Annotated in this window: 85 protein-coding genes and 2 pseudogenes; 30 read left to right on the top strand and 57 right to left on the bottom strand. The window is 58.6% G+C overall.

Going from position 1 to position 85,200, the window contains the following annotated elements; all coding sequences use genetic code 11:
* Positions 1–249 precede the first annotated feature (249 nt).
* Complete coding sequence (locus tag P3T21_RS31460; RefSeq protein ID WP_429259850.1) at positions 250–777, bottom strand: carboxyl transferase domain-containing protein; 528 nt, start codon at positions 775–777, stop codon at positions 250–252.
* A gap of 779 nt (positions 778–1,556) precedes the next feature.
* On the opposite strand from P3T21_RS31460, the gene P3T21_RS31455 reads away from it, so the two are divergent.
* Both P3T21_RS31455 and P3T21_RS31450 read left to right on the top strand, forming a co-directional pair.
* Positions 1,557–1,925, top strand: a complete 369-nt coding sequence (locus P3T21_RS31455) for a septal ring lytic transglycosylase RlpA family protein (protein WP_429259849.1) — start codon at positions 1,557–1,559, stop codon at positions 1,923–1,925.
* A gap of 251 nt (positions 1,926–2,176) precedes the next feature.
* Positions 2,177–2,551 (top strand): nucleoside 2-deoxyribosyltransferase, encoded by a 375-nt coding sequence (locus P3T21_RS31450; protein ID WP_429259848.1) that lies wholly within the window; start codon positions 2,177–2,179, stop codon positions 2,549–2,551.
* Here P3T21_RS31450 and P3T21_RS31445 read toward each other — a convergent pair.
* The 3 genes from P3T21_RS31445 to P3T21_RS31435 all read right to left on the bottom strand — a co-directional run bounded on the left by P3T21_RS31445 (position 2,502) and on the right by P3T21_RS31435 (position 4,119).
* Positions 2,502–2,666, bottom strand: coding sequence for a transposase (locus tag P3T21_RS31445; protein ID WP_429259847.1), 165 nt, complete (start codon positions 2,664–2,666; stop codon positions 2,502–2,504). The genes P3T21_RS31450 and P3T21_RS31445 overlap by 50 nt on opposite strands.
* Positions 2,654–3,262 (bottom strand): transposase, encoded by a 609-nt coding sequence (locus tag P3T21_RS31440; protein WP_429259846.1) that lies wholly within the window; start codon positions 3,260–3,262, stop codon positions 2,654–2,656. Before P3T21_RS31440 ends, P3T21_RS31445 begins: the two co-directional genes overlap by 13 nt.
* Before the next feature lie 167 nt (positions 3,263–3,429).
* Positions 3,430–4,119, bottom strand: coding sequence for an HD domain-containing protein (locus tag P3T21_RS31435; protein ID WP_429259845.1), 690 nt, complete (start codon positions 4,117–4,119; stop codon positions 3,430–3,432).
* 229 nt (positions 4,120–4,348) lie between these two features.
* Between P3T21_RS31435 and P3T21_RS31430 the strand changes: the two genes are divergently transcribed.
* On the top strand, positions 4,349–5,305 hold the full coding sequence (locus tag P3T21_RS31430) for a GlxA family transcriptional regulator (protein ID WP_429259844.1): 957 nt from the start codon (positions 4,349–4,351) through the stop codon (positions 5,303–5,305).
* Positions 5,306–5,338: 33 nt separating this feature from the next.
* Here the strand turns inward: P3T21_RS31430 and P3T21_RS31425 are convergent, their stop codons facing one another.
* Positions 5,339–6,637, bottom strand: a complete 1,299-nt coding sequence (locus P3T21_RS31425; protein WP_429259843.1) for a TAXI family TRAP transporter solute-binding subunit — start codon at positions 6,635–6,637, stop codon at positions 5,339–5,341.
* A 409-nt stretch (positions 6,638–7,046) separates the two neighbouring features.
* Here P3T21_RS31425 and P3T21_RS31420 point away from each other — a divergent pair, with 409 nt between their 5' ends.
* Positions 7,047–7,913: an SDR family oxidoreductase gene (locus P3T21_RS31420; protein WP_429259842.1), complete on the top strand. Its 867-nt coding sequence runs from the start codon at positions 7,047–7,049 to the stop codon at positions 7,911–7,913.
* A 35-nt stretch (positions 7,914–7,948) separates the two neighbouring features.
* On the opposite strand, the gene P3T21_RS31415 is transcribed toward P3T21_RS31420, so the two are convergent.
* Complete coding sequence (locus P3T21_RS31415) at positions 7,949–8,959, bottom strand: SDR family oxidoreductase (protein ID WP_429259841.1); 1,011 nt, start codon at positions 8,957–8,959, stop codon at positions 7,949–7,951.
* Positions 8,960–9,409: 450 nt separating this feature from the next.
* Here P3T21_RS31415 and P3T21_RS31410 point away from each other — a divergent pair, with 450 nt between their 5' ends.
* Both P3T21_RS31410 and P3T21_RS31405 read left to right on the top strand, forming a co-directional pair.
* The gene (locus P3T21_RS31410) at positions 9,410–9,937 is read left to right on the top strand and encodes a cupin domain-containing protein (RefSeq protein WP_429259840.1); all 528 of its coding nucleotides are present in this window, start codon (positions 9,410–9,412) and stop codon (positions 9,935–9,937) included.
* 164 nt (positions 9,938–10,101) lie between these two features.
* Positions 10,102–11,151, top strand: coding sequence for a glycosyltransferase (locus tag P3T21_RS31405; protein WP_429259839.1), 1,050 nt, complete (start codon positions 10,102–10,104; stop codon positions 11,149–11,151).
* Between the two features lie 62 nt (positions 11,152–11,213).
* Here P3T21_RS31405 and P3T21_RS31400 read toward each other — a convergent pair whose 3' ends face one another.
* Entirely contained in the window at positions 11,214–12,875 is a 1,662-nt protein-coding gene (locus tag P3T21_RS31400) for a methyl-accepting chemotaxis protein (protein WP_429259838.1), read from the bottom strand.
* A 268-nt stretch (positions 12,876–13,143) separates the two neighbouring features.
* Here P3T21_RS31400 and P3T21_RS31395 point away from each other — a divergent pair, with 268 nt between their 5' ends.
* Positions 13,144–14,244 (top strand): MraY family glycosyltransferase, encoded by a 1,101-nt coding sequence (locus tag P3T21_RS31395; protein WP_429259837.1) that lies wholly within the window; start codon positions 13,144–13,146, stop codon positions 14,242–14,244.
* Here P3T21_RS31395 and P3T21_RS31390 read toward each other — a convergent pair.
* Positions 14,225–14,413, bottom strand: coding sequence for a hypothetical protein (locus tag P3T21_RS31390; protein ID WP_429259836.1), 189 nt, complete (start codon positions 14,411–14,413; stop codon positions 14,225–14,227). The two genes, P3T21_RS31395 and P3T21_RS31390, sit on opposite strands and share 20 nt — an antisense overlap.
* 28 nt (positions 14,414–14,441) lie before the next feature.
* Here P3T21_RS31390 and glmS point away from each other — a divergent pair, with 28 nt between their 5' ends.
* Both glmS and tnpC read left to right on the top strand, forming a co-directional pair.
* Positions 14,442–16,259 carry a glutamine--fructose-6-phosphate transaminase (isomerizing) gene (gene glmS / locus P3T21_RS31385; RefSeq protein ID WP_429259835.1) on the top strand — a complete coding sequence of 606 codons (1,818 nt, stop codon included), beginning with the start codon at positions 14,442–14,444 and terminating at the stop codon, positions 16,257–16,259.
* An 87-nt stretch (positions 16,260–16,346) separates the two neighbouring features.
* A pseudogene (gene tnpC / locus P3T21_RS31380) lies at positions 16,347–17,292 on the top strand (IS66 family transposase); the annotation flags it as partial.
* A gap of 437 nt (positions 17,293–17,729) precedes the next feature.
* Here tnpC and P3T21_RS31375 read toward each other — a convergent pair.
* From P3T21_RS31375 to P3T21_RS31350, 6 genes are all read right to left on the bottom strand, one after another.
* A complete protein-coding gene (locus P3T21_RS31375) occupies positions 17,730–19,616 on the bottom strand; it encodes a polysaccharide biosynthesis protein (RefSeq protein ID WP_429259851.1) in 1,887 nt (628 codons plus the stop codon).
* Positions 19,616–20,653, bottom strand: a complete 1,038-nt coding sequence (locus tag P3T21_RS31370; protein ID WP_429259834.1) for an MraY family glycosyltransferase — start codon at positions 20,651–20,653, stop codon at positions 19,616–19,618. Before P3T21_RS31370 ends, P3T21_RS31375 begins: the two co-directional genes overlap by 1 nt.
* Before the next feature lie 7 nt (positions 20,654–20,660).
* Positions 20,661–21,617, bottom strand: a complete 957-nt coding sequence (locus P3T21_RS31365) for a UDP-glucose 4-epimerase family protein (RefSeq protein ID WP_429259833.1) — start codon at positions 21,615–21,617, stop codon at positions 20,661–20,663.
* The gene (locus P3T21_RS31360; protein WP_429259832.1) at positions 21,614–22,459 is read right to left on the bottom strand and encodes a glycosyltransferase family 2 protein; all 846 of its coding nucleotides are present in this window, start codon (positions 22,457–22,459) and stop codon (positions 21,614–21,616) included. The genes P3T21_RS31365 and P3T21_RS31360 overlap by 4 nt, the downstream gene beginning before the upstream one ends.
* A 140-nt stretch (positions 22,460–22,599) precedes the next feature.
* Positions 22,600–22,734, bottom strand: coding sequence for a hypothetical protein (locus tag P3T21_RS31355; protein WP_429259831.1), 135 nt, complete (start codon positions 22,732–22,734; stop codon positions 22,600–22,602).
* A gap of 264 nt (positions 22,735–22,998) precedes the next feature.
* Positions 22,999–23,400 carry a hypothetical protein gene (locus P3T21_RS31350; protein WP_429259830.1) on the bottom strand — a complete coding sequence of 134 codons (402 nt, stop codon included), beginning with the start codon at positions 23,398–23,400 and terminating at the stop codon, positions 22,999–23,001.
* An 8-nt stretch (positions 23,401–23,408) separates the two neighbouring features.
* Between P3T21_RS31350 and P3T21_RS31345 the strand changes: the two genes are divergently transcribed.
* From P3T21_RS31345 to P3T21_RS31330, 4 genes are read left to right on the top strand one after another with little or no spacing between them, the layout of a single operon-like run.
* Positions 23,409–23,876, top strand: coding sequence for a hypothetical protein (locus P3T21_RS31345; protein ID WP_429259829.1), 468 nt, complete (start codon positions 23,409–23,411; stop codon positions 23,874–23,876).
* Positions 23,873–24,106, top strand: a complete 234-nt coding sequence (locus P3T21_RS31340) for a transglycosylase SLT domain-containing protein (RefSeq protein WP_429259828.1) — start codon at positions 23,873–23,875, stop codon at positions 24,104–24,106. The genes P3T21_RS31345 and P3T21_RS31340 overlap by 4 nt, the downstream gene beginning before the upstream one ends.
* 26 nt (positions 24,107–24,132) lie before the next feature.
* Positions 24,133–24,294, top strand: a complete 162-nt coding sequence (locus P3T21_RS31335) for a hypothetical protein (protein ID WP_429259827.1) — start codon at positions 24,133–24,135, stop codon at positions 24,292–24,294.
* Between the two features lie 2 nt (positions 24,295–24,296).
* Positions 24,297–24,626: a hypothetical protein gene (locus P3T21_RS31330; RefSeq protein WP_429259826.1), complete on the top strand. Its 330-nt coding sequence runs from the start codon at positions 24,297–24,299 to the stop codon at positions 24,624–24,626.
* On the opposite strand, the gene P3T21_RS31325 is transcribed toward P3T21_RS31330, so the two are convergent.
* The 8 genes and pseudogenes from P3T21_RS31325 to P3T21_RS31290 all read right to left on the bottom strand — a co-directional run bounded on the left by P3T21_RS31325 (position 24,613) and on the right by P3T21_RS31290 (position 31,621).
* Entirely contained in the window at positions 24,613–24,852 is a 240-nt protein-coding gene (locus P3T21_RS31325; protein ID WP_429259825.1) for a hypothetical protein, read from the bottom strand. The two genes, P3T21_RS31330 and P3T21_RS31325, sit on opposite strands and share 14 nt — an antisense overlap.
* Positions 24,849–25,343 (bottom strand): hypothetical protein, encoded by a 495-nt coding sequence (locus P3T21_RS31320; RefSeq protein WP_429259824.1) that lies wholly within the window; start codon positions 25,341–25,343, stop codon positions 24,849–24,851. Before P3T21_RS31320 ends, P3T21_RS31325 begins: the two co-directional genes overlap by 4 nt.
* Positions 25,344–25,495: 152 nt before the next feature.
* Positions 25,496–25,912 carry a hypothetical protein gene (locus P3T21_RS31315; protein WP_429259823.1) on the bottom strand — a complete coding sequence of 139 codons (417 nt, stop codon included), beginning with the start codon at positions 25,910–25,912 and terminating at the stop codon, positions 25,496–25,498.
* A gap of 240 nt (positions 25,913–26,152) precedes the next feature.
* Positions 26,153–27,625 carry a group II intron reverse transcriptase/maturase gene (gene ltrA, locus P3T21_RS31310; RefSeq protein WP_429259822.1) on the bottom strand — a complete coding sequence of 491 codons (1,473 nt, stop codon included), beginning with the start codon at positions 27,623–27,625 and terminating at the stop codon, positions 26,153–26,155.
* Between the two features lie 587 nt (positions 27,626–28,212).
* A pseudogene (locus P3T21_RS31305) lies at positions 28,213–28,602 on the bottom strand (transposase); the annotation flags it as partial.
* Positions 28,603–28,765: 163 nt separating this feature from the next.
* Positions 28,766–29,608 (bottom strand): class I SAM-dependent methyltransferase, encoded by an 843-nt coding sequence (locus P3T21_RS31300; protein WP_429259821.1) that lies wholly within the window; start codon positions 29,606–29,608, stop codon positions 28,766–28,768.
* A 348-nt stretch (positions 29,609–29,956) separates the two neighbouring features.
* Complete coding sequence (locus tag P3T21_RS31295) at positions 29,957–31,120, bottom strand: D-glucuronyl C5-epimerase family protein (RefSeq protein ID WP_429259820.1); 1,164 nt, start codon at positions 31,118–31,120, stop codon at positions 29,957–29,959.
* Positions 31,121–31,390: 270 nt separating this feature from the next.
* On the bottom strand, positions 31,391–31,621 hold the full coding sequence (locus P3T21_RS31290; RefSeq protein ID WP_429259819.1) for an Arc family DNA-binding protein: 231 nt from the start codon (positions 31,619–31,621) through the stop codon (positions 31,391–31,393).
* 134 nt (positions 31,622–31,755) lie between these two features.
* On the opposite strand from P3T21_RS31290, the gene P3T21_RS31285 reads away from it, so the two are divergent.
* The 7 genes from P3T21_RS31285 to P3T21_RS31255 all read left to right on the top strand — a co-directional run bounded on the left by P3T21_RS31285 (position 31,756) and on the right by P3T21_RS31255 (position 36,139).
* Positions 31,756–32,118, top strand: a complete 363-nt coding sequence (locus P3T21_RS31285) for a hypothetical protein (protein WP_429259818.1) — start codon at positions 31,756–31,758, stop codon at positions 32,116–32,118.
* Positions 32,119–32,173: 55 nt separating this feature from the next.
* Positions 32,174–32,581 (top strand): hypothetical protein, encoded by a 408-nt coding sequence (locus P3T21_RS31280; protein WP_429259817.1) that lies wholly within the window; start codon positions 32,174–32,176, stop codon positions 32,579–32,581.
* A 222-nt stretch (positions 32,582–32,803) separates the two neighbouring features.
* Positions 32,804–33,025, top strand: coding sequence for a hypothetical protein (locus P3T21_RS31275; RefSeq protein ID WP_429259816.1), 222 nt, complete (start codon positions 32,804–32,806; stop codon positions 33,023–33,025).
* A 161-nt stretch (positions 33,026–33,186) separates the two neighbouring features.
* Complete coding sequence (locus P3T21_RS31270) at positions 33,187–33,510, top strand: hypothetical protein (RefSeq protein ID WP_429259815.1); 324 nt, start codon at positions 33,187–33,189, stop codon at positions 33,508–33,510.
* A gap of 8 nt (positions 33,511–33,518) precedes the next feature.
* Entirely contained in the window at positions 33,519–33,986 is a 468-nt protein-coding gene (locus P3T21_RS31265; protein ID WP_429259814.1) for a hypothetical protein, read from the top strand.
* Between the two features lie 1,366 nt (positions 33,987–35,352).
* Complete coding sequence (locus tag P3T21_RS31260; protein WP_429259813.1) at positions 35,353–35,508, top strand: hypothetical protein; 156 nt, start codon at positions 35,353–35,355, stop codon at positions 35,506–35,508.
* Positions 35,509–35,584: 76 nt separating this feature from the next.
* Entirely contained in the window at positions 35,585–36,139 is a 555-nt protein-coding gene (locus P3T21_RS31255; RefSeq protein ID WP_429259812.1) for a group II intron maturase-specific domain-containing protein, read from the top strand.
* Between the two features lie 65 nt (positions 36,140–36,204).
* Here the strand turns inward: P3T21_RS31255 and tnpB are convergent, their stop codons facing one another.
* Positions 36,205–36,474: an IS66 family insertion sequence element accessory protein TnpB gene (gene tnpB / locus P3T21_RS31250; protein ID WP_429259811.1), complete on the bottom strand. Its 270-nt coding sequence runs from the start codon at positions 36,472–36,474 to the stop codon at positions 36,205–36,207.
* A complete protein-coding gene (tnpA, locus tag P3T21_RS31245) occupies positions 36,471–36,854 on the bottom strand; it encodes an IS66-like element accessory protein TnpA (RefSeq protein ID WP_429259810.1) in 384 nt (127 codons plus the stop codon). Before tnpA ends, tnpB begins: the two co-directional genes overlap by 4 nt.
* A 305-nt stretch (positions 36,855–37,159) precedes the next feature.
* Between tnpA and P3T21_RS31240 the strand changes: the two genes are divergently transcribed.
* The gene (locus tag P3T21_RS31240; protein ID WP_429259809.1) at positions 37,160–37,576 is read left to right on the top strand and encodes a hypothetical protein; all 417 of its coding nucleotides are present in this window, start codon (positions 37,160–37,162) and stop codon (positions 37,574–37,576) included.
* An 83-nt stretch (positions 37,577–37,659) separates the two neighbouring features.
* Here P3T21_RS31240 and P3T21_RS31235 read toward each other — a convergent pair whose 3' ends face one another.
* Entirely contained in the window at positions 37,660–38,415 is a 756-nt protein-coding gene (locus P3T21_RS31235) for a class I SAM-dependent methyltransferase (RefSeq protein ID WP_429259808.1), read from the bottom strand.
* 170 nt (positions 38,416–38,585) lie between these two features.
* On the opposite strand from P3T21_RS31235, the gene P3T21_RS31230 reads away from it, so the two are divergent.
* On the top strand, positions 38,586–39,032 hold the full coding sequence (locus P3T21_RS31230; RefSeq protein WP_429259807.1) for a hypothetical protein: 447 nt from the start codon (positions 38,586–38,588) through the stop codon (positions 39,030–39,032).
* Positions 39,033–39,267: 235 nt separating this feature from the next.
* On the opposite strand, the gene P3T21_RS31225 is transcribed toward P3T21_RS31230, so the two are convergent.
* The 4 genes from P3T21_RS31225 to P3T21_RS31210 are packed head-to-tail and all read right to left on the bottom strand — an operon-like array spanning position 39,268 to position 44,531.
* Entirely contained in the window at positions 39,268–40,209 is a 942-nt protein-coding gene (locus P3T21_RS31225) for a glycosyltransferase family 2 protein (RefSeq protein ID WP_429259806.1), read from the bottom strand.
* Positions 40,206–41,540 carry a glycosyltransferase family 4 protein gene (locus tag P3T21_RS31220; RefSeq protein ID WP_429259805.1) on the bottom strand — a complete coding sequence of 445 codons (1,335 nt, stop codon included), beginning with the start codon at positions 41,538–41,540 and terminating at the stop codon, positions 40,206–40,208. Before P3T21_RS31220 ends, P3T21_RS31225 begins: the two co-directional genes overlap by 4 nt.
* 9 nt (positions 41,541–41,549) lie before the next feature.
* Positions 41,550–43,457, bottom strand: coding sequence for an asparagine synthase (glutamine-hydrolyzing) (gene asnB / locus P3T21_RS31215; protein ID WP_429259804.1), 1,908 nt, complete (start codon positions 43,455–43,457; stop codon positions 41,550–41,552).
* 9 nt (positions 43,458–43,466) lie between these two features.
* Positions 43,467–44,531, bottom strand: a complete 1,065-nt coding sequence (locus tag P3T21_RS31210) for a glycosyltransferase (RefSeq protein WP_429259803.1) — start codon at positions 44,529–44,531, stop codon at positions 43,467–43,469.
* A gap of 445 nt (positions 44,532–44,976) precedes the next feature.
* Between P3T21_RS31210 and P3T21_RS31205 the strand changes: the two genes are divergently transcribed.
* The 6 genes from P3T21_RS31205 (at position 44,977) to P3T21_RS31180 (ending at position 52,648) form a co-directional block, all read left to right on the top strand.
* Positions 44,977–46,200, top strand: coding sequence for a hypothetical protein (locus P3T21_RS31205; protein WP_429259802.1), 1,224 nt, complete (start codon positions 44,977–44,979; stop codon positions 46,198–46,200).
* Positions 46,201–46,225: 25 nt separating this feature from the next.
* Positions 46,226–47,530, top strand: coding sequence for a glycosyltransferase family 4 protein (locus tag P3T21_RS31200; protein ID WP_429259801.1), 1,305 nt, complete (start codon positions 46,226–46,228; stop codon positions 47,528–47,530).
* Positions 47,531–47,774: 244 nt separating this feature from the next.
* Positions 47,775–48,242: a hypothetical protein gene (locus tag P3T21_RS31195; protein ID WP_429259800.1), complete on the top strand. Its 468-nt coding sequence runs from the start codon at positions 47,775–47,777 to the stop codon at positions 48,240–48,242.
* Positions 48,239–49,024 carry an ABC transporter permease gene (locus P3T21_RS31190; protein ID WP_429259799.1) on the top strand — a complete coding sequence of 262 codons (786 nt, stop codon included), beginning with the start codon at positions 48,239–48,241 and terminating at the stop codon, positions 49,022–49,024. The genes P3T21_RS31195 and P3T21_RS31190 overlap by 4 nt, the downstream gene beginning before the upstream one ends.
* A complete protein-coding gene (locus tag P3T21_RS31185; RefSeq protein WP_429259798.1) occupies positions 49,017–50,840 on the top strand; it encodes a polysaccharide ABC transporter ATP-binding protein in 1,824 nt (607 codons plus the stop codon). Before P3T21_RS31190 ends, P3T21_RS31185 begins: the two co-directional genes overlap by 8 nt.
* Before the next feature lie 8 nt (positions 50,841–50,848).
* Positions 50,849–52,648, top strand: a complete 1,800-nt coding sequence (locus tag P3T21_RS31180; RefSeq protein WP_429259797.1) for a discoidin domain-containing protein — start codon at positions 50,849–50,851, stop codon at positions 52,646–52,648.
* Between the two features lie 316 nt (positions 52,649–52,964).
* On the opposite strand, the gene P3T21_RS31175 is transcribed toward P3T21_RS31180, so the two are convergent.
* The 15 genes from P3T21_RS31175 to rfbB all read right to left on the bottom strand — a co-directional run bounded on the left by P3T21_RS31175 (position 52,965) and on the right by rfbB (position 69,556).
* On the bottom strand, positions 52,965–54,434 hold the full coding sequence (locus P3T21_RS31175; protein ID WP_429259796.1) for a glycosyltransferase: 1,470 nt from the start codon (positions 54,432–54,434) through the stop codon (positions 52,965–52,967).
* Positions 54,435–54,509: 75 nt separating this feature from the next.
* Positions 54,510–55,565 carry an NAD-dependent epimerase/dehydratase family protein gene (locus tag P3T21_RS31170; RefSeq protein WP_429259795.1) on the bottom strand — a complete coding sequence of 352 codons (1,056 nt, stop codon included), beginning with the start codon at positions 55,563–55,565 and terminating at the stop codon, positions 54,510–54,512.
* A gap of 17 nt (positions 55,566–55,582) precedes the next feature.
* The gene (locus tag P3T21_RS31165) at positions 55,583–56,515 is read right to left on the bottom strand and encodes an NAD-dependent epimerase/dehydratase family protein (RefSeq protein ID WP_429259794.1); all 933 of its coding nucleotides are present in this window, start codon (positions 56,513–56,515) and stop codon (positions 55,583–55,585) included.
* Positions 56,516–56,526: 11 nt separating this feature from the next.
* Complete coding sequence (locus P3T21_RS31160; RefSeq protein WP_429259793.1) at positions 56,527–57,465, bottom strand: NAD-dependent epimerase/dehydratase family protein; 939 nt, start codon at positions 57,463–57,465, stop codon at positions 56,527–56,529.
* 57 nt (positions 57,466–57,522) lie between these two features.
* Positions 57,523–59,409, bottom strand: a complete 1,887-nt coding sequence (gene asnB, locus P3T21_RS31155; protein ID WP_429259792.1) for an asparagine synthase (glutamine-hydrolyzing) — start codon at positions 59,407–59,409, stop codon at positions 57,523–57,525.
* A 49-nt stretch (positions 59,410–59,458) separates the two neighbouring features.
* Positions 59,459–60,451, bottom strand: a complete 993-nt coding sequence (locus tag P3T21_RS31150; protein ID WP_429259791.1) for an SDR family NAD(P)-dependent oxidoreductase — start codon at positions 60,449–60,451, stop codon at positions 59,459–59,461.
* Between the two features lie 67 nt (positions 60,452–60,518).
* Positions 60,519–61,598 carry a non-hydrolyzing UDP-N-acetylglucosamine 2-epimerase gene (gene wecB / locus P3T21_RS31145; protein ID WP_429259790.1) on the bottom strand — a complete coding sequence of 360 codons (1,080 nt, stop codon included), beginning with the start codon at positions 61,596–61,598 and terminating at the stop codon, positions 60,519–60,521.
* Between the two features lie 2 nt (positions 61,599–61,600).
* A complete protein-coding gene (locus P3T21_RS31140) occupies positions 61,601–62,689 on the bottom strand; it encodes a DegT/DnrJ/EryC1/StrS family aminotransferase (protein ID WP_429259789.1) in 1,089 nt (362 codons plus the stop codon).
* A 22-nt stretch (positions 62,690–62,711) separates the two neighbouring features.
* Positions 62,712–63,278 carry an acyltransferase gene (locus tag P3T21_RS31135; RefSeq protein WP_429259788.1) on the bottom strand — a complete coding sequence of 189 codons (567 nt, stop codon included), beginning with the start codon at positions 63,276–63,278 and terminating at the stop codon, positions 62,712–62,714.
* 15 nt (positions 63,279–63,293) lie between these two features.
* Positions 63,294–64,355 carry a Gfo/Idh/MocA family protein gene (locus tag P3T21_RS31130; RefSeq protein ID WP_429259787.1) on the bottom strand — a complete coding sequence of 354 codons (1,062 nt, stop codon included), beginning with the start codon at positions 64,353–64,355 and terminating at the stop codon, positions 63,294–63,296.
* 5 nt (positions 64,356–64,360) lie between these two features.
* Positions 64,361–65,665 (bottom strand): nucleotide sugar dehydrogenase, encoded by a 1,305-nt coding sequence (locus P3T21_RS31125; protein ID WP_429259786.1) that lies wholly within the window; start codon positions 65,663–65,665, stop codon positions 64,361–64,363.
* A gap of 286 nt (positions 65,666–65,951) precedes the next feature.
* The gene (gene rfbD, locus P3T21_RS31120) at positions 65,952–66,851 is read right to left on the bottom strand and encodes a dTDP-4-dehydrorhamnose reductase (RefSeq protein ID WP_429259785.1); all 900 of its coding nucleotides are present in this window, start codon (positions 66,849–66,851) and stop codon (positions 65,952–65,954) included.
* A 200-nt stretch (positions 66,852–67,051) separates the two neighbouring features.
* The gene (gene rfbC / locus P3T21_RS31115) at positions 67,052–67,603 is read right to left on the bottom strand and encodes a dTDP-4-dehydrorhamnose 3,5-epimerase (protein ID WP_429259784.1); all 552 of its coding nucleotides are present in this window, start codon (positions 67,601–67,603) and stop codon (positions 67,052–67,054) included.
* Positions 67,588–68,481 carry a glucose-1-phosphate thymidylyltransferase RfbA gene (gene rfbA, locus P3T21_RS31110; protein ID WP_429259783.1) on the bottom strand — a complete coding sequence of 298 codons (894 nt, stop codon included), beginning with the start codon at positions 68,479–68,481 and terminating at the stop codon, positions 67,588–67,590. The genes rfbC and rfbA overlap by 16 nt, the downstream gene beginning before the upstream one ends.
* A 10-nt stretch (positions 68,482–68,491) precedes the next feature.
* Entirely contained in the window at positions 68,492–69,556 is a 1,065-nt protein-coding gene (rfbB, locus tag P3T21_RS31105) for a dTDP-glucose 4,6-dehydratase (RefSeq protein WP_429259782.1), read from the bottom strand.
* 289 nt (positions 69,557–69,845) lie between these two features.
* Here rfbB and P3T21_RS31100 point away from each other — a divergent pair, with 289 nt between their 5' ends.
* The gene (locus P3T21_RS31100; RefSeq protein WP_429259781.1) at positions 69,846–70,688 is read left to right on the top strand and encodes a symmetrical bis(5'-nucleosyl)-tetraphosphatase; all 843 of its coding nucleotides are present in this window, start codon (positions 69,846–69,848) and stop codon (positions 70,686–70,688) included.
* Between the two features lie 66 nt (positions 70,689–70,754).
* Here the strand turns inward: P3T21_RS31100 and P3T21_RS31095 are convergent, their stop codons facing one another.
* The 11 genes from P3T21_RS31095 to P3T21_RS31045 all read right to left on the bottom strand — a co-directional run bounded on the left by P3T21_RS31095 (position 70,755) and on the right by P3T21_RS31045 (position 81,439).
* Complete coding sequence (locus P3T21_RS31095; RefSeq protein ID WP_429259780.1) at positions 70,755–71,660, bottom strand: GDP-mannose 4,6-dehydratase; 906 nt, start codon at positions 71,658–71,660, stop codon at positions 70,755–70,757.
* Positions 71,644–72,678, bottom strand: coding sequence for a GDP-mannose 4,6-dehydratase (gene gmd / locus P3T21_RS31090; RefSeq protein WP_429259779.1), 1,035 nt, complete (start codon positions 72,676–72,678; stop codon positions 71,644–71,646). Before gmd ends, P3T21_RS31095 begins: the two co-directional genes overlap by 17 nt.
* 88 nt (positions 72,679–72,766) lie before the next feature.
* Entirely contained in the window at positions 72,767–73,552 is a 786-nt protein-coding gene (locus P3T21_RS31085; protein WP_429259778.1) for a lysophospholipid acyltransferase family protein, read from the bottom strand.
* A 54-nt stretch (positions 73,553–73,606) separates the two neighbouring features.
* Positions 73,607–74,884: a dihydroorotase gene (locus P3T21_RS31080; protein ID WP_429259777.1), complete on the bottom strand. Its 1,278-nt coding sequence runs from the start codon at positions 74,882–74,884 to the stop codon at positions 73,607–73,609.
* A 3-nt stretch (positions 74,885–74,887) separates the two neighbouring features.
* On the bottom strand, positions 74,888–76,285 hold the full coding sequence (iscB, locus tag P3T21_RS31075; RefSeq protein ID WP_429259776.1) for an RNA-guided endonuclease IscB: 1,398 nt from the start codon (positions 76,283–76,285) through the stop codon (positions 74,888–74,890).
* Between the two features lie 342 nt (positions 76,286–76,627).
* Positions 76,628–77,650, bottom strand: coding sequence for an aspartate carbamoyltransferase catalytic subunit (locus P3T21_RS31070; RefSeq protein ID WP_429259775.1), 1,023 nt, complete (start codon positions 77,648–77,650; stop codon positions 76,628–76,630).
* Positions 77,651–77,759: 109 nt separating this feature from the next.
* Positions 77,760–78,308: a bifunctional pyr operon transcriptional regulator/uracil phosphoribosyltransferase PyrR gene (gene pyrR, locus P3T21_RS31065; protein ID WP_429259774.1), complete on the bottom strand. Its 549-nt coding sequence runs from the start codon at positions 78,306–78,308 to the stop codon at positions 77,760–77,762.
* Positions 78,295–78,735: a Holliday junction resolvase RuvX gene (gene ruvX, locus P3T21_RS31060; protein ID WP_429259773.1), complete on the bottom strand. Its 441-nt coding sequence runs from the start codon at positions 78,733–78,735 to the stop codon at positions 78,295–78,297. The genes pyrR and ruvX overlap by 14 nt, the downstream gene beginning before the upstream one ends.
* Positions 78,732–79,310 carry a YqgE/AlgH family protein gene (locus P3T21_RS31055; protein WP_429259772.1) on the bottom strand — a complete coding sequence of 193 codons (579 nt, stop codon included), beginning with the start codon at positions 79,308–79,310 and terminating at the stop codon, positions 78,732–78,734. The genes ruvX and P3T21_RS31055 overlap by 4 nt, the downstream gene beginning before the upstream one ends.
* A 221-nt stretch (positions 79,311–79,531) precedes the next feature.
* Positions 79,532–80,968 carry a hypothetical protein gene (locus tag P3T21_RS31050; protein ID WP_429259771.1) on the bottom strand — a complete coding sequence of 479 codons (1,437 nt, stop codon included), beginning with the start codon at positions 80,966–80,968 and terminating at the stop codon, positions 79,532–79,534.
* A 252-nt stretch (positions 80,969–81,220) separates the two neighbouring features.
* On the bottom strand, positions 81,221–81,439 hold the full coding sequence (locus tag P3T21_RS31045; protein ID WP_429259770.1) for a rubredoxin: 219 nt from the start codon (positions 81,437–81,439) through the stop codon (positions 81,221–81,223).
* Positions 81,440–81,627: 188 nt separating this feature from the next.
* Here P3T21_RS31045 and P3T21_RS31040 point away from each other — a divergent pair, with 188 nt between their 5' ends.
* Complete coding sequence (locus P3T21_RS31040) at positions 81,628–82,491, top strand: hydroxymethylpyrimidine/phosphomethylpyrimidine kinase (RefSeq protein ID WP_429259769.1); 864 nt, start codon at positions 81,628–81,630, stop codon at positions 82,489–82,491.
* A 162-nt stretch (positions 82,492–82,653) separates the two neighbouring features.
* Here the strand turns inward: P3T21_RS31040 and groL are convergent, their stop codons facing one another.
* A complete protein-coding gene (gene groL / locus P3T21_RS31035) occupies positions 82,654–84,294 on the bottom strand; it encodes a chaperonin GroEL (RefSeq protein ID WP_429259768.1) in 1,641 nt (546 codons plus the stop codon).
* 54 nt (positions 84,295–84,348) lie between these two features.
* Complete coding sequence (groES, locus tag P3T21_RS31030; RefSeq protein WP_007178996.1) at positions 84,349–84,639, bottom strand: co-chaperone GroES; 291 nt, start codon at positions 84,637–84,639, stop codon at positions 84,349–84,351.
* Between the last annotated feature and the right edge of the window lie 561 nt (positions 84,640–85,200).

The following is an 85,200-nucleotide window of genomic DNA, read 5'->3' as shown; positions in this document are numbered from 1 at the left end:
GGCCCTGGTGAACTACGTGCTGGCGCATTCCAGCTCCGGGACGATTGGAATGTCAGCGACCGTACCCGCGACAGACGTGTAGTAGTACGTCCATTCTTTCGGCGACCGAAAGTCTGCGTCGGGCCGATAAGTTCCGGGCGAAGGTTGGCATCGCGCGACCATTAGACGGTGGACAAGACCGCCGACTGTACCGACGGCCATTCGAATCAGGATGCAAAATCCGAATGGCCGGTTTGCCGCAATCAACGGTCAACCGTTACACGAGCGTGATCGGCCGCTTGTGGCCGGCTTGTGCCTGTCTACGATCGGCGGCACACGACTTGATTGATGCCGATGCTTGACGCTGCCGCCGGCACTGTCGACCATGCGCACGAGCGGCAGCTTGTATTCCCACGCGCAGCGATCGGCATAGATCCACTTCTCCGAAACTGAGCGCTCTGACGAACCCGCGCGGATCGTGAAATCGTCGGCCGCCACCACCGTTCGCCGCGCGTCGATCTTCCCGATACCGACGACGGCATTGCTGGGCGTGAAGTGCTCCCGCTTGCGATCCGCATCGTACTTGACGGTACCGGCCAGCATGCCGATCTCGGCGAAGCTGCCGGGGTCGAGCAGGTGATCGATGCGCTCGCGCGCCGTGAGCTTGCCCTGCGCGTGATGGCGCGCGACCTGCTCGTCGCCGCCCAGCTCTCGCGCAATCGCGCGGCGCTGCGCCAGCTCATGGAGGTCGTCGACCCATTCGCTTGCAACGGGCAGAGGTGTCTGTGGCGAATTCATAGAGAAATCGCTCCGTCGGGATGGCGCGCCAGGTAGGCGTCACGCAAATCATTCCTGGTCACCTTGCCGGCGTGGTTACGCGGCAGTGCATTGACAGGCGTTGCGACCGTCCAGACGCTGGACCATCGCGCCGACCAGGACGCGTCGGATCGTGAAGATATCGCCGACCTACATGATCGAGAGATGCGTGCCGTGGGCGCTGCGGTTGGGCACGATGTCCACGATTATTGTTGACAATAAGAATGTGAACAATACCTAATAGACTCACGCGCTGACGAGCGCGTCCACACTCCCAGGTCGAGAGTTCGACCTTCTTCAAAGCGAACCCGCAGATGGACCAGCGAAGCTAGCCAGCGTACGGGCGGCTTTAGCCGATGACGCGACGAGCTTAGTCGGTACGTGTCGGTCGGCTAACTTCGCGCACCGGGCGAGATCGGTGGCCGTTATGATAGTCATGTGACCCCCGGCAAATGAATACGTATTTCACGTATTTTCGTCAAGGCCAGTACCAATCGCATCGGCGACACCTGCAATGAAATCAGGGTCGGACTGACAGACCCACTGCATGAGACCTAAAAAAAATTGTCAAGATGTTATGTCACCCGGGCACGCGGCTTGCGTGAGCTTTTTGAGAACGTTAAAACCACGCCTCATTAACTGACATGTGGTCCATGGTGTTATCACTCCGCTATTTGGGAGTTTTGGGAATCTGTGCTTTGTTCGCGGCTTGCGGACAGATTGCGTCCGAACATGCTGCGTGCAGAGTTGATTCCTGTCGCATGCAACACGAGATGTTGCAATCCGGCGAGGCGTCATGGTATTCGGCAACGTTCCAGGGGCATCTGACCGCAAACGGAGAACGCTATGATGGCGGCGCATTAACGGCTGCCCATCGAACATTGCCGCTCGGTAGCTATGTGCGCGTCAGTTCGTTGGCAACAGGAAAGTCGGTTGTCGTGCGTATCAACGATCGCGGACCATACATCAAACACCGAATTATCGATCTCTCTTATGCCGCGGCGAAGACCTTGGGTTTGACAGACGCACGGTCGATGCAAGTACGGATTGAACGTGTAGAGAGCACGGCGAACACACAGACGGAGTCGGACGGCGGCGGAATCTTGACGACGGGAAACGGCAGTCGGTAGAAAACACGCGGGGCGTCAACGGCGTTGTGGTTCCGGGTCGTTAAAAAAGCACCCCAGCGACTTCGCCACCAACAGTAATGGCGTCGGACATTGGAAGCGAACGCAAGACCGTTCAGTGCGTGTGCCCAGCCATGCTGCAAACGGGCACATCGCAGGTCTGCCAGATCGCGGGTGCTCTATCGTAATGGTCCGCTCTCTGTGTAGAACGGACGTCTGAGTGTCCAACTGGGTCGATTGGCAAATGGCTGGAGATGGCCCGCTACCTGCCGGACCTGTGTGCGTCGTTTGGTTTCGACGGAATCTACCCAATCGACGCGAACGTGCCGCATGGTATGTCACCGTACGATCGCGCGGCATGGATTTATCGTTCAATTATCGAGGCGATTCGCGCATGCGTCATTCTGATGGCCAACGTCGACGACTTTCGCGGACCAAAGGAAGCGGATTCCGGAACGGCCTTTGAGATCGGATTCGGCGCGGCACTCAATAAAGACGTTTGGGCGTACACCACCAACGAAGGGACGGTCCTGGACGGCTTTGTCCGGATGGGTATGAGTTCCCGTGCTACGGACGCAACTATGCATTTTTGGCGCAAACTGGCCTGCCGAAGGTGTTCCACAGGTTGATGACGTTGGCGATGACCATGCCTTCGTTTTCCTGCGACGCGATCTTCCGCGTCAGCAGGGTGGCGCCGATCCATCGCTTGATGCGCGAGATCTGCGCTTCGATCAGCGAGCGCACCCCGTAGCCGTATTTTTTGTGGAACGCATAGATGCCTTTTCCCGCGATGTATCTGACGATTTGGTCATGCCAGCCGGTAGATCTGCGGGCAGCACAGCGTCCATTGCTTCGGTATCCGATACTTCTGTGGTCGTGATGCGGATCGCGTGAACGTTCATGTCCGTGTCAATCGGCAGATGCATCTTGCGCCATGGTGTGCGCGTGGCTGTGTGGCCATACTTCTGTTCGTACCACTCACTGGCGCGTCCAGAGCTCAGGCCCGTGCTGTCGGCGATGAGGTTGATCGCTTCGCCACGCGCGAGCCGTCTGGCCAGTTGCACGCAGCGCTGCGTGACGCTTGTCCCCAGCGCGGCAAAGCGATCGCTCAACTGACTGGAACTGGGTACCGCAATGTCCAGTCCGCAGGTCGTCCAGTAATCCTGCATGTAGCCGGTAATCTGCCGCATGCCCCAGCCGAACAACCGGTAGAGCGTATAGATCAGCTCGATGTACGCCGTGGTGTAGGTCGGCTCACGCCCCGACACGCCCGGTGTACGGACTGTTGCGTTAATAAACTGCGCCTTCAGGTCGCCATCGGGAACATGCAGGCTGATCATGCCGCGCTTTCTCAGGCTCTGGTTGTCTCTCTTTGTATGGCATTATCTGCACTGGCTTTTTGATGTTGCGCTTCTACACAACTCGCAGCCTCTTCGCAAGCCCCCCATCCGGACAAAGCCCATCGACGTCGCAACGCGTCTGGACGCTGCGACGCGACAGCACACAATCACTTATGCCCATGCGAAGGATCGTCGCAATGCAGGCATTGCCGCCCATCGTCGACCCATGACGATCCGAGGATCAGGCTGCAGAAATTCACCCGTTTATAGCCGGGCTCCTTCAACGCCAGCACATCCGCCTTGACGTTCCCGAAGGTCGTCTCCGGTTTGTGCCGCGTCCCTTGCGCGAAGGCATCGATGATGCCTTCCTTGAAGTTCGATTCGCGCGGATGCGCGGCCACGACCTGCTTGCGCTGCTCATCAGAAAACTCTTCGTAAGCGAGACCGAGCACGTCCATCTCCACGCCTGCTGTAACCAGCGCGACAACAGGTTTCTTGTGCTGCGGAATACCGGGCGTCGTATGAAGTGCAATCGAGTCCCACACCTGATCGACTTCGTTTTCCGGAATGCCGTATTGATTCAGAAAATCACGCGCGGCGTTCGCACCATCCACCTCGAAGCGTTCGGTCTTGCTGCTGTACCTGGGCACGAGCCCCATGTCATGGAACATCGCGCCGATGTACAGCAGTTCGGCGTCGTACTTCAGATTTTTGCGTTCGCCGGTCAACGCGCCGAACAGAAAGACGCGCGTCGAGTGATTGAAAAGCAGGTCGGGTTCCGTGTCGCGAACCAGTTGCGTCGCGTCGCGGGCCATCTTGCTGTCGGGGATCTTGATTCCGGCAATTGCGTTGCTCATCGTGATTCTCCGTTGATTGACAGGTCCGGTCGTTCTCGACCCGGCCCACCGATGTGAGTTGCTAGAATGCGGCGGAAAGGCGCGGGTAACCGTGGAATCAAGTCTCGCTGCCAACGCATTTCCGATCAACGCGATCCATCCGTCGAACCCTGCCAGTCACACGTGATCTTCTGCCAGCCCGACCGCCAGGTCCGCCTGGCCGGATTCAAAGCCCAAGGAGCTTCCGCCGATGCGAACCGTCGCCATCGCGATTTTTCAGGATGTGCAGGCACTCGACGTGGCAGGACCCGCTGATGTGTTCGCCGAAGCCAATACGTTCTTGCCGCGCGACGCGCTCTACCATCTCGAACTGGTCAGCACCGGCGAAGAGAACGTTCGGGCGTCGAATGGCACGCGTCTCTTTGCCGATCGCGTGTGGAACGGATCGGCCGATCGTTATCACACGGCGCTTGTCGCTGGGGGCCCGTTACTCCCGACACAGCCCGCCGACGCAAGACTTTCCGCGTGGCTCGTCGAAGTCGCGGCTCAATGCGAACGCTACGGCTCGATTTGCACCGGCGCGTTCGCGCTGGGTCATGCGGGTCTGCTTGATCACCGGAACGTTACGACGCACTGGCAGAACGCCCGGCAACTCGCGCAGCAGTTCCCGCGCTCGCATGTCGACTTCGACCGGATCTATATCCGTGATGAGCGTCTGCTGACATCAGCCGGCGTGACCGCCGGCATCGACCTCGCGCTCGCGCTCATCGCCGAGGATCACGGCGCAGCGCTTGCGCTTCAGGTCGCGAAGCGGCTCGTCGTCTACGCGCAGCGGCGCGGCGGCCAATCACAGTTCAGCCCTTATTTGAGCGCGCCCGTGGACGGCTCACCCGTCGCCACCGTGCAGAACTACGTGATGGAAAACATCGCGAAACCACTGACGGTCGAAGAGCTCGCCCGGGTCGCGGGCATGAGCACGCGAAGCTTCGCGCGCGCGTTCGCGGAATCGGCTGCGATCACGCCTCACGAGTTCGTCGAGCGCGCGCGGGTGGATGCCGCGCGTCGAGCGCTGGAGAGCAGCGACGCACCGCTCAAAACGATCGCGTATGAATGCGGCTTTGGCAGCGCCGACCGGATGCGTCTCGTGTTCGCACGGCGGCTCGGCGTTTCGCCCGCGGACTATCGGGCGAGTTTTCTGGCGCGCTGAGCGTAGCGCCGATTTCGCGGAGGGTATGCGCAGCTATACCTTCACCTTCGCAGCCACCTGGGCAATCCGGTCGCGGACCACGCCAATCGCCTGTTTGAGGACGTACACGTCCTGGAAATAGCGATACGGAATCCGTATCTGGCTGGCATGCGCGTCGATGTTCTCGATTTCATCGTGCCATTGCGCAATCTGATCCCGAGTCGGTTGCGTGTTTCTCCAGATTTCATCTTCCAGCGATTTGATTTCGCGGTACCAGACCACGAGCCGTTTTTTCATCCGCGCCTCCGCCATGCGCGGCAACGCCTGTAGCAGGCCTAGCAGCAAGGCCGCGAAGGGGACCAGGATCAGCAGGCGCCTTTCGACAAAGCTGGCCAGCCAGAATGGAAGATAGCGCTGCAGGAAGGGACGACCGGATTTGAAGTAACGCGTGCTTTCGTCGGAAATGGGAAATTCTTCGGTATTCAGGTTGGGAAACGTGCCGAGCGGCGTGAAGTAATCTTCGCCGCCGTGGACCGTTCTGGCCGCATCCAGCAGCAGATAAGCGAGAGCAGGATGCAGGGTATCTTTGGACACGAGCAGCGCGGTAGCGGCGACCAGGGTGACATCGGCATGCGGAAGATCGTTGACGATGCTCGTCGAGCCGCGCGGGAAAATAACTTTCGAGAGCGACGGGAATTTTTGCACCAGGGCGTCGGCCTGGGCAAAACTCATCAGTTTCAAATTGCTGTTCAGCAGCGTTTTCTGCATCGATGCATCGGGCCTGCCGATAAAGAATGCAGCATCCAGCTGGCCACTTTCCAGGCCCCCATACGCCTTGCCTGCATCCATTTCAAGCAGCGCGGTATTGTCGCGGGTGATGCTGCTATAGGCGAGCAGCACTGACGCGACGTTGAGCAGGCCGCTGCCGGGCACGCCTATGGAAATTCTTTTTCCGCGCAGCTGGGCCAGCCGGTCAATGATGGCGTCGCCACGATAGAACACCCATATCGGTTCGTACGAGACCGCAGCGATCGTCTGCAGGTCGTCTGTTTCTTTCGGACTGGTGGTGCCTGACTGGATAAAGCCGACTTCATATTCGCTGTCAGCATCCTTCAGGCGCTGATAGTTTTCGACCGATCCGGAAGAACTGCGGATATCGAGCGTGATGCCTTCGCGTTTCAGGACGGGGGCATAGCGATCCGCGAAACCGCGATAGATACCCTTGTCCGCTCCCGTTGTGATGACGATCGTACGCTGGATGGCGGGCTTGAGTAGTACCGCCAGCCCCCAGCCTGATGCGGCCAGCAGCAATATCACGCAGATGATGAGAAGCCGCCTGCGCCCCGGTGTCATCGGGGGTTTCCGGCTGCGATAAAGCGCTGGGTTGTGCCTCGCCATTGTTCGGTCTCTCCCGTCAGGGGCGCTCCAGCGCGGGGTGGACTGGGGCCACGCGTTTGTGTGGAAGCGCCGGTGACGCCGCGGATTTCGTCACCTGAACCGTCTGGCTAGCCGGCCCGCTGATAGTGCCGAATACCAGGCCTGATGATGCAGCCGCGTGCGCACCTTGTCTATAAGCGGATTTGGGCTCGCCATTGTCGATCGATTCTTTCGCATTCCAGACCCTGCGATAAACGATTGCCTTATTGCGCACCTGCTAAAGTTGGATAAGCCTCGTGTCGAGCGTTGGCAGGCCCGGGTTCAATGAAGTCGAATGCGAAGGCGTTCCCCGGCCAGCATGGTCAATCAGTACGGATGGGATCGAATGGATCGGTCAGAGCGAAAGGTGTCCGTTGTCACGGGCGCATCAGGGGGGATCGGGCGCTGGATCGCGCTCGGACTTGCGCGCGCTGGTCACCACGTGGTTCTGGTGTGCCGGGACACAGCACGAGGAGAAGCCACCGCCGCGTGGATTGCCCAGCATGCGCCTGCTTCCAGCACCGAACTGAGGCTCGTCGACCTGAGTTCGCTGTACGCAACACGAGACCTCGGCCAGGAGATCGTCGCGACCCATCCGCGGCTTTCGCTTCTCGTCAACAATGCGGGCATTTTCACGGCCCGGCGGCAGTTGACGGCGGAGGGTCTCGAAATGGTATTGGCGGTGAACCATCTCGCTCCGTTCGTCCTCACTGACGCTCTTGAGGGTGCGTTGCGGGCAGGCAGCCCGTCGCGGATCGTGAACGTGGGCTCATCGACGTCCGACCACGCCCGGATCGATTTCGAAGATCTGGAACTTCGCCAGCACTGGGGCATGGTGCGAGCCTACGGACAATCGAAGCTCGCGATGATGATTTCGACGTTTGCGCGAGCGGAGCGTCTGCGCGGTACCGGCGTTGTCGCCAACGTTGTACATCCGGGCACCGTTGCGACCGGTCTCATTCGGGAAAAAGGGGCGATTGGCGTCGCGTGGCGACTCATGGCCCCGTTCCTGCGGACCGAAGAGCAAGGCGCAGACACGCCGCTACACGTGGCATTGTCGCGGGCCTGGGCGACGACTACAGGCGCCTATGTTAAAGACCGCGCCGCCGTCCGCCCGAACGCGCGTGCGCTCGATCCTGTGCTTGTGGCGAAGGTCGACGCAGCCACGCTTGCGTTGGTGGCACAGACCGCCCCTGCGCGGCTGGGGGACTAATGCAGTTGTAGTGGACACGTCCGCCAGCGCTCAGGTCACGACGTCCTCTGAACGGAAGCATCTTCCACGGGGAGGGTCGGCGCAGCCGCCGATGCAGGCGGCATTTCCCGGCTCTTTTCCCCTTTCGAGCGGATGAACACGCGCAGGATACGAACGTGGATGCTGCTGCGTCGGGCCCGTGCGTCATAGGCGCCCCGCACTGGAGAGGCATGGTCCGAGGCGGCGAACAAGGTGGGGTTGTGCCGCTCCAGCGACGCCGCCTGACTGGTGAGCTGGCCTTCGTAGCCCAGCTTGCAGATCGCCCGGTTCACGAGGCCCGGAACGAACCGGACGCTACTTGAGAACAGTATTGTGGTGAAGGTCACCGGCATCTCGGCGCGGCCAGAGATCACCGCGAGACGGATTGCCTCAGCCATGATTTCGGGCTGGTAGACCGGTGACATCGGCCGCCCCACTTGTCCCATATGCGATATGGCATGGTCAAAGAACGGCGTGTTCACTGCTGGAGGGAAGATCGTGGTCAGCCGCACACGACTACGGTCCTGGGACAACTCTGCACGAATCGACTGGCCGAAGCCGCGCACGGCGTGCTTCGCTCCGGAATAGGAGGACAGCAGTGGCATGCCGTGGAACGCGACCGCCGAGCACACGTTGACAATTGAGCCGTGATCGCGCGGCACCATGCGTCGCAACGCGACACGCGTGCCGTTCACCGTACCGAGGTAGGTCACATCGGTGACACGCCGGAACTCGTCTGCGGGCGTATCCAGAAAGCGTCCGTAGGTGCCGTTGCCCGCGCAGTTCACCCACGCGTCGATCGGGCCGAGCGCCTGCTCAATGTGTGCGGCTGCGGCTTCCAGTGCATCCAGGTCGGTGACATCGGCCTGCGCCATCGCGGCCATGCCGCCGTGGCGTTCGACATCGTCGAATGCTGCCTGTAATCCAGCGTGACCGCGTGCGATCAGACCTACCCGCCAGCCATGTTGCGCGAACAGGCCGGCGGCGGAGCGTCCGATCCCAGATGAGGCGCCGGTGATGACAATCACGGCTGGCCTGCCCGCCTCAGCCAGACTTGCGTCGTGGGTCGATCGCTTCGGGAATGTGTGGGCGCCCGGCATTTGAGTCCCTGGATTGGAGTGCTCCGAAAGAATATTCGACGGCGTGTGTTCGCGGTATTGGACCTTGGGCTAATTGGGCCGTGTTGGGTTCGACATCGACCAGGAGGCAAGGAAACGGTCCCTCCGTGCCCTGTGAAATACCCGCACGGCAAGGCGCCACTTCTGCGCGGTCCGCGGTTGTGGCACATTGTTGGAGACGCCCGACTCGTCGACGGGTAGGCCGGATTTTGACAATCCGAAAGTCTCTGTGACTGCGCCCCCTTTCGATGAGTTCGACCTCGACAGCGTGCCTGTTGTTGGCATCAAAGGGCAAAATCTCTGGTAGCTGCATGCCGCGCGCTCCGTTCGTTTCACTCGTGATTGCCAATGAGGAAAATCATGGACACACCGACACACCCTGTCGTCAATATCGCTGACGTGGAACTGTTGCCGCGGCCACCCGGGTTCGCGCCGACCGGCGCCGCCGCTGAACGGTATGACGCGAAGGTGGGCTTCATCGGACCACGCATCGGCGCGAAGCAACTTGGCTACAACATCACCGCGATCTCGCCGGGCAAGCGGGCCTTCCCTTTTCACAACCATCTTGCCAACGAAGAGATGTTCTTCGTACTCGCGGGTACGGGCGAGATTCGCATCGGGGACCGCACGTTTCCCATCACGCCGGGCGATGTGATCGCCTGCCCTGCTGGTGGAAAGGACACAGCGCACCAAATCATCAATACCGGCCCTGACGAACTGCGCTATCTCGCTGTGAGCACGCGCGTGTCACCTGAGATTGCCGAGTATCCGGATGCGGGCAGCTTTGGTGTGCTGGCCGAACGACCGTCTGGATCGGACGGCCAGCCCGGCATGCTGATGTTCATCGGGCGTGAAGGGGAAGGCCTTGGGTATTGGGAGAATACGTGAGGAGGCTTCGGCTGCTGGAAAGTGATGGAGCGACCAACCGCGGAAAGCAAACACACCCCGCTTTGCGAGCCTTCTGGCTGCGTTCGAATACACTTGCATAAAAATCAGCAAAACTCGCATTAAAGTTACCCGAGCAAATATTCTCAACGGAATTCTTCTGCAAGATGCGCATTATTTATTTCTGTACGTCGCCGAGGCACGGCGAACATGCAGGCGGCGTTAAGGTGATCTACGACCATGTGCGCGCGATGGTAGAACTTGGCGTGCCGGCGTACGTCATGCACGAACGTAGTGGCTATCGCTATCCGTGGACCGACTTCCCGGTGCCGGTCATCGCGTGCAGCGAAGTGCGCTCGACCGATCACATCGTCATTCCGGAAATCAAGGCGGCGAAGCTCGCGCCGAAGCTGGTTGCGGCAGGCCTGCGTTACTCGATCTTCGTGCAGAACGGCTACTACCTGTCACATCGTGACGGAAACTTTTCGGACAACGACGTCGATTTTGCCTATGAGCAGGCGGCGTACATCCTGTCCGTCTCAGACGATACGTCCAGCCTGATCCGGCTTCACTATCCGCAGCTGGGTCCGCGCGTGATGCGGATGACGTGCACGCTTGATAGCGGACTCTTTCACGCCAGCGAAGCGAAGGAAAAGCTCATTACATACATGCCACGAAAGAACGGCACACACGCCGCCGCAGTGGCCTTTGCGTTGCACCGGTATTTACCTGAAGGGTGGTCCGTTCGGCCGATCGACGGGCTTTCAGCGTCCGGCGTCGCGGGCGTCCTGAGGCGGTCGCGGGTATTTCTCTCGTTTTCCGGTATGGAAGGGCTGGGCTTGCCGCCTATTGAAGCCTCCTTGTGCGGAAACTACGTGATCGGCTATCACGGCGGCGGCGGGAAGGAGTACTGGACCGCGCCGAACTTCCAATCCGTTGAAGTGGGCGACGTCGCAGGTTTCATCGACAGGATCGTTGAACGTCTGAAGTCGATCGACGCGAACCCCGGCCTGCACGAACTGCGCGACGGCATGAATGGTCTTTGCGTGCAGTTCTCCAGTGAGAACGAAAATGTGCATCTGCAGGCGTTCATTCGCCGGCTCGAAACCGATCTTGCATCGATCGGCGAAGAGAAACGCATAGCGCTGACACTCCAGAAGCACCGGAAACGCGCGATGTTGAAGAAGCTGCCGTGGGTGATGAGGCGAACCGGTTGAACGCGAGCGCGCTCGCCCGGTTCGCCTGCGACTGACGACGACGATGTCTGGCTGCGATCGCCCTAGGCGGTCGCAGCCGTGCGCAGGCCGGTCGCGACGCTGATGTGGGCATGGGGGACTGCACCTGGCTTGCCTCGCCATTCAGCGCCAGAAGCCTGGTTCAACCCGTGCCCCGCTTCACGCAGACGAAACACCGCCACCGCATCGCGCAGCACATCCGCCTGCCCTTCCAGCGACTTCGCCGCAGCCGCCGCTTCTTCAACCAGCGCAGCGTTGTGCTGCGTGACTTCGTCGATCTGGGTAATCGCCTTGTTGACCTGATCGATGCCGTCGCTCTGTTCGAGCGCGGCGGCTTCGATTTCGCTCATGATGCCCGTCACGCGGCCCACTGAATCCATCGCTTCCTGCATCGTGCGACGTGCCTCGGCAACCAGCGATGCGCCCTCCTGCACTTTCGACGCCGAATCGCCGATCAGTTCCTTGATCTCCTTCGCCGCTGTGCCCGAGCGCTGCGCGAGGCTGCGCACTTCCGACGCGACGACCGCGAAGCCACGTCCCTGCTCTCCCGCGCGCGCTGCTTCGACCGCAGCGTTGAGCGCGAGAATGTTCGTCTGGAACGCGATGCCTTCGATCATGCCGATGATCTCCGTCACCTTGCGCGACGAATCGGAGATGCCGTCCATCGTTTGCGTCACGCGGGCGACGACGTTACCGCCGCGCGTGACCGTTTCCAGCGCGCCCTGCGCGAGACGGCTCGCCTGCTTTGCGTTGTCGGTGTTCTGCTTGACCGTCGCCGACAGCTCTTCCATGCTCGCCGCCGTCTGCTGAAGCGCCGCGGCCTGCTGCTCCGTGCGGGCTGACAGATCGGCATTGCCCGACGCGATCTCGTTCGCGCCCAGCGTGATCGCGCTGGTGCTGCCGCGCACCTTCGATACCGTGTCGACGAGGCCGTCGCGCATCTGCGTCAACGCTGACAGCAACTGGCCCATTTCATTGCGCGACTTCGAAGCGACCGAGATCGTCAGATCGCCGGCCGCGATGCTGCGGAAATGCGCGATCGTCTGGTTGACCGGGCGGATCAGCGCCACCGACAAACCGACGCGCGCCAGCAGTGCAATCACGATGGCAATCGCGCCGATGCCGCCGAACAGAAACGTCGCCATCGTGACGCGCTGCGCGGAGGCGCCGGCTGCGCGCTCCTGCTCGACGGCCTGCACGCGTTCGAGCGATGCGATCGCTTTCGCGTAGGCCGCGTAGTACGTGTTGGCCGTTTCGCCCTGGATCGTGCGGAACGTGTTGAAGTCGTAATCAGTGAGCGCCTTGAATTCCGGTTCGATCGCCTTGTCGACGAGCGCGCTGCGCGCCGCGTCGACGGCCTGCGCCTGCTGCTTTTCGTCTTCGCTGGCAAACGGGCCGCTGGCATAGCTGCGGAAGTCGCGCGTCGATTCTTCGAGCACTTTGTGGGCGGCCGGGATAAGGTCGTCGGTTTGCTTGCCGACGCTAAAGAGCGTCTCGTAGCTGCCGAGCGCCAGCCGCGCCTGCAGCAGCTTTTCGGAACTCGCCTTCAGGTGCGACAGTGCGGCCGCACTGCGCTGGGCTTCCTCGAGCCCACTGTTCGTGAGCTTGAGCGCGGCATAACCGACGCCGATCACGGTCAGCAGGAAAGCGACGAAAACACTGATAACCAGCGTCAGTCCACCGCGGATGGTGATGTTGTTTAGCATTGTTTCTCCGGAACGTCGGGGTCGAGCGGCAGCTGGCGCGTTGTCGGATGGTTCGAAACCCGCGCCATCTGTACATTAACGGCATGTTTCGGAGCAGGCTTGATTGGGGGAATCCATGACAGACATGGTCTTTTCGGGCGGCTGCCGACCCTTGGATCACTATTTGGGATGTAACGGACTATCCTGAGCAGGCGGCGTGCGATCCCGCTTTCGCTGGATGCCGTGTGTTTCGTTTGTATAATTCGGCGTCTTCGTTCAGGTCACTTTCATGCTCAGTTTCGCGCTCGGCTTTCTCGTTTCACTGCTGGTCACGCTGTTGATCGTGCGCTACGCGCATCTGCATGAAAAATTCTCCACCGACACCGATCTCGCCGGCGTGCAGAAATTCCACGCGCGCCCCGTACCGCGTATTGGCGGGACGGGGATTCTGCTTGGGCTGATTGTTTCTGCGTTGCAGTTGCATCGCGCGTATCCGGCCGTTTCGGGCGGGATTCTGGGGCTTGTGGCGTGCGGGATGCCAGCGTTTGTTTCAGGGCTTGTTGAGGACGTCACCAAGCGTGTTTCGCCGCTGGTGCGTTTGCTTTGCACGATGGCCGCTGCTGCGTTGGCGTTTTTTCTGCTCGATATTGGCGTGACGCGGATCAGCGTGCCGCCGCTCGATTTTTTGCTCTCTTACGCAGTGATTTCGTGTGCTGTCACCGTGCTTGCGGTGGCAGCGCTGGCCAATGCGATCAATATCATCGACGGCTTCAACGGACTCGCTTCGATGGTCGCGTTCATGATGTTCGCCTCGATGGCGTATGTCGCGTTTCAGGTTTCCGATCCGGTGGTGCTGTCCGCGTCGCTCATCATGATGGGCGCGGTGATGGGGTTTTTTATCTGGAATTTTCCCGCGGGTTTGATTTTTCTTGGGGACGGTGGGGCTTATTTCATCGGGTTCATGCTGGCTGAGCTTTCCATCATGCTTGTCATGCGGAATCGCGATGTGTCGGCTTGGTATCCGGTTTTGCTGTTTATGTATCCGATCTTTGAGACGTGCTTCTCGATCTATCGGAAGAAGTTTATTCGTGGGATGTCGCCCGGGATTCCCGATGGCGTGCACCTGCATATGCTTGTCTATAAGCGGTTGATGCGGTGGGCTGTGGGGGTGCGGACTGCGCGGGAGTTGACCAGGCGGAATTCTTTAACGTCGCCTTATTTGTGGCTTCTCTGTTTGGTCGCTGTGATCCCCGCTACGCTGTTCTGGCGGCATACGGTGCATCTGTTTTGCTTTGTTGTTGTGTTTGCCGCGACGTATGTGTGGCTTTATGTGAGCATCGTGCGGTTTAAGTCGCCGCGGTGGTTGGTGGTCAGGAAGAAAACTCGCTGAAATTTAGCTTGGCGAGCAACAATTCGCGTTCGATTGCGATCGCAGCAAACATACGGCCTTTTGCATCAATCCAGATCGGCCGCTCGCATTCGAAGGCCCCAGGGTCATCGTGGATCGCTCTGCCCGGTTCAATGAAAAGAACGGGATGTGCAGCGATGTCTGAGTGCACCCTGCAATCTCAACTAGAAAGGTTTTATATGTGCGGCATTGTCGGCGCGGTTGCGCAACGTAACATCGTCCCGGTTCTGATCGAAGGACTGCGACGCCTCGAATATCGCGGCTACGATTCCTGTGGCGTCGCCGTGCTGGCGGGCCGTGAGCCGCATCGCGCGCGCAGCGTGGCGCGCGTCGCCGATCTCGACGCGCAGGTGCGCGAGACGCATCTCGAAGGCGTCACGGGCATCGCGCACACGCGCTGGGCGACGCATGGCGCGCCCGTCACGAACAACGCGCATCCAATCTTCTCGCGCAACGCGCTGGCGCTCGTGCACAACGGCATCATCGAGAACTACGAGTCGCTGCGTGAAATGCTGCGCGGCAAGGGCTATGAGTTCGTCTCGCAGACCGACACCGAAGTGATCGCGCATCTGATCCACAGCCTGTATCGCGGCGATCTGTTCGCAGCGGTGCGCGAAGCCGTGCAGCAGTTGCATGGCGCTTACGCGATCGCGGTCGAGCACAAGGACCAGCCGAACACGGTGGTCGGCGCGCGTCAGGGCTCGCCGCTTGTGGTCGGTCTCGGCGATGGCGAGAACTTCCTCGCTTCCGATGCGCTCGCGCTTGCCGGCAGCACCGAACGCTTCATCTTCCTCGAGGAAGGCGATGTCTGCGAACTGACGCTCGAACGCGTGCGGGTCGCCGATCGCGACGGCAACGACGTGCAGCGTGAAGTGCGCACGGTCGCGGCATATGGCGGCGCGGTCGAACTCGGGCCGTATCGTCACTTCATGCAGAAGGAAATTTTTGAGCAGCCGCGCGCGATCAGCGACACGATTCCGCAAGCCGATTCATTCGATGCATCCCTGTTTGGCGAGGCAGCGGCCCGGGCGTTTGGCGAGATCGACAACCTGCTGATTCTTGCCTGCGGCACGAGCTACTACTCGGGGCTGACGGCGAAGTACTGGCTCGAATCGATTGCGAAGATTCCGACGCAGGTCGAAATTGCGAGCGAATATCGCTATCGCGATTCGGTGCCCAATCCGAAGTCACTGGTGGTGGTGATCTCGCAGTCGGGCGAGACAGCCGATACATTGGCTGCGCTCAAGCATGCGCAGTCGCTCGGGCACAGGCACACGCTCTCGGTGTGCAACGTGGGAACGAGCGCGATGGTACGGCTCACCGAACTGTCATTCCTGACGCATGCAGGAACCGAGATTGGCGTGGCATCGACGAAGGCATTCACGACGCAGCTCGTCGCGCTGTTCGTGCTGGCCGCGACGCTCGGCAAATTGCGCGGGCACGTCGACGCTTCGCTCGAAGCGGAATACGTGCGCCAGCTGCGCCATCTGCCGGCTGCGCTTAACAGCGTGCTGGCGCTGGAACCGCAGATCATCGCGTGGTCGGAAGATTTTTCGCGCAAGGAAAACGCGTTGTTCCTCGGGCGCGGTCTGCATTACCCGATCGCACTGGAAGGCGCGCTGAAGCTCAAGGAAATCTCGTACATCCACGCCGAAGCGTATCCGGCGGGTGAACTCAAGCACGGGCCGCTTGCACTGGTCACTGAAGCGATGCCGGTCGTGACGGTTGCGCCGAACGATGCGCTGCTTGAGAAGCTCAAGTCGAACATGCAGGAAGTGCGCGCGCGTGGCGGTGAGCTGTATGTGTTCGCCGATGCCGATACGCGCATCGTCAGCGAGGATGGCCTCCACGTGATCCGCATGCCGGAGCACTATGGGTTGCTCTCGCCGATCCTGCATGTGGTGCCGCTGCAGTTGCTGGCGTATCACACGGCGTGTTCGCGTGATACGGATGTGGATAAGCCAAGGAATCTTGCGAAATCGGTGACGGTTGAGTAAGGGATCGCCAAATTCGAGACTACAACAACTTGCTGGAGATTAATCTGCTCTTAAATCAGCAAATGTGTTTGTACGTTTCACGCGGACATCCAGGTTGGGCGCGGCACGCTGGCGAACTGGATCATCCGGCCCGCTGAACTGCACTACAGCCGGCTCTACGAGACGCTGCGCGGGACGCTGCTGTCGACGCCGCTGATTCACGGCGATGAGACAACGGTGCAGGTGCTCAAGGAGCCCGGCAAGGCCGCGCAGAGCACGTCGTACACGTGGGTGTACCGCAGCGCCGAAGACTGCCCTGAGCCTGTTGTGCTGTTCGACTACCAGTCGGGGCGCGGGCAGGAATATCCCCGGGCGTTCCTCACCGGCTATGAAGGCCTGCTGATGACCGACGGTTATGCCGCCTGCGTACGCTCGAAGGTCCGACCCACTTCGGCTGTCTGGCCCACGCGCGGCGCGCCTTCGTCGATGCCCTTAAGGGCATGAGGAAACCTGGCGGCCGTGTCGCGCGCGCACTAGAGTACTTCAAGGCACTCTACCAGGTAGAAACTCTCGCAAAGGGCGATCTGCCTGAAAGTGAGATGCGCGCCGACTACACGTACCGGCTGCGTCAGCAGCACAGCGTGCCGCTGCTCGAGTCCTTTCGGACATGGCTCGACGAACAGGCCCCGCAGATCCTGCCCGAGAGCCTGCTTGGCAAGGCGATCTCATACACACGCAACCAGTGGACGTACCTCAGCCGCTATGTGAGCGACGGGCGCGCACCCATCGACAACAACGTCATCGAGCGCGACATCAGGCCATTCTGCACCGGCAGATCCTCATGGGTGTTCAGTGACACGGGCGCTGGTGCGAACGCCAGTGCGATGGTCTACATCGCCTGATGCTCACGTGCCAGGCGTGCAACGTCGAACCCTACGCGTACCTCGTGCGGGTGCTCACAGAATTACCGCAGCGCGCACCGGATGCCGATATCACCGACCTGCTGCCCTTCAACTTCGAGAAGCTCACAGCTCCAGCGCGTAACACCGCTTGATCCAGCCGGCGCATTGACGCGAACTTTGCCGATCGGTGCGCTGCTGCGAGACACGGTCCCCGACCTCGCAGGCATATCAATTCCGTGTGCTGGATTGCGCGCTTACCGCTCTTCGACCCTTCCATGCCGTCGAACTTGGCAGGCCATGATAGAACGACGCCTGTCTGAAACCGCGCTTCCTGCGTTGCCCAGCAAGCCGACCTCGTTCGCAAACGCGATGATCTGCTGTTCCGAAAAGCGCCTTTTCGTGTCCGGCTCCTCACCGGAAACGGACTTTCCTCGGATCGCCCTAGCGCTATTCACGCGCGCACATCGGCATACGTGGCAATTGTTTTGTTGTTGTGTTTGCACTTACGTATGCGTGACTGTACGTGAGCATTGTGCGGTTCAAGTCGCCGCAGCAGCTGGCCAGGAAAAGCGCCGCGGCGAAAGGGAGGTCAACGACTCGCACGCACGCTGGCCAGCGACGACACGCTCTGCAGCGTGGGCGCCGACGTCGGCTGATACTCGGGCACCCAGCGGCGAAGGTCCCGCCGTACTTCGTCATCTGTCGGCACACGATGCTGCATCAGCCATGGAAGCAATTCATCCAACAGATTGCCCGGCGCTTCGCGCGCCTGCGCGATTCGGAGTTTCGGATGTGGCGTGCGGGTAGTAGCTTCGTCGTCTGCCAGCAGTTCCTCGTACAGCTTTTCGCCCGGCCGCAAGCCGGTAAATACAATGCGGATCTGCTCTTCGCCGAAACCGTACAGCCGAATCAGGTCGCGCGCCAGATCGACGATCTTCACTGGCTCGCCCATATCAAGAATGAAGATTTCGCCACCGCGTCCCATGCTCGACGCTTGCAGCACCAGTTGTGATGCCTCGGGGATCGTCATGAAGAAGCGCGTGATCTCAGGGTGAGTGACCGTCACCGGGCCGCCCTTAGAGATTTGCTGTTGGAACTTCGGAATCACACTGCCGGCGCTCCCAAGCACATTGCCGAACCGCACTGTCTCGAACTGGGTGCACGTGCTGGTCTGCTGTAAAGCCTGACACACCATCTCGGCAAGACGCTTGCTGGCACCCATTACGTTGGTCGGGTTCACCGCCTTGTCCGTCGAGATCAGCACAAAATGCTTGACTTGGTGACGAATAGACGCGCGCCCCACTCGATAGGTTCCGAGCACGTTGTTGCGTACCGCCTGCCAAGCATTGAGTTCCTCCATGAGCGGCACATGTTTGTATGCAGCAGCATGGAACACAATGTGCGGCTTGTGCCGCGATAGCACCTGATCAAGCAGCAGCGAATCCTTTGCATCGCCGATCACGGGGATCACCAAGACGCCAGGGAAACGCTCCCGCAATTCTTCCGTGAGTCGGTACATCGCGAATTCAGACATCTCGAACGCGACTAGTTGTGCTGGCTCGAAACGCAAAATCTGCCTGCAAAGCTCGGAACCGATGGATCCGCCCGCGCCCGTCACCATCACAACGCGGTTGTGCAATAGCGCCTCAACATGTGGCGTGTCAATCTTCACAGGATCGCGGCCCAGCAGATCTTCTAGATCAATCTGCCGAACCCGCGACAGGAACCCCTGACCCTGCGTTAGCGCAGTCAGCGCCGGTAGCACCATCGCGCGCACGCCGGCACGCACGCAGAGCATCGCGACGCGCCGCTGCGCATCGACCGGCGCCGACGGAATTGCAATGATTGCGTGTTCAGTTTTCAGGGATTCAGCGACGCGTGCTAAGTCGCTGATCCCGCCGAGTACCTTGTAACCGTAAATCTCGCGACCGTGCTTCGCAACGTCGTCGTCGAGGAGTCCAACGAGGCGCCATTCGCTGGACCGCGACAACTCGCGCGCCAGACTCGCGCCAGCATTGCCGGCGCCGAGTACGATCACAGGCTTGCCTTGCGCGACGAGCCCACCATAGAGGTAAAACTCCTTGCTTGCCCTGTAGAACGCACGCGAGCCGCCCATCGCCAGGAAAAGAAGCAACGGCGAAACCAACAGTACTGAACGCGGCACGATCGGCGTGGGCTGCACCATGATCGCAAGCACCATAGTAACCAGTGCGCCGGACACCACCGCCTTGGAAATGCGTAGCAGGTCAGGCAGACTGGCGAACACCCACATGCCGCGATACAGACCGAAGACGCGGAACATCACGCCGTAGGCCGGCAGCACCCAAATTAGAGAATGCATCGCGCCGGTCTCGAACTCGGCAGGAACCGCACCGTTAAAGCGGATAACGTAGGCGGCCACCCACGCTCCGGTGGCCGCACATAGATCAAACAGGAACGCGCTGAAGGGCAGCCACGTGGCTTTTTTTCTCAACATCAGCGTGATACCTCGGATTGCTTGGAGAGTATTAATTGGAAACGACGCCAGCGCAAATCCACAGCCACTGCCAAGAGGCATAGAACAGCGATCCAGAAGGAGACGACGCCCCACTGTAACGCCGCAGGGCGGTCCAGCATAAATAACGCAACTGCTATGCCCGCCGCCATCAATGCGTACCACGCAATTGCAGTTTGGGCATGGCCGTAGCCTAGACGCACCATCCGCTGGTAGTAGTGCTCCCGGTGTGGCTTCCAAAAGCTTTCGCCGCGCAGTAGGCGACGCGCAAGCGTGATCGACGCATCGGTAATAAACGGCGCAAACACCAGCACGGGGAACCAGATCGGCCAGACCTCTCCGCGCCAGCCCCAGTAGCCCAGCGCACCGGCAAGGAAGCCCAATGAAATTGAACCGGCGTCACCGAGAAAAATTCGTGCCGGATGAAAGTTGAACAGCAGAAAACCGAGGGCGGCGCCAGCGACGCCGGCAGTTGCCCAAGCGAGCTCCAGCAGCGGATGCGTACTGATCAGCGCGGCCACAGCATAACCGCCGAACCCGAAGAACGCCATACCACCCGCAAGTCCATCGGACCCGTCCATGAAATTGTAAAGATTCACGAGCCACATCATGCAAAACGCAAGAATTACCGAGATCCACCACGGCGCGGCAACCGGATAAAGCGCGATAAACGTTACGACAGCAATCAGGTGTGCTGCGAATCTAATACGGGCCGACAGCCCGCGCCGATCGTCTACTTGTGAAACTGCGGCGAGAAAGACCGTCGCCACCGCCGCGCACCAGAGATCAGGCGCGACCAGCAGGAACGTCACCACCGTAACCGGCACAATACCTACGCCGCCGACGCGCGGCGTGGGGCGCACGTGCAGCGAGCGGTCGTTCGGAATATCCGTCGCCAGCCGCCAGGCAAGACCAGTATTCAGCAAAACCTGTAAGACCGCTGCGCACGTGCAAGCGGCGCCGAACGCGGTCAACACGCCCATGATCCACGGCGAAACTGCGGAAACCAGTATCAGCATGTGCGCCTCAACGCGTTGATCGGTACCAGCTGGCGGTCGCGGCCAGTCCAGCGTCGGTTGAATGCGTCGGACGCCAGCCGAGCACGCTGCGAATCCGCCCTGTATCGACCTGCAAGCTACCGATCAGGCGCTCCACCTGCGAGCTGCGCCGCGTCAACCTCCCGGCAATGCGCAGCCACGCAGCCGGCACCGGCAATAGCAGCGCCGGCTTGCGCAGATGCCGGCCAAGCATGCGCGCCAGTTCCGCAACTGTCGGAGCATCATCGTCGGCGACATGGAAGCATTGACCCGCAGCCCGCGGGTCGGTTGCACAGCACACCAGCGCGTCAGTCAAGTTTTCTATGTACACAATACTGCGTCTCGCGCCGACCGCCGCAAGCGGCAGTGGCACGCCATTCCAAACTGCGTCCACCAACCGCAGGAAGTTGGCACGCACCTGCGGCCCATAGACAAGCGGGGGGCGCACAATCACAATGTCCAGTCCAGTATCTTCACCGTAGCGCAACAACGCTTGCTCGGCGGCAAGTTTGGAGCGCCCGTAAGCATCAGCCGGCGCCGGCTGATCGTTTTCACGCAGCGGCCGGCCCGAATCAGTTTCAGCAAGTGCCTTGATACTGCTCACGAACACCAGGCGCTTTACGCCGTGACGCCATGCGGCCTCTGCAACTCGCAACGCGCCGTCCACATTCGTCGCACGAAAAGCCGCTTCGGGGTCAGTTGAGTCGTCATGCAAGACGTGAACGCGCGCTGCCAGATGCACGACACAATCCGCTTGCAGCCCTTGGGGCCATGCGGCATCGATACCGGTGAAATTGTTGCTCGCGTCGACCCACGATGTCACGCCATTCGCCCCGTGTTCGGCTTGTCGTACGAGGCCGGTGACCGTGTGACCGCTGTTGAGCAATGCAAGGCTCAGCGCGCGACCGACAAAGCCGTTGGCGCCAGTCACGAGAACATGGCTCATAGCCACTTCCAGCCAAAACGGTTGAAGAACTTGTACGCCGAGGCCGCAAACATGCGAATGTGTGCAGACCCCTTGCGCGCCGCGCCGCCGCCGTGATGCAGCACGCGTACGGCGGGCGCATAGACGACGCGGGCAACATCGTGAGCGCGCAAACTCAAATCGTAATCCTCGAAGTACAAGAAGTACCGCGCGTCGAAGCCCGCCAGCTGCTTCAGCACATCCGTCCGAAACAGCATGAAACAGCCGCTGACAATCGGCGGATCCCAGACAATGTCGCGCTCGTTGATAAGATCGTGCATTTCATAGCGTGCGAGGCGGCGCGTGAAAAGCCGCCGTGGTCCAGCGGGTAGAAATCCCCGCACGAACAGATCGAGCAGCGTTGGATAACGACGGCAGAGAAACTGTTGATGCCCCTTATTATCGCCAATCCATGGCGTCAGCAAGCCGGCGTCAGCATGTGCGTCGAGAAAATTGAGTGCCTCGATCAATGCGTGCCGCTCTAGGTCGATATCAGGGTTCAGCACGAGGTGATAGCGGGACACCACCCGTTCGATCGCGAGGTTATGGCCGCGGCCGTAGCCAACATTCCCCCGCCCCGAGATGACCGTGCACGCTATACCCCGAATATGCAACGCATGCAGCGCGGCGTGCATTGCCGGCAATCCACCGTTGTCCACCAGATAGAGCTCGACCGGCAAGCCTACGCGCACACTGCGCAATAAGTCACAAGCTGCGCCGAAACTGGCGAGCGTAGTCGACAATTGCGCAATGTCCGGGTGATAGACAACGATTGACACGGACAGCCCCTCGGAATCGGAGCAAGGGGCGCCTATAGCTTTCATATACAAGACCGCGTGTCTTATGAGCGACACTTTTTACGTAGAGCGGAAGTTTGCTCAATTTTTTCGCTTTCTGCAACCAATCTTTCCTTTTGTTACGGGCTCGCAATATCGCATCAGTCTCTCCATCGACTGGACACTGCTCATGACAGAAACGTCGAGCGTCGAATCCGCATGTTCTCCGTGCCATGGCCATCCCGCGCCAGAATGCCTCGCCTTGCCTTGCCGAGGGCGTCGCGCGCCGTCGGTACAACCGTCTCTCCCGCTGCGTCGTCCATCGCATGGCTCCGTCGTTACGATGGCACCACCTTCGCACCGCGGATTAGGCGCGTTCAAGACGGGATGCGCTGACGATACGTGGACAGCCCATCACCACTGACGGGGTTTCAGCGGGTTCCGCAGGAAACGCCGCCACTGAGTACGGAGCAGGTGGCTCGGGCGGAGTGGGACGTCTAACCTTGGATCTCCCATCGAGTGGATATTCCTCGAACCACGGGTATTGGTTCGCATTGAGGCTTGTGACCCATCGGGCGCGGGCGCCATCAAAGCGCTGCAGTCCGTTGAAATATTTCGTTGCCAGCGCTGCGCGACGCCGGCCTGACGCCTGTCATAGCGGAAGCATTCCAATAGGCGCAGACCGAACCCGGCTTCAGTTCTCGGTCGTGAAAGCTGTATGCGAACTTGTAGGGTAACCAGCGACGCGTCGCCGTTAATGATCGATATTTCTTCAGGCGATCAACTAGATAGTCGACATACGGCCGAATCGCGGCGTAGTCGCGCGATTTCCTGTAGAGATTCGCCAAAGCCGCCATGTTGTACAAGAACGAGTCAGCGTTGAAGGGCTGACGGAATTGCTGGACATAGAGCGCGCTCCAAGGATAGGGTAACGTCGATTCAATGGCGCTTGGGTTGGGTTTCCATCCGGCCGGCACATGGAAGCCCATGGGTTCGGATGATTGTCAACACGCCCGGCCTGAACAAGGTCTTCCCGAACTGGCAGGGCAGCGTCGGCGACTATCAGGAACTGAAGAAGTACCTGAACCAGAACGGCCTGCGCGCATGGCAGGCAGCGGGCGGCACCGGCACCGATTCGCAGATGGATGCGGCGATGCACGCGAACCCGAATGACACAATGTTCCCGCAGGCGTTGCAGACGATGGCCGCATGGGCGAAGGCCGGCGAACTCGCGGGCACCGCACGCGCCAATTTCTACCAGCAGTTCAAGCAGAACAACGGCGGGGTGTCGAACCTCGACCAGGCCGATCAGACGTGGCGCAATAACTTTGACCCGCGAGTGTTTCAGTTGCAGACATATGGACCGCAGCAACAGCAACCGCTCCTGAATAGTCTCACCCCAGCGCAAGCCAAAGGTCTGATGACGAAACGCGCGTGGTTCAAACAGAACGGGTTGCTGCAATGAGCGCCGCCGAGTTCGATCCGGTTTTCCAGTCTGCCGGCGCGCAGTATGGCGTCGATCCGCAGATCCTGAAGGCGATTGCGCAGCAAGAATCTGGCTTCAATCCGAAAGCAGTCAATCCGGAAACGGGCGCGGCCGGCATCATGCAATACATCCCGGCGTCGGCTAAAGCGCTGGGGCTCGACCGTTCGTCGGCTTCTGCTTCGGGCTGCTCGCGGTCCTCTCTGGCCTGACGGTCGCCGGTTGCTATGTCGGCGTCATGTTCGCGCGCGTCGATCCGATGGTTCTTAGCTATCTACCCGGCATGCTCGGCGCAGAGGCCGCAGTGATGGGCACCATGGCGCCGGTGCTCGGCATCGCCAGTTACTTCCGCGGGAAGATGCAGGCCAACCCAGCCATTCCAACCGACAACCGGGGCTGACCATGATCCTCTGGTACTTCATTGAGAATGTCGCTATCGCTCTCTGGAACCTTGCTCGTGCGACCGCGGGCGTCTATCGCCCGAATGGCGATGGGTTGGTGCATAGCTGGTGGTATTGCCTCGACTGCCTGGGCAATGCGCTAACAGGCGGTGATCCGCGAGAGACAATTTCAAGCCGGGCAGGAAAGGCGCGACTCGAAGGGAAAGAGTGGGGGTGCGCGCTATGTGCGTTGCTGGGATGGGCCGCGAGCATCATCGCCGGCAAGCCCACCGACCACTGCACGCTGTCCGTGCAGAAGAACGAAGGCTCGCGTGCAATCATTCCCGACTGAAATCCTCAATCGCCCCTGATCCATGTCGGACTAGACGAGGATCCAAAGGTTCGAAAGCATGGATCTCTTTGAGGTCGACGCTTTCCGCCATCTGCAGGCCGAGAAACCAGAACTTCTCCCCGTCCGACATCCCGCGGCGCCATTTCTCGCCATGCAGTGCGCGCAGCTCTATCCCGACAGGCAGTTGCATTTTCACCTCGATGTTTTTCTTGGAATGATGCTTCAATCCTGAACGACTGCATCCTCGATCGCGACGCAGACCTTGAGCACGGAGTCGAACAGGTCGTAGGCAATCGTCTTCAGGACGCGCACTTTCGGCACCGCTCCGGCCGGGTAGATGGCCCATAGCGCCAGTCCGAATATGACGAGATAGAGCAGCGGCAGGATGATCAGCGGCAGCAATACGAAGGCGCGGATCGCCTTCATGATGAGAATACGGACGTTTCGACGCGGGACGACGGCAGGGGTTTCGGACTCGGCCGGCAATGCCGGTTTCTGTTCCGGTTCAGGGATTACCCGAACATCGGTCATATAGAACTCGATGCGCCGGCCGCCAGGTAGCAACATGGCTGTAACCCAGCCTTCGCCGATATTTACCTCAAGCGTCGTCTCTCCGTTTGATACCAACCTCAGCTTCGTTCCCATGCATTGTCCCGTTGGTATTTTCGAAACGAACGGGATTGTAGCAGCGGCCCGGGTAAAATGCTTTCCAGCCATGATCCTGATTCCGTGAAAGTCGGGTTATGGGTCAGGGGCGGCAGGCGTTCCAGCGTCTGTCGTCCCGCTTCTTGTTTTTGCGATTCCAAATAATTACGAATCGCTTCCGCAGTGGCTTGCTAGCTAAGGTTTCCAGTTTCCGGTCCCCGGCACTAATTCGCGCTGAGCTTATCGACGGGTAGTTTCACTCCTGCCAACTTCCAAGACCAGAGACCGTCGCGTTTGAACACAAAGGTTATCTGGTCTTCAGTTCCCTTCCGCGCCGTCGCGCTGACGGTCGACCAATCCTTGTAGCTCACGGAGTAATCCACCTGCGGCTTACCGGCCGGCGCTTGCGGGGCGGTGCCTCCGTTGGCATTCCCCTGCTCGTTAGATGAACTTTCGGCCAGGGGCTGCGGTGCCGCAGGAGGTACGGGCTTCGCAGTGCCTTGGGCCATCATGGCCATAACACCTGCAGGCGTAGCCGTATCGGTCAGATTTCGGCTGCCCATGCTGCCTTCGCCCTCACGGTTGCGGGCTCGGCCTTCGGGTCTCTTCACTTTCGAGGCCACATCCACGTTCATCTTCATTACGGCCCGATGACTCGCACGTCCCCCAGGGAGACGGTCGTCGATAGGCTTCAGAGTCTTGGTTCCCCGCCACCCTGCTATCCAAGCTACGGAGCTTCTGACTTCTACCCCGGCAGGTCTATCTCCTGCTGAACACGCCAGCCTTAGCTGGACACACAACCGTGCATGCGAGTTTCCCCGCACACGGCTCAAGCCTACCAGCAGCCCGTGGTATGGACCGAGCTTTCCATAACGAAGTGTTCATGCTCGGGAACGGCGCTGGAAATAAGCAGCCCATGCGGGATCGAACGGATTGGCCTCGCTGCGAATCTTCTTATGCCGCAGGATCGGCAACGTTTCGGCTCGGTAGAGCGTGAACCATTGCAACTGCTTGTATCCACAAGCCGGGCAAGCAAAGACCCAGTCCCGGCGCCCAAAGCGCCGGAAGTACCGCGTCTTGATCCAGCCCGCGTTCTTGTGTGGATGTCGCCGGTAGGCCCATCTCCATAGCATCCTGCAGACCAGGTGATCCACCTTGGTGAAGGTCGCAGCTGCTACCACATGCCGGTGGTACATGGCCCAGCCCCGAAGAATCGGATTGAGCAACATGATCACCTGCGCCTGCGTAGCGGCCATGTTCTTCTTCAACACGTCGCGCACTTTATCCAGCAGCGCTTTCACGCTTTTGCCGGCCGGCTTGATCAGCAATTTGTCCCCGTACTTGCGAACGTTTTGCCCAAGGAAGTCGAATCCCTTGGAGATGTGGGTGATGAGCGTCTTTTCGGGCGCCAGTTGCAGGCCTCTCACCGCGAGGAATTTCTCCACGGTCGGCTTAACGCACTGTTCAAGCAACTCCCGGCTGGCCGCGGTCACAATAAAGTCATCCGCGTAGCGGATGACGTTCACCTTGGACTTTTGGCGCGCAGTTGTGATTCGGCGTGCTGCCGACCAGACCGCCTCCTCGAGTCCATCCAACACCATATTCGCAAGCACTGGTGAAGCGATACCGCCTTGCGGGGTGCCCGCTTCGGTGGGGAACAAGATGCCCCGTTCAATGTATCCTGCTTTCAACCATCGATTCAGGATCGCTCGATCCATCGGGATGTTCTCTACAAGCCACGAATGGCTGATGTTGTCGAAACAGCCCCGAATGTCGCCCTCTAAAACCCATTGCGCGGACGGTCGCTTGGCGAGCACACAGAAACATTGCTCGATGGCGTCCGCCGTCGAACGCCCCGGCCGGAAGCCGTAGGAGTTCGGGTCGGCTGTTGTCTCTGCGACGGGAGCTAGTGCTAACAGCCACAGCGCTTGCATTGCCCGATCACGCATGCAGGGAATGCCCAATGGACGCTCCTTGCCGTTGCTTTTCGGTATGTACACGCGGCGCAGTGGTTGCGATCGGTAACCCCGGTGTCTCAATGATTGGACAGCTTTCAACTTTGACGTGGGCGTCGACCAGATCTTGCCGTCCACGCCTGCCGTCCTCTTGCCTTTATTCTCCGTCACCCGCTTGACGGCCAGCAGTTTGCCGCTACGCGAGCGGGTCAACAAACGTTGCAAGGTCTTGACCTTGTTCCACCTGCCGACCTTGGTAGCCTTGGCAATACGCACCTGCAGCCGCGCGACCTCCTGTGCAACCTGGTCCCAGTTGATTCGGTCCCAAGTCGTTTCGTGGGCCGGAGGCGCACCAGCGTTTGCCCCGGAGGCTCTCGCCCCAGGCGTTCGCACCGTCATCTGCCTTCCCCCTGAACGCGGTTTCTCAAGTTCTCTTGCCATGGAAGACCATGCGGAAGTGGGCTCGCTTTCGCGCCGGATGATGTCCCAATCCGTATCCACCCGATTACAGGGCGGCCTTCGCTTTTTCCGCACTCCTTTACCCGCTGCACCATCAGCCTTCCTTGCGGTTGACCTGCCGTTGTCGGCGATGCATCGGGCTTACCGTGTTTCGCACACGTCACAACGAGTAGGTTAGGTCCTGCCTGTACGCCGGTGGCCTCATGTCCGTGTGCCCCTTGTATAGAGAGAAGCAGCCGACCATGCACCTTTTGGTTCAAGCCTGTCAGCATCTTTGGCTTGTTCACTATAACGACGCTTGCAGCAGTTCACATATGTTGACCTTGCTACCCAGCCTGGCATCCCATCCGCAATGATGCTTGCAGATGACGCCTTCTCCTCGCAGAGATCGACGCGACCCGAAGGCCGGATGCTTTGTCCCCATGGCTTCACACGCCGCCGTTGCCAGCAACGCATGCACAGGTAGGCTACGACCGACGGAACGGCCGGTCTCGTCACCAACCTTCTGGGATGGGCGAGACAATGACATGTGCGACTTCACGTCGCACCATGACCGTCGTGTCTACAATCACGCGCTTCACGCTCGAGGCCTTGATCACGCCGGCACGTTTGGCTGCTTCGATCGTCTCGGCCAGCAATTCTTCGACGCCGGCTTCGCCTAGCCGCTTGCGCCAGCGCGTCAGGCTCGACGGGTCAATCGGCGGCTCGGTCCGCAAGTACGTTTCGCCTGTGAACACCTGCCAATACGGGTTCTCCACCCATTGCCAGACGACCTCTTCGTCCGACAGATCGAACGCATGTTGCAAATACAGTGGCCCCGCAATCAGACGCGGCGAGCTCGCCGGTCGACCTTTGCTGGACACGAAGCTCTCGCTCATCAACACGCCCAGCCGATCCCAGTTGATCAGCTCGGCCATCACACTGCTGCGTTGTTACGAGAATGCGGTGTCGCTTCCTGCTGCATGGACGACCTATCGTAAAGCCCTGCGTGCTATTGTCAGTGCAGCTTCAGGCGATCCGACGCAGCCTCTTCCGATCAAGCCCGTGTATCCAGCGGGTACTTGATATGCTGATCGGCGATCATGCAAAACTATGCGCGTCCTCGACGTAGATGACGCACCGCAGGTAGTGTGCCTTGCGAGGATCGCGGTTATTCAGATCAATTAGGATGCTCTCGGGCGCGAAATATCGTTCGAGCGTCTTGCGCAGTGACCGCTTCGTATAGAGCTCGACGTGGTCGATATTGCGCTCGCCGAGACGCATGGCGACATAGCGGTCTTGCAGGAACTTCGGCATAAATCCTACGCCGCGCACATTGAAATGCGACTCCGGCTGCAGTGTCCAGCGATAGGGGACAGTAAGATGAATTACCAGTGGAAAACTTTTCACCTTTTTGATTGTTTGAAAAAATGAATCGACATCCTTTATGTGCTCAAGAACACCTTCCATTGATATATAGCCGACGTCATATTTATCAATGGGTATTGGCCAACCGTCACATATGTTTGCGCAGATCAGGTCAACATCCCGTATTCCTTGCTCGGATAGCTGCAATCTAGTCATGGGCAAATAATGCGGGGAAAGATCAAGGCCAATTACATTTTTTCCAAAATAGCTCTTTGATGACGCTGCTAATTCGAATCCCATACCGCAACCCACTTCCAGATGGAATCTATCTCTGCTTGGAAACGGTTTTCCGAGTTTGTCGAGGAATATGCAAGCGTCAGCAATTGATTCATTGACGTCCCCAATTCGACGGTTGAGAACAATTTCGCGTTCTCGCGAGAGGTCTGCACCCACCTCTTTTTCACGCAAATCGAAGAAATAGTTTACCGCCTCCCTAAAAGAGGTGGATGTTTCAGCAATGTCAGCAGCGACTTTGATCGCATACTCGATCTGATAGTCGGGGTCCGCTGTTTTCATAGTCGCAAAATCGGACGGCGAAAAACAGAGAGGAATTCCCGACACATCTCGGATGCGGTGACCGTTAGCGCAAGCATTTGTACGGCCCCAGTCTACGGATAAGTCACATTCCTGGCACTTCAATAGCATTGCATGCTCCGTACGGTGGGTGGTCACCTAGTTCTCAACGCTGGAACTTTACCATCAGCAGCCATCGTTTTGGAAGGTAATACCGAGACGTGGTCGCCACCCGAAGGCCAGACGGCGATGCCATTGCCGTCTGGTTCCTCTGCGGGAGTTGGCTGGTCTTATAATGGCACTATCTTTTTTGAGCCCCCGTTATCTCCAGGCGTCTCCTGGTGACGGGTTCTAATATGGCATGTCTGTCATGAATGCATTGGCCATATCTCTAAATACCTGATCTCCGGTCATTGCAAAAAGAGACCTTTCTTCGTCAACCGTGTTTTTGGGGAAATAGTCGGGCGTGTAGTCGCCGTACCTATCGTAGCGGTTTATGCGACCCGGATAACGATAGGCTGGGAGGTATCGCTTGAGAGACGTGAGTCCCGCGTTTAGCATGTTGACTGCGTCTTCAGTTCTACATGCTTCGGCATAGTAATAGAGCGAAAATACCGTCCAGATATGTCCATTCAGCACGCCCGCCTTTTTTTCTCCATCGAGCGGGTATTCCTCGAACCAAAGGTACTGATTCGCATCAAGACTCGTGACCCACAGTTTGTGTGAACTGTCGAAGCGATGTAACCCGTTGAAGTACTTTGTGGCTAGCGCGGCAAGTTCTGGCCTTTGCGCCGTGCTAGCGAGATACGTGAGGCTCGCCAATATGGAGGCGTTTCCATAGGCGCTGACCCAACCTGGTTTCATTTCTCGGTCGTGGAAGCTGTATGCGAACTTGTAGGTAACCAGTGATGCATCGCCGTCGACAATTGAATACTCCTTCAGGCGCTCGACGAGATAGTCGACATATGGCTGAATGGCGGCATAGTCGTGGGTTTTCTTATAGAAATTCGCCAGTGCCGCAATGTTGTACAGGAACGAGTCAGCGTTGAAGGACTGATGGAATTGCTGGACGTAGAGCGTGCTCCACGGATATGGCAACGTCGATTCGATCGCGTTTGAGTTGGGTTTCCATCCGGCCGGCACATGGAAGCCCTGGAGCTTCATCGGGTCGGTTCCGTACTTGATCGAAAAAGGACTCGCTTTGATCCTCTTGCTCTGAATGTCAACGATGGCGACGTTTGAAAGTGTCGGCACAGTTTGCAAAGCGTAAATCTCGTCATCCCGGCTTTGGGTCAGCACAGGTGCGGGCGGCTTGTTCGCAAGTTGCGCTAGGTTTTGGAGCTTGCTGACATCGCCTTGGAGCGTTGTCGACTGGTCCTGAAGGATCGCAATGCGCTTCCGAAGGTCATTCGACTGCCGATGATTTTCGTAACCCGAGATCAAAATTCCTGCAGCGAGGACGGCGAGAAGAACATTGCTAGTCGCGATCCTGACTTTGATACTGGTGTTTTTCATTTTATTTAGTGCAATTGCTGTGGCGACGTCGATGCTGGTCTTGCACCGATAACCCGCCAGTTCTTGGAATTAGGGTGGTCTATCTTCAAAACTGGTACTTTACCATCAGCATATGTACCCCGCTCCAGACCGGCGACGCAATAGCCGCGCTTGGCTGCCCGGGACACTCGGACAAGTTGGCGGACGTTGCTTCCGCCTTCGCAGCATCACCACCGTTCCTGAGCAGGCCGCGCGCTTGCACTGCCCGCCATCAACCCGCCATGTAACAGGTCAACCCCTCTTCTTTTTCTTCTCCCGTTCGTCCAGCACCTGGCCGACCTTCTCGGCGAACAGGTCGAGCGTGTGTTCATCGATCGGCGCCGCTCCGCCCGTGAAGCTTTCTTCGAGACGCGCCATTATCTCGGCGGTCGTAGAACGCCTGTTGTCGCTAGCAGCCCGTTCGAGCCTTGCTTTCAGGTCGGCGGGCATCCGGAGATTGATTTGGGGTTCGTCGCGTGCCATGCCGAATATTAATGTAGTACCGTACTTGACGGCAATATAGTACCGTACTATATTCGCATCAGGCCTACGCAGGAACGCTCAGAAGGTAGCAGGCGTGGGCAGGTTATCCGGACTCCACTCGAAGGGGAATTTCCATGGACCAAATCAGCAACATCAAACCTAACGTGTCTTTCTGCGCTGCAGCGGGGGCTGAGGCTGCGCGCCGCTGGCTGCTCTGCCCGAGCGCGAGCATGGCCGACTATCGAGACAGCGTCCTAGCTGAACTCCTGGCTGTTTGCCGCCAGCCCCAGCACGAGGCGCAGCGTACCCGCGACTTCTGCGACGGCTTTGCCGCGCGCATCGCGAAGGAGATCGCGGATCGCTCATCCGATGTCCACTATCAGGCCCGTAGGGCGCTCCAAGTGCCAAAGCGGGCCGTCCGTGTGCGCGGGCATCGCAAGCCCGCACTGAGCCACGTGACACCGCTCGTCGAGGTTAGCCGCCGAGCTGAGGCGTAGCGTAGGAACTGCGCCGGGTGTCGGTGCGAGTCTAAATCTGATACGAGGTCACATCATGTCTCAAGCAACTGCAATTTCCACGGAGAGCAATAGCGTCGCCACTGTCCTAGCCTACAGCGAATGGCGCCCCGTGCGCTGGCGTGTGAGAACTGCTGCGCGCAGCTATGGCCTTTTTGATAGTCATCAGCAGGCGAGCCGATTCGCGGATGGTCTTTTTCTTTATCCAGAACATGCCGACTCGGTCCGGATTATCCGCATCGAAAATGCAGCACACCTGGTCTGGCAGGGTGATGACATCGGCGTGGGTGACAAGCCGGCCATCATTCATTTCGTCGACGACTTCGGCATCCTGCGCAGCTTCACGGTGGCCGACACGCTCAACCATCGGATGCACGTCGACCCGCCTGCACATAGGATCTCAACCCAGAGTTCGATGACTTTGATGTCACCTTTTGGCAGGTAGTCGAAGATCGCTCGGAGCAGTCTGGACGCCGCGTGCTTGGCGTCCCGTTGTCCCTAAATTATTCGACTCTCGAAGCGAGTCGCGAAGCCTTGGTTGAAATCAAAAGCGAGCACCCGAAAGCTTACGTGAGTCGCGTCACCCTCTTCTTCCATGAGGGCAATCCGGTCGACGTCGCGACACGCAAAGACTTGCTCGATGAGATTCGTTGCGTGGGGGTGGTCCATGTCTGACCTTGACCGTAAGGACCGCATCGACAAGATTGTTCAGAAATTGAGCGCGATGCTCGCCGTGACCTGTGGCGAAAGCGGCGAGTCGTTCCGGAATTTGAACGACACGATTCAAAATAACTATATGTGGGCGCGCGCCGACATGGCTTGCGAACTTCAAGATTTGATGTTGGGCACGAGCGAAGCAAATCAGGAAGCGGAGGCCGCCCACGTCTGAGATCGCAACTATCGACGCCGCAGCGAGGGTCATCATCAAGCTTTGCGAGGACGAAGGTGATACGCGAACGAAGCTCACGCGTATCTCGTATGCGGCTGCTGTACTCAAACAGCAAGTGGATGCAGGGCTCGAAAAAATTGATTCAGCGGAGACGATCAGCCATGGCTAACAACGTTCATGCCCTGCCGACTCACCGGACGCCCGACCGGCGTCGAGCGCGCCCACTTCAGAACGTTCCGCGGGCCGATGTCATGAGCCTGCAGAAGTATCGAGATGAGGCGGCGATCAATTCAGGATTGGCCGCAGCGAAAGAGATGCAACGTGATTCACACGTCCAACTTAGCGTCAATGCGTTTGGCGATATCACCTACGACTGTCACTTTAACCAGATCAACATTGAGAGAGTCATGGATGTTCTTGTGTTGCTGATGATCCGAGCCCGTATTGTCCGGACGAAGGGATCAGCCGACTACCGGAGCGAATGATTCAAGCCATGCAAGAAGAACAACATCTCATCCGCGACCGTGCCTATGGTGTCTGGCACCGGTCGCGATCGATTAGTCGCTTCCTCGGCCGTCGTCAGGCGCAGTCGCTGACGATGGCCGATCTTGATAGCGTTCTGTTCGTCGAGTATGGCTACTCTGGAAAGCTCCCGCTGGCACTCGTCGAAGTCGCCCAGGACATCGGGCAGGAAAAGCCCACAGGCGTCATCCGCGAGCTGGCGAAGATGGCGAACCTGCCGGCGTTCGTGGCCTTGTACACGCCTGCATCGCGCGCCAATCCCGTTAGTCCGGCGTGGCACGACATCGACCAGTTCCGCGTGAAGCGCGTCTGGCCAAAGCCAGAACCTCACTGGCGCACGCTCTCGCCGAGCGAGTGGGCCAATGCCCTTGTGCAGATCCGTGATTGGCAACTGCGGCGATTCTCGTCGATGCCTGCGGCAAACGATGAAGCGTACTAGGAGTTAGTTCGCCGGATAACACGTCCGCCAGAAAGTACCACTGGGCAATGGTCACAGGCTCATTCACAGGACACACCCGCCAACCCACCCGCCCTACTAGTCGTAGCTCGCAAACGATTGCGAGCGCATCAAAAAAATCGTTTGGATTTCGAAGTATCTGCGTTGCAAACAACGTGCACTTCCAATAAGATTGTGACGTCTGGTCTGGCAACTAGACGCCCGAAGAAGCGACGTTGCACGACCGAACCCCGAGAGCGTTTCGCTGGGGCTTGTTATGGCAGCTTTGATCTATTGGTCACTTCGCACCATTCGGGGATCATAGTTGCCTGGCTCGCCAAGCCCATGCCCCAGCAAAGCTTTCTTGGGGTTTTTTTATGCCTTGGCTCAGACCGTACCGGTCGCGTCAGAAATGAGCCGCACGTGGGGCTGCTACCGAGAAAACCGCTTAACCCTAGACGTTGCCGAAATCTGAGCCGGTGCAAATCCGCGTCTAGGTAGGCTGGCAGTGGATTGGCCTACAGGGCGTGTGGGAGGGACAGAAAGAGTCGGTGTATTCCGATTCGTTGGACGGCCCCACGTAAAAATCCGCGACCCATCGGGTGCTGAAATCTCCGCTCCAAACCTCAACGCTGCTACGTAGGGGTAGGGGTAACATCGGCTGAAAATCCACACTGGCGAAGCCTGAAAATCTTGCGGATTTAAGCGGTTTAGAGGGCGCGGGCGCAAAGATCGCGAAAAATTTCGCAAAAATTGGCCCAAAAAAATCGCGCCAAAAAGATAACCATGAACTGTCGACCCTTGCCGACAAAGGCGCCAGTCTGAGAGGGTCGTACAGGGTTACCAATCTGGTAACCGTTCCTGATTCGGTAACACCAGTTGCCGAAAGAGCAACCGTTGCTGAAACGGCAACCCTTCCGATACCGTTTCGAAACCCTTTGGTAACCCATGGGTTTGCCGCGGGTTTCGTGAATCTCCGGAGCGTCACCGTGCGTCACAGGTGCGTCAAGGTGCGTCACGCGACAAGTAACGTTACGGTAACGATGCCGGCGTTACTGTCGAGTCTATCGACGGCCTCTGACAGAGCTTGTCACCAAGGACACAAGCGCTTCGTCCCAAGGACGTCCCCCGGATGTCCCGAGGACAGTCCTAACTCGGGACTAGTCCCAAATCGGGACGCCAACGGTACCGAAAACGGAACCGTCCCAAATCTGGGACCGTTTCTGAGTCGATGCAACGAGGATGCATCAAGGAATGCTTGTAGGATGCTTCAAGCAGGAGGCGCCCAAATTAGGGGGCGATCGGGGGCGGCTTCGGTAAGCGCGTCACCTACAATGTAACCATGGTCGCAACCAAAAAGGAGGCTGCCATGACTCAGTCAGTGATTAGCTTTGTGGTAGGCCTAGCGATCGTGCTGGCCGTCGCGTTCGTGTTTGCGCGACGTTACATGCGTGCGCACCCGGCGGAGAGTATGGCTCAGTGGCTCGATGCGCATCACATGGGTTGGATGCACCACAAGCATTGATGGCGCACCCAAAAGCCATTTAAATGTTTGGCGGGTTCTTTGGCGGGTAGAAATGAACACGGGCCCCGAAGGGCCCGTGGTTACTACTCTCCTGGCGGAGGCGGAGGCGCTTAAGGCAGCCCTGGAGCAGCGGATGGCGCAGTGCTCACTTGCCTTGCATCCGCAGAAGACGAACGTCGTCTACTGTCGCGATGACAATCGGCGGGAGCGCTTTAGCGTTCATCAGTTTGACTTCCTGGGCTTCTGCTTCCGACCGCGGTTCGCAAGATCTCGCGCCGGTACGGTGTTCGTGAGCTTCCTGCCTGCGATCAGCCAAACAGCGGCCAAAGCCATTCGCCAGACAGTGCGTCGATGGCGACTGCATTGCCGACACACCGTGGACTTGACGGACCTGGCGCAGGAGATCAACCCTGTGCTCAAAGGGTGGCTGAAATATTATGGCCGCTTCTATCGTTCGGCGTTGTACGCGGTGTTCGATTCGTTGGATCAGTACCTGGTAAGGTGGGTACGCAGGAAATACAAGCGCCTAAAGGATAAAGTGAGTCGGGCACGGGAACTGGTGGTCAAGATACGACATCAGCGGCCGGGCCTGTTTGCTCACTGGATTCTGGCGCAACACGGTGGGCAATAGGAGCCGGATGAATCGAGAGATTCACGTCCGGTTCTGCGAGGGCCTGTGGGTGCAATTCCCGTGGGCTACTCACCTAAGAGTGTGTGTTGCTTCGGTTCGCTACCGGCGTGAGGCCATACGAACTGGCCCTCGTTCAGCCGTCGCGCTGCCAGCCAGATGCCGATGCCGTCGTGAACCAGCACCTTCAGGCGATTGGCCCGCCGGTTGGCAAAGAGGTAGGCATGGTACGGATGCGCAGCGCCGAACACTGTGACCACCCGCGCCAGTGCCGTATCGAAGCCCGCACGCATGTCCACTGGCTCAACTGCCAGCCACGCCTCATCAATGCGGATCACGCGAGCCACTCGCGCAGCCACGCGGCGCATTGTGCTGCCTCTGATGTCGGCCAGCTAACCGTGATCGACTGACCTCCACGGAGAACCTCAATGCGGATCTCGGGCGAGTGCGGACCCGGCGTTCCCAATGCCACTGGCACAAAGGCTGGCCGCGACGGTGGCGTGGCTGGTGGGCGGCCCAACGGCCTCCAGGGAAGTCGACCTTCTGCCTGATCGATCCAGCGCTGCAGCAAATTCGCATTGAGCCTGTGTTCCAGCGCGACCGCCGCAACCGATACGCCGATTCCCCGACAGGCCGCCACCACCTGGGCCTTGAACTCCTCACTGTAGCGTTGCCGACGACGACGCTCTGGGAGCGATTCCGATTCGATAGCGTTCACGTGTCCGCTTATTCGTTAAGTGGACACGATACTCCCAAGCGCCACAGCCAGACTCAAGATGGGTTCGCCGGCCGCTTACATTGAATCTCGCTCTGACGCGTGAGTACAGGCAGCGCGGTGGAAGGCGCGAGCCGCAGCAACTCACGGTAGAAAATTCCCATAAACGGTTTCCAGCGCACGATGCAGGCGCTGCATTTTTGGACGGGGCCGGTAACGAGCGATGTTACGATGGCATGCATCCGGCGTAGCGTTGCACACGCTGCGCCTGGACGAATATCGCTCGACATACCCGAGAGGAGGGAAAAGTGGCGCTTAAGATGAGACTGCGCTCTGAGGAAACAATCACCCTCGAATATCTGTCCGGCGACGAATGGCGCGCCCTCGGCACGATAAACTCGTGCGACCTCGAACTGGACGTCAATTCAGTTAAGTGCATACCCGACTGCAAAAAGAGAAACGATACGGTTTCGACGGTCGAAGCGCCCAAGATCCGACGGTGGCGCATTCGCATCGTTCGGTGCGCAATGGCTGCTGCGGTCGCGCCCCTGGCCGTGCTCCCAATGGCAATGCTACTGATCCTCGGCCTGTTGTATGCCATGGTTTCGGGCATAGGCACCTTTTTGCCGTTGCGCGCAGCGAGAACGATCGTATGGGCAGCGCTCAACGCGGTATTCTCGGTTCTCGTCGCTGTCGAGGACGCCATATGGGGCGACCTGGCTTGAGCGAGGCACGCTCTGAAATCACAAGAATCAACGAACAGCGTGTCGGGGGAACGTTGTTCGTTGACGCTCGCAAACCACTTGTTTTACGGCTTTTCGAACGTAACGAACCGTCGCTGATGCGGTAAATAATCGACATGGTCGACAACGGTCAAGCCGCAAAGCTCTGCTAACTCCTGGATTTCATCGAGATTGAATCTGAAGCCGCAAGACGCGTGTTGCGGGTCTAGTTCGGATTTTGCTGGATGAATTACACCTTGTTCAATTTCCGGGTTGGGTTCATAAAAATCTGCAGAAATAATACCTCCTGATTTCAGGAAAAATGCACCCATACGTAACACTACAATGGAATTTTCGAAATTCTGGTGAATAAAAAATTCACGGCCGACCATTGTGTCGAAACTCCCCTCAAGGGCGGCAAGCTCGTCATGCCTCGATACGTGAATGTACTGACAATTGGAAGGCGAGGTGCCACGAGCCACCGCCAGTGCAAACTGCGAATAATCGATCCCTACGTAGCGGGTTGAGATTGCGCCAAGTTGCTTTCCAAGCCATCCGCATCCACATCCGATTTCCACGACTGCTTTACCGACGAGATGATTGCCATCGATCCAGATGCGCAGCGGTACGATCTCACTTCCATCAATGGTCCGCATCATCGTGGTATTAAATATCGACTTTGCAGTCTTGCCTCCTAAATCGTCGATGAGTTCAAGATCGCGATACTCGACAAGATGTTGATACCGGCTTTCGGTTGAGAAATAATGCATCCACTCTCGATCCCACCGATCAACCTGAGCCACCGAAACTGTAGGAAATACCGCACGTTCGAGTACCGACATGAATATGCCTCCCGGAAGTTCAGAGATAACGCCATAACAGTTGCCGAACGCCGAAACGGCGCCGGCAGGGCCCTAGTAATTCCGCTTCACATCCCGCCCGGACATCTTCGCCGCTGGCGACATTATCCTCCGATCGGTTGCAAAGACGCGTCACGATAGTTAGACGTCCCATGCCGGCCGCCGACAACGTTAACCTTTTACAACGGCTTCCCGCCCGGGACTATCGGCTAAGGTTTTTAGGTTTCAACGGTGGTGCCGTGGGAAATCATGCACAGCTGATATTCGCCAAAGGTAATACACGTATCCTTTTGGATCCGACGACGAGCATTATTGCAAAAGCGGATTACAACGAGTTGCTTGGCGGCACTCCCATTGCGCCCATTCACGTGATGAGTTTTGTCGCGGCGGATTCTCCAGATATCGTCAAATTCAGAGAAACAGTCGCTAACGCCTTGCTACAAGGAAAATACAAACCTTCTGATGCGCTTTATTTCTTCCAGAATCTCGATGATTTTGTAGCGGCGGCCAAGAGATTTCATCAATACGCCAATGGAAATCGTAAAATCGAGGCGGGGCCGGGCGCAGTACCATTGGCCAATGAGTGGAAGAAACAATAACAACACTATTGAGACACCGTGAATTAAATCCCTATTTTAAGCTTCATAAAGGCGCCCCACATGGCGTTGCTTTGTGGCAACCGTAATTCACGCCTGCCAGCGCGCCGATGGCCGAGATTCTACTCGCGTCAGTCAAACCCCGGATGCACGCCAGCTGCGCGAACGGGCGCGATTTCCACTACGGATCGTCCAATCGATAACTTCGCTGAGACAATCTGACGCGTCGCGCCGCAGCCTAGCCCCAGAGAACCGCTGCAATCGTGCGAAGCATCCCGTGGTCCCAATAGCCTCGACGGAAAATCCGCCACGCTCGTCCGCAAAGGCCTTGATGTTCGAGACGAATGTAGTCCGTCAAGACCTTCTGTGATCGCGGCGTGAGATGCGCCCCAATTCGGCTTAGCAGTGCTTCGGCCTGACGGTATCGACGGCGTACGGCTCCGCGTGCACCGGCAACCGCACCACGTTGCTGTATCGACCACGCACCGCCCGTTCCGATCGCATTATCCGAATGCTGACGATAAAGGATGGTCGGAAGGTTCACGAATTCGACAGATCCAACGCAGGACGCAACGAGCGCAAACCACCAGTCATGGAGTACAGCCCCCGATGGAAGCGGAGTCGCAAGATCGACGAGCGCACGGTTCGACAACATCGCGCACCCCGTCACTACATTGCGCATCAATAGCCGCTCCAGTCTTGTGCCGGCAACGGGGTCGAGGCGCATGAGGCCGACGTACGAGGGAGCAATTTCGCCAAGTGTCACGTCGACGACTCGCAGATCTGTATGCACAAGAACCGGCATGCTCGCGCCATGAAGATGCTCGATCTCGAGCATTCGCTTCAACGTAACATCGAGCTTTTCAGGAAGCCAGAAGTCGTCCTGATCCGCGAAGGCCACATATGGCGCAGTGCACACCCTGGTAGCGGCGTTGAAATTTCCGGCAGCGCCGAGACGTCCGTCAACGTCCTCGACGATCGTGACCTTGGTGGGAAAGCGGGCGGCGAAGGCGTCGATGATCGAGCGCGTTGCATCTGCCGAACCATCATCCCTGACGACAAGCCGCCAGTCCGGGAACGTCTGCGCGTTGATGGACTCCAGCATTTCAGGCAGATAGCGCGCACCGTTCCATGTTGCGAGGGCAATGTCTATTACTGCGGGCCCAGGAGCCGAACTCATTGCCCCCTCCGTTCTTCAAATGCGCGGCGCTCCTCCCCGCGCGTTGCGCAGACATCCTGAAGCAGGCTCGCGTAGCGCTCCATCTGCTCTCCACGTTCGTACGAACGAATTTTGTCCGGCCTCGGCTTCAGCGAATCCAGCAACCGTCCTTCAGCCAGTTCCTTCAGCATGGCGCGAATGGCAGCGGTATCGTCCGGTGCGATGGCCCACCCTGCCTGAGTTTCATTAATGATGGCCTCCGCCGCGGTGCCCTTCGTCAGCGCCAGAATCGGGCGACCAGATCCCAGGTATTCAAAAAGTTTGCCAGTCGCGATACTCCGCTGCCCGGAGGCGGTTACGAGCAGTAATACGTCTGCCTGACGCTGAATGACGAGCGATTCTGCCCGGGAAACAAGTCCATGCATCACCACGTTGCCCTTGTCGACAAGCGGTTTGAGCGCACTCACTTCCTGCCGGGTGTATTCGCCGTAGAAGTGGAACAATAGCCGGCCACCGCCGTTGTCGTCATGAAGGCTTGTCATCGCATCCAGCAGCGAATCGATGTGCGTGCCCGCACGAGATCGCGCAAGGCGTCCAGTGTGAACGACGTTGATTCGGTCGGTTCGAAAGGCGGCAGGCCGAGGCCCTGTCGATCGCTGATTATCGTCTGCTTCGAATCCGTTCGCGATCGTCTCCACTCGCGCCGCTCGCCGGCCTCGATAGTAATCGGAGATGGGATCGGAGACCGTCACGATAGCCGACGCGTTCTCGATGATCTCGCGCTCGAGCCGATCGATATGTCGGGCCAACGACGCCGATTTCAGCAGGCCGGGATCAAGCGGCTCGAAGAGCAACCCATCGCGAAAGTCGACCACCAACGGGATTGCATGGCGACGACAGACCGCTAACGCCAGTTCAATCGTTTCGAGCGGTGGGAACGTAGCGATCACGACATCTGGTCGCGAAGTCTGAATCAGCGATTTCGAGCGGCGAATTGCGTTGCGCTTCCATAGCGTATGCCGGAGTCCCGTCGCGCCAAACAGACGCGACCCTCGCTGCAGCAAGCGGTAAAGAACAAAGAGCGGCCACGGCACGCCACGGCGTGTGACATCAAACACGCGCACTACATTGTCGAGACGCTCGGTTGCGGTTCCCCTGTTTCCCGTTCCGTGAGTTAGCAGCGTTACATCTACCCCGTGTTGAGGCAAATGCCGCTTCATCGAGACTACACGCTGAACGCCCCCGTTATTCTCGGGCAGATAGTGATATGCAATGACCAGCGCATTTAGCCGGGCGGCGGCGACGGCCGTGCAATCTTCGTCAATCGACGAGGTATCTGACGTGTCCTTCATACGGCAACGCTATACCTTGACTGCGAAGCGCTGAACCCACGCGCCGAAGCTGACAAGGCGCCAGGTGGCATAGCTGAACGGAACGCGTCCGGCGATCATGTCTTCGAGCAGCGGGCGCGCAGCGGGCGTGATAGCGCCTCCCGAGACCTGCACGGCCTCATCAATCGCTTGCCTGAAGTGCTGGGGCGCCTGTTCGCGCAGCCAGACCTCCTCCGGGGTGACAAAGCCCATTTTGTCCATTCGCATGCGCACGCCTTCAGGCAGGATGCCGCGCATCCCTTCGCGCATGACCCGCTTTGTCACACCGCGCGAGAGCTTGTAGTCATCCGGTAGCCCCAACGCGAACTCCACCAGGCGGTAATCGAGAAAAGGCAGCCGCGCTTCGACACCGTGCGCCATCGAATTGCGATCCTCCCAATGAAGCAACATCGGTAGGTTCGACCGCACGAGTTGCTCGGTCGACATGGCAAGTACCGAATCGTGCGAGCCGCCATCGATAAACGGATTGCCCGCGCTCGCCCCCAACCGTTCAAGCGACAGCCATGGCGGCGCATTGTGGATTGCACCGCCCGCGCGCCGGGCCAGATTCTTTACACCTCGCGGCAATAGCGATTTCACAATCTGCTTCGCTGCGAATAGCTCGCCGTAACCATGTCTCGGCCCGGAAGCGCGTATTTCACGAAACAGTTCCAGCCAACGCCCCGAGCGAAACAACGACGCGAAGCGCGGAGCAAAAAAACTGTGGTAACCCGCGAGTTGCTCGTCCGCGCCCTGGCCGTCCAGCATGACTTTGCTGCCTTGAGCAGAAGCTAGCGCGAAAACATTCCACTGGGCAAAAATGCTGGTCGACCCAAAAGGCTCGTCCTGATGCCAGGTCAGATCGGGAAGGCTCGGAAACAGGTCCTGCAGCGCAGGATAGGTGCGATGCGACACGACACCCGTTTGCGTGACAACCTGCTCGATATAGTCGCTTTCGTCGTATTTACTGATTGTCGAACAGGCCGAGAACGTGTGCTGCTGGTTCGCCGCTCCGGCATGTTCAAGTTGCCGGTTCATCAGGCACACAATCGAAGACGAGTCCAGGCCGCCGGACAGGCAAGATCCGACCCGGACGTCCGCTCGAAGCCGCAGCCGCACTGCATCTTCGAGCAAATCCCGAAGACGATTCGACGCAGCTGCAAAATCACCATCGAATTCGGCCGCCTTGAGCTCATACCACTGAGTCTGGGCGATGCGCCCGCCGGAGCGCAGATGCTTGCCCAGCGTGCCGGCGCCCGGCGTCAGATCGATCAGCACGTAATGGCCGGGCGACACCTGATGCACACCGTCGAACAGCGTATCTTCCGTGTGATCGGTGACGCCCCAGTTCAGATAGTCGTAAGCGCGTTGCCCATTCACCCGTGCCTGCCAGCCGGGCAAGTCGACGAATTGCTTTATTTCGGAACCGAACGCAAACAGATCCTCCGGCCCTTTCCAGTAATACAGCGGCTTGACACCGAACCGGTCACGCGCGAGAAAGAGGCTTTTGGCCTGCCGGTCGTACAGCGCAAATGCCCACATGCCGTTGAAGCGATCAAGACAGGCGACGCCCCAATGGTCATACGCCGCAAGAATGACTTCCGTATCCGAACGCGAGACAAAGCGATAGCCGGCTAACTCTAGTTCGGCCCGCAGTTCGATGTGGTTATAAACCTCGCCGTTGTACGTCAGGACGTACCGGTCCTTGAAAAACATCGGTTGATGTCCGGCATCAGACAGATCGACGATGGACAAGCGGCGATGGCCGAGCGCCAGCCGATCGTCGCAGAAGACCCCCTCTCCGTCCGGGCCGCGATGCGCGATCCGGTCGATCATCTTGTTCGTCAACTCACGCCTGACGTCAGGCGTTGCGCCCACGAGTCCCGCGATTCCACACATAGATATTTTTCAAGAAGGTTGATGCTGCACGGCATCCGACAAAACCTGCCCGCTGCGCTCATAACAGAGTTCCCGCGCTGCACGATCGACGTTGCTCTTCAAACGGTTGATGTCCTGCGCCGTGAGCCGCGAAAGCTTATCGGCGAGTGACTTCGGCGAAAAGTCGTCCGATACCAGCCCGAGGTCGTAGTGCTTGACCAGCCCGGCCATTTCCGGACTCGGTCCGACGGCCACCGCGATGCGTCCCTGAACGAACTCGAAGAACTTGTTAGGAAGCGCAAAGCGATTGTTAAACGACGTGGGATCGAGCAGATAGACGCCGACGTCATATTGATTGAGCGTCTTCGGCAACGATGTCATCGGCACCGCGGGCAAGAAGCGAATGCGCGAATCTTTCGTCGCCAGTGCGATAAGTCGCTGATAGTGCTTCTCGTGATGGTTTCGCATGAGGTAAAAATCAAGGCGAAAACGATCATCGAGATGACCCATCATTTCGATGAGACGATCGAGTCTGCGTGACGGATTGGCGTCACCGTGGTGTACGAGGCGCACGACGTCCGACTGCGCAGGCTGGGCCGCAAGATCGAAGAACGGCGGCGTGTTCGGCAACACCTGAACCGGCACCGCAAATTCGCGCGTGAACTCTTTCGCGATTCCGTCGGATACCGTCAGCACGGCATCCGCGTGCTGGATATAGCGGCGGCACAAATAGGTTTTGTAGCGTTGAAAGAAGAAACGCCAGAATCTGGAGTCTTCGAATTCGCGCGGCGCGTATTCATGCGCGTCGAACACCACGCGCGAACGCCCCGCCGACAATCGCAGCGCCAAAGGCAATGCCTCGATATCGTTGGCGACGATTACGTCGACTTCCGTGCTGGACAAAGCGTCAAGAGCCCCACGTACGGTTGGATGACTCCAATATACGCGCTCGAACGCGCCCAGCTTCAGGCCCGCCATCGTTGCAATTCTGGCTGGCAGCGAGCGGACGCCCGGCTGCAGCGGGACGAAAGCGACGTTCTCCGCCGCGACGGAGTCTCCGAAGCCCGCGGCCACGACCTCATGCGTCCGGGACAACAACCGGATCTGTTTGGAAACCCTCGGATCTCGCGCAAGGTGACTGAAAGATAAAACCAGCACCTTCATTGTGTTTTCCTCGACCCGTTCTTCACCGCCACCCTTGCTCCGCGTAGATGGGATGCGCGCGACGCAAAAACGCAACCCAAAAGAGAGCTATTCTACCGTGCCTTGCAAATTCACAGAAACACGCCGCGCGGTGCCGAATCGTCGCAAGGCAAACCCTTCATTGCCGGGCCTGAGCCAATTGGAGGGCGGCTAGGCGGCCGATGGACGGGAAGCGGGCCGTCTTTTACCGAGATAGCCCATGCTATCATGACCAGTTATGAAATTATTTCGTCCGGCCCTGCTCGTCCTATACCACTGCCGAGGCATGGCACAACTGCCTCTGCGCACAACGATCGAAGACCATTTGTTTTGTTGGGAGCGACATTCCAGCTTTCCCGTGATTTATCACAATTTCGCATATGGTTTCGAATGGCGCAACTTCGAGCATCTTCCGATCGCAGCAGTCATTCTTGATACCATCGCACTGAACTTGCGCTGGTCGCCCGAATACTTCGCTGAGAAGATCGCGCCTTTACGCCAGTTGCGGCGCTTCGATGGCCCGAAGATCGCAATGCCTCAAGATGAATTTGTTCACACCGATGTTCTGGCGGAGTTTCTGTCGGAGATTGGTTGCACGCACGTCTTGAGCGCCGCGTCGTCTGTCGATGCGGACAAGATTTACCGAAAGCGCCTGCCGAATGCCGTCCTGATGCAGAAGCTTACCGGCTATCTGGAACAGTCCACCTTGTCGCGGATCGAATCCATGCGGCAGGAAAACATCGCGCGCGACATCGACGTGGGGTATCGCGCGTGGCATGCCGAGCCGTGGCTTGGCGAACATGGCCTGTTAAAGCTAAAGCTGGCTCAGGAGGCCACAAAGGTAGCCGCACGCCGGCCGGACATCGCCTTCGATGTCTCCACGGACGAAAAGGCCATGTTTATGGGCGACGACTGGTACCGTTTCCTTCTTCGGTGCAAGACCACCCTCGGCGTCGAGGGCGGCGCGAGCCTGCTCGATCGGGATGGGTCCGCACTCACCCGCACACGGGCCTATCTCAGCCAACATCCGGACGCCACGTTCGAAGAAGTGCGCGATGCCTGTTTTCCCGGTCAGGACAACTCGCTCGCACTCTTTGCCTTGGGTCCGCGACATCTCGAGGCATGCGCGACACGCACATGTCAGTTGCTTGTGGAAGGTGAGTATCAGGGCGTCCTGCGCGCCGGCATCGACTATCTGCCGATCGCACGCGACTTCTCGGATCTGGAGGAAGTGTGCGAGCGCGCCCGCGATGAAGCCGAATGCAAACGGATAGCCGATAACGCCTGGCAACGGGTCGTGGGCTCCGGGCAGTACACGTATCGTGGCTTCGTCCACAGCGTGGAAAACGACATCATCGTTCCTTCGCTGCGTCGCCAGCGCGTGAGCATCGCCGACAGTTATCGGATTGCGCGTGCCATCCGGCGGCATGCAATTAGCTGGAAGTTCGCCCGGTATGAAGCGAATGAACTGCTGCCGAATCGCCTGGACTACGAACAAAGCACGGACGAACGTTGGGTTGAAGCGAGGCGCAACGCTGCCAACATCGCAGCGCGAGCGCAGATCGATATTTCGCTAACCTGATCTTCACCAAAACGGAATCGGTATTATGCAAATCATCATGCTGTCGCCAGACGCCCAGATGATCGACCGGCGCATCCTGCAGGAAGCAAGCTCTCTGCAAAGAAATGGGCATCATGTAACCGTGCTGTCAGGATTTGAATGCGCGCAGCCGGATGCATACGAGCAACCCGACGGTGTTGTCGTCAAGCGATATGCGTTCGACTGGACCGATCTGCGCAAAGTACGCACGCTCAAGCGTTGGGGCCGGCTCGGCCGGTTCGTGTGGCCTTTCCAGCGAGTGGCCGCGAAGGTCTTCGGCACGCTCACGGCGTATGAAACTTTTGTCGTCGACAAAGCGCTCGAACACGAATTCGACGTCGTTCACGTCCACGACTTTCCCATGCTAAAGGTCGCTGCGACGGTCGCGCAATTACGGCGCGTACCGCTGATTTACGATTCGCACGAGTTCTATCCCGTGCAGTCGTGCTTCACGCCGCAGCAGCAACGCAAGTTCCTTGCACTCGAGCGCGCGCTGATCAAGCGGTGCCGGCGCGTCATTACGGTCAATCCGTATATCGCCCGGATGATCGCGAAAGAGCACGATGTGACTGAACCGATGGTCATTCTCAACGCAAGCCCCTTGCCGGCAGATGACCAGCGCGACGTGGCGATCAGCCCTGATGCGAGACGCGCGGCGAGAGAGAAGTACGGCTTGCCCAAAGATGCGTTTATCTTCGTGTATCAAGGGTGGATTTCCGCGGAACGCAATCTCGAAGCAATGTTGCACGCGTTTCGCGATGTCGCCGCGCCAGCAATGCTGTTAGTGATCGGCTATGGCGAGCACGTCAAGGTCTTGCAGGCGCTCGCCGACAAGTTAGAGCTCAACGACCGGGTGATTTTCTATGGGCGCGTTGAAAGCGATCAGCTAGCCGATTTGACCGAGCTATGCGACGTCGGCGTGATCCCTTACGCGGCCGTCGACGAAATGCACCGTTACTGCAGCCCGAACAAGCTGTTTGAGTTTGTGGCGGCACGATTGCCCATCATTGCGAGCGATTTGCCTTATCTGCGGGACGTGGTCGACGGATACAAGATTGGCTGGCTGTGTGACACGACGGCGCCCGACGTGCTCGCCCGCACGATGACGGAAGCACTTACTGACTCGCAAGCAATTAACACGGCGCAACATAATTTGCTCAACGCCCGCTCCAATCTGAACTGGTCAGTGGAGGAGCGAAAGTTGCTTGAGCTTTACACCGAATTGGGGCGCAACCCAGGCGCGCAGTTGCAACCCTCGCGCAAACAGCCGCCTAACATGGCATTAATTCATAACGACACACTCGATGATTGAACCACTAACACTTATTTATCGTCACCGGCATACCTTGTACGCGACGATCCGAAACGAGATTCGCGCACGCTATGTCGGGTCGGTGCTGGGAGCCGCGTGGGTCAGTTGATTTCTACCGACTGTCGACCGAGTCAACTTCAATGACCCGCGCCATATCAAGGGCCGGCAAGTGATCACGAAGTGTCACCGTGCGGCCGTGTCCCTCTTGCAGGTATTGCGGAGCGTCCCGGTTGACGATAAGCGCATGGTAAAATTAACGGTTATGAAATTGACACGTTCGGCGCTGCTCGTCCTTTTTCGCCGTCGCGGCCATGCCAAGTTAGACCGTCGTGTCCATGAAAAGATGCTGCTTGCGCTGAGCAAGTTTTCCGGCGCGACAATCGCGCTACCTATTGGTGCTTTCACCCGTAGAAAAGGCCTCAGTCGCTTTCTGGCGAACACTGACTGTAAGCATGCTGCCGATGGGCCTAAAGCGGAAAAGATCGATGAGCCGCGACGGCCCAACGTAAGGTCGCGCCAGAAGCAGACCGCTCATCTGCAAGTTTCGACGCTGGCCCGTATTGAAGCGACACGCTATCGCATAGCCGAGCGCTATATTACCTACCGAACGTGGCATGCCGAGCCATGGCTTGGAGCGCGCGAAATGCTCGAACCAAAGTTCGTGGTGGCCGCTTTTGCGGTCGCGAAACGTCTACAGACACAACCTACATGACTATCCCTTTCCAACTTCTGTATCGCCACCGCCACACGCTATGGGCGACAACGGTAAACGAAATACGAGCACGCTACATCGGCTCCGTGCTTGGTGCCGCGTGGGCAGTTATTTATCCGTTTCTTTTTTTGGGTCTCTATGCGGGAATTTACACGCTGGTATTCAAAATACGACTTGCGCAATACACGTCGGTCGAATATGTGCTGATGATTTTTGCCGGACTTATTCCGTTTATCGGATTTTCCGAGGCATTATCCTCTTCGACTCAATCGGTAATCAGTAATAAGGGGCTCTTAAAAAATACGATGTTCCCGATTGATCTCCTTCCGGTGAAGAGTGTTCTCGCAAGCTCCGTCTCAATGACGGTAGGCTTCGTTGGACTTTTGATTGCGTACGCAGTTGTCGGACGGGCATCGCTAATACAACTGCTCATTCTTCCGATGTTTGCGTTGCAACTGATCTTTTCCATCGGGCTGGCTTGGCTAATTTCCGCGCTCACGGTTTTCTTCCGTGATATTGCGCAAATGATCGGCGTTATCATCCAGTTTTTGATGCTTGTCTCCCCAATCGGCTATACCATAGACATGATCCCTAAGGGATTGTTGCCTCTGATGTATCCGAATCCTCTTTTTTACATTATCGAACTCTATCGGGAAATCCTGTTCTTCCATGTGATTCCATGGAAGTTCTTTGGCTTTTTCACGCTTTTGGCGTTTGGCACGTTCTGGCTCGGCCACACTCTCTTTTCCCGCCTGAAACCGATCTTTAGTGAATATGTCTGATACCGCCATCAAAGTTGAAAACGTCTCCCGTATGTACCGGCGTTTCCGACATTCGCGATACCGTGTGCTTGAACTTTTGGGCGTCAAGGCACCGAAAAGCAGTTACGACGAGTTTTGGGCGTTGCGGGACATTTCCTTCTCCGTCAAACGCGGCGAACGCGTCGCGTTGATCGGCCGCAATGGCGCGGGAAAAAGCACACTGCTCAGCATCGTATGCGGACGGCTGCAGCCTACCGATGGCAGCGTCAGGGTTGCAGGACAAATCCAGGCGTTGATGGAATTGGGAACGGGATTTCACCCTGAATTCACTGCTCGCCAAAATGTATTCGCATCCCTCGCCTACCATGGCGTGACGGGACGACGCGCGGCTGCACTGCTGGACGAGATCATTGATTTCGCTGAACTGGAAGATTTCATCGATCAACCGGTCAAGACGTTTTCCGCAGGGATGTATACGCGCCTGGCCTTCTCGACGGCGACTGCAATCGAGCCGGACATCCTGATCATCGACGAAGTCCTTGGCGCGGGCGACGCATATTTCGCAGCCAAGAGCGCCGAACGGATGAAACGACTCACTGTCGAGAGCGGTGCTACGGTTCTGTTTGTCAGTCATGACATGTCGAGCGTGGAACGACTGTGTGAGCGGGCAATCTGGATCGAGCGCGGCCGCGTGCACATGGAAGGCACTGCACTTGAAGTCAGCAAAGCCTACTATGCGTCGGTGATGAAGCAGGAAGAGGAGCGGCTGCGGCGCGAGACCGCCCGCATTCTCGCTCGTCAACGGCAGAGCCGCGACAACATGGCTAAGGAAGTCGGGTCTGCGTTTATCCAGCTGCGTGCGGCGGGAATCGATGCGCCAGCTGTACCCATCCGCAAAATCGCATTGCGCACGGACCAACCGCGATACATGGAAGTCCGACCCGGCGAACCTATGGACAACGATACGAGCCAACCCGCCTATCTGTTGGCTTCCGTGCAAGACACTACCGCATGGAGCGCACCGCTGCAGTATGGCCAGGAAATGGTCCGCTCCGTGCAGCCCAACTCTAGTACAAGTTCTGGAATCGCCGGTTTCCAGGATGTAGCGGACATGCTAGAGCATGCTCTCTCAGTCGAAATCGAGCATGGTCATCTCGGCGAGGCCAACGTGAAGGTCGAGATTCTGCTTGGACCGGAGAAATTTGATATCGGCTTGCTCACCTCACGAGAGGCCGACGAAGGTCCTTGGCGAACTGATCACTTTACTTGGAAACGACCTGATTTCGATTCCGAGAGCGGCGTCGACAAGCTCTCGTCTACCGGCGGTAACGAGTCGGCATTCCATCTGAACGCAAGTGACCACTGGAATACGGAAACGGGGGCTTTTCTTGAGCTTGCGACCTGTGACGCCGAAACACGCGCGGACAAAAACATTTTTGCGCGTGGCGAAGATATTGTCCTCAAGGTCAAAATTGGGTTGGCGAAGCGAGTCCCCGAGTTCTGGTTTGTCATGATTTTGTACAGCGACAAGGGCGAACGCCTTGCCATGGAAGCTACCCACTTCCCATCTGGCGCCGACTCTGGCGAACACGAAATTTCGGCCCGGATCAAACATCCGAACCTGCGCCAGGGCGAATACAACCTTAGCCTCGAAGTACTGCCGCAGTTCACGCTGAATTGGGGCGGCGGTACTCGCCTTCCGTTCATATGCCACGTCGACCGCGCAGTATTCTTCAAAGTAAATGAGGACTACACTGGAACAATCGATCTCGGGATAACCAAGCAGAACATCGAAGTCACGCTAGCTCCCAACAGCTCCATTCTTTCTCGCGAGTAGATTCGATCGTGAAACCACTCAATGTCTGCCTACTTTCGCACGTCAAACCGGGGTTCCCTAACACCTGTTTTGACCACGAAAATGCGCTATCCAAAGACAGTGCGCACAACGTTAGCGTAATCAGTCCGCTCGATCATCCGAAAAAGGTCCCCGATTTTTCGGTGTTTGACGTCATCATCATTCACTATTCGATAATCTGCTTTTCCACGATTTACTTACCGCCAATTTATAGGCGCGGTCTCCAGGACTTCAAAGGACTGAAGGTCATCTTCATCCAGGACGAGTATCGAACTGTGCATTCCGCGATCGACGCCATGATCGAACTCGGAATTGATGTGCTTTTTACCTGCGTACCGGAACACAGCATCGACGATATCTACGGTCAGTTGCGTCGCCGCGGTGTGAAGATTGAAACGACATTGACGGGGTATGCGCCCGACAACCTACTGAATTTGGCGCAGGTTCCGCTCCATGAACGTTCACTCGATGTGACTTATCGAGGGCGCGTATTGCCCTATGCTCTTGGAAAGCTGGGGCAGGAGAAGGTCTACATCGCGAAGGAATTCCAATCGCGGGCGCAAGAATTCGGATTGAAGACCGATATCGGCTGGCGTGAAGAAGATCGCATATATGGGAACAAATGGATCGAATTCATGAGTTCCGGTCGAGCCGTCCTCGGAACCGAAAGCGGCGCAAGCATTTGCGACTTCACCGGAGACCTTGATCGCGCGGTGTCGCTCTACCTGCTAGAACATCCCGATGCGAACTTTGGCGAAGTCTTTGATGCATTCCTCGCGCCGTACGAAGGTAATGCCATCATCAATACGATATCGCCACGGGCCTTCGAAGCAATCGCCTTGGGAACTGCACTCGTGCAATTCCCAGGTGAATACTCCGGCGTGCTGGAGGCAAACCGCCACTATATTCCGCTTGAAAAAGATCTATCCAATATGGCGGAAGTTGCGGAAAAACTACGTGACGTAAACTTACTCGTCAAAATGACGACTCGCGCGTACGAAGAGGTCATCGCGTCCGGGGATCACTCGTATCAGAATTTTTCACGCAACGTAGATACGATCATCTTTCAAGAATGGGAACGCCGGATCTATCGACATCCGATACCGTTCCCAAGCAATATCAATAATCATGCTCGAGCACTATCAGAAAGACCCGCCAGCAAAGATGAGTTGAGGGAATTCGTCACTGCTTCTCTCGTTCCCGATCCGTTGGACGTTGCACAAGCATCATCTGGCGCATCTATTTGCGACGCATCTCCTTTTTTTGGCCGCCCGCACGACGCCGACTACCTGTTACGACCAAGCGAAGAAGAAGGCTATGCGGCGGTCCTTGCTGACGCACCCCTACCTCATCGGGTAACGATCGATTTTGGACAGGCGCGCGTTATTGATGTGGTATCGCTGCTCTGGTACGACGGCTTGCATTTTTGCAAGGCGATGAAGATTGAGGCATGCAACCAGTTAGACGGCAACTGGAGAACTCTTGCAGAAGTGACGTCAAACCAGCAAACCTCTCAGACGCTGACGTTCGAGCCCACGAGAGCGCGTTATTTGCGCCTGATCGGCTATGAATTCTCGGGCCAGGCACGCATGCTGATCCGGCGCTGCCAGGTATTCGCCTCATTCAAGCAGATCATCAGTGAACACGAGCAAGTGCCAAGCGTCGAAACCGTGGTCAAGGTGGAACACGTCGAAGCGAGCGGCTCGCCCACGATCGCCGTACAGCATCGAAGCGCGATACCCGTACGTATTGCAAAGCGTTTGCTCACGTCGGTCCGTCAGCGGCGGTAGTATTGGTTGGCAGGATGGCTTAGTAAGGAGGCGCCATAGCACCGAGCGAGGGCCATGCGACGTGTACATAGTCGACGCAACAAATGACTTGGCTTCGAGTGTTTTTGCGGCTGCTCTACGAGAGCCTTCTGCTAACGCGTTGAAAACATATCGCTGACCTTAGCAAATATTAGCGACCAGTTCACTTAGGTTTTTGTAGCGACGACAAACGGGACGCAGTAACCGACATGCTCGTCGCTACCGCCGGACCAAACGGCCTTGAGCGCAAGAACGGCCATTTGGGCTACGTCATCCCTGACATCATCGATGTACCGCGTCAATCGCTTCGACTCACTGCTGTGGCGGGTTGTTGTTGACCTACTCCTCCCTTCACGCCACGCATGAGAAGCTTGTCATACTGCTCAGTAAGCCGTTGCGCCACCGCACCAAAATCAAACCGCGCAATCGCCTCCTGGCGAATTACCCGCGCATCGAAATCCGTCATCCGAGCAGCCATACGCTGGAGTCCAAGCGCGAGATCTTCCATCGTGTTAGGAACGAGTTCGCCGAGGCGCCGATCGTTCAGGATGTCATCCGGTCCGCCACAAGCGGTCGACAGCACGGGTTTGCCCATCGACAACGCTTCAATTGCAACAACGCCGAACGTTTCGACCTCGCTCGATATGACGAGAAAGCTTGCGTTTCCAACTTCAAACTTGACGCCGTGCCGGTTCTTTCCCGGCAGAAAAGTCGTATAGGCCTCAACACCCAATTGGGCAGCTCGCCGCTGGTGATCCGCTTTAAGCGGACCGTCCCCGACAAGAGTCAGTCGAAGTTCGGGCCTGTGGCGCCGTGCAATCGCGAATGCGTCGATCAGCCTGTCCACACGCTTTACGTCGACGTGGTGTCCAACCCAGATGGCGTTGACTACTTCGCCGTCATCCAGCGCGACCGCCTCCCGACCCCGCGCACGTTCCGCGACAAGCGCGGCGGCAAGCGAGTCTTCAACGAAACGGTCTATCAATTCCGGAGTAATCGTTTCGCCGACCGAGGCCTCCATCCGCTCGAGGAATTTCGGCCACAGTTTCGTGTAAGCGTCTGCGCCGAGAACATCTGCGGCGGCATTCGATACGTTCGGATCGAACAGCGATGTGTCGGTGCCATTTGGGATCACCACGATCTTATCCGGCGACACACTCGTCAAACTTTGACAGATCGCATTTTTAAGCGCTGCGCTGACAGCGATAACGCGATGCGCGGCGTCGATGCCAGCCTGCGTGTGAATGCGCATCGTCCACCTTTCGGTCACGCTCGAAAATGGCCCGGTATGTTCTGTCAGTATCAGCGGGACGTTGGCGGTGCGAGCCGCCATCGCGGCAGCACGGCCGTCGAGATACGCAGTATGGCAATGCACCAGCTCGTAGGCAAAACCGTCGGTCAATGACGCTAGCGCACGACGCAAAGAGAACGAATAGAAAAACGGGTAGTTCCAGGTACGGGAAAAAGAGCCCGCCGGGAACTGAAAGCGGCAAACCGGGACGCCGTCATACGTCTTCCATTTGGCGGGCGGTTGATGCCGTAACGAGCGCAAATACGTGTAGACGGACCGCACCGGCCTGCGTCCAGAAAGCCAGAGCGGATCACCGGTTACAACTCGAGCGTCGATGCCCCGGCTGCGCAAAGCCTTGACCTGCTCATGAATAAAAATTCCCCCGACCGGATTGGCCTCGGTCGGGTACATGCTGGAAACGATAAGCACCTGCATCGGTGCTTGACTTGCCAAAGCGGACAAAGGCTTATCGGCCATCTTGAATGAGAAAAGTTCATTGAGGCCAGACGACACGCCGGCAGAATTCGGACGAGCGGCCTGCGGCCGCTGCGCTTATCGCATATGGGCCATGAAGTAATCGTGCTGACGCATGCATCGCTCGATCGATTCCCGATTGGCAAGCGTCCATTCAATCGTCTTGGCCAACCCTTCGCGAATCGAAACTTTCGCGGAAAAGCCGAGTTCCCGTTTGGACTTGTCCGTCGATCCAAACCGTTTGCCCGAGCGATCCCAATCACGCGCAGGACGCAAATCGAGCGGCGTATCGTTGCCGGTCAATTCGTTGATCATTTCCGCGAGATCGCGGATGGTCGTCTCCGCGCCGGACGCGAGGTTGTACACGCTACCCGGCGTACCGGCAAGCGCGCACCGCATCAAGCCCCGCGCCATATCCTCGACAAAGATGAAATCGCGACTGGCGTTTCCACCATTGTCGAGCGGCAATGCCTCTTTCTGCAGCGACTTCCAGATGAACGTGGGCGTCACATTGCGCCACACGGTATGCTGCGTTCCCCGCCAACGACCTGCGCCCAGAATTTCACGCGGGCCATAGACGTTCTGAAAACGTGCCTTCACGAACGGCAATCCGTGCCGCGTGAAGTAGTAGTTGCCGTAAAACTCGCCGATAAGCTTGGATATCGAATACGGGCTGTCATGAAACATCGAAATCGGCGCATCTTCCGGCGTAGCAACCGCGTCGTCGAACGTCTTCTCGGCAACCGCGCAACCGGCCGCCGCATAGACGACCTTTTTGAGGCCGGCGTAGCTCTTCAGGTGCTCGAACAACTTGAGCGAGGTCAACGTGTTGTTCTCGTGATCCGCAATCGGATCGGCAATAGACGACTGATTGCCGTGATAACACGCGAGATGGAAAACAAAATCGATGTCGGACGGCAACGAAGCCAACACCCGGTCATCGGCAATCGAACCGTAAATAAAGCGTACTTCCGGGTCGGCCGGCACATTCGACAAATCCGACGACAGCAGGTTGTCGACGATCAAAAGCTCTTTCAACTCGTGCGCCAGAAGCGCACGGCACAGATTCGACCCGACGAATCCCGCACCGCCTACAACGAGGACTTTGCTGTTCTTGAAGCTGAGTTCAGACATGGTTGAATACTCGACTCTCACGCTTTTGGGGAAGCCAGATGGCTGAAAATGTCAGTCACGCCGTGAGCGTCGTACCAGGCCAGTTGACGGCGAATCGTTTCGGCAAAGCCATATTGGGCTTTCCATCCAATCCGCTTTTCCGTCTCGGACGGATCAAGCACGACCGCCGGCACATCGTCTGCACCAGGCGGCACGACGGGCACAGGCTCCGACAGCGTCACATTTACATAATCGGCAACGAGATCGAATATTTCCTTGATCGAATGCCCCTCACCTGTGGAGACGTTGTAAACGCCCGAAGGCAGATCCTCTACGATCAGCCGGTCCATCAACGCGATGAAGTCCGCCATGTCCAGAAAATCCCGGACCGTATCACTGCAGAAGCACTTCTGCCCCGCCTTGAGCCGCTTGTAGAAAGTGGGGATCGGACCGATTGCAAGGCGTGGCCCGGTGATGTTGGCCAGACGCAGCGAAATCACCGGCAGCGTCGACATCATCAAGAACTGTTCGCCTGCTACCTTCGAGATGCCATAGCTGGTAAACGGAGCAACCGGCGCGCTCACCGGGATGGGCACGCTTTCCGGCCGGCCATAGCAAAGCGCAGTCTGAAAGTTGATGATGCGCAACACACCGTGGCGTTCAGCGGAACGGCAAACGTTAATGCTGCCTTGAACGTTCGTGGCCGCATCGTTTTCCCAGTCATTCGGGTCTTTATATGACGCGGCACTATGGACCAGTACCTCCGGCCGGAACTCGGCGACCAGCCGATCGACGAGTTCCGCATCCGTCACCGAACCCTCGACGACGCGCAACCCGGCGACGTCCGGCAATACTTCACGCTTGCCGGTGGCAAAGTTATCCAGCACGAGGATTTCGTGCCCCGCGGGAATCCAATGTTCAATCAGGTTCGAGCCGAGACAGCCCGCGCCGCCAGTGATGAATATGCGCATCGCAGCAACCCTTATTTGGTTTCCGAGTGTTTCAGATGCGTGTAGCCGCCGTGAATGCCGAACTCACGGTAGTACGCAACCGCTTCAGCCGCAGTCTGCGAGAGCGGCGTGAATTCGATTGCGCCGAAGTCCGCAAACGTGCGCGACGGATCGAGGAGAATCGACGGAGCGTCGTCGGGGCCGAGTTCACGAACGTCCGGCTGCGGATAGTCGGGCAGCACCATCGCGTTCACCACTGCGTCGTACAACTCCTGGATCGCCACGTCGGTACCCGACGAGAAGTGGTATGCACCTTGGCCCACGCCGTCGATTGCCTTGAGGACATTGCGAGCCAGGTCCTTCACGAACACGAAGTCACGACGCGCCTTGGTGACGAAGCAGCGCTTGCCCTGCGTGAGGCGGTCGAAAAAGATCGGCAGCGGGCCGCTCACATTGCGCGGTCCAATGACGTTGGCGAGCCGGAAGGACACGTAGTCAATGCCGGAGATCTCGAGATAATCTTCCGCGACCGTCTTCGAAATCGCGTACGAGCTGTTCGCAGGCAGCTTCGGATGGTCGAGCCTGATCGGCTGTTGCAACGGCTTGACGCCATAGCACAACGCCGTCTGGAAATAGATAAAGCGGCCGATCTTGTTTGCTTTCGCCGCGGAGATAAGGTTCGAACCACCGACACAGTTCGTCAGCGTGTCGTTGTACCAGTCTTCCGGGTCCTTGTACGACGCCGCCGTATGGACGATCGCATCCGGCTTGAATTCTACGGTGAGCTTGTCGACCAGCGCCTTGTCGGCAATCGTGTCGATCACGACTGTCAGATTCGGATGATCTTTAAGGTGCTCACGACGGCCGGTGGCGAGATTGTCGATGGCGAGTACCTCATCGCCACGTTCGAGCAACATTTCCGTAACATGCGAGCCAATTTGACCGCAACCACCCGTAACGAATACTTTCATGACTATGTGTCCAATTTGTTGAATTCAAGAAAACCATTATGCCGTTTTCGTATGCGATCAGTCGACGAAACGTCGCTGCCACAACTCGAGACTCAGAAGTGCCCACAGGTTGCGACTGTACACGCCCTGATTGCCGACAATACTGTCGACGTCGATCGGTCGCGACAGATACGAGCGATGGCGCGCCTTCTCGCTTGTCAGCACATCGCAGATGTATTCCCACGCGCGGCCTTTCCCCTTGAGCCAGTGCTGGAGCGGTACCGGGAAGCCCATCTTGTCCTTACGCTCGCGGATTTCCTTCGGCAAGCGCTCGGAGAACGCAACGCGCAAAAGCCGCTTGAGTTCGCCGTTTGCGAACTTCACGTTGGCCGGAATCGTCGCAGCAAACTCGATCAGTCGATGATCGAGGAACGGCACGCGCGATTCCAGACCATGAGCCATGCTCATGCGGTCTTCGACCTGTAGAAGCGCCGGCAGCAACGTCTTGAAGTCGAAGTGCGTCATAGAATCGAAATACGATTCTTTACCCACGTTGTCGCCCCAGTAGATCTCCTTGAACTCCTCGAACGCAGCCATCGGATCGAACGAGCTACGGTCGAGGATGTCGCTGAACGTGTTTGCGCGGTTGATCAACCGGAAATAACGACGATCGCGATCTTCCCAGAGTTCGCTACTCCAGAACTCCTGAATCAAAGGCTTGTAGCCACGCAAGGACTGCAGATTCGGAATGATCGATTCATACGTGACTACATAATTTCCGTTATGAATCGTGCCGTCCAACGCCGCCTTGATACATTGCTCGAAATAGGCAATGAGGTAACGGGCATAGCCGCCGAAGATCTCGTCTCCGCCCTGACCGCCCAGCACAACCTTCAGATGCTGGCTTGCGAGTTTCGAAACCATGTACTGCGGAAACGACCCCGGCCCAGCGACGGGTTGGTCCAAGTGATAGATGACGTTTTCGATGTTATCTACGAAATCGTCTTCCGTAATATCGATCTCGTGCAGGATCATGTTGTGATCGCGAGCGACGGCGCGCGCGTAGCGCGACTCGTCGAACGCTTCGCTCAGCGAAAACTTTCCGGTGAAGCCCTGGAATCGACTGTCCGGCCGGCCCTCGCGCGCCATCGCCGCAATCAGACTCGAATCGACGCCGCCGCTGATATAGGCGCCCACTTCAACATCCGCGCGCATGTGCACGTTGACCGAATCATCCAGCAGCCGCTGCAATTCCTCGACGAAGTATTTCTCGGTGTGGTCCCAGTCCAGCTTGTAGAACACTTCCCAATAGCGATGCAGCTCCGGCGCCTTGCCTGGCGCCACAAATCCGCAATGGGCCGGCGAGAGTTGCCGCACGCCATTCAGCAAGGTCTTGTCGCCGAGACAGAACTGCATAGAAAAGTATTCGTTCAACGCGCCGGCATCGATACGACGCTCCGGCATGAAGCTAAGTAGGCCTTTTACTTCCGACGAAAAATAGAATGCGTCGCCGACGGTGACGTAATAGAAGGGCTTGATACCAAAACGATCGCGCGCCACGAACATTTCGCCGCGCTTCGCATCCCAGATCGCGAATGCGAACATTCCGCGCAACTTTTCGACGCAGGCGGCGCCCCAACGCTCGTAGGCGCGCAAAATCACCTCAGTATCGGAACGCGTCGTGAAGTTCTCGATCCCGAGTTCCTCGCGCAGTTCGATATAGTTGTAGATTTCGCCGTTGTACGTGATGACGTTGCCACTGGGCAAGGACATCGGCTGCGCGCCGGTATCGAGATCGATAATACTCAGTCGGGCATGCGCGAGGCCCACGTTGCGACTGTCAGAAAGCCAGACGCCCTCGCCGTCCGGGCCCCGGTGGCGAATCGCGTCCAAGCCGCGGCGCAACAGTTCATGCCCGCTACCGCCCGTGCCGCGCGCACTAACGAAACCAAATATTCCACACATCCTCAAACCCTCTTTGCAATCTTAGTCAACGTACATACGACATTGCGACTCATTCACTTGCGTGCTGCCCTGGTGATGCGCGCCGACGCCACTCGATGGTTTCCTTCAGTCCTTCGTCCAGCATGACACTAGCGGTGAAGCTTAGATCGGCCGATGCAAGCGCCGTGCTGCCAATCCGATTGCGCACTGCTGGGCGATCGGTCAATTCGAACACTGGCGACAGCGGGCTGCCGGACAGTCTCAGAACGCGTTGAGCCAGTTCGATCACCGACGTCTTAACTCCTGTCCCGACGTTGTAGAACGCATCAGTGACATCGCTCTTCATCGCAAGCACGTTGGCCATTGCGCAATCCGACGCGAATACGAAATCGTAGGCTTGCGACCCGTCGCCGTGAACCATCGGCGCGAGACCACGCTCAAGGCGCTCGAACATGCTCGCCACTACGCCAATATAGGCACCCCGGTCTTCTTGCCGTGGTCCATACACATTCATGTACCGCAGGCCCACGTAATCGAAGTGTTGCGGCGTGCCGCGATACCGGTGGTGAAGCGCGCGGAACATCTGTTCACCGGCCAGCTTCGCGGCGCCGTAGAAGTTCTGATTGTTGAAAGGATGCGCTTCGGTCATCGGAACCTCTATCGCGTCTCCGTAGACAGATGCGGAAGAGGAGAACACGAGTCGGCGCACGCCGGTCGCCATTGCGGCTTCGATTACGTTGAAAGTCCCGCGAATGTTCACGTCAAACGCCGCTCGGGGGAAATCATGGCAATGTAGCAACCACAACGCGGCGAAGTGAAACACGCCATCCATGCCCCGCATTGCCTCTCTTAGAACATCCTCATGCAGGATGTCACCACCGAGCGAAAAGACAGACACGCGCGGATCTCTTAGCGCATCGATGAGATTCGCCGGCTTGCCCCGCGAGAAATTGTCGTAAACCACCACCTCAGCCACACCCTCGCGCAACAGGGCGTCGACCGTATGAGAGCCGATAAACCCGGCTCCCCCGATAACAAGGAAGCGCTTTCCAATCAGATCCACGTTGAACTAACCCACCATTGAAATGCCACCCAGCTTACGATCCGTCAGTCACCGAGACGTCTCAAGATTAACGCTGAACAAGTTGAGCCAGAATCTTCTCCGCTGCATGACCGTCGCCGTAAACGGCTGGGCGCTCTTTCGGAGTCTTTGCTTCACGAACAGCTACGAGGAGTTTGTCCAGATTTGCACCTACCAGCACGTTCCATCCGGCGGCGACGGTCTCAACCCACTCTGTCTCGTCGCGCATGGTCACGCAGGGGACGCCGTAGAAAAATGCCTCCTTCTGCACGCCTCCGGAATCAGTGAGAATCAACCGCGCCGATTGCTCGAGCCGAATCATATCCAGAAACGAAAGAGGTTCGACGACGCGTACTGTGCCGAGCGCTGTCAGCAACCCACGCTCGGCTACGATCTGCCGCGTACGCGGGTGCAGAGGCAGCACAACCGGAACGTCCTTTGCGAGCATGCCAAGCGCCATTGCTATGCTTCGCATACGGTCTGGATCGTCCGTGTTTTCTGCACGATGACATGTCGCGAGCACATAGTTGCGCTCGGACAGGTCCAACTTGTCGAAAATCTCGCTGCGTTCGGCAGCAATTTTCGAATAGAAGAGCGAAACGTCGTACATGACGTCGCCTACATTGCTCACGCCCCTTAAGATTCCTTCGTTCGCGAGATTACGCACGGCGGCGTCGGTTGGGCAAAAAAGCATATTGGAAACGCGATCCGCTACGATACGATTGACCTCTTCGGGCATGCGCATATTGAACGAACGCAAACCCGCTTCGACATGGGCCACCGGGATGTTCAGCTTTGCAGCCGCCAACGCCCCGGCCAGCGTCGAATTGGTGTCGCCATAGATCAGCACGAAATCGGGGGACTCGGACAGCATCACGCGCTCGATGCCCTCAAGCATCCGCCCTGTCATCGCGCCATGGGAACCGCCGGAGATTTCGAGGTTGTATGCAGGTTCAGGAATGCCGAGTTCGTCGAAAAACACCTGCGACATATTGCTGTCGTAGTGCTGTCCGGTGTGAACGATAACTTCGGTCAGGCTGGCCGCATAGTTCTGCGCCAGGGCACGCGATACCGCCGCGGCCTTGATGAATTGAGGACGGGCGCCGACAACGGTAAGTACCTTGGTCATTGTCAAAGCGCCGATTTGACAGCCGCGACGATCTCGTCTTGCGTGGCTTCGTCGAGAAACGGATGCATTGGCAGGCTCATCACACGGCGTCCGGCCGCCAGTGAGCGCGGAAACGCTTCTGGATCCAGTTCGAGATGCGCGAAAGCGGGCTGCAAGTGCAGTGGAATCGGATAGTGAACCGCCGTGGGTACGCCAGCCTCCTTGAGGTGTGCCTGCACCGCTTCGCGCTTGTCGACCTCGATCGTGTATTGCCCATACACACTGGTGTTGCCGGGTTGAATCTGCGGCGTCTGCACCACATCGCTCAGCAACGCCGTGTAGCGCGCCCCGATGCGCTCACGAGCGACCACCTCATCCTGAAACGCATCCAACTTGCCCAGAAGCACCGCCGCCTGCAAGGTATCAAGACGGCCGTTCAGACCGATAAGCGGGTGATGGTAACGCCGGTCCTGCCCGTGAATGCGGATTTGCCGCATTTTCGTCGCAAGCGTGTCGTCATTGGTAAAGCACGCGCCGCCATCGCCATAGCAACCAAGCGGCTTCGACGGGAAGAAACTCGTACACCCGATGTCCGTCACGCCGCCAGAGCGCAGCCCACGATAGGTTGCCCCAAAACTTTGCGCCGCGTCCTCGATCACCGGTATGCCATGTCGACCAGCAATCTCGTTGATCGGGTCAAGGTCGGCACATTGACCGTAAAGGCTGACCGGCATGATCGCCTTGGTACGCGGCGTGATCGCCTGCTCGATCAACTCAGGATCGATGTTCCATGTCGCTGGATCAATATCGACAAAGACCGGCCGGGCGCCCAACAGTGCGATCATCTCGCCGGTAGCGATGAACGTGAAAGGGGTCGTGATGACTTCGTCACCCGACTTGATGCCTAGCGCCATCAATGCAATCAGCAGCGCTGTCGTACCGTCAGCCACCCCAATGCAGTGCTTGACACCGACATAGGCGGCAAGTTTCAGCTCGAGCTCGGCAATCTCCGGCCCCATGATGAACTGACCATGTGCCAGTACGGCTGCCATGCGCGCGTCAATGCTCGATTTCAGCTGCGTGTACTGCGTTTTCAGATCAATGAATTCCATATCGTGTCCGTGCGATTGACTATCAGAGCGGCGCGCACTCAGCGTCGGTGATTCGATAACGGCTACCGCATGCGGCACACGTGTGCTCGGCGGCAGTGCCGGGCAAGCGCTCGCCGCAACGGCACATCCATCCGATACGACGCGCGGGCGTGCCGGCCATCAAGGAAAACGGCGCCACGTCCCGGGTCACTACGGCGCCAGCGCCGATAAAAGCGTGCTCGCCGATCTCGTGACCACACACCACGGTGGCATTGGCGCCGATAGTCGCGCCGCGACGCACGTGCGTCCTGCGGTACTCGTTCTTGCGATTCACGGCACTACGCGGATTCATCACATTCGTGAACACCATCGACGGGCCGCAAAACACATCGTCTTCCAGCGTCACCGCGTCGTAAATCGAGACGTTGTTTTGTACTTTGACGTTGTCGCCAATCACTACGTCGTTTGCGACAAATACGTTCTGGCCGAACGAACAGCCACGGCCGATCCTGGCACCGCCAGAAATATGTACCCAGTGCCAGACTCGCGTGCCCTCGCCAATCTGGGCGCCCTCATCGACGATGGCGCTCGGGTGTGCTGAAAAACTCATGAGCGGACTCCGGGATCAATAATCGAGGGGAAGCGACACGCGGCAACCGTCGCGAGCCGACCGATAGGCCGCGATCAGCGTTTCGAGCGACTTCAAACCTTCGCGACCATCGGTCTCCGGCGCCGCTTCGCCGCGAAATACCTTGATCACGTTATCGTAATAGAGCGGATGACCGAACCCATATACCGAGGTTGTTTCGTAGCTCGCCTGTTTGACGTGTTCGTCTTCCGGACGCTTTTCAGCGAATTCCCAATGCTGAATGTCGTTGACAGCGACCCCTCCAACGCGCACGGTTCCATGTTCGCCCAGAATGGTGATCGACCCTTCGTAATTCTTCGGATACGACAACATGGTCACGTTCATCGAGCCAAGCGCGCCGGATCGCCACTTGACGCTGATGACACCGGTATCTTCAACCTCGATATCGCGCGCAAGCGTGCCCGTGTACGCCTGCACACTTTCGATCGGGCCGATGAGCCAGTCGAGCAAGTCAACGTAGTGGCTCGCCTGGTTCATGAAGGCACCGCCATCGAACTCCCAGGTGCCGCGCCACGGCGCTGAGTCGTAATAGCTTTGAGGGCGCGTCCAGAACACGTTGATATTGACCATGTAGATGCGGCCGAAGCGCCGCTCGGTCACGGCCTTCTTCAGTAGCTGCAGCGTCGCGTTGCGACGGTTCTGCTTGACCACAAAAAGGTATTTCCCAGCGCGGTCGCCTGCCTTCACCATTTCCACGCCATCATTCCAGCGGGTCGCCATGGGCTTCTCGGTCATGACATTGAAGTCGGCTTCGAAGCACTCGATGGCCTGCCGCGGATGCAGCCCGGAAGGCGTGGTCAGAACCACACAGTCGGCCTTCGAGGATGACAGAAGCGCCTCCAGCGACGCATGGCCGCGCGCACCGGTCTTTTCTTCAGCAGCTTTCAGCGCGGCCGGATCGATATCGCAAACATCGGTGATTTCAGCGCGCTCCGAATGGCGAGCAATCGCGTCCATATGATTCTGGGCAATGCGACCACACCCGACGAGCGCAAAGCGGATTTTCCGGTCACTGATGGGGGGATGTTGAGTAAGCATATTGATTAAGCACGCACGATGGTCGGACTGCGATCCTGATACTTGCCGCGACTGTCGACAACCAGCTTCGCGTGCGCTTTGATGAGGTCGTAGTCGAACCGGTCATGATCAGTCGCGAGCAGCACGCAATCGAAAGTTGCAATGGAATCAGACGTAAGCGCCACGCTTGACAAAATGAAGTTGTGTTCACGAAGCTTCGGGAACACAGGAATGTGCGGATCGCTGTATTGAACCTCAGCTCCGAGATCGCGCAATTTCTCCATCAGGATGACTGACGGCGATTCGCGCATGTCGTCGACGTTCTTCTTGTAGGCAATGCCAAGCACAAGGATTTTGCTTCCGTTGATCGAGCGTTTTGCATCGTTCAGTGCACCTGCAACCTTGCTGACAACCCATTCAGGCATGCTGCTGTTGACTTCACCCGCCAACTCAATAAAACGCGTATGAACGCCGTATTCGCGTGCCTTCCACGTCAGGTAGAACGGATCGATCGGAATGCAATGCCCACCAAGCCCCGGGCCTGGATAGTAGGGCACGAAACCGAACGGCTTAGTCGCGGCCGCGCGAATTACCTCAAAAATGTCGATGTTCATCTTTTCAGCGACAATCTTGAGTTCGTTCACCAATCCGATATTGACCGCGCGATGGATATTCTCGAGAAGCTTGGTCATTTCGGCCGCGCGGGTGGAACTAACCGGCACGACGCGATCGATCACCGCCTCATAAAGAGCAGCGCCGACAGCCTGGCAGGCTGGCGTATCACCGCCGACCACCTTGGGAATGGTTCGGGTAGTGAAGTCCGGATTGCCCGGGTCTTCGCGCTCGGGCGAGAAGACCAGAAATATATCCTTGCCGACAACAAATCCGCGCGATTCGATTCGCGGTTTAAGTTCCTCATCTGTCGTCCCCGGATAAGTCGTGCTTTCGAGCGATACGATCTGACCGGCGCGAAGATAAGGCGTGAGACTGTCCGTCGTATCGAGGACGAAGGACAGATCCGGCTCGCGGTGCTTATCGAGAGGCGTCGGAACACACAGGATGAGTGCGTCCACCTCGGAGGCACGCGAAAAGTCGATCGTCGCTTCGAAGCGCCGAGCTTGCGCTTCTTTCACGGCATCCGAGGAGATATGCTCAATATAAGAGCGTCCAGAGTTGAGCGCATCGACCTTATTGATATCAATATCGAAGCCAAGCACATGAAAACCAACCTCGGAAAAGCGAAGCATCAGAGGCAAACCGACGTACCCAAGCCCTACGATACCAACCTTGGCTGATCGGCTTTGAATACGATCTATCAGGTCTTGTTTCATGCGAAAAAAATCTCCAAATGCCCGTGTGAAAACGAAAAAATGAGACTGGCGCCGCCTGAAGGCGCGCGCATCTTAGCTCGAGCGACCACTTAACGTGGAACGCACACGCCGAGCCATAATCGTCTATTGTAGCAGGCGGCTCGAAGCGAACCCGCCACCGGACCTGAAACAGACCGGGACAAAAGGCTCGATCATAGTGAACCGCGCTCAAGTTGCCAAGCACGCCCCTGTAGCTAGCCCTCGGCCCAACAAAACCCTTCGTTGGGCCCGAGCAACTGGCAAGGCGTCACAAATGGGATAGGCACAATTTCAGCGCGTCATGCCAATCCGGCGGACGGAGTGAAAACACCGATGTCAGTTTCGCACTCGACAGCCTCGAATTACGAGGTCTTTTGGCGGGGGCAGGATATTCATCCGAGGAAATAGCCTTTACATTCGGTCGCGCCCCTGCGTCCATTGACGCAAAGATTGCTTCCGCAAAACCCGCCCACGAAGTGAAACCGGAGGCAGACAAATGATAGACCCCCGAGTGTTGTCTCCACCAATCGGCATCTTCGAAATGATCGATCAGCACCCGCGTTGCGATCTCCGCCGTCAATGCGGCAATCGTGGCTGACCACGTCGGCGCCCCCACCTGGTCCGCAACAATACTCATCTCAGACCGCTCCGCAGCAAGCCGCAACATCGTCCGCAAAAAATTGCGCCCGCGTGTCCCATACACCCAGCTTGTCCGAAACACGAAGTACTTGCCGCCAACCTGCTCGATCGCCTGCTCGCCCGCCAGCTTGCTTTTGCCGTAGACATTGAGCGGTCCGGTCGGATCGTCTTCCACGTAAGCACCATCCTTGGCGCCATCAAACACGTAGTCAGTCGAGAAGTGAATAAGCGCCGCCCCAACGCGCCGCGCCTCTTCCGCCAGCACGCCCGGCGCCTCACCATTCATCCGCATCGCGGCGTCGACGTCCGTCTCCGCTTGATCCACTGCGGTATAGGCTGCCGGATTGACGATAAGCGCGGGCTTGAGCTCGCGCACAACGCTTCGCATCTGATCGAAATTTGCCAGATCGAAAGCCTGCCGGTCAGGCGCGACAATCCGGCCCAAGCCCTGGAGGCTTCGCAGAAGTTCAAATCCCACCTGGCCCGTGGAGCCGGTCACAAGAATGATGGGTTCGTGCAGATCGGCCATGAGGACGTCCTTGAAATCAGTGCATCCTCATGTCTGAGGCCGCCGTCGGACGACGGCAACAGACCGGACGCACGATTATAGAATCGCCGGTCGAACGACCGTAGCGAGCTAACAAACAGATACAAACGTGCCGATTTTCTTTAAATTCAATACCTTGCACTCAGATCAAACTTCAGGTTGAAGTTGTGAAAACGCATAGGTCACGCATAACTCTCCGCCTCACTCATCCTCTTCCCCGCCGCATCTTTCGCAGCCAGCGTCGGCTCACCGTCGATCGGCCATTCAATCCCAACTTCCGGATCATTCCAGATCAAGCACCGCTCGTAGTCCGGAAACCAGTAATCCGTAGTCTTGTACAGAAACTCCGCCGTCTCCGACAACACAACAAAACCATGCGCAAAACCCGGCGGAATCCACAACTGCCGGTTATTTTCCGCACTCAGATTCACGCCCACCCACTTTCCAAAATTTGGCGAGCTCCGACGGATATCAACCGCCACATCGAACACCTCGCCCGACACCACCCGCACCAGCTTCCCCTGCGCATGCTCGATCTGATAATGCAGCCCCCGCAGCACACCCTTCGCTGAGCGCGAATGATTGTCCTGCACGAACGCCACATCCACGCCCACCTTCTCCGCAAATTCCTTCGCGTTGAAACTCTCGAAGAAAAACCCGCGGGCATCGCCGAACACCTTCGGCTCGATGAGCTTGACCTCGGGCAGTGCCGTAGCGGTTACCGTGATTGCCATATAACTTTGTCCGTCAACAGATTCTTGAGATATTGCCCGTACTCGTTCTTCGCCAGCGGCGCGGCGAGTTCGCTCAATTGAGCATCGTCGATCCAGCCACTCCGGTACGCGATCTCTTCCGGGCAAGCCACAACCAGACCCTGCCGCTTCTGCAGCGTCGCAATGAACGTGGCAGCTTCGATAAGCGAATCGTGCGTGCCGGTATCGAGCCACGCATAACCCCGTCCCATGATTTCGACGCGCAGCTTTTTCGCTTCCAGATAGCGCAGGTTCACATCGGTGATTTCCAGTTCGCCGCGCGCCGACGGCTTGATATCCGCCGCGATGTTGCACACATCGTTGTCATAGAAGTAAAGCCCGGTCACCGCATACGGCGACCTCGGCTTGACAGGCTTTTCTTCAATCGAAAGCGCCTGCAACTGGTCGTCGAACTCGACCACACCATAGCGCTGCGGATCGTTCACGTGATACGCAAACACGGTCGCGCAATCCGTCCGCGCGTTTGCCTTCTCCAACTGATGCGCCAGATCGTGACCGTAAAAAATGTTGTCGCCCAGAATCAGCGCGCAATCATCGTTACCAATGAAATCGCGCCCGATGATGAACGCCTGCGCGAGTCCATCCGGCGACGGCTGCACTGCGTACTGAAGATTCATCCCCCACCGCGAGCCGTCGCCGAGCATCGACTGAAACCGCGGCGTGTCGGCAGGCGTCGAGATGATCAGCACGTCGCGGATGCCCGCGAGCATCAACGTCGACAGCGGGTAGTAGATCATCGGCTTGTCATACACCGGCAACAGCTGCTTCGAAACGGCGTGCGTGATCGGATACAGCCGCGTGCCCGATCCGCCAGCGAGAATGATGCCCTTGCGTGCCATTAACGTTCCCTCAGGCCTGTCCGGCGTAGTGAGTTTCCATCCAGTGACGATAGTTGCCGCTCGTCACGCCAGCAATCCACTCCGAATGATCGAGATACCAGCGCACCGTTTTTCGCATGCCGGTCTCGAACGTCTCCGCAGGACGCCAGCCCAGCTCACGCTCGATGCGCGTCGCGTCGATCGCATAGCGACGGTCGTGGCCCGGCCGGTCCTTCACGAACTCGATCTGCTTCGCATACGACGCACCCGATGCCGAAGGCCGCAGTTCATCGAGTGTCGCGCACAGCGTATGTACGACGTCGATGTTGGCCTTTTCGTTCCATCCACCAATGTTGTACGTTTCGCCCGGCACGCCTTTTTGCAGCACCGTGCGGATCGCCGCGCAGTGATCGCCGACGTACAGCCAGTCGCGCACGTTCTTGCCATCGCCATAGATCGGCAACGCTTTTCCGGCGAGCGCATTGATGATCGTAAGCGGGATTAATTTCTCGGGAAACTGGTACGGGCCGTAGTTGTTCGAGCAGTTGGTGGTCAGCACCGGCAGGCCGTACGTGTGGAAATAAGCACGCACCAGATGGTCGGAAGCGGCCTTGCTCGCCGAATACGGACTGTTCGGCGCATACGGCGTGCGCTCGTTGAACGCGGGGTCCGTTGCTTCAAGCGAGCCGAACACCTCGTCGGTCGAAACATGCAGAAAGCGGAACGCGTCCTTCTCACTGCCCGCGAGGCCGCTCCAGTATGCCCGCGCCGCCTCGAGCAGCGTAAAGGTGCCGACGACGTTCGTCTGGACGAACTCGCCCGGCCCGCTGATCGAGCGGTCGACGTGGCTCTCGGCGGCGAAGTGCAGCACCGCACGCGGCCTGTGCGCGGCGAAGAGCGCATCGAGCGCCGCGCGGTCGCAGATATCGACACGCGCAAAAATATGGCGTGTGTCGTTTTCGAGCGGCGCGAGCGTCTCGGCATTGCCCGCATAAGTGAGTTTGTCGACGTTGACGACGGGTTCATCTCCGTCGCGAAGCCAGTCAAGAACGAAGTTGGCGCCAATAAAACCTGCGCCTCCAGTCACCAGGATCATATTCTTCCTCAGAATCGCCTCGCGACGTGCTTCGTGTCGCGGAAGCGGTGCGTTCATGGCAGCCGGTACGACCGTGCTGTGTCGTGCCGCGGCATCAAACGGGCTATTATGTCACGCTATGTTGTACGTTCCGTGACCCTGTTTGGATCCGGGCACCGGTATGTCGCTATCGCAGACACATTGGCTGGTAAGCGGCTCCCACCGTTATTGATGCCGCATCGCTTTTTTGGCGTCAATGCCCTGACACACATGTCACAACCACGTTACGAATTATCCAGTCCGCATTCAGATGACCACCCGGCCCGCACCCATTGCCTTCGGCGACCTTCAGGGCTGCCGCACTCAGTTCCAGCAACTCCTCGCAAAGGCCGCGCCTTCTGACGACACCCCACTGTGGTTTGCCGGCGACATCGTCAATCGCGGCACGGAATCGCTTGAGACGCTGCGTGATCTCGTCGAGATGGGCGATCGGGCAATCACCGTCCTCGGCAACCACGATCTGCATCTGCTGTCGGTCTCAGCAGGTATTCGCAGGTCAAAAAAAGGCGACACGATCGACGACATTCTCGCCGCGCCGGATGCCGAAGACCTGCTCGAATGGGTGCGTCACCGCCCGATTGCCCATTTCGATAACGACATGTTGCTGGTCCACGCAGGCGTCCTCCCGCAATGGGACGTCACACAGACGATGGAACTCGCGGATGAACTGCAACGCGCATTGCGCGCATCCACCTGGAAAGAAACGCTAGCAGGCCTGTATGGCAACGAGCCGAATCGCTGGAGTCCAGGCCTGAAGGGCATCGACCGCCTCCGACTCACCTGCACCGCGCTCACCCGCATGCGCTTCTGCAACCTCGATGGAGCGATGGACTTCACTTCGAGTGGTGGCCTCGATTCCGCGCCGGCTGGCTACATTCCATGGTTCGACGTGCCGTCCCGCAACACTGCTAACATCACCGTCGTATTCGGTCACTGGGCAGCGCTCGGCCTGACAGTTCGCGACAATCTGATCGGACTCGATTCTGGATGCGTATGGGGCAATCAGCTTTCAGCCGTGAAACTGGCAAGCTCTCCTGCAGAACGGATCATCGTTCAGGTCGAATGCGGCGAATGCCGGGCATCGGACGAATGAGCACACCGTCGCCGCGTTCGGTCTCGTACAGGCTGCCCAGCACGAAACTGACCGGCGCGACCCGAATCACACGTCGAGCATCCAGCGCAATGTGTCGCGGAATTCAATCGGCTCGACGTTCGGCACAAGCGTGCGCAGCTTCGCGGGTGAACCGGCAAGCACCTTGACGTCGCTCTGCCGCACGAACGCCGGGTCCACGTGAACCTCCAGCTCGTGGCCCGTCAACTCTGCTGACATATCCAGGATCTGCTTGAGCGTGTATGGCCGCCCCGTGCAGACGTTCACCGTCTCACCCACTGCCGCGGATTCCAGCAACGCTTGATACACGCCCGCCACATAACGCACGTCCGAAAAATCACGCGCGATATCCAGGTTCCCAAGCGATATCGACGTCTCGCGCCGCGCGAAATGGTCGACGATCTTCGGCACCAGAAAGTTTGGCGACTGGCCGCGCCCGGTATAGTTGAATGGCCGGACAATCAAAACCGGTAACCGGTCGAACCACGTGCGAACCAGCGACTCCATTGCCGCCTTGCTCGCTGCGTAATGATTGACGGGCGCGATGGGAAACGTCTCGTCGATGGCGTCGCTCGCTACGTTGCCGTAGACATTCGCGCTGCTCGCGACCAGCACCTTGCGCGGAGTGTGACCAACGTCCGCGCAGGCTTGCAGCAGATTGAGCGTACCCAGCACGTTGACGCGATAAAACGCGAGCGCATCTTCGTGCCCGACAAAGCTGATCGCCGCCAGATGCACAATGTAGTCTGGACGAACCGAATCGATCACCCGACAGCACTGCTCGAGCGAAACAATATCCAGCCCGGCCGCCTGCGACTGCTCGCCCGCCACCGGCGGCGCAGCGTCCGCAATCGCATGGCCAGCCGCAGCCAGGTTTTCGACCAGATATGAACCGGTAAAGCCGCTCGCCCCTGTAACCAGCGTGCGGATCGACCGCTCAGAATGAGGATCCAACCTTGTTTCTCCTGAGGTCTGCATCGACCATCATCTTGCAAAGCGCCTCGAGGGACGTATTCGGCGTCCAGCCAAGCGTGGCTAACGCTTTGGACGCATCCCCAATCAAAAGGTCGACTTCAGCTGGTCGATAAAATTTCGGATTGACCCGGACAAGAACGCGCCCGCTACGGGCTTCGATGCCCACTTCCTGCTCGCCTTGTCCCTGCCATTCAATGTCCATTCCGGCGCCTTTGAAAGACATGCTGACAAAGTCACGCACGGTCTGCGTCCGGTTCGTGGCCAGCACGAACGTGTCAGGCTCATTGGCCTGGAGCATCCGCCACATCCCTTCGACATACTCTTTCGCGAATCCCCAGTCCCGTTTCGCGTCGAGATTGCCAAGCTCAAGTGCGCCGAGCTTGCCAAGTTTGATTTTCGCGACGGAGTCGGTGATCTTGCGCGTCACAAACTCACGGCCTCGCAACGGCGATTCGTGATTGAACAAGATGCCGCTAGCCCCGAAGATTCCGTAAGACTCACGGTAGTTTACTGTCATCCAGTGAGCGTAGAGCTTGGCCACGCCGTATGGACTTCTCGGATAGAACGGCGTGGACTCCGTCTGCGGCACCGCCTGCACCTTGCCGAACATCTCGGAGGTCGACGCTTGATAAAACCGGATGGATCGATCAAGGACGCGAATGGCCTCAAGCAGATTGACCGCGCCGAGGCCTGTGATTTCCGCCGTCGTAACAGGCTGATCAAACGACACGCCCACGAAGCTTTGCGCGGCCAGGTTGTAAATCTCGCGCGGCTTGACCCTCTCGACGAGGCGAAATGTCGAACCGGCATCTGTCAGGTCGTGCTCGACCAGATGCAGATTCGGATGCCCCAGTACTCCCAGTTCTTCCATCCGCCAGAAATTGACAGAACTGGTCCTTCTGTACGATCCGTAGACGGTATAGCCCTTTTCCAGCAACAACTGGGAAAGGTAGGCACCATCCTGGCCCGACACACCGGTTACGACAGCGCTCGTCATTGAATCTCCGTTTATTGGGATTTAATTGTGCCCTGACAACCCGCCTGCAGGCCGACCGCCCAGCAAGACTATAACCTGACGAAATTCGTTAAAAATTCACTGTGTCGCAGTCTGCGAGTGTCACACGTTGTGCGGAGCCGACGCCCTGCATCCCCCTCAACGCCCTGCTCACCACCGCCTCCGCCTCCGCCGCGAGCACCCGCCGGTCAGCCCCGGAAGCAAGCGGCGCCCCCACATAAACATGCGCGGTCAACGGGCCGCCTTGCAGCAACGCATTGAGCGAATCCCGAAGCGTCATGTCATCAATATAAGCAGGCGCCGTCGACTGCCGCCCATGCGCGTCTTCGTACATCAGACACACCGGCTGCACGGGCCGCGAAGCCGATACCGCAGCCTGAAACAGATTCGCATGAAACGGCAGTAGCGACAGGCCATCCGAAGTCGTCCCTTCGGGAAACACACACATCAACTCGCCCGCGTTCAACCGGTCAGCGAGTTCATGCATGATCCGCTTCGCATCGCTGCGCTTCTCGCGCTGGATAAACACCGTCCCAAGCTGCGCAGCGAGCCAGCCGACCACCGGCCACTTGCGGATCTCGGCCTTCGACACAAACGGCGTCGGCCGCCACGCGTTGATCACATAGATATCGATCCACGAAATGTGATTCGCGACCACCAGCGCGCCCTCGTCGAGCCGCACATCGTCGTTATGTACGACGAGGCGCATGCCGCACAGCCGCAACATCTTCAGCGACCACGCGCGATTGAGTTCGAGCCGTACGTCGGCGGATGCGCGCGGGAAACGCGTCGCGACCGTCCACATGCCATGCAACAGATGCGCAACAAGCCGTGCCTTGCGAAACGCGAGCTTCATGATCGACGCTTTCCGTTCCTGTATCGATGTCTGTTATTCAGGCATCAAGCAGCATCAACGCTGCTCGAAAGCGATGTGACCCGCGACGATCGTCGTCCGCACGCGCGCCGGCAGTTCGTAGCCGAGAAACGGCGTGTTATGCCCCTGGCTCTTCAGCGCGCGCGGCTCGACGCGCCAGTGCCCGTTCGCATCGAACACGCACAGATCGGCAACCGCGCCCACGGCGACGCGCCCCGCCGGCAGCTTCAGCACATCGGCCGGCGATGCTGTGATGCGGTTCAACGCCTTCGCGAGCGGCACATTCGCTTCGCTCGCCCACTTCACCGTCAGCGACAAAAACAGTTCGAGCCCGGTCGCGCCCGGCGTCGCTTCGGCGAACGGCAGCAGCTTTTCGTCGTCATCGACGGGCGTGTGGTCAGAGCAGATCGCATCGATCGTGCCGTCGATAAGACCCGCGCGGATCGCTTCACGATCGCGCTGCTGACGCAGCGGCGGATCGAGCCGGTATTGCGCATCGAAGTAGCCGATATCGACGTCGATCAGATGCACGTGATTCACGGTCACATCGCACGTGACGGGCAGGCCTTCGGCCTTCGCCGCCCGCATCAACTCGACACCCGCCGCCGAAGACACATGCGAAAGATGCACGCGCGCACCCGTCACGCGGACGAGTTCGAAAATCGTATGCAGCGCGATCGTCTCGGCCGAAACCGGCACGCCCGACAGACCGAGCCGCGAAGCCAGCGCGCCGCTCGCCGCCACACCGCCCTTCGCGAGATACGCATCCAGCGGACGCAGCCACACGGTATAGCCGTACGTGCTCGCGTATTGCAGCGCGCGCAGCAACACCTGCGTATCGACCATGGGCACATCGGCCTGCGAAAAGCCGATACAACCGGCTTCCGTCAGTTCGACCATTTCCGTGATCGTCGTACCCTTCAGGCCGACAGTCAGCGCACCCAGCGGATACACATGCGCCTGATTCAGCTTGAGCGCGCGAAACTTGAGCATCTCGACGAGACCAGGCTCATCGAGCGTCGGATCGGTATCCGGGGGGCACACGAGACTCGTCACGCCGCCCGCGAGCGCCGCGGCCATTTCGGATTCGAGCGTCGCCTTATGTTCGAAGCCCGGCTCCCGCAGACGCGCCGACAGATCGACAAGACCCGGCGCAATCGATAACCCCTGGGCATCGATCGTCTTCGTGGCGTTGAAATCCGCTGGCGCCTGGCCGAGCGCGACGATCTTGCCCGCCGCGACAAATACGTCCTGCTGCTGTTCGGTGCCCGCTACCGGATCGATCAGCGTGCCACCCTGAATATGAATTTTCATTGATCAATGCCTACGAGAAGCCCGGGCCTCTATGCCGGGGCGGGATGGCGCGCGACACGCAACGTCGTCCCGATTCTCGGTGTCCTTTGAAAGTTGCGCCACAAACGAATACCCATACCCGTCACCGCGCTGCACTACCGAGCAGTAGCGATACGAGATTCCTTGAACGACGTTTGCACCGCATTGGATGTTAAAGAAACCGCTCGCACGAATTGCAACACGGCCCAGGTACGTCCCGATTTTCTTTCCTCGGGGTACGACTGCGCGCACAAGGTCGCCAGTCTGGAATCCAAACGCAAGCTTGGTTCGCATCAGATAACCGCGTGGATGCCCGGTTGCAGTGAGCCGCGTGCGTCGGTACGCGCCTCTGCCGGCGCACCGGATCGTCAATGTCGGACGCTGCAAGTCAAGCAAAGCATCGACCTCACCGACGCACGCCGCATCCAGTGCATGTGTCTTGATGGCGCCAAACCGCTCGCGGTTGAGTTTTGTTCGTCCACCCGATGCTAGCTCGACGGGAAGCCCTGTGTCGATGAGAACGCTGAGTAGCGCCCATCGTGTTGCGTTGACGGCTGCAGCATCGCGCAACGAAGCTTTCATGGTTGAACGGATACGCGCTGCACGCACCGGGTCACTCCATAGAAAGTCTGTCAGTGGGAGGCTTGCTTTCAATTGATTGCAAGTCCGGCACGCAAGCGCAAGATTGGAAGCGCGATTTGATCCTCCTCGCGCACGCGGATAGATATGTTCGATCTGCAGGGGAAAATCCGTCGCATCGCAGTATGCACACTTGCGCCCCCACGTCTCGAGCAAGTACTCACGCAAGTCGTAACCCGCCAGTGCCCCTCGTCGATATTCATCGCCCTGAATACTGGGATTTTGCATCGCCTGGGTATCGAACCGCACAAACTCGGTACTGACAAAGACAAGTGGCGCAAGCCGCCGCAGACGGTTAATCCATGCAGCGGTGGTCTCGACGCGGTGGCGAAGACTGGGCGCGAGCCATCCCGGCTGACGTCGACGGTTAAGATTCCGGGCAGCGCGATATCTCGTCTTTCTGCCGCGGCGCGCATGGCGCATCGCGCGGCGCGCGGCCAACGCGTTTGATATCCGAGCACCGCGGTGAACCAGTTCAAAGAGGTTCAGCACCGCTTCAGCGCGCCGACCGTCGCTCAGGGGCATTTCACGTACTAGCGCGATCCCCGTCGTCTTGCTTCCAGGATCAAGCTTTACGCGTACCGGTTGAGCATTGCTGGAACTTGCATGGCGGTCTGTCAGCCGGATCACAAATGGCACGACGCGATGTACGCGCGCACGGCGACGAGCGAGCAAAAGCCGCGCTCGCTTTTCAGTACACGGCATTAAAGGCTTGCCGCTTCGGTCCAGTACAAACACCGCCAAAGTACGCCTCCATAAACTTCGCCCTTACGGGCCTAGTGACGCATCCGTTGCAGGATGTCTCCCCTCGGCAAGGTTGCGCATCGGCGATCTGCCCCGATCCGTTTCGTGCTTACCCTGTCGCTTGTCTGCAACCGGGGCTTCGAGAGGTTGGAACTGAGGAAGCATTCCAACGTCGGTCTTGCACCTATGCGCAACGTAGCGGGCTGATTACCGCTTTGCCTGGTCAACCTGAGCTATTCGTTTTCGCGAAAAGCTCCGCCATTGAGGCGAGGTGATTGACTCGCTGCCTTTATTATTCCGTATCCTTGTAGTAACGTTGTATTTTTGCCGGCATAGTCACGCTCAGTCGTTCGTGCCCGCGACGATTCCCATCACGGCCATGCGCACCGCGATGCCGAACGTCACCTGATTCAGGATCACCGACTGCGGGCCGTCCGCCACCTGCGAATCGATTTCGACACCACGGTTCATCGGGCCCGGATGCATCACGATCGCGTCGGGCTTCGCGAGCGCGAGACGCTCGGGCGTCAAGCCCCAGCTCTTGAAGTATTCCTGCGCCGAAGGCAGCAGCGCGCCGCTCATCCGCTCGTTCTGCAGACGCAGCATGATGATCACGTCGACGTCCTTCAGCCCTTCGTCAAGGTTGTGAAAGACGCGCACGCCCATCTGTTCGAGCCCGCCCGGCAGCAACGTACGCGGACCGATCGCGCGCACCTCAGGCACACCGAGCGTCGTCAACGCATGAATGTCCGAACGCGCGACCCGCGAATGCAGGATGTCGCCGACGATCGCCACGCGAAGATTCGTGAAATCCTTCTTGTAGTGACGGATCGTGTACATGTCGAGCAGACCCTGCGTCGGGTGTGCGTGACGTCCGTCGCCGGCGTTGATCACGTGCACGTGCGGCGCACAGTGCTCGGCGATCAGGTACGGCGCGCCGCTCGACGCGTGACGCACGACGAACATGTCGGCATGCATCGCGGAGAGGTTGTTGATCGTGTCGAGCAGCGACTCACCCTTGCTCGTCGACGAAGCGTTGATGTTCAGATTGATCACATCCGCCGACAGACGCTTGGCGGCGATCTCGAACGTGGTACGCGTGCGCGTCGAATTCTCGAAGAAGAGATTGAACACCGACTTGCCGCGCAACAGCGGCACCTTCTTCACCTCGCGGTCCGTCACGCTGACGAACTGCTCGGCCGTATCGAGAATGTGATTGACGATCGACTTCGGCAAACCTTCGATCGTCAGCAGATGTTTGAGCTCGCCGTTCTTCGTGAGCTGCGGGTTGCCCTTCAGGAAGCCGAAGCGGAATCGGTCCGCGGCGGCGCTGCTGTCGGTGGAACCTGGGGTTGCGGTGTTCATCGTGTACCTGACTTAAAACGTGTTCTTTGCCGTGGACTGACTGGCTCTGCCGCAAACGACCGCCGCGGCGATAGGCATCCGGTGTGTGCGATATGCACAATGCGCGCGCTCAATCGGCGCGCGCTTCGGTGTGAAACGTGAACCTGGGATCGTCGCCTTCGCTGCGTGCAAGGACGAGCGTCGCATCGGCCGGCACCTCGACCGTTCCGCCGACAAAGCGCGCCGCTATCGGCAGTTCGCGCCCGCCGCGATCGGCGAGCACCGCCAGTTCAACCGAAGCCGGACGTCCGTAGTCGTACAGTTCGTTCAGCGCGGCGCGCACGGTGCGGCCGGTGCCCAGCACGTCGTCGACGAGCACGATCCTGCGGCCGTCGACTTCGAATGGCAGCGACGTCGGGCTCGCCTGCGCGTGCAGGCCGCGCTTCGCGTAGTCGTCGCGATGCAGCGCCACATTGACGACGCCGAAGCTCGCCACGTTCAGGTCGCGCGCGAGCCGCTCCGCAAGCCACGCGCCGCCGCTGTAGATGCCGACGAGCACAACTGCGCCGTCAGCGCTGGCAGACGTTGTGCCCAACCCCGCGCCCAACTCTGCGCCATACGCCGCGCGAATCTGTTCGAGGACGGCGCGATACAGCGCCTCGGCGTCAATGGAACTCATGATCGTCGGGAAGTCCGTCTAGATATTGCTGGAGGATGATGCTGGCGGCCTCGGCGTCGAGCATGTCGGCGCGGCCTTTGCCGGCGCGGATTTCCGCTTTCGCTTCGACTGACGAATAGCGTTCGTCGACCCACGTCACCGGCAGATTGAAGCGGCCATTCAGCTGGTTGCCGAAGCGCTTCGCGAGTTGCGTCATTTCATGCGGCGTGCCATCAGGATGCATCGGCAGACCGACGACGAGCGCGTCGGGCTTCCATTCGCCAATCAGTTTGCCGACGGCTTCGAAACGGTACTCTCGGCTGCGGTTCTGCACGACGACGAGCGCACGCGCGTGACGCGTCAGCGAATTGCCGACGGCGACACCAATACGTTTTTCGCCATAGTCGAACGCAAGGAGCGTCGCCTCACGTCCGGCCGCAATGCTCATGCGTGACCTGCCTCGCCGGATAGCATCGACAGGCTGATGCCGAGCAGCGACAGCGCCGCTTCGAGTCGTTCTTCAGCGGGCACGTCGAAGACGATCTTCGGGTCCGCTTCGACGGTCAGCCAGCCGTTCTTCGAGATTTCTTCCTCGAGCTGGCCCGCGCCCCAGCCGGCATGGCCGAGCGTGAGCAGAAAACGTTCCGGCCCCGTGCCACTGGCAACGGCTTCGAGCACATCTTTCGACGTGGTCATCTCAAGCCCGCCAGGCACCGACATCGACGACGTGTACGGCGTGCCGTCTTTCGGATCGTGCAGCACGAAGCCGCGCTCGGTCTGCACGGGGCCGCCGAAGTACACGGGAACATGCAGCAGAGGTTCGATCTCGAGCTTCAGATCGATGCGATTGAAGAGCGCCTCCAGATCGATATCGGTCGGCCGGTTGATGACGAGGCCGAGCGCGCCGCGCTCACTGTGATCGCAAAGGTAGACCACCGTGCCTGAAAATGTGGGATCCGCCATGCTAGGCATGGCAATCAGGAACTGGTTGGTCAGATTGATGCGATCGATACTCTTGGACATAGTTCGGATTTTAGCAAAGACGGTGCGGGATGGCGGGCTTTCAGCGTACGCGGGAACGCGTGGATGAGGCGCGTGGGCGAGACGATTCGCAAGGCTCCGTCGACGGCGTGCATACTGCACTTTATCACGCGGTCAGCGGCTGCCTGTAAGGCTCTGTGTGGTTAACGGCACGTATCCGTCATCTAGCAGGGTTCGCGCCTGCCCGCTGCTGGTTCTCAGGGTCAGGCCGCGCCGGCCCGCGCCCCATCTGGCGCGCCGCCCTGCTCGATTGCACGCGTCAGCGCGGCAAGCGCGGCGCTGCTGTCGGCGGGCGCAACGCCTGCCGCTATTTTGTGCAGCATCGCCCGCAGCGCCTCGGCGGCATGATCGAGCGACCGGGCGTCCGGCGCATCGACGATCGTGTGCGAGCGCACGGCCGGCGTCATCACACCCGCGTGCGCGCGACGCCGCCACGCCAGCCCCAGCGCATCCGCCAGCAACGCGACGTGGCCCAGCCCCAGCGCGCAGGCGGCCGAGCCGAGACGATACGCAGCATCACCCGCCTGCAGCGCGGCGCCGGGATCAGCTTTCTCGGGATTGTCGGCCTGACGGGCATGGTCGGAAAGCGCCGCGATCGACGCATCCGCGGTCTGCAGGAAATCTTCATACGCATGCGCGTTGACTGTCAGAACGCCGAGATCGCGCGTCCGCGCGGTGCGCGCCGCGGCGGCAGCTTCAGCCTGCGCGGCTTCGGCTTCCCACAACGCCTCCGACGCCTGCGTACCCGCCACGTGCCAATCGACCGTCAAACCATAGTCATGCAGCAGTTCGACCTGATCGGCATCTTCCGCTGACGCGCCAAACAGCGCGAAGTCACGCCAGAGCGTGGCGAGCGTCGCCCGCACGAGCGAGCGCGGCGCGAGCGGCGTGCCGCGGGCGTGATCGGCGAAGACGAGATTGCAGCGCGCGTAGAAATAGCGGGCGTCGGCGTCGCCAGTTGTGTGGCCGCTCGCGCGGAGCGCACGGGCACACGCGGTGGCAAGCCGCCAGAAATCGTAGGGATCGGGGCCGGCGGCTTCGGCGAGACACGCATCGAGTTCATCGAGCGCGCCGTGAATCTCCGGGGGCGGCGCGCCCTCGCGCTGACGTGCTCGCAGAACGGGCAGCAGCGCGCGCTCATAACGGGCACGCAGATGCGCAAGCGTGTTCGCCGGCTGGGCATGCAGGGTGACGGGCGGCACAGGCCGCGCGGCAAGCGCCAGATCTTCGAACGTGACGCTGAAGCCGGGCGTGTGCTGCGCGACCTGCTGGCTCAGCACCTGATAATGCGCGAAAAGCGATGGCGAACACGACAGTTCGCGTAGATTGTGTCGCCCAACAGCCGTGCGGAAAACGTCCAGCGCTTCGCCAAACGCGGTATGGCTGCCATCGACATGCGGAACATCGGCCTGCTGCGCCATCGAAGACGCCAGCGCGAGTGCATTCGCGAAACGATGCGCCGCCAGCCAGCCCGCCTCACGCAACGCGCGCGCGGCCTGCAGCAGTGGCGCAGTCGCGTCGACGCGCTGGACGAATGCGAGTTGCGCTTCCGCGAGCGCAGCTTCCGCGCTGCGAACCACACCGCCGCGGGAATTGGGCAAAGCTTCGAAGGGGTCGGTGGTAGCGTAGCGAAGGGCCATGGATGGTCGACGAAGACACCTGCGAACCCGTCTGCGAACGCGCCCACGACAATGACACGCGGCAAATGCTGCGCGTCACGCATCGGCGCGCTGACGGTACGATGAGCACTACCCTTGCGACACGGCGAATAGGGCGACGTTCCCGTTGCTCCGTGTCCGATGCCAGGCCGGCGGCCACTTCAGGCATGCGCCGTCGCCCCGCACACCTCAAGCGTCAAGCATCAGACGCAATGCAACCGACCGGCGAACCAGTCAGATCTGGACCATCTCGAAGTCTTCCTTGCGGGCACCGCATTCCGGGCAGGTCCAGTTGATCGGGACATCTTCCCAGCGGGTTCCGGGCGCGATGCCTTCATCTGGCAAACCGGCTTCTTCGTCGTAGATCCAGCCGCAGATCAGGCACATCCAGCTTTGATATTCCATTCTTATGCCGCGTCGAAAAGTCAAAAAAGTCGGTTGAATCAGGACCATGATGGTACCGTGTTGCCGCCCCACTGCCTAGCAATCCAGGTCCGGCGCGAGCGTGATCCCGATCAATCGGGGCGCGAATCCGTGCTGCTGTGCAAAAAAACGCCCTGGCATTAGATTAGGCCGCATAATTGGGGCAACGTCGGGCCTCGCGCCCGGCACCCTTTTTTGATCAATCCAGCAAGATTTTCATGCCCAGCGACACTCCTCCGATCGTCCTCACCTTCGGCCTCTCCGATCCGACCGGCGGCTCCGGCATCCAGGCGGATCTGATGACGCTGGCCAGCATGGGATGCCATGGCGTCTCCGTGCTTACGGGCTATACCGTGCGCGATTCGGCGAGTTGCGACGAAGTCACCGGCCTCGACCCTGAGGTGGTCGCCACGCAGGCGCGGATGCTGCTCGAAGACATGCCGATCGCGGCATTCAAGGTCGGTGCAGCGACGCGCGCCGAAGTAGTGAGCGCGATCGCCGAAGTAGTCGCCGACTACGACGACATTCCGCTGATCCTCGCGCCCGACTTCACGCTCGACGACGAACACGTGCTCGCCGCCGATGAACTGCGCGAAGCCATCGCCGATCTGCTCGCACCACAAACCACGCTGCTCGTCGCCGATTTCGCGACGCTGCTCGCACTCGCGCAGCCCGACGGCGACGCCGAAGCGCCGAGTCTCGACGCGGCGATTTCCCATTTGCTGTCGCAAGGGTGCGAGTACATCCTGTCGACGGAAACGGGCACGCACCGTCTGGTCAATACGCTTTTCAGCGAAGACGGCCAGTTGCGTCAGGATATGTGGGATCGCGGCGCCAATCGCATCATGGGCATCACCGACACGCTTGGCGCGGCAATCGCTGCATTGCTCGCCAATGGTCAGGATCCGGCCGAAGCCGTGCGCGAGGCGCAGGAATATCTGTATCAGGCCACGCGCGCCGCGTTTCGTCCCGGTATGGGCGCGTATATGCCCGATCGCTTCTTCTGGGCGCGCAGCAACGAAGACGAAGAGACACCGCGTGCAAGCGGCAATGACGCGCCTTCGGACGAAGCGCGTCACTAGGCTTTTCTGCTGGACTCCGCGCGAGGCGGTTTGACGAAACGACGAACCGTCCGCGCATAGAAAAACCCGCATTTCTGCGGGTTTTTCTTTTCGGGGCGCACTCCTTTCGAAGCGCGCCCCGCATGTGTTTCGAGCTGAAGCCTTTGCAGGCTCCAGACGAAATTACATGTCCATGCCCATGCCGCCCATGCCGCCGGGCATACCGCCGCCCATCGGACCGTCTTCCTTCGGCAGTTCGCAGACAGCTGCGTCCGTCGTCAGCAGGAGACCTGCGACCGAAGCTGCGTTTTGCAGCGCCGTGCGCGTCACCTTCGTCGGGTCCACAACACCTGCGTCGACCAGGTCGACGTACTCGCCGGTTGCTGCGTTGTAGCCGTAGTTGCCCTTGCCTGCTGCAACTGCTGCCACCACGACGCTGGCTTCTTCGCCGCCGTTCGTGACGATCTGGCGCAGCGGTTCTTCCATCGCGCGCAGCACGATCTTGATACCTGCGTCCTGATCGGGGTTAGCGCCCTTCAGACCAGCGATTGCCGAGCGTGCGCGGATCAGCGCAACACCGCCACCCGCCACGATGCCTTCTTCCACAGCTGCGCGCGTTGCGTGCAGTGCGTCTTCGACACGTGCCTTCTTTTCCTTCATTTCGACTTCGGTCGCAGCACCGACCTTGATCACTGCAACGCCGCCAGCCAGCTTGGCCACGCGCTCCTGCAGCTTTTCACGGTCGTAGTCCGACGTTGCTTCTTCGATCTGCGTGCGCACCTGCTTCACGCGTGCTTCGATCGTTGCTGCTTCGCCAGCGCCGTCGATGATCGTCGTGTTTTCCTTGCCCACTTCGATACGCTTCGCCTGGCCCAGTTCAGCCAGCGTTGCCTTTTCGAGCGTCAGGCCGGTTTCTTCAGCGATGACCTGGCCACCCGTCAGGATAGCGATGTCTTCGAGCATGGCCTTGCGACGGTCGCCGAAGCCCGGCGCCTTCACAGCAACGGTCTTCAGGATGCCACGGATGTTGTTCACCACCAGCGTTGCGAGTGCTTCGCCTTCGACGTCTTCAGCGATGATCAGCAGCGGACGGCCAGCCTTTGCAACTTGCTCGAGCACCGGGAGGAGGTCACGAATGTTCGAAACCTTCTTGTCGTGCAGCAGCACGAACGGGTTTTCGAGCACAGCAACCTGCTTGTCCGGGTTGTTGATGAAGTACGGCGACAGGTAGCCGCGGTCGAACTGCATACCTTCGACGACGTCGAGTTCGTCTTGCAGCGACTTGCCGTCTTCAACGGTGATGACGCCTTCCTTGCCGACCTTGTCCATCGCTTCAGCGATGCGGTCACCGATCGACGAATCGCTGTTAGCCGAAATCGCGCCAACCTGGGCGATTTCCTTGTTCGTCGTGCACGGCTTGCTGATCTTGCGCAGTTCTTCGATCGCGGCAGTCACAGCCTTGTCGATACCGCGCTTCAGGTCCATCGGGTTCATGCCCGATGCAACGTACTTCATGCCTTCGCGAACGATCGATTGCGCGAGAACGGTTGCCGTCGTCGTGCCGTCGCCTGCGTTATCGCTGGTCTTGGAAGCAACTTCCTTGACCATTTGCGCGCCCATGTTCTGGAGCTTGTCTTTCAGTTCGATCTCTTTCGCGACCGACACACCGTCCTTCGTGACCGTCGGGCCGCCGAAGCTGCGTTCCAGGACCACGTTGCGGCCCTTCGGACCCAGCGTGACCTTCACAGCGTTTGCGAGGATGTTCACGCCTTCAACCATCTTGGCACGGGCGGAATCACCGAATACGACGTCTTTAGCTGCCATCTTCAAACTCCTTGAATTCTCTGGGATATAACCGGGATTTCAGCGATTCTTCGCTTACTTCTGCACCACGGCCATAATGTCTTCTTCGCGCATCACCAGCAGTTCGTTGCCGTCGACCTTAACGGTCTGGCCAGCGTACTTGCCGAACAGGACGCGATCACCCACCTTCACGTCGAGCGCAATCTGTGCACCCTTGTCGTCACGCTTGCCCGGGCCGACTGCGAGGATTTCGCCTTGATCCGGCTTTTCCGCTGCGGCTTCGGGGATCACGATGCCCGACGCGGTCTTGGTTTCTTGATCCAGACGTTTGACGATCACGCGATCATGCAAAGGACGAAGGTTCATACATACTCCTCTCTTGATTGAGACTGAAGAACGCTGAGAAAACCCGGCTGGCAGGGCCAACCGGAAATGTTGTTAGCACTCTCGTGCAGCGAGTGCTAATTATATGGACGGGTGGTGACAAATTCAAGAAGGGGTTTGCTGTCGAGATTCGCTTAACTTTGAACTTTGTTCACTTAAGTTTGAACTCGCAACGTACATTCGGACACGGCGATGGCACGAACTTTCCATGACAAACAATGACTTAGGATCGAAATCGCTATTCTGCAACATCCCGCGTGCCGTACGAAACCGGACCTTTTCTGGCAACATGCGGTCGCGAAACTTAGCGATCAAGTTTAATTCAGGGTAAACCCCGGAGAACGATCACGCAGGGCCACGCCGACACCCATCAAGACCGCCACGTAGGCACATGGGGTGTCTGGGGTTACTGATCGGGGCCGCTCGCTGCCAGCGTCCCGATTCATGAGCGATGTGGCGCGAAATGCATTACTCCGCCCGCATCGCTCCGGATCGACAAGGCCACATCACTCCTTCCCCCCGCCGTTGATCCCGCTTCCACTT

The sequence above is a fragment of the Paraburkholderia sp. GAS334 genome, assembly GCF_050436625.1.
Taxonomy (GTDB): Bacteria; Pseudomonadota; Gammaproteobacteria; order Burkholderiales; family Burkholderiaceae; genus Paraburkholderia.
The sequence above is the reverse complement of the archived record's forward strand: the minus strand, read 5'-3'. Positions and strand labels throughout refer to the sequence as shown.

Coding starts and splice junctions, on each gene's coding strand:
- P3T21_RS31160 (WP_429259793.1), bottom strand. CDS start 57,465: ATGAAAGTATTCGTTACGGGTGGTTGCGGTCAAATTGGCTCGCATGTT.
- P3T21_RS31185 (WP_429259798.1), top strand. CDS start 49,017: ATGTCTGATACCGCCATCAAAGTTGAAAACGTCTCCCGTATGTACCGG.
- P3T21_RS31405 (WP_429259839.1), top strand. CDS start 10,102: ATGCGCATTATTTATTTCTGTACGTCGCCGAGGCACGGCGAACATGCA.
- P3T21_RS31435 (WP_429259845.1), bottom strand. CDS start 4,119: ATGAGCAACGCAATTGCCGGAATCAAGATCCCCGACAGCAAGATGGCC.
- P3T21_RS31125 (WP_429259786.1), bottom strand. CDS start 65,665: ATGAAACAAGACCTGATAGATCGTATTCAAAGCCGATCAGCCAAGGTT.
- P3T21_RS31300 (WP_429259821.1), bottom strand. CDS start 29,608: ATGAAAACAGCGGACCCCGACTATCAGATCGAGTATGCGATCAAAGTC.
- ruvX (WP_429259773.1), bottom strand. CDS start 78,735: ATGAGCATTGCGGCCGGACGTGAGGCGACGCTCCTTGCGTTCGACTAT.
- P3T21_RS31350 (WP_429259830.1), bottom strand. CDS start 23,400: ATGGGCTTCCATGTGCCGGCCGGATGGAAACCCAACCCAAGCGCCATT.
- P3T21_RS31460 (WP_429259850.1), bottom strand. CDS start 777: ATGAATTCGCCACAGACACCTCTGCCCGTTGCAAGCGAATGGGTCGAC.
- P3T21_RS31040 (WP_429259769.1), top strand. CDS start 81,628: ATGCCCAGCGACACTCCTCCGATCGTCCTCACCTTCGGCCTCTCCGAT.
- P3T21_RS31260 (WP_429259813.1), top strand. CDS start 35,353: ATGACTCAGTCAGTGATTAGCTTTGTGGTAGGCCTAGCGATCGTGCTG.
- P3T21_RS31100 (WP_429259781.1), top strand. CDS start 69,846: ATGACCACCCGGCCCGCACCCATTGCCTTCGGCGACCTTCAGGGCTGC.
- P3T21_RS31340 (WP_429259828.1), top strand. CDS start 23,873: ATGAGCGCCGCCGAGTTCGATCCGGTTTTCCAGTCTGCCGGCGCGCAG.
- P3T21_RS31335 (WP_429259827.1), top strand. CDS start 24,133: ATGTTCGCGCGCGTCGATCCGATGGTTCTTAGCTATCTACCCGGCATG.
- P3T21_RS31375 (WP_429259851.1), bottom strand. CDS start 19,616: ATGTTGAGAAAAAAAGCCACGTGGCTGCCCTTCAGCGCGTTCCTGTTT.
- P3T21_RS31400 (WP_429259838.1), bottom strand. CDS start 12,875: ATGCTAAACAACATCACCATCCGCGGTGGACTGACGCTGGTTATCAGT.
- P3T21_RS31355 (WP_429259831.1), bottom strand. CDS start 22,734: ATGGACGACGCAGCGGGAGAGACGGTTGTACCGACGGCGCGCGACGCC.
- P3T21_RS31265 (WP_429259814.1), top strand. CDS start 33,519: ATGCAAGAAGAACAACATCTCATCCGCGACCGTGCCTATGGTGTCTGG.
- P3T21_RS31200 (WP_429259801.1), top strand. CDS start 46,226: ATGCAAATCATCATGCTGTCGCCAGACGCCCAGATGATCGACCGGCGC.
- P3T21_RS31370 (WP_429259834.1), bottom strand. CDS start 20,653: ATGCTGATACTGGTTTCCGCAGTTTCGCCGTGGATCATGGGCGTGTTG.
- P3T21_RS31070 (WP_429259775.1), bottom strand. CDS start 77,650: ATGAACACCGCAACCCCAGGTTCCACCGACAGCAGCGCCGCCGCGGAC.
- asnB (WP_429259804.1), bottom strand. CDS start 43,457: ATGTGTGGAATCGCGGGACTCGTGGGCGCAACGCCTGACGTCAGGCGT.
- P3T21_RS31330 (WP_429259826.1), top strand. CDS start 24,297: ATGATCCTCTGGTACTTCATTGAGAATGTCGCTATCGCTCTCTGGAAC.
- P3T21_RS31170 (WP_429259795.1), bottom strand. CDS start 55,565: ATGTCTGAACTCAGCTTCAAGAACAGCAAAGTCCTCGTTGTAGGCGGT.
- P3T21_RS31055 (WP_429259772.1), bottom strand. CDS start 79,310: ATGTCCAAGAGTATCGATCGCATCAATCTGACCAACCAGTTCCTGATT.
- P3T21_RS31420 (WP_429259842.1), top strand. CDS start 7,047: ATGGATCGGTCAGAGCGAAAGGTGTCCGTTGTCACGGGCGCATCAGGG.
- P3T21_RS31440 (WP_429259846.1), bottom strand. CDS start 3,262: ATGATCAGCCTGCATGTTCCCGATGGCGACCTGAAGGCGCAGTTTATT.
- P3T21_RS31135 (WP_429259788.1), bottom strand. CDS start 63,278: ATGAGTTTTTCAGCACACCCGAGCGCCATCGTCGATGAGGGCGCCCAG.
- P3T21_RS31285 (WP_429259818.1), top strand. CDS start 31,756: ATGGACCAAATCAGCAACATCAAACCTAACGTGTCTTTCTGCGCTGCA.
- rfbC (WP_429259784.1), bottom strand. CDS start 67,603: ATGGCAATCACGGTAACCGCTACGGCACTGCCCGAGGTCAAGCTCATC.
- rfbA (WP_429259783.1), bottom strand. CDS start 68,481: ATGGCACGCAAGGGCATCATTCTCGCTGGCGGATCGGGCACGCGGCTG.
- P3T21_RS31225 (WP_429259806.1), bottom strand. CDS start 40,209: ATGAGTTCGGCTCCTGGGCCCGCAGTAATAGACATTGCCCTCGCAACA.
- P3T21_RS31345 (WP_429259829.1), top strand. CDS start 23,409: ATGATTGTCAACACGCCCGGCCTGAACAAGGTCTTCCCGAACTGGCAG.
- P3T21_RS31175 (WP_429259796.1), bottom strand. CDS start 54,434: ATGGCCGATAAGCCTTTGTCCGCTTTGGCAAGTCAAGCACCGATGCAG.
- P3T21_RS31320 (WP_429259824.1), bottom strand. CDS start 25,343: ATGGCTGGAAAGCATTTTACCCGGGCCGCTGCTACAATCCCGTTCGTT.
- P3T21_RS31395 (WP_429259837.1), top strand. CDS start 13,144: ATGCTCAGTTTCGCGCTCGGCTTTCTCGTTTCACTGCTGGTCACGCTG.
- pyrR (WP_429259774.1), bottom strand. CDS start 78,308: ATGAGTTCCATTGACGCCGAGGCGCTGTATCGCGCCGTCCTCGAACAG.
- P3T21_RS31295 (WP_429259820.1), bottom strand. CDS start 31,120: ATGAAAAACACCAGTATCAAAGTCAGGATCGCGACTAGCAATGTTCTT.
- P3T21_RS31220 (WP_429259805.1), bottom strand. CDS start 41,540: ATGAAGGACACGTCAGATACCTCGTCGATTGACGAAGATTGCACGGCC.
- P3T21_RS31140 (WP_429259789.1), bottom strand. CDS start 62,689: ATGGAATTCATTGATCTGAAAACGCAGTACACGCAGCTGAAATCGAGC.
- P3T21_RS31315 (WP_429259823.1), bottom strand. CDS start 25,912: ATGAAGATGAACGTGGATGTGGCCTCGAAAGTGAAGAGACCCGAAGGC.
- P3T21_RS31455 (WP_429259849.1), top strand. CDS start 1,557: ATGCAACACGAGATGTTGCAATCCGGCGAGGCGTCATGGTATTCGGCA.
- asnB (WP_429259792.1), bottom strand. CDS start 59,409: ATGTGTGGAATATTTGGTTTCGTTAGTGCGCGCGGCACGGGCGGTAGC.
- P3T21_RS31190 (WP_429259799.1), top strand. CDS start 48,239: ATGACTATCCCTTTCCAACTTCTGTATCGCCACCGCCACACGCTATGG.
- P3T21_RS31130 (WP_429259787.1), bottom strand. CDS start 64,355: ATGCTTACTCAACATCCCCCCATCAGTGACCGGAAAATCCGCTTTGCG.
- wecB (WP_429259790.1), bottom strand. CDS start 61,598: ATGACCAAGGTACTTACCGTTGTCGGCGCCCGTCCTCAATTCATCAAG.
- P3T21_RS31450 (WP_429259848.1), top strand. CDS start 2,177: ATGGCCCGCTACCTGCCGGACCTGTGTGCGTCGTTTGGTTTCGACGGA.
- rfbD (WP_429259785.1), bottom strand. CDS start 66,851: ATGGCCGATCTGCACGAACCCATCATTCTTGTGACCGGCTCCACGGGC.
- P3T21_RS31235 (WP_429259808.1), bottom strand. CDS start 38,415: ATGTCGGTACTCGAACGTGCGGTATTTCCTACAGTTTCGGTGGCTCAG.
- P3T21_RS31195 (WP_429259800.1), top strand. CDS start 47,775: ATGGTAAAATTAACGGTTATGAAATTGACACGTTCGGCGCTGCTCGTC.
- P3T21_RS31270 (WP_429259815.1), top strand. CDS start 33,187: ATGGCTAACAACGTTCATGCCCTGCCGACTCACCGGACGCCCGACCGG.
- rfbB (WP_429259782.1), bottom strand. CDS start 69,556: ATGATCCTGGTGACTGGAGGCGCAGGTTTTATTGGCGCCAACTTCGTT.
- ltrA (WP_429259822.1), bottom strand. CDS start 27,625: ATGACGGTGCGAACGCCTGGGGCGAGAGCCTCCGGGGCAAACGCTGGT.
- P3T21_RS31430 (WP_429259844.1), top strand. CDS start 4,349: ATGCGAACCGTCGCCATCGCGATTTTTCAGGATGTGCAGGCACTCGAC.
- P3T21_RS31365 (WP_429259833.1), bottom strand. CDS start 21,617: ATGAGCCATGTTCTCGTGACTGGCGCCAACGGCTTTGTCGGTCGCGCG.
- P3T21_RS31280 (WP_429259817.1), top strand. CDS start 32,174: ATGTCTCAAGCAACTGCAATTTCCACGGAGAGCAATAGCGTCGCCACT.
- P3T21_RS31045 (WP_429259770.1), bottom strand. CDS start 81,439: ATGGTCCTGATTCAACCGACTTTTTTGACTTTTCGACGCGGCATAAGA.
- P3T21_RS31080 (WP_429259777.1), bottom strand. CDS start 74,884: ATGAAAATTCATATTCAGGGTGGCACGCTGATCGATCCGGTAGCGGGC.
- P3T21_RS31230 (WP_429259807.1), top strand. CDS start 38,586: ATGCCGGCCGCCGACAACGTTAACCTTTTACAACGGCTTCCCGCCCGG.
- P3T21_RS31050 (WP_429259771.1), bottom strand. CDS start 80,968: ATGGCCCTTCGCTACGCTACCACCGACCCCTTCGAAGCTTTGCCCAAT.
- P3T21_RS31275 (WP_429259816.1), top strand. CDS start 32,804: ATGTCTGACCTTGACCGTAAGGACCGCATCGACAAGATTGTTCAGAAA.
- P3T21_RS31085 (WP_429259778.1), bottom strand. CDS start 73,552: ATGAAGCTCGCGTTTCGCAAGGCACGGCTTGTTGCGCATCTGTTGCAT.
- groL (WP_429259768.1), bottom strand. CDS start 84,294: ATGGCAGCTAAAGACGTCGTATTCGGTGATTCCGCCCGTGCCAAGATG.
- glmS (WP_429259835.1), top strand. CDS start 14,442: ATGTGCGGCATTGTCGGCGCGGTTGCGCAACGTAACATCGTCCCGGTT.
- groES (WP_007178996.1), bottom strand. CDS start 84,639: ATGAACCTTCGTCCTTTGCATGATCGCGTGATCGTCAAACGTCTGGAT.
- P3T21_RS31290 (WP_429259819.1), bottom strand. CDS start 31,621: ATGGCACGCGACGAACCCCAAATCAATCTCCGGATGCCCGCCGACCTG.
- P3T21_RS31165 (WP_429259794.1), bottom strand. CDS start 56,515: ATGCGCATATTCATCACTGGCGGCGCGGGCTGTCTCGGCTCGAACCTG.
- P3T21_RS31360 (WP_429259832.1), bottom strand. CDS start 22,459: ATGAAAGCTATAGGCGCCCCTTGCTCCGATTCCGAGGGGCTGTCCGTG.
- gmd (WP_429259779.1), bottom strand. CDS start 72,678: ATGACGAGCGCTGTCGTAACCGGTGTGTCGGGCCAGGATGGTGCCTAC.
- P3T21_RS31410 (WP_429259840.1), top strand. CDS start 9,410: ATGGACACACCGACACACCCTGTCGTCAATATCGCTGACGTGGAACTG.
- P3T21_RS31425 (WP_429259843.1), bottom strand. CDS start 6,637: ATGACACCGGGGCGCAGGCGGCTTCTCATCATCTGCGTGATATTGCTG.